The following is a 115343-nucleotide window of genomic DNA, read 5'->3' on the forward strand; positions in this document are numbered from 1 at the left end:
CATTTTCCATCAAAATGAGAACCGGGCTGATCAAGTGCTGCTTTTGATCAAAAAATTGCGGGTCATCGTGCCATTCCAGCACGAACAAGTCTACAAACTGGCGACAACGATGGGAATTCTGGGCCAACACGATACGGCTTATGTTCACTTCCGGCGTTTGCTCAAGGACGAAGAGACAGCTGCTGATCCGGCACTTGCTCACTATGCAGCAGTGGCGGCTTATAATACAGAACGTTATGATGCTGCTGAGCGTTTATGGCATCATGTGTCCAAGCTTGATCCGGGTTCCGAAGTATCCCGGTATTATCTGTCAGGTCTTGAGGCTGTAAAACAAGGCGAGCAAGAGCCAGAGAAGCTGAGCTATCACTATCATCTGCCATTTGATGAGCAATTCAGACAGTGGGAGAACTACGGTAGTGGCATACCTGAAGAAATGAAGAATGATCCACTGATTCGCTCATCCTTCTTCTGGGCATTGCGTCATGGTGATCGGGCAACCAAGCTACAGGTTATTCATGCGCTTGGGATGATCGGTGACTATGAGGTGCAGCAGGCTCTGCAATCTTTCATTGAAGAGACTGGAGAAGAACAGGATCTACTTGAGGCAGCACAAACTGTACTGAACGGATTGAAATCGGCTGAACATGAGGATCGGAGTTCTCAGGTGGTTCGACCCTTTTCTCCTGTAGCCTTGAAGTCTATTGGGAAGGTTCCATCCACATCAGAGCAATTGGACACTGGTTCAACCTCCCATTGGCAGGCGGTTGTTGATCGTGCGTTACAGATGTCTGAAGCAAAGGCTGAGTTGCAGCAAGAGATGGAACGGCTCTGGACGGATTATGTATCCCGGGTACATCCGGAAGTTCCGGGTACGAAGCAGATTGAGGGTTGGGCTGCAGGACTTGAATATTTGGCAGCGAAGAATCACAGTCGGCCCGTTACCTATCAAAGCATTGCTGAGCGGTATGGGATATCGGCATCAACGGTTAGCAAGTATGCTAAACAGATTCATTCGGTTTGTAACAGCAAGCCACCACTAGTATAGAAAGTTCGCTTCAACTCGTTTTCAGAAAGACATCATCAGGTGAAGGATACAACAACCGGGAAAACGGGTAAACTTAACGAATGGGCTTCGTAAACGCCTGTAGGATATCATCTTGGCAAGTTCATCGCTAGTACAACACATTCTCACCTTAATTAAGGAGGCTGTATCTATATGTCTAAATACAGAACGATTGTGATCGGAACGGGACCTGCGGGTCTGACAGCAGCGATATATCTGGCTCGTGCTAATCTGAAACCACTGGTTATCGAAGGTCTTCAGCCGGGTGGTCAATTGACGACGACAACGGAAGTTGAGAATTTCCCCGGTTTCCCGCAAGGTATCATGGGTCCGGAACTGATGGACAACATGCGTAAGCAAGCTGAACGTTTTGGAGCGGAATTCAAAAACGGTTGGGTGGAAGAGGTTGATTTCAGCAAACCGCCCTTCAAGGTCAAAGTTGGAGGAATCGGTGAACTGGAAGCTGAATCGATCATTATCTCCACAGGTGCTTCCGCTCGTTATCTCGGTATTCCGGGCGAGCAGGAAAATGTGGGACGTGGTGTAAGTACATGCGCGACATGTGACGGTTTCTTCTTCCGTGGCAAAAAAATCGTGGTCGTGGGCGGTGGAGACTCCGCGATGGAGGAAGCGAGTTTCCTGACTCGTTTTGCAACAGACGTGACATTGGTTCACCGCCGGGATGAATTACGTGCATCCAAGATTATGCAGGATCGGGCTCGCAGCAATGAAAAGGTGAAGTGGGCGCTGAACCGTACTCCACTCGAAGTCGTACCAGAAGCTTTGGGTGTCAAAGGGCTGAAAGTGCGCAACAACGAGACGGGGCAGGAAGAGTTGCTTGAAGCAGATGGCGTATTCGTTGCCATTGGTCACACACCGAATACCGGATTCCTGGGTAATGCGATTGCACTGGACGAACATGGCTATGTTGTCGTTAAACCCGGAACAACGGAGACCAATATTCCAGGTGTATTTGCCTGTGGCGATGTTCAAGATACGAAGTATCGTCAAGCTATTACGGCTGCAGGATCAGGATGTATGGCGGCAATGGATTGTGAGAAGTTCCTTGAAGGAAGCATTGTCCATGATTGGAGCGAAACGTTGGATAAATAAGCATTACATGCGTGAGGTTAGGCATATGCTGGGAATAAGAGACAACGGGAAGTCTCATGAAATGAGAGAAGCCGGAAGGCTTCTCTTTTTTTGAAACTACAGTGGGCATGAGATCGTATACATATAGGGCATATTAGCTGTGAGGTGAAGATTTTGGGGGAAATGATAAAAGATTGGTTACAGAATGCGACAGTGAGACGATTTTTAATCCTGCTCTTGTTCTGTTTAATTTTGTTCAGTATGGGGAGTATGCTGCACATGATTCTGCTGTTGTTCCTGGTGACGTATGTCATGAACAGGTTACAGCATTTCATTACAGGTGGTTTGAATCGGTTGTTTCCAATCAATTATAAAGTTGTGGTCATCCTACTCTATATGATTGTGATTGCAGTCATTGTGCTTGGCATTTCCAGATATTCACCACGGATCGTGGATCAGGTCGTTCAGTTGACAAACGAGATTATGAAATTTCTGGATAGTGCAGACGGTGATAATTTTGCGTCCAAAATTGCGGGTTATCTTCAATCCTTCGATATTAAAAATTACACCAATGATGCATTGAAATATATTTTCGCTTTGAGCAAATGGCTGGAGTTTATTCTGCTCGTCATCATTCTGAGTCTGTTCTTCTTGTTGCAGAAGCAGGAGATATCCAAGTTCACGTCCAAGTTCAAAACAAGTAAAATTGGATGGTTCTACAATGAAGTTGCTTATCTGGGAGACAAGTTCGTATCTTCTTTTGGTAAAGTCATTGAGGCACAGCTTCTTATTGCGGTGTTTAATACGGTACTGACGATACTGGGCTTATGGATTCTGGGTTTCCCGTATCTGTTCGCTCTGACCATTTTGGTGTTCATGCTCAGTCTGGTTCCCGTTGCGGGGGTTATCATCTCACTTGTACCGCTCTGTCTGATTGGGTATCAGATGGGTGGACTGAAATTAAGCATTATTGTGATCATCATGATTATTGTTATTCATGCTTTGGAGACGTACTTCCTGAATCCAAAACTGATGGCACACAAGACCAAATTGCCAATGTTCTACACCTTTATCGTACTGATTCTGTCGCAACACTTCCTGGGGATCTGGGGACTGATCATTGGTATTCCGATCTTTGTCTTCCTGCTCGATATTCTGGATGTGAACAAGATGGAGAAGACGGAAGAGCCGGTACGTGTGGAAACGAAGTTATAACGTAGAAAAATCAACTGAGTCAGCCCAATTTCTACAATTTCAGATTTTCATAAAAGTAAGGGAGCCTTCCTGTGGATGGAAGGCTCTTTTTTTGTTGGCAATACCGTCATTAGATAGCTTTCTGCGTAAGAATGACAGGTGGCGGGGTGCATAAGATGAGTCACCTATATGAGGGGACGATGTTGATCTTTTATGAATGGAACAAGTGAAGATGCAATATCATGAGTTGAGGCTCCCTCTGTTATGGAGGAAGGAATGAAGCGTGCGTTTATAAATGAAGGTAATGAGGATGTATACGTATTCAAAAACGGTGTGTGATGTGGTTCACAACCCCGGCGGAGCAGGAGGTACTAGAGGTCTTCTCGTCTTGACCCAGGCGTATCCTTCAATTATAGTTGGTACGTAGGACTTAAACTATTTTAGATAGATAAAGGTGGCTTGCAGCATGTCTGAGAAAATCTACGTTGGGGTCGATCTCGGCGGAACAGCAATCAAGGTCGGTATATGCGATGAACAAGGTCAGCTAATGCATACGTATGAAGGACCGACTGAAGTGGATAAGGGCGTAGACACGGTCATCGCCAACATCGAGAAGTATGTCCGACATATCGTAGCCGAATCACCTTACAGTTGGGAACAGCTTGAGGGTGTAGGTGCTGGAGTGGCCGGTTTCACGAATGTACGCGAGGGAATTATCGTTCATGCCCCTAACATCGGATTTCGGAATGTGGCCATTCGTTCGATTCTGGAAGAACGTCTGGGCAAGCCAATCAAAATAGATAACGATGCAAACGTGGCTGCACTGGGTGAAGTATGGGCAGGTGCCGGCAAAGGCGTAGACAACTGCGTATGTTATACACTCGGTACGGGTGTTGGCGGAGGCTTGATCTTGAATGGCAACATCTATCAGGGTTTCTCCGGTATGGCGGGAGAACTGGGTCATATCAGTGTTGTACCTGATCTGGAGGCCATCAAGTGTGGTTGTGGTAAAATGGGATGTGTAGAAACAGTATCGTCTGCAACGGGTATTATCCGTATGGCGAAGGATGCCGTAGAGCGCGGGGATCATACGTCACTGGCACTCGTCGACAAGATTGCAGCCAAGGAAGTATTTGATGCTGCCAAGGCAGGCGATGAAGTGGCACAACGCATTGTGAATCGTGCGGCCTTTTACCTGGGCAAATCCATGGCTACTGTAGCAGCTGTCATTAACCCGGAGATGTTCATTATTGGTGGAGGTGTATCCAAAGCGGGCAATTTCTTGTTTGATGAAATCCGTACTGTGTTTGCTAAGCTGACGCCAGAACCGTTGCAAGATGGGGTTCAGATTCTGGAAGCTACACTTGGTAATAATGCAGGTATTGTGGGTGCAGCAGGTCTTCTCTTGCGTTCCTAGTATCCTCGTAACAATATATGAAGACAGCAATATGATAAGGAGGGGACATTTATGCTTGAAGGTGAAGGATCACCAGGCACAGGCGCCACGCTCATTATCATTACGGGCATGTCCGGAGCAGGTAAAACCATTGCAGTACAAAGCCTAGAGGATCTGGGTTTCTTCTGTGTGGATAATCTGCCGCCGGTATTGATTCCAAAATTTGCGGAACTAATTGAACAGTCAAACGGCAAGATTGGTAAGGTTGCATTGGTTATCGATCTGCGCGGGCGTGAATTCTTTACAGCTCTGTCCGAGTCTTTGAACTATATTAAAGATCATTTTACCATTCATTGCGAAATTTTATTCCTGGATGCTACAGATTCTGTACTTGTTCAGCGTTACAAAGAAAGCAGGCGCAGACATCCACTGGCTCCTGAGGGCATGCCGCTGGACGGCATCCGACTGGAACGCAAGATGTTGGAGGAACTCAAAAACTCTGCGACTCAGGTACTGAATACAAGTACGATGAAGCCTGCTCAACTGAAAGAACGTATCATATCCCGTTTTTCTCATCTCGAGAGCCAAATGCTATCGGTGAATATTACGTCGTTTGGATTCAAGTATGGCATTCCGATTGATGCTGATCTGGTGTTTGATGTACGTTTTTTACCTAATCCACATTATATCGATCATTTGCGACCGAATACGGGACAGAATAGTGATGTGTACGAATATGTTATGAAGTGGCCAGAGACACAGGCATTTCTGACCAAGCTGCTGGATATGCTGCATTTCCTGATTCCGCAATACCGGAAGGAAGGCAAAAGCCAGGTTATTATTGGAATCGGCTGTACCGGAGGCAAGCATCGTTCGGTAGCAATATCGGAATATTTGGGCAAGATGTTGGGAAGCAGCGAGACAGAAGCTGTTACCGTGAGCCATCGCGACGCTGACCGGGACCGTCATTGAAGAGGGTGAAGGGATGAAAGAGGCCGGACCACGAAGAGAACGTCCGAGAATAGTTGTAATGGGCGGCGGAACCGGATTATCCGTGATGTTGCGCGGTTTGAAAGAGAAGCCGCTGGATATCACGGCCATCGTCACAGTTGCAGATGACGGTGGAAGTTCAGGCATCCTGCGCAATGAGCTACAGATGCCGCCTCCGGGCGACATTCGCAACGTGCTTACGGCACTGGCTGATGTAGAACCATTGCTTTCAGATATGTTGAAGTACCGTTTCAATACAGGCGCGGGGCTTGCAGGCCACAGCTTGGGAAATTTGATTTTGGCTGCAATGACGGATATTTCGGGCGACTTTGTGACCGCAGTGCGGGAGCTTAGCCGCGTGTTTGCCGTTCGAGGTGAGGTATTGCCAGCAGCCGGGCAGGCCGTTGTGTTGCATGCGGAGATGGAAGATGGGACAATTATTACAGGTGAGTCCAAAATCCCTGAGGCGGGTGGACGCATCAAACGTGTTTTCCTTGAACCGGATCACGTGGAGCCGTTGCCAGAGGCAGTAGAGGCGATTCGTCAAGCTGATGCTATTCTGATCGGGCCAGGCAGCCTCTATACAAGCATCCTTCCCAATTTACTCGTACCTAAGCTTGCAGAAGCTGTGGTAGAGGCTGATGCGGTGAAGATGTTTATCTGTAATGTGATGACACAGCCGGGAGAAACGGATAACTATACGGTAAGTGACCACCTTAAGGCGGTACACGAGCATATAGGTCATCAGCTCTTCGACTATGTTATCGTAAATAATGGTGACATTCCGCTGCAAGTGCAAAATAAGTATGCGGAAAAAGGAGCAAAACCGGTTGTGCTGGATATGAATGTACTCGAAAGTGCCGGTTATCAGGTGGTTGCAGATACACTTGTTTTGTTCAAAACCTATCTGCGTCATGATGCCGACAAGTTAAGTCATCACATCTACCAACTGGTACAAAATTGGATGTTACGGAAGAGGTGAAGTCCCATGTCGTTTGCAGCACAGACCAAAAAAGAATTAACCATGATCGAGAGCGAACCGTGCTGCGAAAAGGCGGAACTTTCAGCCCTCATCCGTATGCTTGGTGCAGTGCAGTTATCGAATAAAAAAGTGATCTTGGATATTTCGACGGAGAATGCCGCGATTGCAAGACGGGCATACTCTCTGCTTAAAAAGCATTTTCAAGTGCATACGGAATTACTGGTCCGCAAAAAAATGCGGCTGAAAAAGAACAATGTATATATTGTTCGTATTCCAACCATGGTACAGGAAATTCTCAATAGTCTTCATATTGTATCTGAGGGCTTTCTCTTTACCCCAGGGATCAGTACGGAGTTGTTTCAGCAAAACTGTTGTAAACGGGCCTATCTTCGCGGTGCATTTCTCGCAGGTGGATCGGTTAATAACCCGGAAGGTTCCTCGTACCATCTGGAGATTGCATCCATGTATGAAGAGCACTGTCAGGCACTAGTTGACCTGGCCAATGAATTTCATCTGAATGCACGGTGTATAGAACGGAAAAAAGGATTCATCCTATACATTAAGGAAGGCGAGAAAATCATTGAGCTGCTCAGCATCATTGGTGCTCATCAGGCCTTGTTCAAGTTTGAGGATGTACGAATTATGCGAGATATGCGTAACTCCGTTAACCGGATTGTCAATTGTGAGACCGCCAACCTGAACAAAACGATTGGAGCCGCGGTAAGACAAATCGATAATATCCGGTTGTTACAAAAGGAAGTTGGTTTGGAATCGCTGCCTGAGAAACTTCGCGAGGTGGCGGAGGTTCGACTAGCTCATCCGGATATTAACTTGAAGGAAGTTGGCGAGCTCCTTAAAGGTACAGTCAGCAAGTCGGGAGTGAACCATCGGCTTCGTAAAATTGATGAGCTGGCTGAGAAAGTACGCACAGAACGTTATGGTTAAGACGGAGTAGGGTAAAGTAACAAGGTCGGCTGTTTCTGCTGAACAGAAAGGTCGGGGAAGTCAACCGTTAAGGATCTAGGGGACTTACTTAGGTCATTGGATGCGCTGTGCAAAAGATGAAATAGGGCAAGATAATGCCCGTCAAAGCACCCTGAGTTTTTTCTTCTAGTGTCCTGCACGGGTTAATGGTATAATGTTGTTTAAATATAATTGTGTATTTAATGTCCAGATTTCATAATAGGGGGTAAGTTTCCATGACAAAGCACCCGGTAGTTGTCCGTTTGAAAACGGGTCTCCATGCCAGACCTGCGGCACTGTTCGTTCAAGAAGCGAATAAGTACTCGTCTGAAGTGTTCGTCGAGAAGGACGACAAAAAAGTTAATGCAAAAAGTATCATGGGGATCATGAGCCTTGCAATTAGCACAGGTACGGAAATCCAGATTAGTGCAGAAGGCGCGGATGCCGAACAGGCTGTAAACGCTTTAGTTAGTCTGGTAAGCAAGGAAGAGCTCGAAAACCAATAAGATATGATCAATCCAATGAAGAAGTCCCGAAAGGGGCTTTTTTGCGTTTTTCACGTTTATACTATCGTCAAGTGCAACATTATGGAATTTGTCCCGTCTGTTAAGGTATCAAATCGTTTAAAGTTTGAGATGTTAACACATAAGGAGGCTATCGTGATGGGTAAACAATGGATGAAACCGTTTGGTGCGGTGCTGGTGGCAAGTACGTTGCTTGTTGGAGGAACAGCATGGGTTGCACCAGGTAACTATGCTTACGCTGCAGAGGTTCAGGGAGTACAACAGAATGTGATTAATGTTGTGGGTAAAGGTGAGATTCAGGTGAAGCCTGATATCGCGTATCTGTCCATTGGTGTGAACAGTACTGCAGAGACAGCTGCATCTGCTCAAAAAGCGAATGCTGCCAAAGTTCAAAAAGTATCCAATTTGCTGAAGAACACGTGGAAGATCAGTGCAGACGACATTCAAACGAGTCAGTTCTCTGTACAACCCAACTATACGTATAGTGAAAAAGACGGACAACAAATTAAAGGATATACAGCGCATCATACGCTGACAGTCACATATCGTGAGATGGACAAGATTGGCGAGTTGCTCGATGCTGCTTCGGGTGCGGGTGCCAACAATATTGAAAACGTACGCTTTACTGTAGAAAATCCGGAAAGTTATGAATCCCAAGTGATTGAAAAAGCTGTTGCCAATGCAGATGTGAAAGCGGGCGCCATTGCAAAAGCAGTTAAACGTCAACTGGGTGCTGTTCTTTCCGTGAGCCAAGGTGATGCCGATGTGCCTGTATTCTATGCAAGCGAGGCGTTGATGTCCAAAGCACAAGATACAGCAGGTGGTACTGAGATTGAAACAGGCCAGGTTAAAGTAAGTACAATCCTGAATATCACGTATGAAATGAAATAAACAAGATCGAACTAAGGATTGTAAACTCAAGAACCTTTTTAAGTGTCATTTGAAGGGACAACGAAATAATGACAAAGACTTTGTCCTGTGGACAGAGTCTTTTTTTGTTGGAAAAGCAAACTTTGATGAAGTTATATAGAAGGGTACCTTTTTGAAGCAACATGAAATGCTGTATATTGGTATCTTTTTTGTATAGTTGTTCGTGACAAAAAGGTCATATCCCCATATATTTTCCTACTGATATTCATCAACATTGTAACTCGAGCTGTAAACCTTTCCGAAATCGGGTTAATTATAATAGAGAGGTGAGCGTATGAGATATGCGATCAGGTCAGGATTACATACGCAATGATCCCTAATTGTGAATTCAGAGAGGAGTTTTATATATGACATCATGGAAAAAATGGACAAGTGCGTTGCTTGCAGCAGGAATTATTGTAGGTAGCGGTTCGGTGTGGCAGGACAGTTCGGTTCAGGCGGCATCGGTATCCTCGAAAGTGACAACCACAGCTGAGGTGACCCTGAAGTCGGGTGGAAAAACACTGACTCAAAAAGGACTTCTTCAAGGTGGTTCAACTTGGGTATCTCTTACGGCAGTTAAAGATGTGGCAGGTGGAACGCTGAAATATGATGCGAAAACCAAGTCATATACGGTAACAGCAGCCAACAATGCGATGACCGTTAGCCTGATGGATGGACAGCCAAACGTTTATATTAACGGTTATTACCCTCAGGTGGAAGCAAAATTGATTCAGGGTCGATTGTATATCCCATTCTCGGCAATGAGAGATTATCTGGGTGTACAGGGGAATTGGGATAGCAAAACCAAAACGTTGACACTCAGCAAAGTGAAACAAAATAACGTTAAAATTAAAGCGGCAACAGTTAATGTTACTGTAAAAAATGCTGAAGTAGATGTTCAATATCCGCAAGTGAGTGGACTTGCCAGCAAAGAAGCTGAAGCGGCGATCAACAAAGTGTTGAAAGACGAAGTGGATGCGTATGTAGCTGACTTCAAGAAACAGACATCTGAATTCGGCGGTGCAACAGCCAACCGTCCATATGCATTTGAGAGCTCCTATGTAGTGACGTACAACGAAAAAGGCGTGCTGGGACTCATTACACAACGATACGAAGATTATGCTGGCGCTCATGGTATGACGTACCGTACGGGCCACACCTTTGCACTGGACACAGGTAAGGAGCTTACGTTAGATGATGTGCTGCAAAATAACAAAACCATGCGCGAGACGTTGAGTAAAAAAGTGGGTGAACAACTGAAAGCCCGCGGTGGATACCTCGACGGTTATAAAGGGTTAAATAAAGATCAAGATTTCTATGTGACACCAACGGGTGTAGTTGTGTTCTTCCAGTTGTATGAGTATACGGCGTACGCAGAGGGATTCCCTGAAATGCCATTTACGTACAAAGAGCTTCTCCCTAAAGGCACGGAACCTTTCAATAATGTAAATGGAACCAAATAAAGAATCATTATTATGCACTCTTAAGTTTTCTTCCTTATAAAATGAAAAAAGAAGCCCCCATCATAATTATGATGAGGGCTTCTTCTCGTATAGACAACACAATTATATGTTGCTGATTACGTTAGGTGTTGATTATGTTAACGCATAGACCGTGGTCTACGTCACACTTAGATGCCTTGTGATCCTACGTTTTCGATGACTTTATCAATGATACCGTAATCGGCGGCTTCAGCAGCACTCATGAAGTAGTCACGATCTGTATCTTTCTCAATCCGCTCCAGCGGTTGACCTGAACGCTCAGAGATGATGCGGTTCAACGTATCACGCATTTTCAGGATGCGACGAGCACGGATTTCGATGTCAGAAGCCTGACCTTGTGCACCACCAAGTGGTTGGTGAATCATAATTTCACTGTTTGGTAATGCAAAACGTTTACCTTTTGCACCGGCATTCAACAAGAATGCACCCATGGAAGCTGCCATACCTACACAGATGGTAGATACATCCGGTTTGATGAATTGCATTGTATCGTAAATCGCCATACCGGCTGTAATCGATCCGCCTGGGCTGTTGATGTATAAGTGAATGTCTTTCTCCGGATCTTCCGCAGCCAGGAACAACATCTGTGCCATAATGGCATTAGCCACTACGTCATTAACATCGCTACCAAGGAAAATAATACGATCCTTCAGCAATCTGGAGTAGATGTCGTAGGCGCGCTCACCCCGGTTGCTCTGTTCAACGACCATTGGAATAAAACTCACGTGAAAAACCTCCTTGGAATGTAAATGTTATTGGTGTTTATACTTAAACTGTTACCGTATTACCCACATAATAAACAATTCCAAACAAAAAGTCAAAGAAAGTCAAACTAACTTGCAAAAAAAAGAAACCTTTCCGGTTTCATTGGTTAAATGGGTTATGAGCTGTTAAATAAAAATGGCGCGCCCGCCAAGAATCGAACTTGGATCTCAGGCTTCGGAGGCCTACGTCATATCCATTGGACCACGGGCGCACATTATGTGACAGCAATAATGATTATAGCTCATGAAATATTTAATTGCAAGCAGTTCGTTGTGGTATTGGTTTGGATTAACCTAAAAATGATCATGATGAAGAAGAGTGGATAAAGAGTGCATTTAAGTAAATGCTATTAGAGGTTTTGGACATGCCGTATGAAATGTGATTCTGAGCGATATGTAGATTGAATTCATTTGTTTCTTCTATATATGGTATGTGTGAGCTAGTCCTAGATCATGGAAGTCTGGGATTGTGAAAATAGGCGCGTACAAACGCTGAATGCGTGTCGAAATAACACGTTGAAACACTTGCATGTCGCGTCAGTTTTAGGTAGAATAGACGTGGGACTTAAAAAGTTAACCCGGGACGTTTTAGGGCCACGAAAGAGAGCTTAGAACGAGAACTTGCGGGAGTGGAAAGCATGCGAACGATTTTAGAAGTACAAAAGCAGCTTCTGCCTGATCTCATGGATATCTTGAAAAAGAGGTATACGATTCTGCAACAGATCATGTTATCGGATGTGATCGGACGGAGAACGTTAGCTAATTCCATGCAGATGACCGAGCGGGTTCTGAGGGCTGAGACCGATCTGTTAAAGGCTCAGGGACTTATTGAAATTGACAGTGCAGGAATGAAGATCAGTGAGGCAGGGTATGATTTGCTGCAGCAGTTAGAGCCCGTAGCCAAAGAGCTGTTCGGATTATCCGAGCTGGAAGAGCGCATCAAGCAAGCCTACGGTCTGCAAAAGGTAGTTGTGGTTCCTGGTGATTCGGACGTTTCTCCATTTGCCAAAAGGGAACTGGGCAGAGCCGGAGCGAAGGCTCTCGGCAATATCATGAGTGACAACGACGTTGTCGCCGTTACTGGTGGTTCAACAACGGCCGAAGTCGCAGAACAACTAAATCCGCCAACATCGCTCAAAGGTGTCTGGTTCGTACCAGCACGCGGTGGACTTGGAGAAAGCCTTGAAATTCAGGCTAATACGATCGCATCCACAATGGCAAAACGGGTAGGGGCGCAATACAAACTCCTGCATGTACCGGATTTGCTCAGTGATCATGCCTATGAATCATTAATCCAGGACCCTAGTGTTCAGGAGATTCTGCAGCTGATCAGGCAATCACGGATTGTTATTCATGGAATTGGTGATGCCGTAGAGATGGCCAAAAGACGCAAACTTGCGACGGAGATTATAGATGAACTTCAGGAGCAAGGGGCCGTATCTGAATCTTTCGGTTATTACTTTAATGATCAGGGTAAGGTGGTACATACCATGCTTACACTGGGTATGCGACTTCAGGATATTGAACGAACCGATGTTGTGATTGGAATTGCAGGTGGCAAAAGCAAAGCTGCTGCTATACATTCCGTGTTACGATTTGGTCAGGAAGATATTCTGATTATTGATGAGGCTGCTGCCGAAGTCATCGTTGCTGAAATGGAATAAGGTTTTACTTTGTATCACAACTATTGTTGTCTTGACGGACTTCACCGTCTGTCTTGAATATATAAGTTTCATAAAAAATTAATCAAAACTTGGGAGGAACTTACTCATGATTAAAGTAGGTATTAACGGTTTTGGACGTATTGGACGCTTGGCATTCCGCCGTATTCAAAATGTAGCAGGCATCGAGGTAGTAGCAATCAACGACTTGACTGACGCTAAAATGCTCGCTCATTTGCTCAAATATGATACAACTCAAGGTCGCTTCGATGGCGATGTTGAAGTACACGATGGCTTCTTCAAAGTGAACGGCAAAGAAGTTAAAGTATTGGCTAACCGTAACCCGGAAGAACTTCCTTGGGGCGACCTGGGCGTAGATATCGTTCTGGAATGTACTGGTTTCTTCACAACTAAAGAAGCAGCTGAGAAACACTTGAAAGGTGGAGCTAAGAAAGTTGTTATCTCCGCACCAGCTACTGGCGACATGAAAACCATCGTTTACAACGTAAACCATGAAATCCTCGACGGTACTGAAACTGTAATCTCCGGCGCATCTTGCACAACAAACTGCCTGGCACCTATGGCAAAAACACTGCAAGACAAATTCGGAATCGTTCAAGGTTTGATGACTACAATTCACGCTTACACTGGCGACCAAAACACGTTGGATGCTCCACACCCTAAAGGTGACTTCCGTCGTGCTCGCGCAGCAGCTGAAAACATCATCCCTAACACAACTGGTGCTGCTAAAGCAATCGGTCTGGTAATCCCAGAACTGCAAGGCATCCTTGATGGTGCAGCTCAACGTGTACCAGTAGCTACTGGTTCCCTGACTGAGCTCGTAACTGTTCTGAACAAAAAAGTAACTGCTGAAGAAGTTAACGCAGCTATGCAAGAAGCTTCCGATCCAGAAACTTTCGGATACACAGAAGACGAAATCGTATCTTCCGATATCCAAGGAATCACTTTCGGTTCCCTGTTTGATGCAACTCAAACTAAAGTTCTGACTGTTGGCGACCAACAATTGGTTAAAACTGTAGCTTGGTATGACAATGAAATGTCCTACACTGCACAATTGGTTCGCACTTTGGAGCACTTTGCAAAAATGATTAAGTAATATCTGTAATAACATAGAGCGGAAACAGATGCTATATTGTTTCCGCTCTTTATATATCTACATTTTGCAAATTTCTCAAAAACACCAGGATTGACGAGGGATTTTAGCTCTTGATTGGTCCACCAAATACATGGGTGCGGAGGAAATACAGATGAACAAAAAAAGTGTACGCGATATCGAATTGACAGGAAAACGGGCTTTTGTCCGTGTAGATTTCAATGTGCCGCTCGAAGATGGTAAAATTACAGATGACAAACGTATTCGTGCAACGCTTCCTACAATCAACTTCTTGATTGAAAAAGGCGCTAAAGTCATTTTGGCAAGCCACATGGGTCGTCCTAACGGCGAAGTGGTTGAATCCTTGCGTTTGACTCCAGCAGCTGAGCGTTTGTCTGAATTGCTTGGTAAAACAGTTGTTAAAGCTGACGGTTCTGTTGGTGACGCTGTTAAAGCTCAAATCGCTGAACTGAACAACGGCGACGTATTGTTGCTTGAAAACGTTCGTTTCCACGCAGGCGAAGAGAAAAACGATCCGGAACTGGCAAAACAATTTGCTGAACTGGCTGACGTTTTCGTTAACGATGCGTTTGGCGCGGCTCACAGAGCACACGCTTCGACTGAAGGAATCGCTCACTTGCTTCCAGCAGTGTCCGGTTTGTTGATGGAGAAAGAACTTGAAGTGTTGGGTAAAGCAATCTCCAACCCTGAGCGTCCTTTCACAGCTATCATTGGTGGATCCAAAGTTAAGGACAAAATCGATGTAATCGACAACCTGCTGAACATTGCAGACAACGTAATCATCGGTGGCGGTCTGACTTACACGTTCTTCAAAGCACAAGGACATGAAATTGGACAATCCTTGCTGGATGACTCCAAACTTGATGTTGCTCTTGGTTTTATCGAAAAAGCGAAAAAATTGGGCAAAAACTTCTACTTGCCGGTAGATATCGTAGTGTCTGACGATTTCAGTGCGAAAGCAAACACACAAATCGTTGACATCGATGGTATCCCAGCAGATTGGGAAGGTATCGACATCGGTCCTAAAACACGTGAGATCTATGCTGATGTAATCAAAAACTCCAAATTGGTTGTGTGGAACGGACCAATGGGCGTATTTGAAATCGAGCCATTCTCCCACGGTACTCGTGCAGTAGCGGAAGCTTGCGCTGAGACAGAAGCTTACACTGTAATTGGTGGCGGTGACTCCGCAGCAGCAGCTGAGAAGTTCAAATTGGCTGACAAGATGAACCACATCTCTACAGGTGGCGGTGCATCGCTCGAGTTCATGGAAGGTAAAGTACTTCCAGGCGTAGTGGCATTGAACGACAAGTAAGTTTTAGTAGCCTATAGCATGAAGGAGTTGAAACCCATGAGAACACCGATTATCGCAGGTAACTGGAAAATGTTCAAAACGGTTTCCGAATCCAATGACTTCATTCAGGAAGTTAAAGGAAAAGCGGAAGTTGAAGGCGTGGAAACTGTAATCTGCGCACCGTTTACAAATCTGCCATCCCTGGTAGAAGCTGTTAAAGGCACAAACATCAAAATTGGTGCACAAAATCTTCATTTTGAAGATAACGGTGCATTCACAGGTGAAATCAGCGGCGTGATGCTGAAAGACCTGGGTGTGGATTATGTCATTATTGGTCACTCGGAGCGCCGTCAATATTTTGCGGAAACCGATGAGACTGTCAATAAAAAGTTGCATGCAGCATTCCGTCACGGATTGACTCCAATCTTCTGCCTTGGTGAGACGCTTGAAGAGCGTGAAGCGAACCAAACAAAAGACGTATGCAAAGTGCAAACAGTAGCTGCTTTTGCAGGTCTGTCTGCAGAGCAAGCGGCACAAGTTGTTATCGCTTATGAGCCAATCTGGGCGATTGGTACAGGCAAATCCTCCACTTCCCAAGATGCGAATGAAGTTATTGCTTACATCCGTACGCTAGTGAAGGATCTGTACAACGAGACGGTTGCGAATGCAGTTCGTATTCAATACGGCGGCAGTGTTAAACCAGAGAACGTAACAGAATACCTCGGACAAAGCGACATCGACGGCGCACTTGTTGGCGGTGCCAGCTTGCAGCCGGCTTCGTTCATCGCGCTTGTTGAGGGGGCGAAGTAAGATGACAGCTCCAAAACCTGTAGCACTGATCATCATGGATGGCTTTGGTCTGCGTAACACGGTGGAAGGCAATGCGGTAGCGCAAGCCAAGAAACCGAACTACGACCGTTTCATGAGCCAATTCCCACATACAACGCTCACTGCTTGCGGTGAAGCTGTAGGTTTGCCAGAAGGGCAAATGGGAAATTCCGAGGTAGGTCACCTGAACATTGGTGCCGGCCGGATCGTATACCAGGATTTGACCCGTATCTCCAAATCCATTCGTGACGGCGAGTTCTACGACAATGAAACACTTGTCAAAGCCGTTCGCGAAGCGAAACAAAGCGGCAAAAAACTTCATCTCTACGGCTTGTTGTCTGATGGCGGCGTACATAGTCACATCGACCACCTGTTTGCTATGCTAGATCTGGCCAAAAAAGAAGGAATGAATGATGTATATATTCATGCTTTCATGGATGGCCGTGATGTTATGCCAGACAGTGGTAAAGACTTCATGCAGAAACTGATCGCCAAGATTGAAGAAGTCGGTGTAGGTAAAATCGCTACGGTTCAAGGTCGCTATTACGCGATGGACCGTGACAAACGTTGGGAACGGGTTGAGAAATCATACCGTGCCATCGTTTATGGAGATGGACCAAAATACACTGATCCACTCAAAGCGGTTGAAGAATCGTATGAGAAATCCGTATTTGATGAATTCGTTGAACCAACGGTTATCGTTAAAGCGGATGGTGAGCCGGTAGGTTTGGTTGAGAGCGGCGATTCCGTTATCTTCCTCAACTTCCGTCCTGACCGTGCGATCCAGTTGTCGCAAGTATTCACGAACCAGGATTTCCGCGGTTTTGATCGTGGTCCGAAGTTCCCTGTGGGCTTGCACTTTGTATGCTTGACTTTGTTCAGCGAGACAGTTGAAGGTTATGTGGCTTATTCGCCGAAAAACCTCGACAACACGCTGGGTGAAGTTCTGGTACAGAACAATAAAAAACAACTGCGTATTGCAGAAACTGAGAAATACCCGCACGTTACCTTCTTCTTCAGCGGCGGTCGTGATGTGGAGCTTCCGGGCGAAACTCGTGTACTGATCAACTCACCAAAAGTTGCAACGTATGATCTGCAACCAGAGATGAGCGCTTATGAAGTAGCTGACGCATGTGTTCGCGAGATCGAAGCAGACAAACATGACGCCATCATTCTGAACTTTGCTAACCCTGACATGGTTGGACACTCCGGCATGCTGGAGCCTACCATCAAAGCGGTTGAAGTAACAGATGAGTGCATGGGCCGTGTTGTGGATGCAGTACTTGCCAAAGGCGGCGTTGTACTGATCACGGCGGATCATGGTAACGCGGATATGGTGTTCGATGAGAAAGGACGTCCGTTCACAGCTCATACAACGAACCCGGTTCCATTCATCGTTACCGATGCAAATGTAACCCTGCGTGAAGGCGGAATCCTGGCAGATATCGCGCCAACGATCCTTGACCTGATGCAATTGCCTAAACCGGCTGAGATGACAGGTACATCCGTCATCGCTACCCGTAAATAAGTTACGCAACAACATATATAATTGGACGGTTTGGCGTTTGCACATTGAACGAAGGCAGCAGAAATAGTCTGAAGAAGCGAAGCGCTCGCCTTTATCACATGATTTCAACTTATGAAAATAAGTTCAAAGAAATCAGGGGATAACAGCGATTGGAAGACGATTCTGCTGATGTAGTAAAATAAGAGCAAACACAAGTTGGTCCAAAAATTAAATCCCAACTATAAAGGAGATTATCACAAATGACTATTATTTCTGACGTGTACGCTCGCGAAGTCCTCGACTCCCGCGGTAACCCTACAGTAGAAGTTGAAGTATACCTGGAGTCCGGTGCAATCGGACGCGCAATCGTTCCATCCGGTGCATCCACTGGTGCCCACGAAGCCGTTGAGCTTCGCGATGGCGACAAATCCCGTTACCTCGGTAAAGGCGTTCTGCAAGCTGTTAAAAACGTAAACGAAACAATCGCTCCAGAAGTTATCGGTATGGATGCATTGGATCAACTGGGTATCGACAAATTGATGATCACTTTGGATGGTACGCCAAACAAAGGTAAACTGGGCGCTAACGCAATCCTGGCTGTATCCATGGCAGTAGCTCGCGCAGCTGCTGACGCTCTGGACCTGCCATTGTACGTTTACTTGGGCGGATTCAACGCTAAAGCATTGCCAGTTCCAATGATGAACATCATCAACGGTGGTGAGCATGCTGACAACAACATCGACGTTCAAGAGTTCATGGTTCTTCCAGTTGGAGCACCAAGCTTCAAAGAAGCTCTTCGCGTAGGGGCAGAAATCTTCCACAACCTGAAATCTGTATTGAGCTCCAAAGGCTTGAATACAGCTGTAGGTGACGAAGGTGGTTTTGCACCGAACCTTGGTTCGAACGAAGAAGCAATCACTACAATCATCGAAGCAATTGAAAAAGCTGGTTACAAACCAGGCGTTGACGTATTCTTGGGTATGGACGTTGCTTCCACTGAGTTCTACAAAGATGGTAAGTACACACTTGCTGGTGAAGGTAAATCTTACACTTCCGCTGAGTATGTTGATCTTCTGGCTTCATGGGTTGAGAAATACCCAATCATCACAATCGAAGACGGTATGTCCGAAGATGACTGGGATGGTTGGAAATTGCTCACTGAGAAATTGGGAGACAAAGTACAACTCGTTGGTGATGACCTGTTCGTAACAAATACTGAGCGTCTGGGCAGAGGTATCAACGAAGGTATCGGTAACTCCATCCTGATCAAAGTTAACCAAATCGGTACATTGACTGAAACATTTGATGCAATCGAAATGGCTAAACGCGCAGGATACACAGCTGTAATCTCTCACCGTTCCGGTGAGTCCGAAGACAGCACAATTGCTGATATCGCTGTTGCAACTAACGCTGGTCAAATCAAAACGGGTGCTCCTTCCCGTACAGACCGTATCGCGAAGTACAACCAATTGCTCCGCATTGAGGATCAACTGGGTGAACTGGCTCAATACAATGGTCTTAAAGGATTCTACAACCTTAAAAAATAAGCTGGATATCCAGCTTTTACGGGCAAGCCGGGTAACCGGCTTGTCTTTTTTATTGCAACGAAGTAATGGTATAACGTAAGGATCACGCAGATGGTGAAATTTAGGGCATTGTAAAACCTGTACTACTTGTAGTACAACCATAGCTATGTTACAATTAAAGTAACTGTTTTTATGGTGAGATGTATGCCCACATGGGTAGGAGGTGGAAAGAATGGATATTGCTTTGAAATTGCTGCTCGTTGTTTTCTCGATCGGTCTAATCACTGTAGTATTACTGCAGCACGGGAAAAGCGCTGGTTTGGCGGGTGCCATCTCCGGTGGTGCGGAACATCTTTTCGGTAAAACGAAAGCGCGCGGATTGGATCTCTTCCTGCAACGTGCAACGGTGGTACTGGGTGCAGGATTTATGATTTTGTCTATTGTTGTTACGGTGGCTTCCAAGTAAGAATTGGAACTGCTGTTCAATGAATAGCTTAAGCTAATGGCTTAATTGATGAACCTTCGTTTCGTGAAGAAACGGGGGTTTTTTAATAAATTCTTACGCGTCCAAACTTTTCCAAGAATTTAATCTATAGACTCCATGATTTTAGGTCTTCTTCTCACTTCTGTTTGGTTTTCCTTCCTTAACATGCAACACACCCCTATCATGTATGGTATGTCCCTCGCTTATTCGTTACGCGAACTCACTCCCTATAATGAATGTCATGTGTACAGAAAATTTCCGGATGTAGTCCTTTTCCAGATGCGCACAGCACGTGTATCGCATAAAATGTCTGTAGAGATATGTGAAAGCGTGATATTAGAGGAGCGCCCGGCGACCGCGGTTTTTTTGCGTAGTACGGATGGGCCGGATTGAATTCGTGTATACTAGGGTATGAGATAGTATGGTTGCACTACTACACTCTGCACAACAGTGATATTGTATTGCATGAAAATGGTAAGAATTCCGATACATAAAGAGATGAGACTTGCTTACACTTTTATGTTTCCCGAGGTGAATATATTAATGATAACAGAACAACAATTGCTCGACTTCATGCGGGATACCGCTTATAAACCTATGACTTATCAGGAGTTGGAACAGCACTTCGCTATTGAAGATGCAGCTGATTTCAAAGCCTTTTTGATTATGCTTAATACGCTGGAGGAATCCGGTAAAGTTTTGCTGACCCGTAACAATCGCTATGGCATGCCAGAGCGCATGGATTTGGTACGTGGACGTTTACAGGCTCACGCCAAAGGTTTCGCTTTCCTTATCCCTGAGGATCGGGAGCACCCGGATGTGTACATTCACGCCAATGATATGAAAAGTGCGATGAATGGTGATACGGTATTGGTTAAAGTCACATCTCAAGGACCTTCAGGTGGTCGTTTGGAGGGTGAGATCGTCCGTATTGTTACTCGTGCTGTGACACAAGTCGTTGGTGTGTTCCAGAGCCATGAGGTGTACGGATTTGTCATTCCGGATGATAAACGGATTAATCGCGATATTTTCATCCCACGTACCAACTTTGCTGGGGCGGTTGATGGACAGAAGGTCGTAGCCAAGATCGTCAGCTATCCGGAGGGCCGTGCGGCTGCCGAAGGTGAAGTGATCGAGATTCTCGGTCATAAGGATGAGCCGGGTATTGATATTTTGTCCGTCATTCGCAAGCATCAGTTGCCTGAAGCTTTCCCTGATGAAGTGGTAGAAGAGGCGGAAAAAGCACCCGACTCCATCACGGATGAAGAGATTGTACAACAGGGTCGCCGTGATCTGCGCGGACTTAACATTGTCACGATTGATGGCGAAGATGCCAAGGATCTGGATGATGCTGTAAATGTAGAGAAACTGCCTAACGGGAACTACCGTCTGGGTGTTCATATTGCCGACGTTGGCTATTATGTGCAGGAGAATTCCAAGCTTGATCAGGAAGCCTACAACCGTGGATGCAGTGTGTATCTGGTGGACAGGGTTATTCCGATGCTGCCACAGCGTCTGTCCAACGGGATTTGTAGTTTGAACCCGCAGGTAGACCGCTTGACACTGTCTTGTGAGATGGAGTTTAACGACCAGATGAAGGTTGTAAAACATGACATTTTCACAAGTGTAATCAAAACCAAAGAGCGGATGACGTATTCCAACGTCCGTAAAATCCTTGAAGGTGAAGAGCCGGAATTGCTCGAGCGTTATAAGGATCTGGTAGATGATTTCCATCTGATGAAAGAGATCGCTTTGAAGCTGCGTGCTATGCGTATGCGCCGTGGTGCGGTTGACTTTGATTTTGAAGAATCCAAAATCATTGTGGACGCAGAATGCAAACCGGTAGATATCGTGAAACGGGAGCGTTCGATTGCGGAGCAAATTATTGAGGAATTCATGTTGGCAGCGAACGAAACAGTGGCAGAGCATTTCCACTGGTTGAAGGTTCCTTTCATTTATCGTGTGCACGAAGACCCGGATCAGGAAAAACTGCAAAATTTCCTCGCCTTTGCGGCGAATTTTGGACACCAGGTCAAAGGACGTGGCAATGCGATTCATCCACGGGCGCTTCAATCGTTGCTTGAGGATATTAAAGAAACGAAAGAACAAACTGTGATTAGTACGATGATGCTCCGTTCGATGAAACAGGCGAAGTATGATTCTGAAATGTCGGGTCACTTTGGCCTCGCGGCAGAATTCTATAGTCACTTTACGTCTCCAATTCGTCGTTATCCCGATCTCGTCATTCACCGGGTGATTCGCGAAGTCATTGAAAATAATGGTGCTTTGCCGGAGAAACGTCAGGAGTATTTAGCCGCACGTATGTCTGATATTGCGCAACAGTCTTCGGAACGTGAACGTGTGGCGGTAGAAGCTGAGCGGGATACGGAGAAAATGAAAAAAGCCGAGTACATGCTCGACAAAGTAGGCGAAGAGTTCGAAGGCATGATCAGCAGTGTGACCAGCTTTGGTATGTTCATTGAACTGGAGAACACGGTTGAAGGTCTGATTCGCTTGAGCGCGCTCACGGACGACTATTACCATTTTGACGATCAGCATATGGCTCTGATTGGTGAACGTACCTCGAAAGTCTTCCGCATCGGTGATGAAGTGAAGATCCGTGTGGCACGTGTAAGCATGGAAGAGTATACGATTGATTTTGAAATGGTAGATATGAAACCTCGCGGTGAACGTCCTGGCGGCTTCGGTGGCGGACGTGGCGGGAAAGGTGGACGTCCTCCTGGTAGCGGTGGCGGACGCGGCGGTGCCAAGGGAGGACCGGGTGGTTTCAGCGGTTCACGTGGCGGCAAAGGTAGTTCGACAGGTGCAGGAGCCAACCGTGGCGGCAGATCAACGGAAGAAAGCAGCAAAGGTGGACGTGGCGGTCGCAGTGGAGCAGCGAGTGCAGGCGCAGGCTCATCTGGTGGCTACGCAGGTAAAGGCGGCGGCAAACCAAAAGGTGAGCGTCGTGCGGGTGATGCTGGTGGATCAACTGGTCGGGGCAAAGGCGCGGTGAGCTTTGGTTTTGGCTCAGGTAAAGGCGGTTATAGCTCTACATCAGGTGGTTCGGATAGTGGTTCAACTGGTGGACAAGGAAGTGGCCTGAACAGCGGCAGCGGTCGCGGTGAAGGAAGCTTTAAGTCCGGCAAGGTCGGCGGTAAAGGTAGCAAAGGCGGAAGTGGGCGCAAAAACACTTCGCCAAGCGGCGTATTTATTGGAGAGAATGCAACTCCTGGTGGCGCTCAGGAAGGCGGAGCACCACGACGCAAGCGGAAGAAGAGCAAAGGTGCAGCTGGTAACGGCACGGCAGCTTTTGTACGGAAAAAGAAAAAATAAAGCTAACGTAACTTGAAGAGATGGATTACAATTCGTTCCTTCAGGTTAAGCGTTGGAGAAAATAGTCACTTCAGTTGGTGTTGTTTCGCACAGTCTGGAAGTGGTGTAATGAGGAGGGGCGGCAGAGGTCGCCTCTTTCTTGATTTTAACAGCCGTACTTGCTACAATTAAGGTCTGGCACGTGGTACCTTGGTGCAACATTGGGTGCGCTGCTGTAGAGCATGGTACCGGCTTATTTTACGGAGAAGGAGTGAGGACATGGGCAAGAATGATGGACAGAGTAAAGTGCTCGCACAGAATAAAAAGGCTTCCCATGACTACTTCATTGAAGATACGTATGAAGCGGGCATGGTGCTTACCGGAACGGAGATCAAATCTCTTCGTAACGGCCGTGCGAATATTGGTGATGCATTTGCCACGATTCGAAACGGTGAGATTCATATTCACAATATGCATATTAGTCCTTTTGAACAAGGGAACCGAAATAATCCGCTCGATCCGACACGTACGCGCAAGTTGTTGATGCATAAAGTGCAGATTCACAAGTTGCTTGGGCTGTCGAAACAGGACGGGTACAGCATTGTGCCGCTGAAAATTTATATCCGCAATGGTTATGCAAAGCTTTTGCTTGGACTGGGTAAAGGTAAGAAACAGTTTGATAAACGGGAGACTGCGGCTAAGCGGGATGCACAACGTGATATCCAACGGGTACTGCGCGAGAAACAGAAGGTTGCACGTTAAGTGGAGCGCTGGGTGTGAAGGTTTTACTTTAGGTGTATAAGTTAGTTTTTGTGATGGAGCTAGGAAGATTGATGTATGAGTTAAGGAGTCTCAAGGTTTGTCCTGCAATGGGCAAGATTGAGGCTTTTTTATTTTTAGTGGAGAGGGGATGTGATGTGAGTTGCTGAAGTGTATTGTGTCGTGATTTCCTTTGATATGTGTTGAAGGGAAGTCGGTAGGAGCATGGAGCTTGGCGCGTTGATTAATCTAAATTTTTAGCTTTTGCGTAGTTTGCCTGAAACGTGGGTAAGATACTTAGGTGCCGTTGTTCGTGAGCCGATCTGGGTAAACTTTACTTCCGATTGGCGACGCGGTATAATATGTAGACGATTGAGCCTGTTGTATTGGATAACCTTGTACACATGCTCAGCCTGCTGGAATGTCTTCCAGCAATCTGTACTATTTCGGTGATGTGTCCTGTGTTATGATTACTCATGTAGCAGACAGGAATGCCGAGTTTGAAAGAAGCATCTTTTTACCTTGGAGGAAAAAGATGTGCAGCACCTTTGCTCCGTATTCACGGATTAATCCTGGAGCCCTTCTTCATTGAGGGGGCGTTTATGGATTCGACGGGGATAGTTCGAGCATGGGTAGCGGGTAGTGGGGACGCGTCCGCTTTATCAACGCTAAAGCCTATTAAACGGCAAACAACAAACAAACTACGCTTTCGCAGCCTAAGAAACTGTGTGCGTGCTTCTACCCTGCATCGCCCATGTGACAGGGATAGGGGCTAACTAGTAGTGGGATACGCTGTCACATCTCCGCCTGGGGTGTGCTGAAGAAGACAATCAGGCTGACCCAACGTATAGCCGGTTACGGGGCGATACTCGGGTGACATCAAAACTGTGACTACACCCGTAGAAGCTTATGTGCCGTTATCTTCGGACAGGGGTTCGACTCCCCTCGCCTCCATTAGAGTCAAAAACCATCAACCAGTAAATCTGGTTGGTGGTTTTTTAGTTTATGATATAATAAACAGAAATTTAGATTGGGGGACTCAGGATGTTTACAAATCGAAAACAACTCCAAGAAATTTTAAACAAAGCAAGTCAACATGCACGGAAACAAGCTAAAGAATCAGGCGCCTCTATTTATTATATAAAGAATAACAAACGCGTTCGTGAGGATGCTGCGGGTAATAAATTTGAAATTATATTTGATGCTACTGGGAAACGCCAGGAGTTTGAGTATCATGAGTGAAATCAGACCAGTCATGACGGTATTTGCTGGAACCAATGGAGCAGGGAAAAGTACACTCAGTATGCAAATGAGAGAGTGGCTTGGTGAACTGGTTGATCCGGATCAAATTGCAAGAGAGTTGAAGCCAGAGAATCCGCGCAGTGCTGACCTGTCTGCTGGCAGGGAAGCTGTGAAAAGAATCCGATCTCTCATTAAAAGTGGTGTAAACTTCGCTATTGAAACGACATTGTCCGGATCATTTGTTTTAAAACATATGGAAATTGCAAAAGAAAACAGTTACGAAATTGTCGTATACTATATCGGCCTTGAGGATGTGCAAATGCATATAGATCGTGTTGCCTCTCGTGTTGAACAAGGTGGACATTGGATTGCAGAAGAAGACATTCGTTATCGATATGGTCAGTCTTTGAAGAACCTTAAACCGGCTCTATCTATCGCAGATCGGGTTATCATCATTGATAATACATACGAGCCTTTAATTGTTGCTGAAATCATACAGGGTGATTTGATCTATTGTGTTGAGTCCATACCTGCTTGGGCTAATCCTGTTCTTGTGGGTTACTGATACACGGGACATCACAACAGTGACTATACCCGTAGAAGCTTTTGTTCCGTTATCTTCGGACATGGGTTCGATACCCCCTCACCTCCATTAGAGTAAGCAAAATCCACCAACCATTGTTCTGGTTGGTGGATTTTTATTTTATGATATAATAACCTAAATTATATAAATGGAGGGAATCGAGGTATATGTAGGTCGAAAAGCTTTAAGAAAGTATATCAGGTACATTTAGGTTCTGAAACGTATATAGGTATCTATAGCCTGCTTTAACTAGACCAAATTATGATAATAGAAAATACATACGGGCCATCCATTGTTATGAGGATTTTTAATAGCTTGTTGATTCTATTTTGTGGAGCCTACGTTGATTTGTGCTCGAATTTAGTATTAAGAAATTAGATTAGGTAACATCCATACTGAGACTACTCCCCGCAGATCTTTGGAAGAGGCTTGACTCTCAGGGTCTATTTTATGAAAAACTAATTTTATAGTGTGTAACATTACATAGCACAATGTTGATTCTATAACAGAGTAAAGGAGTAGTTATTTTGGATCCGTACTTATATTTGTTTTTTCATGTTCTATCACATGCTCTTCTTGGGGCGGTAATTGCATACTGCTTTTTGCCAAGGGATACATGGAAAAATCTTATGATATGTCTATGTTCGGGTGCACTGTGTGGAATATTTCCTGATATTTTTGGGGATAGAAGTGTAGCTCCGTGGTCTCATTCTATATTGTTTACACCCCTTTTAGCTTTAGGAATAGCATATTTGACAAAACTGTTCTATAAAAAGACAAGTTTCAAATTAATCTGGGGATCTTCTATTTTGTCTGTCTTGTTTGGACACTTATTTTTAGACTATATGGGACATGATTTACCAGCATTCTATCCCCTTAGCGATAAGTCATATATTATGGGAGCCATTACATTGGGAGATCCATGGATATGGTTTCCATTAATTATTGGTCTTGGATTGAGTGTTTTTTTGAGGAACAAGCCTAAATTACCCGTAGTTACTTCGATACTATTCATATTGGTATATTTAGTTTTTCGAATAATATCCAAAGAAATAATCGAGCATAAAGTTCAAGTTCAACACCCAGTTCCTGAAAAGTCATACATTATAGTGGAGCCCGATAGTCATTATGAATTTCCTTTAGATCCCAGAAAGTGGTTAGAGTTCAGGTTTCGAGTCATCAGTCCTCATTTCTCTAAAGGTGGTGATGCGGGTATACTGGGAGAGAAATCAGACAAACTATTCTGGTACGATTTTTATCCAGTAGCCTTTGAGATAAATTTATCAAGAGGAAAGTATGTTCCAATAAATTCACAGGATTCTAAAGTTGTGATATCTGTTACTAAGGAATGGAAAGAAGCGGGTTCTAACTTTATTCAGGGAAAGTATGATGGAAACCTTTTTACCTACAAAGAAACCACCAATGGTCAGTGGGAAGAAGTTATACCGCAATAGTTTTCTACAGTTTCTATCCACCATCAACCAGCGGTCTGGTTGGTGGTTTTTCTGTTTATGCTATAATCTTTGTAAAATAAGCTGATGCAAGCCTAATTTACTCTGTAATCTCCCAAAGGAGGCAAAAAAGCATGAGCGAAACGCAGCAACATATCTGCGAGTTTGTTGCAGGGATACAAGCATATGTCTCGCCAGTAAATGTGATTAATCCTTGGAGAGATTATGTGACGGGCTATGATATCGGCCCCGAAGCGGTGAAGATTCGTTCTGAACATTTGGTCAGGTATTTGGAACCACGAATATCCAAGGCTCGGTACATTTTTATTGCTGAAGCCGTGGGATATCAAGGGGCGAGGTTCTCCGGCGTACCTTTGACGTCCGAGCGAATGGTTACCGGGAATCACTCACTGGTGAATCACCAGATGATTTTTGCAGGTGATCCGGGTGTCCGAACAAGCCTGCCCAATATCGCCAAACCTAACCGGAGTCAGGCACTGTATGGTTTCGCAGAACCGACAGCATCCATCATATGGGGCGAAGTGTTATCCAGTTCAAGGTGGAAACCAACGGACTTTATATTTTGGAACATCTATCCCTTTCATCCTTATCAATCTGCCGAAAACAGGATGACGAATCGAACGCCGACTTTGGCAGAGTTGGAGGATGGTGTGGTATTCGCCAGACAGCTTATGCAACTGAATCCTGATGCTCAGATCGTGGCTATTGGCAGAAAGTCAGCAGACACGTTAAGCTCCCAACTCATTAAACATCACCATGTTCCTCATCCTGCAAATGGAAGGGCAGTACAATTTCAAAAAGCAGTAAGGTCAATGATCTAGCCCATTTTGAACTGGAGAAATGTAAGGCTGACATATGCATTTTTATCGTTCAAGTGCCCTACACATAATGTAATGTCCTATCATATAAAGATTGGTTGGTGAAGCTAAATGAATGAAAAATACTGGCTTGTGGTGCAATATCCGCTGAAGAGCGCGCAGGGTAGCAAACGTGATCATTGGTTGAAGGAAAAGGTGATGGAATATCTGGAAACCGTTCTGACCCAGGCGGAGTTGGGAGAGGTGGATGGATGTGACCTGGGCAGCCGTATGGCTGATCCGAAGGAATATGTAATGAACATTTTCTGTGTGGTAACGGATGAAGATCGGAGCATAGCGCTAGTTAAAAAAGTGCTGAGAGAGAGTCGGTTGGATTATACCCGCATCCAAATCGCTACGATGCCATATGGCACAGAAGGAAGCTATACGCTGAAATATGCCTCCAAAAAAGGAGTTACCGAATTCTCGCTTTGATCACGATTCGCTGTTTCTTACCATAACGAACTCTGTACTTGTCCTGCCCGAGGGCAGTTTGCCCCCAACATTTTCCCCACTTAAATTCATCATACGAGAAGACCATAATTGGACTTCCCAGCCTTAACCACTCGATCAACACTCTGTAAGTAGTAAGATTATGCCCGTAGATATTGTAATCTTGCTCAAAAGTATGCCATATCAAGGTAGACGTTTACCATCTTCTTTTGTGTACTCAGATCCTCCGTCTCTCCCCCGCTTCTCTCTCCACCCGGCACAAACCCCAACTTATTATCTGTACCTCCAACATTTTATAAAGCAGTACTTCTTGCGGCTCCAATTAGGGGCCCCTACCCGCAGCATTCACCACGATCAGATCCCCAAAGCCTCATTTCACTTCACTCAGTCAAGCTATATCCAAGCGATAAAAAGAGTTGAGCCTCCTCCATGCACAGTCCTATAATATACAATTGTATAAAATCCGAGAGAGTGGTGGATATCACAACAGGTCATCCGATCACAACCGATAAACCCATCACACATCGGAACCAAAGGAGGTCACATTGAATCAAAGAGCCAAAGATGCAACAACAGATGAAGGAGCAAGAGAAGTAACAGAAGGGGATGAAAAATAGAAGTGAAAGCAACAGCCCAATCAGATATTGAGAGCGATGCAGAAGCAAACGCAAATGCAAAAGCGAACACCAGCGCAATGAAGACGAATTGGACTCCCCGTTTCAAAGCGTTCATTCAACGCAAGCCCAAGACGCTGGCTTTTAAAATCCCGTTTGCCTACTTTGTCATTATTCTGCTAACGGTGGCGTTTAGTGCGTTGGTTTTGAATCGAATCTCGGAAAATGACGCGCAACGAAAGATCAATGAAGCATCACTGCAGACAATTACATCCATTGAGACCAACGTTAATCTGATGATCGAGAACGTGAACAATTATTCGAAAATGATTTTCTCTGATCCCAACTTGCAGAACCTGCTGCGGCAGGGCAATGTGTACTCCAATTTACAGACACAGTCCAAGGTCAGCGCGTATTTGACCAATCTTATGCAAGCGGTTCCAATTATCGATTCAGTATATATTTACGATAATTCGGGGCACCGATTCTCGGTTGGTACACAGGAATGGCCCACGTTTATGGAAGCAAATGTGAAGGAAGCGCCGTGGTACGAACAGGCACTGAAGCATAACGGAAGATATCTGCTCAGGCTGAATGGTGGCAACAACGACAGCGGAGTCTCGGCGACGGGGGAGAATGATGGGCAAGAGGTGGTGTCGTTTATTCGCCTCATTCGGGATTTGGATGATACGTCTCCGCTTGGATTTCTGGTCATGAACATCAAAGGCAAATCAATCGCTCAGGCCTATGCCAACCTGTCTGCACCGGATTCATTTCAGGTGGCCATCCTGGATGAGCATCAGCGGGTGATTGCAACCAACGCTACCGATGGAAAGAAGTCCGTGCCTGCTGTATCCGGCGAATCCATATCTGCGGCTTCTGGACAGGAAGGGATGTACGAGATGTTAGAGGCCAATCAGGCCAAGTTAAAACAAACATTTCAAGAGCAATTCTCCGGCTTCATCACCTTGCAATCGGGTGGTCAGGAATATGCGGTTACCTATCGTTCGTCTGGTGATGATCAGTGGAAATTCATCAGCATGAGCCCATACCAGGCTACCGATACCCGCAATAAATCCATGGTGATGCTTGCGCTGATCCTACTGGCGGTAAACGGGACTGTCTTTTTTGTCAGTTCATTCATCATCTCGCGCAGCGTCATTAAGCCGATTCACAAGCTGCTTCGCTCCATGCAGAAAGCACCAAGCGGCAACTTCCGCAAAGTGACGGTTGAGCTGAACAGTTACGAATTCGCACAGCTATATGGAGGTTACAACCAGATGATCGAGCAGATTGAGCAGATGTTAAAACGCATCATTCAGGAGCAGCAGACGATCCGCCGAACAGAGCTGAATACACTTCAGGCGCAGATCAAGCCGCATTTTCTATACAACACACTTGATTCCATTACCTCCCTGGCAATGTCGGGTATGAACGAAAAGGTATGTGAGCTGTTAGAAGCGCTCGGAAGTTATTATCGGCTGAGTGTCAGCAAAGGGCGTGAACTGATTACACTGCACGAGGAGGTTGAGATTGTACGCAATTATCTGACGATCCAGCAGGTGCGATACCCCGGTGTATTTGAGGTGCAGTACGATATCGATTCAGGCTGTGAACGAGTGATGATTCCCAAGCTTGTGCTCCAGCCGTTGGTGGAAAATTCGCTGTATCACGGTATTCGTCCCAAAGGCAGCCCGGGCACGATACGCATCCAAGCTCGTCGATCCAAGGAGGGAGTACTTCTAACGATCACTGACGACGGAGTCGGCATGTCCGAGGAAGAAGTGAAGCAGATTCAACGAACAGAAATGAACAGGTCTAATCGCTCGAACTCATCTAACCCATCTAACACTTCTAACTCTTCTAATCCTACTCATAACTCTAAACACAATCCAAGCTTTGGCTTGTGGGGAACGATGGAGCGGCTTCGCATTTTCTATGACAGAGAAGATGGACTCAAGCTGCAGAGCGAAGTTGGAAAAGGAACCACCATTATCATAACGATCCTGAAGGGAGCCGATGAATCATGGAATTAACTGTGGAACCATTAAAGGTATTGATTGTGGATGATGAGTACCTCATCCGAAATCTGCTGCGTATGCGTATCGATTGGAAGCAGCAAGGCATGAGCATCATTGGCGAGGCCTCCGATGCTGAAGAGGCTTTGAATCAGGTTGAGCTGTTGCGTCCAGACATTGTGTTCACGGATATATACATGCCAAAGATGGACGGCATTGAACTGAGCGGCATCCTCATGGAGCGTTACCCAAACATAAAAATCGTCGTTGTGACGGGACATGATGAATTTGAATATGCTCGTCAGAGTGTGAAGCTGGGCATATCCGATTTTATTTTGAAACCCATCCGTGCTTCTGAGTTATTACAGGTTACGACGAAGCTGCGAATGGCAATCGAGCAGGAGATGGGGCGTGAGTACGAGCTGATGAAGCTGCGGGAGGAGATGAAGCAGAGCTTGCCTTATCTCAGGGAGAGGTTTGTGAATCAATGGTTAAGTGATGTGATGCCTGAGGACGAACTACAAGAGAAGGCGCGTTTCTTTGGCATTCCTATCTCATCTGGTGAACCAGGATCACGCATCGCAGTAATGGAGGTGGAGGTTGCTGTACCGCAAGCGAAGATAGCTGCACCAGAGGTATATCCACATCTGTCCGAACCATATCACCAAACACTCCAAACACACCAAGCACACCAAACACATGAAGCACATCGAGGACCCCAACAACAACATGGTCAGCCCCAATTAAGCCAGCATCAAACAGAAGCCCATCGACAACCCGCTGAGGAAATACATATTTTGCTGCGAATGGTAGGCATGAAGCAGGTGCAGGCATTTTATCCGCAGGATTCACAAACCATTATCGTCATGGACCCGCATAACCGGATAGTTGTGCTCTCACTTGGTGCGGATACGGAATTTACCAATCAGGTACAGCAGCTTCAGGAAGAACTTCAACATACACTTAAGCTCGAAGGGTGTGAAGTTGATGTGACCGTAGGGATTGGGCAATGGCAATCAGGATGGGGAAGGGCCTGTGTGGGATACCGGGAAGCTTGTCGTGCACTCGATTATCAGGCGTTTGTGGGGAAAAATCAGGTTATTTGCTTCGAGGATCTGGTCATCGAAGGCGGTAAGAGGCCCTACCACTCGGATGCTCAGTTGCTCCAACAACTGCAATTTTACGTCAGTGTTGGTGCGGGGGAAGAAGCCGTATTGTTGCTGGAGCGTATGCTGTCTGTGCCGTTCTCGGACGTTTCACAGTTTCGGATGGCAGCCATGGATGTGGTTACGGAGTGCCAGCGTGCCGCCATAGAGCAACAGCTTGAGGGAGAGTACGCATTGAACAAAGAGGCCGTTGCGGCCATTTTTACAGCAGGTCATCTGCCTGAACTAAAAAGCATGCTGGAGCAGCATGTCCGCACGGTATCGGATGTCATACAAGCCAAACGACAGGCCAAGGAAGGTAATCTGATCGACCGGGTGATGGCTTATCTTGAAGAGAACATGGGCAATGCGGAAGTGGGGCTTTCCAGCACCGCGGCTGCTTTTTACGTAAGTTCGGGCCATCTGGGGCGACTGATGAAAAAAGAAACCGGGCAGACATTTGTGGAATATATGACGCAGCTTCGTATGAGAAAGGCCAAAACGTTGCTGAAGCAGACCGATTTAAAGGGGTATGAGATCGGGCAGCAGGTAGGCATCCCGGACCCGCATTATTTCAGCGTCTTGTTCAAAAAACATATCGGTCGGTCCATGAACGAATATCGGAATGTAAAAACCTAAAAAACGAGAATGTACCCCCCCCCACACTACCAGTTCCAATTCCACATATGTTCGAATATTACAAATCGATGCCTGTTTTCTAAATGGAGAACAACGCACAGTTCGCCTAAAATATGGGCTAGAACCAACTAAAACACATAGGGAGGTCCATAGAGATGAAAGCGCTATTAAAAAAATCAGCAAGTCTAATTTTGACTCTGGGAATTGTAATCAGTCTGGCGGCATGTTCAACCGGTTCGTCCGGTGGTACACAGGGGGAGAGCGATGGAAAGATCAAGCTGACGCTATGGGATCAATCGGTTGGCAATACCGATCCTTCGGCCAAGCTGCTGCCCGAGATTGTTGAGAAATGGAACAGCGAGCATCCGGACATCCAGGTTGAACGTACGGGCACGACAGGAGAACAGTATAAAACCAAAGTCAAAACATCGATTGCGGCTGGTGAAGCGCCAGACCTGTTCTATGGCATGGGTGGCGGCAGCTTCATGCAGCCGTACATCAAATCCGGCAATGTGCTGGAAATCTCAAGTTACCTGACGGACGATATCAAAGAACGAATGGGCCCGGGAATGGCTGAGGCCATTAATATGGACGGCAAAATCTACACATTGCCCGTGTACACACATATCGCCAATCTTTACGTGAATACAGAACTGTTCGAGCAGGCGGGTGCCAAGATTCCGACCACCTATAACGAACTACTGGATGCAGTCTCCAAGCTGAAAGCGGCAGGAATCACACCGGCTGTGATTGGAGAGAAGGACCGCTGGCCGGGCATGTACTGGTACGACATTATTGCGATGCGTCAGGCAGGCAATGCTGCCGTGATGGAAGCCTTTAAAGATCCGTCGAAATGGGATTCGCCCGACTTTGTAGCCGCCGCGACCAAAATGCAGCAGCTTGCACAAGCAGGAGCATTCAACAGCAGCATGTTCAGCATGAGCTATGACGAGATGCTGGGGGCATTTAATGCAGGCAACGGGGCGATGATGTTCCAGGCCAACTGGGTGAATGCAGGAATTGAGGACCCGTCCTCCGCTGTCAAAGGCAAAGTGAAAGTGATTCCGTTCCCGGTATTTGAAGATGGCAAAGGCACAAATACCGAAATCTTCGGCGGAGCCGTCGATGGTTTCTACATCAACCAGAATACCAAGCATTCGAAGGAAGCCGTGGAATTCCTCATGTATCTGAGCGAGCAGCTTGGTACACAAGGTTTCCTGGCTGGAGCCGGCCTGCCAAGCTGGAAAACAGATACACTCGACACGTCCAGCCTGTCCTCCTTAGATTTGTCTGCGGCAGATATTATGAAAACGGCGACCTCATTCATCGCGTGGTGGGATAACATTCTGCCAGCGGAGTCTGCCGAAGCGCACAAAAACCTGATTGCCCAACTGCTTGCCGGCGATGTAACACCGGAGGAGTTCTGCAAACAGATGGCACAGCTCAAACCAACAGAGCTGAGCCTGTAGGTTGCGCAGGTTATTATGCACGCAATCCTTACACGTGTATGCTCGTGAGCATGCCAAGCTGAAGCCTGCTAACAATGAAGATGAACCCAAACAAGGCGTGGTCCGGAATATCCCGGTCACGCCTTTGAGAGGAGAACAACAATGAACTCTGTATTTTCCAATAAGGGTACGATAGCCGTCTTTGTACTGCCCACGCTGCTTCTGTTCTGCGGCATTGTGCTTATTCCGATCTTTGTCTCCAGTTATTACAGTCTGCTGGACTGGAATGGCATAGGCAGGGGGACATTTATCGGCCTGGACAACTATGTAGAGATGTTTAAGGATTCTCGGGTGCTGAATTCGATCAAAAACTCTCTCTTATTCGCGGGTGCTTCGGTGTTCATTCAACTGCCGATCTCGTTGGTGCTCGCACTGATTCTGGCGTCCAACGTCAAGGGGGAAGGCTTCTACCGGACCGTGTATTTCATCCCGGTGTTGATCTCAACGGTGGTTATTGCCCAGTTGTGGTCAAAAATCTACAATGCCGATTATGGCCTGCTGAACGTGCTGCTGCAAAGTATCGGCTTATCCAGCCTGGCGCAGGACTGGCTGGGGCAGAAGGACACCGCGCTGGCGGCATCTTTTATTCCAACCTTGTGGCAGTACGTGGGGTATCACATGCTGCTGATGTATGCAGGTGCGAAGTCCGTGTCTCAGGATGTACTCGAAGCGGCTCGAATGGATGGTGCTTCCCGTATTCGCACGGCGTGGTCCATCATGATCCCGCTGATGAAGCCGATTCTGAAGGTAAGCCTTGTTTTTTCGGTTATCGGTGCATTCAAGGTGTTTGACCTAATCTATGTGCTGACAGGTGGCGGGCCATTTTACACTACTGAAGTGCCAAGCACGCTGATGTACGCTACCATTTTTGATACGTTCCGGTATGGATATGGCAGTGCGATCTCGGTCTTTATTATTGTGGAGTGTTTGGTGTGTACGATCCTCATTAATTCATTGTTCAAAACGGAGTAGAGGGAGGCATAAGGCATGAGTACCGTAGAAGTCATGTTGCATAAAAAGCCCAAGCCGAGGTCCATCTCCGGACCGATCGGGAAAGTGTTCCTGCAAGCGTTTCTGATCCTCGTCGCGATTGTGCAGATCTACCCGCTCATCTGGCTGGCGCTGTTTTCCCTGAAGGATAACAGTGAGATTTTCAGCGGTGATGTGGCCGGGTTGCCCAAAGCGTTTCTGTGGAGCAACTACACCAAAGCAATGTCCGACGGCCATGTGCTGACCTATTTTATGAATAGTGTGCTGGTTACTGCGGCCTCCATTGTCTTGGTACTGATCCTGTCCTCCATGACGGGTTACGCAATCACGAGAATGAACTGGAAGCTTAGCGGGTTGACGATGACGATTATTTTGCTGGGCATGATGGTGCCGATTCATGCGGCGCTGCTGCCATTGTTTATTATTTTGAAGAATCTGAGCCTGCTCAACAGTTACTGGTCTCTGATCATTCCCTATGTGGCATTTGGCATTCCGATGGCGGTATTCATTCTGGGCAGTTTTTTCAAAGGTATCCCAAGAGAGATGGAGGAGTCGGCGGTTATCGACGGCTGCGGCATATACCGGACGTTTTTCTCCATTATCCTGCCTCTGGTAACCCCGGCTATATCAACGGTAGCCATCTTCACATTTCTGTCATGCTGGAATGAGCTGATGTTTGCAGTTACGTTTATCAATAACACGGCTTACCAGACGTTGACGGTGGGTATGATGTCGATGGTGGGAACGTACATTACGCAATGGGGTATCATTGGTGCTGGACTGATGATTACGACAGTGCCAACGGTGGTCATCTATCTGCTGCTGAACAAACAGGTGCAGAAGAGTATGATCGCAGGTGCAATCAAAGGTTAGCTGGAGGCTGGACTGGAGGGCGTGGCGGTAGAAGGGCTTACTGCTCGCTCGCTGTACTCTCTTTCTGGTGGATATCGGCTTGATTTGGGATTTCGCAAGGTGTGATCTCTGGACTAGACCGGAGCCTGTGGTCATGGAATAATAAGGGGGTATGTAGCAGGCAGTTGCAGAGAGGGGTCATTATTTATGGTCAATATCGCGATGGTAGAGCAGGAGTCTGTTCGGGAAAAGGTTGTGGCGTTCACGTTTGATGATGGGCCACATCCGGTGTATACACCTCAAGTGCTTGAGATATTCCGGCGTGCCGGTGGGCAGGCGACGTTTTTCATGATTGGCCAAGAGATAGAGAACCACCCGGAGATTGCGGCGGAGGTGCACCGTGAAGGGCATGAGATCGCCAACCATACGTACACGCATCCGGATCTGACCAAGTTGACGCTGGAGGAAGCCGGAGAGGAGCTGCAACGTGCAGAAAATCTTGTTCAAAAAGTTACGGGGCAACCTGCCCGCTGCTTCCGACCGCCGTATTTTGGCGTAAACGATGATATATTGTCTCTGGCGGCGGAACGTGGATATCGTACGATTGGTGCGGTGAACGGTGATGCAAGGGATTGGGACAATCCCGGCGTTGAGCACATTCTGGAGCATACTCGGTCAGTAGTGAAACCCGGCAGCGTGCTCATATTCCATGACGGGTACGGGGATCGTTCCCAGACGGTGGAGGCGGTTCGTGTGCTGGTGGAGGAACTGGTCGCGGAAGGGTACCGTTTGGTGACGGTGAGTGAGTTGTTAGACATTTCTCGTGAGCATGATGCAAAGACGACATAATCAAGTGGGCCCATCATTCTTTGAATGACAGGGTCTTTTTTTAATATATATAATACATAGGAAGAATGAAGCGGGAGCACAAACTTTGCTTGCCCTCTCAAACTACTTTATAATAATAGGCTAAACTAGATTATGTCAGGAGGAAACAATGGACTTTATCAGAAATCAACTAGAAGAACTCGGCATGAGTGGACCCTCCATTGGTTATCTTTCAAACATCATTATGATTATTTTTATAGCAGTGATCTCGATATTGGCGAATGTGATTGCCAAGCGAGTGGTACTGAAGACGGTTCATCGTATCGTAAGTAACAACCGTTTCAAGTGGGGCCATATTGTGGTTCAGAAAAATTTATTTCAGAAGCTGTCGCATCTTGTGCCAGCCATTATAATCTATTATTCTGCTTATATTTTCTCGCCCTATCAGGCCATAATTGAAAAATCAGCAATGACCTATATGATTGTTATTATGATTACGGTTCTGAATGCTCTGCTGAATGTCTTCGATGATATCTATCGTACCTATGAGGTGTCGAAGATACGCCCAATCAAGAGTTACATTCAGGTAGCCAAGATTGTCCTGTTCATTATCGGGGGCATTATCGTTATTTCCAGCCTGATCGGACAGAACCCACTCATTATCCTTAGTGGACTTGGGGCGTTATCGGCGGTATTAATGCTCGTATTCAAAGACTCAATCCTGGGCCTCGTGGCCGGTGTACAGCTATCGTCAAACGATATGGTGCGCGTTGGTGATTGGATCGAGATGCCAAAGTATAATGCGGACGGTGACGTCATCGACATTACATTGAACACGGTAAAGGTTATGAATTTTGATAAAACGATTACGATGATTCCAAGCTACGCCCTCATTTCGGATTCGTTCCGTAACTGGAGAGGCATGCAGGTGTCCGGCGGCAGAAGGATTAAGCGGAGTATCTATATTGATATCAGCAGTATCCGTTTTTGTACGGAAGAGATGGTAGCTGAATTTGAGAAAATCCACTACCTGACTGATTATGTCACGGCAAAATTGAAGGAAATTCAAGCATACAACATGGAGCACGAGGTGAATACCGAAAGCAACGTGAACGGCAGACAACTGACAAACGTCGGTGTATTCCGGGAATATATCCATCAATATTTGAGGAATCATCCAAAAATCAATAAAGATATGACGATGATTGTGCGACAATTAGCACCGGAAGATCGCGGGCTGCCTCTGGAAATCTATGCATTCAGCAATGATATCAACTGGGGTGTATATGAGAACGTTCAGGCGGATATCTTTGACCATATCTTCGCGGTGGCGTCAACATTTGGACTACGGGCCTTCCAGAATCCAACCGGACATGACATTGTGCAACTGAAAGAGGATAAGCAATATGCACGAGAGTATTAAGAAGATTTATCAAAATAGATGTGACGGCCACCATATTGGTGGTCGTTTTTACGTTTGGATGCCCCTCCAAATTGGCCATGGGTGAGAACACGTCGAGTGTTGGTAAGTTGGCTAATTTTAAAATTACAGGAACAGATCCAAGTGCTTTATTTATGAGACTGACGGCACAGTTCTGGAATCGGGATCAAATACAGTTAGCAAAACAGAATTACTGTAAAAACAAGTAGACAATATGTATTTCTTTACATTATAATCTAATTAATTCCATATTTTGAAAGGGGTGATTTGGAGCTTTTTCTGATCAGGCGTGTCTATGAACGAGGGAAAAGCATGGAGTCTCTTTGGCGTGCTAACTTTTCAAAAGAAATGGAGGGAGAATGAAATGAAGAAAACATTGTATTCTGCTATTATGATGACGCTTTTATCAGGATCGATTGTGGGTACGGCCTTGGCGGATAATTACGAGTCGAATGACACTTTGAGCAGCGCGTATAAAATCCCAACGCAAACGGTGGCCACTCCCTACGGTCCGGCTTACTGGGGTGGAAGTGCTTGGTCTTATCTATCTTCCCCGACAGATGTAGACTACTTTACATTCAGAGGGCATGGCAAATCTGTCGTGCTGGGTTCTCCTTCCGGTTATGATTACGATTTGTACGCCTATGACAGCGCTGGAAATTTGGTTGCTTCTTCTACGAATACGTCAGGAGCGGATACGGTTCTTGTCGACTACAATAATGTATATTTTAAAGTGGTAAGCAAAGATGGAAGATACAGCGATACCGATGCTTACAGCGTAACCTTTTATAAAAGGGATGTCTGGGTGCCGTGACCAGCTCGTGAGAGTAAAATAACGTTAGGTATCGTAGACTTTAATGCTTCCGTCTCATGAATAGGAACTCTACCGCCTCAATGAGGTAGTAGAGTTTTATTTATTCAAGCCAATGGTCTGGAAGAATGGGTTATCATTTCCCCACTTGAGTTCATTGGAAAATTTAATGGAGGTGAGTGTCGTGGCACGTGCATTAGTTGTGATGATTCCTGCAGAAGGCCATATCAATCCGTCGCTTGGATTAATCAAGGAACTGGTTGAGAACGGTGATGAAGTGGTCTACTGTTGTACCGAAAAATACCGGACGAAGATTGAAGCGATAGGCGCACAATTTAAAGCATACTCTTTCAACGAGGCAACTCTGCTCAATAACCCTGGAATGAAGCCATTCGAACTCAAGCATCCTTACCAATTTTTATATATGATATTGAATAAAGTGATTCAACGCTTTATACCAGATGTTCTGAATCTGATCGAACATGAAACCTACGATTATATCATTTTTGACTCCATAATAGGCTGGGGAGGACAAATTCTAGGTGAGAAGTTAGGTATACCAACGGTATGCTCAACCAGCACCTTTGTTTTTGTGGAGCCTCTTGGATCAGACAATCAACTGAATGATGATACGGAGGAGGTCAAGGAGCTATATAATAGCATCGTGGAAATGTCCCAGCAAATAGCTTCCCAGTTCGATGTGGCTGTACCTTCCCTGGCGGAACTTTCAGGGCATTCAGGACAACTGAAGATTATCTATACAAGTCGTTATTTTCAACCCATGGGGGACAAGCTGGACGACAGCTTTGTGTTCACCGGCCCATCCATTATCCCACGCAAGGATGCGCCAGCTTTTGCAAATGAATCTCTGCATGCTCTTTATAAGCAGGTCGTTTATATTTCGATGGGAACCATTTTAAATAAAGATCTTGATTTTTATAAGCTTTGCTTTACGGCCTTTCGTAATTTGCCTGTGCAGTTTATATTATCTTCTGGGAAGGATACCGATATAGAGCCCATTGCTGATCTCATTCCTGACAATTTCATCATAAGACCCTATGTCCCTCAACTGGAAGTGTTGCAGTGTGTAGATGCTTTTCTGACCCATGCAGGCATGAACAGTACCAGCGAAGCTTTGTATTACAATGTACCATTAATCATGCTTCCGTTAACATCGGATCAGCCGCGTGTAGCAGGCCGGGTACAGGAGTTGGGAGCAGGGGTCATCGTGGACAAAAATAACCTTACACCCGATGTGCTTAGAAACGCAGTATTAGAAGTGCTCGGTAATGCCTCCTACAAGGAGCATGCTGAGGTTATTGGGAAAACGTTACGCGATGCTGGCGGGTATAAGCAGGCTGCTATGGCTATTAAGAACTTTATAGGCAATCAGCCGTTATCGGCGACGCCCATCTCTTCGTTTGAATGAAAAGGAGAGCGTTCTTCATGAGAGCTAGAAGAGGAAGCCGTCACCCGACTAAAACGGAGTGGTGACTTCCAATTGATTCAAGCGCGTATGGAGGGGTAGATAAACGGAGAGGGGCATTATTTTTACCATATTGTTCGTATACCTTTTGCAAAGGAGAGTCTTCAGATGAATCATCAAATTCCGGAATATACATTGAACGATGGCTTGAAAGTGCCTGCAATTGGATTTGGTACCTATAGTTTAAAAGGTGAAGAAGGCGTTGAATCGATCGCGTCCGCAATGGATACGGGTTATCGATTAATTGATACGGCGTATAACTATGAGAATGAGGCAACGGTGGGCAGAGCAATCAAACAAAGCTCCATCGCCAGAGAAGAACTGCTCATTTCCTCGAAGCTGCCGGGGCGTTATCACGCTCATGATAAAGCACTTGTGGCGATCCAGGAATCCCTGTACAGAGCGGATCTGGATTATTACGACCTGTATCTGATTCACTGGCCCAATCCGAAAAAGGACATGTATGTCGAGGCATGGCAAGCACTGATCGAAGCCAAAAAACGTGGATATATACGATCCATTGGAGTCAGCAACTTCCTGCCTGAGCACAATGATCGGCTGATTAAGGAAACGGGGATAGCGCCGAGTCTGAATCAGATTGAGCTGCATCCGTTCTTTGACCAAGCCGATCAGCGGGAACAGGATAAAAAGCATGGCATCGTGAACGAATCCTGGAGTCCGATTGGACGTGGCAATGATGCCGTACAGGATATTCTGAAGGATGAGAACATTCTTCGGATTGCGGAAACGCATGGCAAAACGCCAACCCAGATCATTCTGCGCTGGCATGTTCAACTGGGTTCCATTCCCATTCCGAAAGCCGGCTCCTTGCAGCATCAACAGGAAAATATCGATATATTCGATTTTGAGTTGAGCACAGAAGAGATGCAGGTCATCTCTGCATTTAATCGTCCGGATGGACGTTTGTGGGATCAGGACCCAAGCGAGTACGAAGAATTTTAAAGAACGACAAATGAAGGGCTGCTCTCATGTCAGATATGACAGGAGGCAGCCCTTTATTGCTTTATTGTTGAAGCATATTAAGCAATGTTGCAGTTTTTCATGTTGCGTAATTTCTGTTTACTGTTCAGCAGGGATACGGAAGGTCAGAATCTCATACGGTTTGATATCAAAAGAAATTCGACCATTTTCCACGGCGCATTCCGCTTCGTTATTCTCGAGCAAATCACACGCGTACGCCGTAGCACCTGCTCCCTCAGGCAATTGCAGGGAAGCACGGCTGCGGCGGCCATGTGCTTCGTAGACTCGGATGATCATATCATCGTTGTTCTCGGCTTTTTTGATAACCTCCAGCACGACATTATCCTGATCGACCGATGCAATTGACCATGTTCCCGGCAACGTACCGGTTTGCGGACTTACTTCACGGGCAACCAGCGGACGGTTGAGATCATAAGCAGCTTGGATGACACGTCCTTCACGGAAGTCGCCCTGATGCGGATAGAGCGCGTAGGTGAATACGTGCTGCTCTTTGTCGGCATTTTCATTCGGGTACGTTGCGCTCTTGATCAGCGACAGTCGCATCACCGAGTTATGAATATCATATCCGTATTTGCAGTCGTTCAGCAGAGCAGCACCGTACCCGTTCTCCGCCAGATCGGCCCACTTCTGCCCGCATACTTCAAACCGGGCTTGATCCCAGCTCGTATTACGGTGGGTAGCACGCTCAACGTTGCCATACTGGATTTCGTAGACGGCCTTTTCACTCCAGATATCCAGCGGGAAAGCGGCTTTCAGCAGCAAATGCTCCTGCTTCCAGTCCACAAACGTACGGAAATCAATCCGGCGCGTATGCGCGTAGAAGATGATTGTCTGCTCAATGACCGAGTCCAGGAACTGTCGCTTCACTTGAAGCACGGAACGTACCGGCCCACTTTCAACCCACTCCAGCGACTGCAGGTCATTAATCTCCCACATATGCTGTTCATAATAATCGTCAATGTTCCATGCCTCGTATTCCGCAGGTCGATCCTCGAACACTTGCAGCACGTTACCACGCTTGCCAGACTGAAGCAGCTCACGGCCCTCCAGCTTGTCCCATACGGATGTGAACTCGGCACTTTCATTCAGGTGAATATTGTACCAAGGTGTATGGATGTGGCGCCGATCTGCTTCCCACTGTGCAACCGATACGCCCGCAACAAGCTCGTCTGTCAGATCTGGTGTGATTCGGAAGGATTTATACCCGGATGCAGGCACGTTCTCTGCAAGGAACACAAGTCCGCCTTCGGGAGTCCGCTGGCTTGGTACAGGGCGATCTCCATCATAGACGGTTACTTTTCTCGCAAAAGCAGGCAGTTCAACCACATCCGTCCGTACAAATCCGGTCGTGTTGAATACTACAATGGCTTCGCCATCAGATGTAATTTGGCTTGCAATGCCGTTCAGCGCACTGTCTTTCAGCTCATCCGTGACACGCAGAACTTCTTCATACTGCTCCTTGGAATCCACATATACCTGCTCAATGGAGCTGCCCGGGAGAATATCATGGAACTGGTTCAGCATCGTGAGCTTCCACGCATGCTCCAGTGCATCGGTTGGATAGGCCGCATGTGCATTCGCCTGACGATGAATCATGGCATATAGTTCGGCATCGGCCAGCGCAAATTCGCTATGACGGTTATACCGTTTGTTGCGCGCCATGGAAGTGTAGGTACCCCGGTGATACTCCAGATACAGCTCACCCGACCAGCGAGGAACGGAAGGAACATCAGCCAGATTTTGCTCCAGCTTCTCGAAAAACTCGCGTACAAAGGTGCGTTTCACCGCGGGTACACCCGGCAATCCGACATCGAGTCGTCTGCCATGCTCCAGCATCTCTTCGGTTGGTCCGCCGCCGCCATCTCCAAATCCGAAACATTGAAGCACATCTGCATTGATGTTTTTGTTCTGGTATCGCTGCCATGTACCTTTCACTTGCGAAGCATTAAATCGTCCATTATAGGTCGTTTCGAAGCGACGCTGCCTGAAATCAGGGTGTTTGTCATAGTCTGTTGCTGTGATAAAGTGGGTCAGGACCTCTGATCCGTCGATTCCTTTCCAGTACATCGTATCGTTTGGAATTTGGTTTGTATCATTCCAGGCAATTTTGGTTGTCATAAAATAATCAATGCCGCTCTTGCGCATAATCTGCGGCATCGCTGCACTATAACCAAATACATCCGGCAACCAGAGCACACGGTTCTCCACACCGAATTCTTCCTTGAAGAAACGTTTCCCGTATATAATCTGACGAATCATGGATTCACCCGAGATCAGGTTACAATCGGCTTCCAGCCACATTGAACCTTCCGCTTCCCAGCGGCCTTCGGCCACCTTTTCTTTGATTTTTTCATATAGGGACGGGTAGTCTGCTTTCAGGTATGCATACAGCTGGGGCTGAGAGGACATAAAGGTATACTCCGGGAACTTGTCCATCAGATACAATACACTCGCGAAGCTACGAATGACCTTCTCCCGAGTCTGATCCAGCGTCCACAGCCATGCCACATCGATATGCGTGTGTCCGATACAGTGCACGGTAGGGATGTGATCACCGGCAGGGCGGATATCACCATAGACATGATCTTGCAGATATCGGCGCGCTTCCAGTACCGACGCATGGAATTCTGCACTGTTTTCCTGACGCAAATCCAGCAAATTCACGGCTTTATTCAGATGTTCGACCAACTTCAGGCGCTCCAGATCATCCTCACGCAACAGATCCGCAGCATCCAGCGCAGCCTTGAGATCGTAATACAAATCGGAGACTTGCTGATGATGCTCGGCGATATATACATTTAGAAAAACATCCGCAGCAGACGTACTGCAATACGCATATAATGCCAGTTCGAATTCATCACCTTTTGCCGCAGCGGGTGTCAGGTCAATTTCCGTATGGTTCACGTCTAGACCGCAGATCAGTTCCCCATTGAGGAATGCTAAGAATTGCGGATTATCGTAATTCCAGATGTCATCAGCACCAGTAACGATGGTACATACGACCTTTTTTCCTTCCAGATGGTCCGGGATTCGAATGCGGGTTTTGAAGCAACTGTGTACATCTTTGCCACCCCAGCCATCACCCTTACGGAATACGTTCCAGGAGGAAGGGTCCTCATGCACCAGTTCCCAGGAGTGGTATCCACTTTCTTTATGATAAAGCTCAGGGATATATGTCTTTGAGGTTAGTCGTGCACGTTCCAAGTGTTTCACAATGGTATGGATTCGAGTATATAAGGAATTCATTTTCATGTTGGTTTCCCACCTTGGTTTGTAGTAAGTACAGGCTGTAGTCGTTGTTGGGGCGAAAATACTGCAAGCGCTAACATATCAACTCTATCATAACAAAAGAGAAATGGGCGAAACTACGTATTGTATGCTGAAAATAACGTCTTTTTATTGCATTTCATGCTAAAATAAAATCATTAGAATCAGGATAGGGGGCATGTCCATGACACCATCGGTTTTGGCATACGAGCAAGGATATGCGATCCATGTGAACCAGCCTGGAGATTCACTTTTTTATCATCTGGATTATGACGAGCGCTCCCATGAACTGAATATGGAATTTCAGCATTTCCATGATTTCTATGAAATCTGTATCCTTCTTGATCGAACAGCTGCGCACATCATTGAAGGTAGTTTATATGAGATCCAGCCTCTGGATATCGTTCTGTTGCGGCCTTCATTGCTGCATAAAACGCAATATCCGAAGGGTGCTCCGCCGAAACGATTGATGATCACCTTTGCCATGCCACGTAATACACCTGGTCTTGAGAGCGGTTACACAGAGTTGTTCTCGATTTTTGATAAACCGGTCCCTATATTCCGATTTACAGAAGAACGGCGCCAGGCGGTATTGAACCCTTTAAATGAAATCTATGCTCTATCACAGGATCCCTCCGCACTTCATTCAGTCGCGATCCATAGCAAGTTTGTTGAGTTTCTGTGTGCGATCCATCGATACTCGGCTGAGAATAGCTACGTTCGTGAAGAGACAGGTTCGTCTATGTCGCAGCGGATGTATGCCATTGCATCGTATATTCACAGTCATTATCAGAATGAACTGTCGCTCGAAGAGATCTCCAAACGGTTTTTCGTGAGTGCTCATCATCTATCCCGTCAGTTTAACAAAGTCACAGGTTTTACGTTTACCGAGTATATTCAGATGACCCGAATACGTAACGCCCAACAGATGCTCCTGAACTCTAACCAAAAAATCACCGAAATTGCTGCACAGTGTGGCTTCGCCAGCTTCTCTCAATTCAATCGCATTTTCAATAAACTGAATGGCATGTCACCGAGCGCATATCGCCGTAGCAGACATTCACAGAGTGAGCGTGAACTGATATCTTTGGGTAGTCCTGAGCGCTGATTGAAGACAGAGATAATCTGGGGATGTCAGTGGAGATGTGTTGCATAAATCGCGACAGCCAAGAATGTATAGAGGACTAATAAAAAAGGCAAACCCTCTAAGTTACAAGGGAATGCCTTTTTCTTTTTCCTTCTATATAAAGATACGTCTACCTGGAGATGGTCCTCCTGACCAGACTCACTCTCTCACTCATGTCCCCGTATGACGGCTACTCTTAAACTTGATCCTTCGGCGCCAGCTCAATAGCGGAGCGGATGGCAGCCAGCATGCTTTTATCATCTGCGATATTTTTGCCAGCGATATCAAAGGCCGTACCGTGGTCAACAGACGTACGGATGATACCGCCTTTCAGACCAACGGTGATGTTCACGCCTTCCTCAATGCCCATTACCTTGATCGGTGCATGGCCTTGGTCATGGTAGCAAGCTACGACGATATCGAAGTCACCGCGACCAGCGCGGAAGAAGAGTGTGTCCGCCGGGAGTGGACCAACGACGTTAATGCCTTCCTGCTGTGCACGCTCAATGCCGGGCTGCAGTTTCTCTTCTTCTTCTCCATTACCGAACAAGCCGTTCTCCCCGGCATGAGGATTGATTCCGCATACGGCAACGCGCGGATTCTCAAAGCCTGCTTTTTTCAACGTATCATGAGCAAGCTTCACGACGGTGTAGGTTCTTTCCGGGTTAATACTTGCAATGGCATCGATCAGACCCATGTGTGTTGTCAGGTGAATAACGCGCAGATTAGGCGTGGTCAGCATCATCGAGAAGTCCTGCGTATCCGTCAGGTCAGCCAGAATCTCGGTGTGCCCCGGATACAGGTGCCCCCCTTGATGGAGAGCTTCTTTATTCAAAGGCGCGGTGCAGATGGAGTGAATCTGCTGTTTTTTGGCAAGATCAATGGCCTTGGCGAGAAACTGGAATGCTGCATCTCCAGCCACGGCAGATACTTTACCGTATTCCAGATCCGCAGGAACGAGGTTCAGATCAATCACATCCACAGTACCGAATTCATACTTGGCTTCAGAAGGCTCTTGAATCGCGTTAACGATCAGACTTGAACCGATGACAGGCAACACACGCTCCAGAATCTTCGCATCACCGATAACGAGTGGATTGCACTGATTGTACATCTCTTGATGACCCAGTGCTTTCATAATAATCTCCGGTCCAATACCTGCTGCGTCGCCCATCGTAATTCCAATTGTAGGTTTCATACAAGAATACCCCCTTTTAATTTTTGAATCGCATGGATAAAGACATCCGGTTTACCGAATCCGCCTGCTTTGGTAATCACATGCAGATCATCAATCCCGATAAACTTGGAGATCGGCACGCCGATTTCAAGCTCATCCAGCAACTCGAAGCCGCTAATATTCCATTTCAGACAGATTTGTTTTGCTGTATCGCCACCGGTCATGGATACCCCTTTGAACAATCCCTCTTCCAGCAGTCTGGCACAGATCTCACCCATCGCAAGTACAATCTCGTTGCTGACTTCCGTGTGATTGAGACCACGAATTTCGCCCGTTGCTCGTGCCAGTTCGATATCCACCTGTTCAGCGGTGGAGTAGAGGACAACATCTTGTCCTTCCAGCGCTTTGTCTCGAACCTCGTTATAGACACGTTCCATCTCTTCCGCGCGGTCTGCGGTCGCGGATACCGCTTTGAAGGAATGGAAGGAGACTGAAGCTACGCGGGACTTGCGCATCAAGCGATGCAGCTGCTCGCGGGAGTTTTTGTTCACGCTGCCAACCACCGTTAGGATTGGACCGGGATTCTCCGGGATATCAAGTGACGCAGCCCTGGATTCCAACTCGTAATGTGCGGGGAGGTAATTGGCAATGCCCGCCGAACCTGCCCAAGTAAAGGTATACTCCAACTCACGAGTCATCTGCAGAATCAGTTCCAGATGTCTTTCTTCGGTGGAGTCCACCATTACATACGGAATGTTATTTGTTTTCAACTGTTCTAGCTTGGTGCGAATATGATTCTGCCCGGCTTCCAGATCGGCGACGGTGATCTCGCCAACTTCGTACTTGGTCTGTTGTTTCAACAAGTCCGGAAGGTAGGAAATCGTTACAGGTGTCTTCGGATCATGGGCAATTTCAGTATCTGCCAGCGGAACGCCGTTCAGGTAATGAATTCCTTCCAATATCGTCCGGTTATTTTTTGGATATCCCGGGGCAATCATCATAAAGTCCGGCTTTACGACATCATATACAGCATCAATCTCGATGCCGATATTACCACGCATGGTGGAGTCCATTTTTTTGAAAATCGTCTCAAATCCGTTGTTCGTCAGCAATTCAGCAGCCTGGTATACACGGTCATACGCTTCCTGCGAGGATATGGAACGACTATCTGTATCAAAGACGACGGCATCGTAACGTGTAAGAGGGCCTTCATCTACATTAAAAAGAACACTGGTCTTCAAGCCATGACGGGCAAGCTGCACCCCGCTGTCATTGGCACCGGTCAAATCATCTGCAATAATGGCTAATTTCATGCAGTCATCCCTCCTTGTAAGCACATTTTAATAAAAAGTCCGTTCAGATCATCCATTAAGCACAGATTAAGCACATTAAATCAGGTGATACCCATTTATGTGGTTGGTCGTTGATTGTATTTCTCGACTCCACCTGATTTCTCTAATCGTTTGGAGAGGAACCCGATGAAGATCGGCAACAGGATGGCTGTTGTTACAACGCTCGCTGCAATTTGCACCGTAGCAATCTCGGCAATTGGGCCAAATGAAGCATTAGCAGCCACGATGGCAGCAGGTGTACCTACGGCATTCCCGGCAGTTGAACCTTCGGAAGCACCAACGATAGGGTTCCAGCCGATGGCTTTAAAGAGCAGGAAACCGATTCCACCCGTTAATAACACGGTTAACACACCCAGTAAAATTCCGCTAAGACCACCTTGAATGATGGAGGAGAAGCTAATGTTCATACCCAGAGCAAATGCAAAGAACGGAACAAGTTTGTCACTGCCTTTATGCAGCCATTCCCCCAGATTGCGGTCCAGATTACCAATAATGACACCAACGATGAGCGGAAGCAATACCGCGACAAAGGCCATAGGGGAAAACATACCGTTTGCAAAACCCATCGCACCAAAGATGGAGAGCGCTGCCATGGTCAGGAAAGGACCATCACTGAGAGCGAGGAAAGGGTAGGCTGCTTTGTCATCTTCTTTCCCGTATTGGCCGGCGAGAGCAATGTACAAACCGCCATTAGAGTTAGTCATCGCAGCAATAATGGCAAGCGGGGCCAGGCCGAGAAATAACCCGTTTGAATCCGCGAACAATATAGCGATAAAACCAAGGGCTGCACCAATCACCCATTTGAACGTAAGCAAGGTCAAACCTTTGCCGACAGAGGAACCTGCTGTTTTAAACGTAATCTGTGTACCCGCAATGAACAGGAACAGGGCAATCAAAGTACTGGCACTGTTAACAAAAAGTGCTTCCGTGAATCCGCCAATGCGCAGGGCATTTGGGAAGAATGTATTAATGGTTGCACCAAGTAACAGGGGAACGACCATCATACCGCCAGGGATGCGATCTAAAGTTGCTTTAATGTTCATAGTAGTAGCTCCTTATGAAGTAATCGTTTTTATGAAGCGCTTGCAGGGATTATATTATCCCATATCGTTTAATATAGCAACAATAAATTATTGTAAATTTTAAATGCTTGGTTAACTGTTTAAAAATGCAACACATAAAAGCGATAAAAAAGACGCAAACTTAAAGTTAATCTTTAAGTTTACGCCATAATGTGGCCCGGTTAATCCCCAGACGCTCTGCGGCCTTTGATTGATTGTTATTTTCCTCCTGAAGCACGAACTGAATAACTTCTTTCTCAATCTCCTTCAGCGTACCGTTCAACTTCATTGGGCTTGAAGAAGGTTGCTGATCCAGCAAGCGGGACAAGGTAGCCGTGGTGATTACATAATCTTGTTCGTTGAGTGCAGCCTGCTTGATCAGATGTTTCAGCTGGTTGACATTCATATGTGTGATCTGATCTTGGATCAGCTGTAGAGCATCTTCTTTGATTCTCACCGCAGTAGTTCCGTATTTGTGGTAGTAATCCGTCAGGAAATGCTGCATCAGTGGAGCCAGATCCTCCGGTCTATCCGCAAGATTTGGCATCATGATTGTATTAAGCTCCAGATCAAGTGACCACTGCGGGTTCAATATCTGTTCCCCGAGTATAAACACACCTATTTGGTTTTGAAGGCAGCTCTGGATAAAGGCGAGCAACTCTGGATCTTCCATACGTGTTTCCATGTGGTTAATCTCTACATTTCTAACCTTGGCGAGTGGTATCTTGTGCAAATGACCGGGCGGAACTTGCGAGAGATCCATCTGTAATAAGAGTCCGCCACCTGAGTACATCTGATGAATATGTTTGACCAGAAAAGATTTACCGGAATCTGCTTCACCCCGCAGATAGATCGGTTCATGATTCTCGTAGAGTGCCCGAATGTTCTGTAATACCGCCTGCATGGCAGGGGATTCGGCAACGATAGGCTCCATCGATGCGTCCGTAAACGTTGTTATGCCGAATTGTGCAAAGGCATAGGGTTGTCCTTTTTCCAGCATATATACCTTGTAGTTCTTGTTGTCCAGGGTCGTTTCATAGGCGTTAACCGTGAGCTGGTAATCGTCCACCATGAACACATTTTGGATCTGGGATTGATGGAACTCCAGACTGGTATTGGTCAGATATATGTGATTATCGGTCAGCGGATTTTTCCCAAAATCGGTCAGGTTCTCAAATACAACCTCATTCCGTTCATTTAAAATAACTAAATTGGGATGTTCCCGTGTAACCAGGTCATTCAGGATGATCGATATCGCATGATTTTTGCTCAAATAACGATAGACCAACTGCGCATCCTCCATCGCTCTAAGGATGGATTCCTGGCCGGATTGGATCAACAATCCCTCCAGACCATAAGTCTTCGCGGTGTTGACGGTGATCACATCTCCGACAATCTGTCGGTACCCGGAAGCTTTCAACTCCAAGAGTAATCGTGCCACATCTTCCGAGCTATGTATGGTATAGACCTTGAGGGGCAGATCCATCAGATCAATAATCGATTGTGCACCAGAGGTGATGTTGGAGAAGCCAACAATAGCTGTTTGGCCGTTAAACTGGCTTGCTAGTGTAAGTGAACGAATCATATCATAGCCCGATAACTGCACATCAATGACGGGAATGGTCACTGCTTTTTTAATGAGTTGGGCGGTTCCGCCGCGGCTGATGATAATCTCTGCACCGTTTTTCTCAGCTTGAGTTGCTAATTCCACACCGTTTGCCAAGTCGCCCACGTCCGTCTGAATGGTTAACTGGGGAAAGCGAGGAATGCACTCTTGTATAATAGGAATCATCGATTCGTAGGGAGCAATAAAGTGAACTCGTGTACGCATAATTTTCCTGCCTTTATAGAAAACTTTGATCCCCTTATTATAGCCAACTTGCGAAGGAATGGCACCTATGGGGGAACCAGCCCTGTTGTATCTGCAAAATGCCTGTGTGTTATGCCTTCATAACTCTCCGAGTGGAATGTGATGAAGTACACTGAATCGAATCGTTATGTATTTCAAAATTAATGCATAATTGCACACGATAAGTATAGAGAAATGAGGAGATTACATATGGGAGACATTCATAAAGTGGCTGAGCCGGATCACATCATTAAGGATGTTGTTGGGAAGTTCCCGTGCAGGGTGCTGTGGAGTGAAGGCCGTCCATGTCTGGAGTATCAGAGGGAAGAGGATGTGGCGTTACCGATCCAAATCGGATTGCAGAGGAAAGTGTGCTGTTCATTAAAGGACTGTGAACTAGGAAGAAAGATACTGAGAATTAGGAGAGGATTTTTTGATTATAAGGCGACACTATAAAGTGCTCGTCTTTTCTTATATTACGTTTTATAGTACGTATTTGGATCATAGTAACTCCACTTGCCATCGTGAAATGTGAAACGTATGTCTCCGTATTCATGTATTATAGTATACATATGAACTTTTCGGAGGAGGAACAAGTAATGGGAATCTTATCGAGGTTTAGAGACGTGATGAAGGCCAATGTGAACCACATGTTGTCTCGGGCGGAAGACCCGGAGAAGAGTGTGAATGAATATATGCGAAGCCTGAGCAGTGATCTGGGTCAGGTGAAGGCTGAAACGACAGCGGTGCTGTCGGATGAGAGCCGGGCGAAGCGAGCATTGGATGAGTGTAGCGCCGAGGTCAAGAAATTACAGCGGTATGCGGAAAAATCAGCGGAGTCTGGAGACGAAGACAAGGCACGTGGTTTTCTGGAGAAGAAAGTGAAGCTGGCTGACAAATTGAATGAATTACAAGCCGCCTATGAACGTGCTTCCGCCAAAGCCAAGATGATGAAGCATATGAACGATAAACTGGTTGCTGATCTGGGGCAACTGGAAGCGCGACATGCAGAACTGAAAGGTCGCATGGCAGATGCAAAGGCGCAGCAACAGACCAACGAACGGAATGCATCTGCGGGCAGAGCTGATGCTGCATTGAAGGCCATGGAAGACAAGGCGAATCAGGCGCTGAACGAAGCAGAGGCTTTGGCAGAACTTCGTGCTGGGACACAGGAAGATGATTTGGACGAATTAATTGCCCGGTTGGAGAGGGACATGAACGCAGATGCGGGTAATAATGAGAATGCGTCGCCAAGTGCAGAGGAAGAACTCGCAGCGATTCAGGAAAAGCTGAATAATAAGTAATACGTTACACCATTTCGTTAACATTGAGGTGAGCAGATGCCGGTTATTGAATATAAATGTCCAAACTGCGGCAGTGGTATGATCTTTGACAGTGTGTCAGGTGCATTATCCTGTCCCAGCTGCGGCCGCCAGGACAACATAGAGCAGATCCCCGATCCCTTGAAAAGACAAGTATTCACCGAAAACGAGGTCAAAGAATACCACTGTAACAGCTGCGGAGCTGACATTGTGACAGAACCGGAGACCAGTGCGACGACATGTAGTTTCTGCGGTGCAGCGGTTGTACTCAGTGATCGGCTGACGGGCAATCTGGCCCCTGCGATGGTGATTCCCTTTTCGATCAACAAGGATCAAGCCAAGCAGGCTTTCAAAAAGTGGTGCAAAAACGGCCTTTTAACGCCAAGTGGCTTCATGTCCGCCGATCGGATTCAGAGCATTACCGGCATGTACGTGCCGTTCTGGTTGTACGAGTTACATAACAAAATCGAAGTGCATGGTCGTGGCACCAAGGTCAGATCCTACACACAGGGCGACTACCATTACACAGAAACACAGCATTTCGATATATACCGCCGGATTCGGCTGAATTACGTGAATCTGCCCATTGATGCATCGGAGAAAATGAAGGATGAACTGATGGATAAGCTGGAGCCGTTCCCATATAACCAGCTGAAATTGTTCAAGACCCCGTATCTGGCGGGGTACATTGCGGAAAAATACAGTTATACAGATGAGGAACTTTTCCCACGGGCGAAGGATAAAACAAGATCGTACATTGATTCTTATATTGCCTCAACCGTATCCGGTTATAGCAGTGTGAGCTACACGGACAAACAGATTGATACTACGCTCAAAAACGCGGACTATGTGTTGCTCCCGGTTTGGATGGTCAACTATGACTATAATCGGGCACAGTATACCTTTGCCATGAATGGTCAGACAGGTAAAGTGGTCGGTAAACCGCCGATCAGCAAAGCCAAAGTGGCTGGATGGTTCGCAGGGGTATCTGCGGTCTCGTTACTGTCACTGAAGCTGGTTTCCTGGATGATGGGAGGTGGATTCTTATGAGAAAAAGAACCCCTCTGGCCGTGATGGCTACGCTCATTTTACTTATGATCACCCTTGTTGCTCCGTTGATTCCCATGTCATCGGCATCCGCAGCGGAGAGCAAAAATCTCATCTACGATGAGGCCGACCTGCTGAGTGAGCAGGAAATAAGTGAACTGAATCTACTTGCGAATCAGTATGGCGCGGAACGGCAGACAGACTTTGTAATCTATACCTCCAATAACGAGGAGCATAAAAGTGAAAAACTGCTTACCGAAGACTTTTATGACGATCAGGGATTTGGTTACGATAAAACGCATGGAAACGCAGTTATTCTTACAATAGACATGTACAATCGGAAGATGTATCTGGCTGGTTTTTACAAAGGGGAAGAGTACATCGATAATGGCAGAGCCGATAAAATTACGGCCAAAATTGCCCCAGATGTATCGGATGGAAATTATAGATTGGCTTTTGAAAAATATCTGGAGCTCTCCTACGAATATATGGATCTTAAGCCCGGGGTAAACCCGGATAATATCCTCTTCAATACGTGGTTTCAACTTGCTGTATCCGTGGCAATCGGAGGAATTGTAGTTGGTATAATGACCCATCGTTCTGGCGGGCGAGTTACTGTCAATCGTGCAACATATGAGGATTCCAGTAATTCCAGTGTAATTGATCGTCAGGATCGGTACATTCGTACAACTGTCACCAAACGCAAGATTGAGAAGAACAATAACAACGGTGGCGGAGGCGGCGGTGGAGGCACCACTCGAGGTGGCCATTCCCATAGCGGTAGCAGCCGATCGTTCTAACATCACGGACACTCGTAATAACTTAACGCAGGCATGATGGCACACAATGCTTACTATAGAAGGGATGGGAATTAGTATGGGATTTTTCAGAAATCAATTTTCGAATGTGGTGGAATGGGAAGAGTTCAGAGATGACATGATATTTTGGAAGTGGAGCAACCGAGAGATCAAGAAGGGGAGTAAACTGATCATCCGTTCGGGTCAGGACGCCATTTTCCTGAATAACGGTAAAGTGGAAGGCATTTTCGAGGACGAAGGATCATTTAATATCGATTCCGAGATCATTCCATTCCTTTCTACATTAAAAGGATTCAAATTTGGATTCAACAGTGGCATGCGGGTCGAAGTCTTGTTTGTAAATACAAAAGAGTTCACCGTGCGGTGGGGCACACAAAGTCCGGTGTTGATTCCAACACCACAACTCCCGGGCGGGATGCCAATTCGGGCCAACGGAACATTTAATTTCAAAGTAAGTGACTATGTTACCCTGATTGATAAGATTGCAGGCATTAAGCAGAGTTATCTGGTCGAGGATGTCAAAATCCGAATCACTTCTGTGCTGGATCAGCTTCTAATGAAGTGGATTAGCCGCGAAGGGAAGGATATGTTCAACCTGCAGGCCAACGCATCGGATATTGCCAAAGGGATTCAGGAAGATCTGGATATGCAGATGATGGACATCGGCATTGGAATTACCGGTTTCCAAGTGATGAGCTTCAACTATCCAAAAGAGATTCAGGATATGATTACAAAGACCGCTTCGCATGAGATGATTGGTAATCTGCAAAAGTATCAGCAGGTCAGCATGACAGACGGCATCTCATCCGGTAAAGTACAGGGCGGCGGCGCGGCTTCGGATATGGCGGGCATGATGATGGGCATGAACATGGCCAATGAAATGATGAAAAACATGAACCAGAATCAAGGCCAAAACCAGAACAATAATTCCAATTCGTCTCAGAATCAGAATAGCGATCAGAAACCAGTGGGAAATAGCAACGGTGATTCAGGTAACTCTTCATCTACAGAAGGCAACAAGAAGCCAAACTTCTGCCCGAACTGTGGAGCCAAAAATGAAGGAGCCAACTTCTGTCCGAATTGTGGTCAAAAGCTGGGCTAATCAAATCAATACATGTAGGGCTAGGTTCGTAGTAAGTGAAATTACTGCGGAGCTAGCCCTTTTTTGTTTGGATTCATATATTTAATTTTGATAAAAGAGTTGACAACCGATCACAAATCATTTATCTTTAACTTAAGATATTTAATTTAAATATAAATAACAACCCAAACAAATATCTTTAATCCATTACATGAGGAGAGATCAAGATGATGATCCCAACATTGACCAGAATAAATGAACTTTCAAGAAAAGCTAAAGAGGGCGGATTGACGGAGATGGAAAAAGAGGAACAGGTTCGTCTTCGCCAGGAATATCTGCAAACTTTTCGCGGTTCGGTCAACGACATTCTGCTGAATGCAACCATCTATGATCCAAACGGCGATGACGTGACTCCTGATAAATTGAAACAAGAACAGGCCAATCAAAATAACAATTAAAATATAATTCGCTAGATCATATATCTTAATTTAAAGATAATACAAACTTACTATAAATCACTTACCAAACCAAGGAGGAATTAATCATGACTATTCAAACAGCAGGTATTCACCATATTACAGCTTTCGCAGGAGATCCACAGGCCAACGTTGATTTTTATGCCGGAGTTCTGGGACTTCGTCTGGTGAAAAAAACAATCAACTTCGATGCACCTGATGTATATCATCTGTATTTTGGAGATGAACACGGAAGCCCAGGTACCATCATTACCTTCTTCCCATCGGCTGGATCACCACGGGGCAAAATTGGCGGAGGTCAGGTCGGCATCACTTCCTATGTCATTCCTCCTGGGTCGATTGGCTTCTGGCAGAATCGGCTGGAACAGTATAACATTGAGGTAACCAAAACAAGTCGCTTCAATGAAGACCTGCTTCAATTCGAAGATGGCGAAGGCCTGCGGCTTGAGCTTGTTGAACGGGAAGAGGGAGCAATCAGCACTTGGGCGCATGAAGGGATTCCGACCGATAAAGCGATTAAAGGCTTCGGTGGTGCTGTCCTGTTCAGTGTTAACCCGCAAAGAACGATGGATGCTCTTGAGAAAATTTTGGGATTTGTCAGAGTGAGTGAAAATGAAGAGTATGCTCGTTTCCGGTCCAGCGGGGATATCGGTAATGTCGTAGATGTTCCAGTGACCCGTATGGCTCTGGGTATGGGCGGCGCAGGAACCGTGCACCATATTGCATGGCGCGCCAAAGACGATGAAGAGCATGCACAGTGGAGTGAAGCTGTACGTGATTACGGGTACCAACCGACTCCAGTGCGGGATCGTCAGTACTTTAACGCAATCTACTTCAGAGAAGCTGGCGGCATTCTATTTGAAATTGCTACAGATCCTCCGGGCTTTGCCAAAGATGAACCTGCTGATTCGCTTGGACAAAAATTGATGCTGCCTGAATGGTTTGAGAAATACCGCCCTCAAATTGAGGACAATCTGCAACCGATTGTGGTAAGAACGCTCGTACCTGCTACAGCTGCGAATTAATAAGAGTTCTAGAAAAAACCTGAAAAAGCGAAGCGTTCGCCTAAAAGCTTTCTGAAAGAAAGCTACATCGGAAGTATACGCTATCCCCGGATTTTCCCTTAGGAAAAGGGAATCAAAAAAATCTGGGGGTAACAGCGATTGAAGGGTTACTCGTCATCGAAGTGTATGTGTAATGAAAAACCTAAAGGAGCAACGAAGGATGATGGAGAAAAAGGTTACCTGGCTGGAGCTGTTTTACGATCTGCTCTTTGTAGCAGCGGTCTCCAAAGCAGGTCATGTCCTGTTACATGCCGAACATGGAGTAATTACGTTTGAATATTTAATGAAGTTTGTGCTTATTTTTATCCCTGTTTGGTGGGCATGGGTCGGTCAGACCTTGTTTATTAACCGCTATGGTCAAGATATCCTGATCCATCGAATATTCCTCATCCTTCAGCTTCTGTCCGTTATGGTCATGACGGCAAGCCTCTCTACCCATTTTGACCAATACTACCTGTCCTTCTTCATTGGATATATCGGCTCACGGGCATTTACGGCGATTCAGTATCTGACGGCTCACAAGTCAAAAGGCGAGCATCAGCAGCAAGCGGCTCGTTACTTGGGTACCTGTTTCCTCATTGGGATTTTGATCTCATCAGGTTCATTGTTCTTCGATTCCTGGTTACGCTACGTGATTTTGTATGCGGGGATTGCTGTGGACATCGTACTTCCGTTGATCGGACGCAAAAATCTGGTGAAGGTACCGGTTCAGACCCATCACTTGTTGGAACGTTTCGCGCTCTTTACACTCATCCTGCTGGGTGAATCGGTGGTAAGCATTATCGCTGTGCTGCAAGCCGATCATTGGGATATGAAATCCATTCTGTTTGCCGCCTTTACGTCCATCTTTGTCATTGCGATATGGTGGCAATACTTCGACAACGTGGAGAAAAAAGTCAGCAAAGAGATTCAGACTGCCGGGCAAGCGATCATATACGGCCATCTGTTCATCTACATCTCTATGAGTATGATCGCTGCCTCAATTCAGCTGTTATATCAGAATCAGTTAAACTATGTGTTCATGCTGGGGTTTGTATTTGGATCAGCGTTACTGTATTTCTTGTCGACATCACTTGTGTTCCACCGTTACAGACACGCACATCTACGACTCCGGCCACGTCATCTGGCAGTCATGGTGGGGTTACTGGTGGCATTTGTCCTTGTTGATCTGGTCTACCAGGTTCCGGGTTATGTCATCATGGGCGAAGACATGTTATTCTTCCTGGTGTATGCGAAACTTACGACTTAATATATCAAAGGAATTCTATAGCCTTCTAGGTAGCAAAACAAACTAAATAACCGTTTTCCAGTAGTATACCGGAGAACGGTTATTTAGTTTGTACCTGAAATCGATTCCAGATGAGACACCATTAATAGTTATCTGATGATTCAGAGATGTTGATAGCAGTAGAGGCTACTTGTGTATCGGGTCTTAACATTTTTAAGGTCTTAACAATGGGTATGGGTCCTTTTTGACCATCAATGAACGTAGTGCCCGAATTTATTTGTGTTATCGGTTCGATAAGAAACGTTCTTGCTACATATGTTCCTTCCACTATTTTATCTATTCCAAGATGGATGTAAGCATTGTGATACACATCAAATATTAATAGGGCACAATTAATACTATTAACAGGTTGAGTGTAGTAAACGACTTGTGTTGAAGACATAAGTAGCTTGGGAATGAGATGGAAATTAACTAATTTACTTTTTACACTATTGAATCCACCCTTGTTTTTCTTTTTTAAATCTTCAAACGTAATTATACCGTTCATAACACCATTGAAACCTGGCATGCCCTTATATTTTGAAGCTGCGCGTTCCTTCAAAGTTTTATTGACAATACTTTGTAAGCCTACAAGATGACAAAAGTTTTCTTTGTTAAAATCTAAGTGAAGTACGGAGCCGTCTCCCAAGTTGTATGTAAATCGATATGGTAATAGATAGCTGATGTAGTAGTCGAGGAGCAATTTTAGGTTAATCTGATCTATTCTTGGTTTTACATCTAGTGAGTGTAAGTCGTGGACATGTGATATCCTTTCGAGCATATAGGTTCCCTCACAGTTTCTATTTACAAACTAAAAAAGACGCTAGGTAGATAGAACCAGCGCCTTCACAATTATAATATGGTGGCGACTAAAAGCTCTGTTCCGCGTCTTATTTAAAGTCCACCGCGGAGTGGAACTAGGGGTCGCCTTCCCCAGTGACCCTAAGGGTCCAAATATAGTATATTCCGTATTACCGTGTGTTATGCAACTAATTACTCTATTCCGCATCTTATTTAAAGTCCACTGCGGAGTGGAACCAAGGGTTGCAACCCTGGTGAGCACAGTACGCTCCTAATTTGTTGATATCACTAGTATACCACAAAAGCCTTTTAGTTCAACGAAATAGGAGGTATTATCCATACGTTTATCGGAATTAATTCCCTAAATATTATCCTTGAATCATTGTATTCTTAACGAATAATTGATTGAATGAGCGTGTTCTTACATCGTGGAACGGCGTAATTGTGTCTGCAACTTTTGACGTTAGGGTAATTTCTTCTCAAAAGCACAAATCTAATTTAATTTCTTCTATAGAATCTGTTAATATGAGACTATGTACAAGTGAATCTACCAGATCATAGAATATCTTTTATATAAAATGAGCGTAAGAAACAAACATGAAAACGGAGAGGACAGAAATAACCTGAAGAAGCATAAGCGTTCGCCTTTATCAACGGATTTCTCCCTTTAGGAAAAGGGAATCAAGAAATCGGGGGATAAGAGTGATCGAAGGGTTGTTCTGTCCTAGTAGTGGCCGAATGTACGTTTTGTTAGTTCATTTTATATATAGCGATTCGTAGATATGGGGATGACAATCAGGAGGGAAATCATTGAGCACACATCAAATCGGAGTTCCATTGGAAGGGTTTGCAGAGTTTAGTCGTACGGTTGCCGCTGAAGGAGCCGTTTTACTCAGAAATGAAGGCCAAGTGCTTCCACTTCGTGAAAACGAAAACGTTTCAGTTTTTGGTCGCATTCAAGTCAATTATTATCGGAGCGGCACGGGTTCAGGCGGTAGTGTTCATGTAGCTTATACAACGAATCTGTTAGATGGTCTTCGCAGCAAAAAGAATATTACTGTTAATGAAGAGCTGGCAGCTGTCTATGAGAAGTGGATTGAGGAAAATCCATTTGATGATGGCGGAAAAGTATGGGCGGCTGAGCCATGGAATCAGAAAGAAATGCCTTTGACGGATGAACTGGTTGCACAGGCCAGAAGCAAGTCTAGCAAAGCCATTATCGTTATTGGACGTACAGCAGGAGAAGACCAGGATAATGCGGATGCGCCAGGAAGTTACCAACTGACAGAAGATGAGAAAGCGATGTTGAAGCAAGTTACGTCGCAGTTTGGACACACAATCGTTGTGTTGAATGTCTCAAATATCATCGACATGAGCTGGTTAAACGAAACGTATCTACATCCGATCCAAGGCGTAATTTACTCCTGGCATGGCGGTATGGAGGGTGGTAATGCGATTGCCGATGTGCTGGCGGGGGACGTTACACCAAGCGGTAAACTGACAGATACGATTGCATATTCCATCGAAGATTACCCTTCGACAAGCAACTACGGCAATGAGTTCAAGAACCTGTATCAGGAAGATATCTATGTAGGTTATCGTTATTTCGAAACGTTTCGACCTGAGCGCGTTCAGTTTGAATTCGGTTACGGCCTGTCTTATACGACGTTTTTGGCCCAACACGAAGAAGCAAAATCAGTGTCCAAAGACGGCGAAACCTACATTGAAGTTCGTGTAAATGTGACCAACTCAGGTACAACATATGCGGGCAAAGAGGTTGTGCAAGTTTATTATGAAGCACCACAAGGCAAACTGGGACAACCGGTGAAGGCTTTGGTGGCTTTTGGCAAAACAGGATTGTTGCAGCCGGGCGAGTCAGAACTTCTGACGATCAGCTTCCCGATCCATGCCATGGCATCTTACGATGATGCAGGTGTTACAGGTCTTGCTTCCGCGTACGTATTGGAAGAAGGCACATACCGACTGCATGTAGGAACCAGTGTGAAACAAGTGCAGCATATCAGCATTGATGGCCAGGATGGATATGTGATTGAATCCCTTCAATTGGTGGAGCAACTGCAAGAAGCGATGGCCCCAACTGAAGATTTTACACGGATGAAACCAGGTACGCGCAAGGAAGATGGATCTTATGAACTGACTTATGCAGAAGTACCGAAACGTAAGATATCCATGGCAAACCGGATCGAGCAGAATCTCCCGCAAACGCTGGAGCAGACAGGTAACCAGGGCCACAAGCTGAGTGACGTTAAGGCTGGCAAAGTGAGTCTGGAAACCTTCATCGCTCAACTGAGTGATCAGGATCTGGCGGCGATTGTCCGTGGCGAAGGCATGAGCAGTCCGCTCGTTACTTCGGGAACAGCATCTGCATTTGGTGGTGTCAGCGACAGCCTGTTTAACTACGGTATTCCGGTAGCATGTACGGCAGATGGCCCGTCCGGTATTCGTATGGATAGTGGCGAAAAGGCAACACAGGTATCCATTGGTACGTTGCTTGCGGCGACATGGAACAAGGATCTTGTTGAAGAGTTGTATGTGATGGAAGGACAGGAATTGCTAAGAAATCAGGTGGATACCCTGCTCGGACCTGGACTCAATATCCGCCGGAGCCCGCTTAATGGCCGGAACTTTGAGTACTTCTCCGAAGATCCACTGATCTCGGGTGTATTTGCGGCAGCATGTACGAAAGGTATCATGAAGGGTGGTTCCAATGCCACACTGAAACACTTTGCCTGCAACAACCAGGAGAAGCACCGCAGTAAAGTAGATGCTGTTGTCTCCGAACGTGCACTGCGTGAAATTTACCTGAAAGGGTTCGAAATCGCTGTAAAAGAAGGCGGAGCAAACTCCATCATGACCTCCTACAACCCGGTTAACGGACACTGGGCGGCATCCAACTACGACCTGAACACCACGATTTTGCGTGGCGAATGGAATTTCGACGGAATCGTAATGACCGACTGGTGGGCGATTATGAATGATGTGACCGAAGGTGGAGAGGCTGATCGCAAATACACCAACTGGATGATTCGTGCGCAGAATGATCTCTACATGGTTGTACCGAACTACGGCGCAGAGATCAATGGCTGGGACGACAACACGATTGAATCCTTGGAAAATGGAACATTGACTCGCGGAGAGCTGCAACGCTCGGCGATTAATATCTGCAAGTTCATCATGAATGCACCGGTGTCCGGCAGAAAACATGAGATCGTGGAGAATGTCGCTTCGTTCCAAGCGAATGCCTCCCTATCTGCTGCACAAGCTCAGGATCTGGTTGAGAACGCACAGGTGAAACCTGCAGTAGCTGAACCCGTCTACATGAAAGTGAGCGAGGCCGGCCATTATCGGATTATCGTACAGATCATGTCCCCTGAGCCGGAACTCGCTCAAAGTGCATGTAACCTGCTCCTGAATGACCAGTTGGTAACCACCATCCAAACAAATGGTACGGAAGGCAAATGGATCAGACAGAAACTTGTCAAAATAGATCTTGAAGCAGGACTGTATGAATTGAAACTGGACTTCACCAAACCAGGTCTCCAGATTGATTGGATCGAATTCAAGCAGGTGTAGAAGATAATCGGAAATATCAGGTGATAAGAGCAATCGAAAGGTTGTTCTGTCATCGAAAGCAGAATACGTGGGTATATGACAAAGGACACTGTACGCAGGTGTCCTTTGTTGTAACACAGAATAGCTACTGTTATGATAGTGTTATGAGATTCGTAGTTCTGAACAATGGGGTCAGGGGTGTTGCGAGGAATGAGAAATTATAATTTTTTGAGTCCAATCCTGCTGGTTGTGGTGGCGCTGATTGTGAGAGGCCTGGTGACTAACCTGGGAGTTCTTTTCGGATTATCACAAGAAGTGGCGAGTAATATTGCCATGATAGCCATGATCATTGCTGCACTGATTATGTTTAATCGAATGACGAAGGCTCGGCGTAGAAAATAGAAAAAGCTCGGATAACCAGAAGGTTATCCAAGACACGAAGACACCCTCGGGGTGTCTTTTTTGTATTGACGTTCTGATCCTAACGTTTTAGACTATTGCTAATTGATAATAACATTATAAATAACAAAAATAACAAAACTCATCAAACAAAGTATATGATGTCCGTTGCACTCTCTATTTGCTAGCCCATTCCGGTCCCCAAAGGAGAATCCAATCATGAAGATCATTGCCGACAAACCATATATCGTTCAGGACGGTCAGCCTTTGCAAATTGGGATCTGGAAGCTGACCGTCGCCCATAATGATGAAGAAGGACCGCAGGAGCGCTGATGAAGCGTTCAGTCGGTCCTTTATGTCATGGATCAGGCTGTGTGCAGTTCGAGTGATGTCTATCGATACGGGTTAACGGTTCTAGAATAATCTACGATGAAGTGAAGGGAGCGATCCTTATGGAAAGACAGCCTGTATTGGAAGTCATTGCTGTGGATGCGGCAGATGCCAAAGCAGCTGAGGAGGGAGGGGCTGATCGGATTGAGCTGGTGTCTGCGATGTCTGAAGGAGGACTTACCCCCGGTTATGGTGTCATGGAGCATGCGGTATCCCGAGTATCCATTCCGGTGTATGTCATGATCCGTCCGCATAGCCGCTCGTTCCGCTATAGCGCAGATGACATCCGCGTTATGACCCAGGATGTACGCGTGGCGAGGGAACTTGGAGCCGCTGGCATCGTGATCGGCGCCCTCACCGGAAATGGTGAAGTCGACCTCATATCCTTGCAATCATGTATGGCCGAAGCTCAGGGTTTGGGCGTTACGTTTCATCGTGCTATTGATGTGAGCACAAGCCTGACTGAGGCGCTCAAGGCCATTAACACATTGGGCAACGTGGGGCGTGTACTTACATCGGGAGGAAAACAGACAGCACCTGAAGCGATGCAAGAACTGAAACAGCTTCAGCAATTGGGGCAAATCTTGAACATCGCTGTCATGGCAGGGTCGGGGGTCACCATAGAGGGAATTCAAACGCTAGTGAGTCAGACGGGTATCACGGAAATCCATATGGGATCAGGCGTGAGGTACAAAGGCAGCTTTAATTATCCCATGGATCCACATTTGGTTGAAGAAGCCAAGCAGCAGTTATTGCTTGCATCAAGGCCATTCATGGACAGTAGTGCACTGAGTAGTGGTCCAAGCAAGGGTGGTCCAATGGTATAGGGATGCGCTAAATAAAAGGAGTGATACGCCATGAATTATGAACTGCAACCAGCCGAATGGATTAAGTCCGCAGCACAGGTCAGCCCGTCCGAACGCCAGCTGAGGTGGCAGGAGATGGAGTTCTACGCGTTTATTCATTTTACGGTAAATACATTTACGGATCAGGAATGGGGCACTGGGGAGGAAGACCCGGCGATTTTCAATCCTTCTGAACTGAGTGCAACGCAATGGGTGCAGGCGTGCAAGGCTGCGGGGATGAAGGGGCTGATTCTGACATGTAAGCATCATGATGGATTTTGTTTGTGGCCCAGTGAGTATACACCGCATACGGTCGCGGCTAGTTCGTGGAGGAATGGTACGGGGGATTTGGTTCGGGAAGTCGCCGATGCCTGCCGTGAGGGCGGGTTGAAGTTTGGCGTGTACCTGTCTCCTTGGGATCGTCATGAAGCCTCCTACGGAGATTCGGAGAGGTATAACGAGTTTTTCCTCCAACAGTTACGCGAGCTGCTTACGAATTATGGCGACATCTTCTGTGTATGGTTTGATGGTGCATGTGGTGAGGGTCCGAATGGCAAAAGGCAGGTCTATGACTGGGACGTCTATTATGCGCTTATTCGTGAACTTCAGCCCGAAGCTGTCATCTCGGTATGTGGCCCGGATGTTCGCTGGTGCGGCAATGAGGCGGGGCATACGCGGGAATCGGAATGGAGCGTTGTGCCAGCGCATATGCAGGATAATGAGAAAATTCAGGAGCAATCGCAACAGGTGGATGATGGTGAGTTTGCCACAAGGATCAATACGCAGGACAGTGATTTGGGAAGCCGAGAGGTTATTCGTTCCCAAGGTGACCAACTGATCTGGTACCCTGCCGAGGTGAATACCTCGATTCGCCCAGGATGGTTCTATCATGCCAGTGAAGATGATCAGGTCAAAACACTGGAAGAACTGCTCGCCGTCTATTACGGCGCAGTGGGGGGCAACGCCACCTTTTTACTCAATCTGCCACCGGATATGCGTGGTCTCATTCACGAGCGGGATGTGGAGCGACTACAGGAATTGGGAGATTCACTGCGCACCATTTTTCAGGAAAATTTCGCCTTGCAGGCGCTGGTAAAAGCATCGGAGACGATGGATGAACAACATGCCGTATCGGAAGTGCTGACGGAACGCCGGGATACGTATTGGTGTCCTCACGAAGGAACAGAGCAGGCTTGGATTGAGCTGGATTTGCGGGAGGAACGATCGTTTGATCGGTTGGTGCTGATGGAACATATCCAGACAGGCCAACGGATTGAACGTTTTACACTGGAGTCGCAGAGGGCAGATGGTGGTTGGGAAGAGTTTTACAAGGGGACGGTGGTGGGGCATAAGCGAATTTGCTGTTTCTCACAGGTCACATCGAGAAAGATGCGTTTAAGCATTCATGAATCCAGATGGTGCCCTACGTTGTCCGGAATAGGCATATATCTGAGCGAGCGGGGAGGGTTGTAACATGGCGGTGCTGACGTATAAAGGTTCACAATTTATGTATGATGGCGAGCCCATTCGGATTTTGTCGGGTGCCATCCATTATTTCAGAGTGGTCCCCGACTATTGGGAGGATCGGTTACTCAAGTTGAAAGCCTGCGGTTTCAATACGGTGGAAACGTATGTGCCGTGGAATGTCCATGAGCCGCAGCCGGGTCGGTATTGTTTTGAAGGGATGGCTGATCTGGAACGTTTTATTCACATTGCGGGAGATGTGGGTCTGCATGTGATTGTTCGTCCAAGTCCTTATATATGTGCCGAGTGGGAGTTTGGCGGATTACCTGCCTGGCTGCTTGCTGATGATGATATCCGTCTTCGGTGTAATAATGCAAAATTTCTGGCGAATGTGGATCGTTATTATGATGTGCTTTTGCCCAAATTAAAACCCCTTCTTAGTACCAATGGCGGACCGATCATCGCAATGCAGATTGAAAATGAGTACGGCAGCTTCGGAAATGACGCCAGTTACCTGCGATATTTACGTGATGGCATGGTGGAACGCGGTATGGATGTGTTGTTATTTACCTCGGACGGACCGACCGATCACATGTTACAGGCAGGATCGGTACCGGGGCATCTGGCTACGGTCAATTTTGGATCAGGTACGGAGGGAGCGTTCGCCAAGTTGCGTGAATATCAGGCGGACGAACCTTTAATGTGCATGGAGTATTGGAACGGCTGGTTCGATCACTGGGGTGAGTCGCATCATACCCGGGAAGCCTCAGATGTGGCTGGTGTGTTTGAAGAGATGCTTCGAGCAGGAGCCTCAGTCAACTTTTATATGTTCCACGGTGGAACAAACTTTGGATTTTACAACGGGGCGAACTGTCAGCAGAAGGATCAATATGAACCCACAATTACAAGTTACGACTACGATTCACTGCTCAGCGAATCAGGGGAGCCGACAGCGAAATTCCATGCGGTGAGGGACCTTATTGCTCGGTATAGCGATGAAGGTCTGGGTGAGATTGTGCTGCCAGAATCGAAGGGGACCATCGCCTATGGGCGGGTGGAGTTGACCCAACAGGCGTCATTACTGGCGCAGATGGACCGGATATCAGTCCCGGTACAACGCATGAATCCGGAACCGATGGAGAAGCTGGGTCAGGATTATGGCTTTATTTGTTATCAGACCCGAATATCCGGGCCAAGGGAGCGACAGGAACTGGTGGTTCAGGAGGTTCGTGACCGTGCGCTTGTGTTTGTTGATGGGCAATTTCAAGGTGTGCTCGAACGGGGCAATACGGAATTATCGGTATCCTTTGAAGTGCCGCCAGAGGGCGCAGAACTATTGATCCTTGTCGAAAATATGGGGCGAATCAACTATGGCCCATACCTGAGAGATCCGAAGGGGATTACGGAGGGGGTGCGACATGGCTTTCAATTTTTATATGATTGGACGATTCATTGTCTGCCATTAACCGATCTGTCGGATTTAAAATTCAGCGATGTGATTAGCGAAGCAATTAACGAAACAATTAATGAAGCACAGGGGCCTGCTTTTTATAGGGGGAATTTTCATATCAAGGATGTAAGAGATACTTTTCTGCGACTGGATAGCTGGACCAAAGGGGTTGTATTTGTAAACGGAATCAATCTGGGACGCTACTGGAATAAAGGACCGCAAAAAACACTGTATGTACCTGCTCCGCTCCTACATGAAGGTGAGAATGAAATCATGGTATTTGAGCTACATCAGACGGCTGATCTGGCCGTAATGTTCGTGGATACACCGGATTTGGGCTAGAAAAGGAAAATAGGTGAGCCAAACGATTATTGGCAATTGTCGTGTCCGCCAGAAAAAGGTATACGTTGGGTATGGACATCGACTAGGGCGTGTCTGAAAACTCCGAAGGACGCAGATTTTGCCGAATTTTCGTTCCAAGCAAGGAGATTTTCCGCAGGCGTGCCGGGGCACGTCAAGGGAAAGTGACGCAGCAGGGGGCGAAAAGGCGGTAAAAGATGCACTTCAGTGAGTTTTGAGACACGTCCTACAGGAGAGGATGAGGAAAAATGAAAGTTGGACTCAGCACCTACAGTCTGCAACAAGCATTGGATCGCAAAGAATTGACCGTACCGGATGCCATTCGTTGGATCGCCGATCAGGGTGGGGAACATGTGGAGATTGTGCCGATGGGGTTCAGTCTGATCGATAACCCGAAGTTGATTGATGAGATTAAAGCTGTGGCAAAAGAGGTAGGGATCGATATTTCCAATTACGCCATCGGCGCAAACTTCGCTGTTCAGGAGGACGCCGAAGCGTTGGAGCAAGAGATCCAGAATGTGATGCGACATGTGGATGTGGCTGATGCGCTCGGCGTGAAGCTGATGCGTCATGACGTGGCTTTCCGCCCTGCACCAGAGGGAACTGTAGCACAGTTCGAGATCGACCTACCGGTACTGGTGAAAGCCTGTCAGCGGATAGCCGATTATGCAGCGGGTTTTGGAATTACAACAAGCGTGGAGAACCATGGGTACTATGTGCAGTCGAGTGAGCGAATTCAGCGTTTGTTACACGAAACGGCGCGGTGTAACTTTAAGACCACGCTGGATGTCGGCAATTTCCTCTGTGTGGATGAAGACCCGGTGAGTGCCGTGAAAAATAACATTCCGTACGCGTCGATCGTGCACGCCAAAGACTTCTACTGGAGACCTTCCTACCGAAATCCCGGTGAAGGCTGGTTCCAAACCTCGCATGGCAATTACCTGCGCGGTGCCATTGTGGGCCATGGCGATATCGACATGCTTGAGGTATTCCGTGTGTTGAAACAATCCGGGTATGACGGATATATCTCGGTTGAATTTGAAGGCATGGAGAATTGCAAAACCGCCTCACGCATTGCCATGGATAACGTCCGCCGCCTATGGGAAGAGGCATAGGGCTGAGTACTTGTTTTAAATGAATAAAATTGAATCAAATGTTAAAGAAGGCGTGAGTAACAGAGGGGAAGCTTGGAACTGTAGGAGCGTTAGCGACCGCCTTTGTCTGCGGATTTCAACCGCTAGAGCGGTCAATAAAAGAAATTTGCAGACAACAGCGGCCGAAAGTCCAAGCATTCACCGTCGTTACGTTAAGCCGAGTATAATTTCTTGAGTCAATTCATATGAAAACGATGGAGGAATCAGCACTATGCCCAAATTGAAAGTCGCCGTTATCGGTGCCGGATCCATATCCGATTGCCATTTGCAAGCGTACGCCAGTAACCCGGAGGTTGAAATATACGCCATCTGTGACCTGAATGCAGTACGTGCCACTGAAGTCGCGAAGCAATATAATGCACCTCATGTGTTTACCGATTATAAGGAACTGCTCGCAATGCCCGAAATTCATTCCGTCAGCATCTGTACATGGAACGATTCCCATGCGGAGATTAGTATTGCTGCTCTGGACGCGGGCAAAAACGTGCTGTGTGAGAAACCACTATGCCAAACCGTTGAGGATGCGCTCGAAGTAGAGAAGGCCGTTCACCGCAGCGGAAAGCTGCTTCAGGTCGGTTTTGTTCGCCGCTATAGCGACAATGCACAGATTCTGAAGAAGTTTATCGACGAGGGTGAACTGGGCGAGATCTATTATGCCAAAGCCTCCAGTCTGCGTCGTCTGGGCAATCCGGGTGGCTGGTTCTCGGATATCAACCGCTCCGGCGGCGGCCCGCTGATCGATATCGGGGTACATGTGATCGACATATGCTGGTATCTGATGGGCAGACCGAAGGTGAAATCCGTCTCCGCTAACGTATCCAATCGATTAGGAAACCGCTCGAACATTAACAATCTATCGTTCTACAAAGCAGCGGACTATGATGCAGAACAGAACACCGTTGAGGATATGGCAAATGCCCTGATTCGTTTCGAGAACGGCGCAAGCCTACTCGTGGATGTCAGTTTCACGCTCCATGCCAAAGCGGATGAGACTTCGGTCAAACTATATGGCGACAAAGGCGGTGCCGAGCTGGAGCCGGAAATTTCGATCATTGGCGAGAAATTCAACACCATTTTGAACATGACCCCACAGGTCGATTTCAAATCATTCGATTTTATGGGCTCGTTCCGCAATGAAATCAACCATTTTATCGATAGTACCCAGGGCCGCAAAGAAACACTTAGCCCCGTCGAAGACGGCGTCGAAGTGATGAAAATGCTCTGTGCCATCTATGAATCAGCCCGTCAGGGCCGCGAAATCACGCTGTAAAGGTAGGATTGTATTGCGTTGTTACGCTACGTTGATACTTTACTACTCCCGTGGCATTAAAAGTTATGAGCACTTCGCTCCTTTTCAATGAAAAGCTCTGCTCGGGGCGGGATTCGGAGTCGGCTTCTTGGCCCGCGGTTGGAGTAGAGCAGGGAGCGAGTACTAACGAATCTGAGGCGTCTTATTTAAGGATTCGGAGCGCTAGCCGAAATCTAAGGAATCTGACACATGCTATATCAGAATAAGCAGCAGTATACAGCGTTTTTACCACCTAATTTCGGGAAATAACGTGTCTGATGTTCCTTACAATTTAAAAAGAGGAACAAAAGGCTAAATAAGACGCCCTGTGTTCCTTAGAAAATTCTCTACCTATTCACCAGGATAAACGGGCTTGGATTTCAAGACGTTATAAACGCACTGACATCCATCATCGTAAATCTTCCCTGAACTGAAGTTGAAGGCATACCCTATATAAACTAATCGTTACGCCAAAACGGAGAACACAAAACCAATCCAAAACAACGAATCGCACTCTCTCTGATCTTGTATTCCCTATAGAAACGAGGGAAATAAGGGGTCCATAGTGATTGGAGAGGGCACCGCACTCGAAATAACAGAATTACTGTGCCCCTCACAGTTAAACTAAGCGTTTACGCCAAAACAGAGAACGCAAAACCAATCCAAAACAACGGAACGCACTCTCTCTGCCCTTGGATTTCCCTATAGAAACAAGGGAAATAAGGGGTTCCATAGTAATTGGAGAGGGCACCGTACTCAAAATAACAAAGTTACTACGCCCCTTAATAGTTAAACTAGCGTTTACGCCAAAACGGAGAGTGCAGAACCAATCTGAAGAAGCGAAGCGCTCGCCTTTATCACCGTATTTCCAACAATTATAAAGTGAAATAAAAGAAATCCGGGGATAACAGCGATCGAAAGATGGTACTGCAATCGGAGTGACCAGGCGTAACATGCATGGTTTATCTTTTATCTAATCCAAAGGAGATGAAACAGGATGAGCGAAACCAAAGAAACCGTACTGGAGCAGGAAGAGAAGATCGTCGAAGCCGGGGTGCACAATTTTAGCAAAGAGGATGAGTGGATCAAACCGGAAGATCCGCTGCTGAATGAGCGGCTGGAGTGGTTCAAGGATCAGAAGCTGGGGTTGATGATGCACTGGGGGCCGTATTCCCAGCTTGGTCTTGTGGAATCCTGGGCGCTGAGCGACGAGGATGGCGATTGGTCGCGCGATGACATCGACTGGACGGATGACATGGAAGATTTCAAACGGGAATATTTCGATCTGAACAAAACCTTCAATCCGATTCGTTTCCAGCCCGAGGAGTGGGCACAGATGGCGGCAGATAACGGGTTCAAATACTTCCTGTTCACCACCAAGCACCATGACGGTTTCTGCATGTGGGATACCAAGACGACGGATTACCGGATTACGGGCAAGGACACGCCTTTTCATACCCATAAGTATGCGGACATCTGTCGAGCACTGTTTGACGCTTTTCGGGCCAAAGGACTGGGTATCTCAGCGTATTTCTCCAAAGCGGACTGGCATACCCCGTATTACTGGGCACCGGGCATGGAGCGTGGACGTCATATGTGGCGCGGCCCTTCGTATGATCCCCATAAGTATCCGTGGCTGTGGGAGAAATTCGTGGAGTTCACACATGAGCAGATCATGGAGCTGCTGACGAATTACGGGCGGATCGAATGTCTGTGGCTGGATGCCGGCTGGGTGCGCGAAGGTCGCCATGGTCAAGATATCAGGTTGGGAGAAGTCGTGGAACGGGCGCGTCAGACCACACAACCTTGGCTTCTGTCCGCAGATCGCACCGTGGGTGGGCCGTATGAGAATATCGTTACCCCCGAGCAGACCATACCGGAACATCCGATGAACATTCCATGGGAGAGCTGTATTACGGTGGGGAACTCCTTTGCTTTTGGATTCGATGATCAGTATAAAACGGGAAGACAGCTGGCACATATTCTACTCGAAGTCGTGTCCAAGGGTGGTAACCTGGCGCTGAATGTAGGACCACAACCCGATGGGCGTCTGCCAAAAGGGGCAATTCGAGGCATCAAGGGCCTCGGTGAATGGTTGGGTACTCATGGAGAAGGCGTCTATGGAACCCGGATCTGCGGGCCATATTATACGAAAGATTGGGCTTTCACCCAGAAGGAAGAGATCAACACCGTATATGCCTTCCGTATATACAGAAACGAGAATGAGACCGTACAACCACAGTTGGTCATTCCTTATCTGGAAAAGGTAGAGCGGATCGAACTCGTCGGTAGCGATGACGTACTTTCGTATCAGCTGACAGAAGACGGACTTCTCGTGGAACTGCCCCAATCCGCTGCAACCAGTGGTACACCCATCACACATACGTTCAGGCTAGTCACAAGCGCATAGAACGCCATGTCAATTCCGGGGGAGATATAACAGCCTCCGGGATTTTTTTATTCATACATAAGGGACACAATCACCAATAGAAACGGCTCGCAATCGCTTGTCACACAAGGGTTTGTGGAATAAAGAGAAGTCGGAGAAAATTGCAAATTGATAAAAGTTTACCGTGCGATGTACTATCAAATCAAGAAAGCGCTACCTGATATGAATGTTTACATCATGTTTGTTAAACAAGGAACTAGGAACAGAAAAAAGGATGTTTAAGGGATGTAAATGTAATGTATTATTACACTTGAGGTGTAGAAGGAGTGACGCAAATGAGTCGAGCTACGGAAAGCATACCCGCCAAGATGGAACTCCAACAGAGGAAACATGTGGAGCCCAAGCGGCAGCATCCATTCATCAAAAGCCTCAAGAAACACTGGGAACTCTACCTGCTCGTGTTGCCCCCGGTATTGTATCTGTTGATCTTCAAGTACATCCCTATGGTGGGTGTCCAAATCGCCTTCAAGGACTTCAGTGTAGTCAAAGGAATCTGGGGAAGCCCGTGGGTCGGATTCAAACACTTTGAAGCCTTCTTCCAATCTCCAAACTTCTGGCTGTTAATCAAAAACACGATAGGCATCAGCTTTTATTCCTTAATTGCTGGTTTCCCCATTCCGATCCTTCTGGCGCTGGCGCTGAATGAGATTCGAACGGGTTACTTCAAAAAGACCGTGCAGATGGTCACTTACGCTCCGCATTTTATCTCAACGGTTGTTATGGTATCCATTATCATTCTGATGCTCTCCCCGCATGTGGGCGTAGTAGACAAGCTGTTCACACTGCTCGGCTTCCCGATGACGAACTTCATGGGCATACCGGAATACTTCAAATCGATCTATGTCTGGTCAGGTGTGTGGCAGGGCATGGGGTATTCATCAATTATATATATCGCAGCTCTTGCTGGTGTTGATCCATCTCTCTATGAAGCAGCGAAGATGGACGGCGCATCAAGGCTTCGGAAAATATGGCACATCGACCTCCCGTCGCTCGTTCCAGTCACCGTTATCATGCTGATTCTGAGTCTGGGCAGCATTATGGGCGTGGGCTTTGAGAAAATATACCTGATGCAGAATCCACTCAACACAAGCGCTTCGGAGGTCATCTCCACGTATGTGTACAAGGTGGGTCTGATCGGGGCGAATTTCAGCTTCTCCTCGGCAGTAGGGTTCTTCAACTCCATTATCAACCTGATCCTGCTGGTTATCGTCAACGGCATATCGCGCAAAGTATCCCAGAACAGCTTGTGGTAAAGGAGGAGCTTATCCATGTTCAACCTGATTAATCGTAACCGGATCAAGGACCCGCTCGGTGACCGCATTTTCATGACATTCAACTATATTTTTCTGTTCGCCATACTGCTAACGGTGTTTTATCCACTCTTGTATATCATCAGTTCTTCGTTCAGCTCTTCACGAGCCGTGACATCCGGTCAGGTGTGGCTGTTCCCGGTAGACTTTAACATCAAGGCGTACATCTCCATTTTCAAAAGCCAACAGCTTATGCTCGGTTTTTTTAACACGATCATCTACACCGTGGTGGGAACGTTCATTAACGTGGCACTGACCGTCATGCTGGCGTATCCCTTGTCACGCAAGTCGTTCTATGGACGAGGAGCCATTATCATTTTCATGATGATCACGATGTTCTTTGATGGCGGTCTGATTCCCACCTACCTCCTGATGAAAGACTTACACCTGCTGGATACACGTTGGGCGATGTGGTTGCCCGGGGCGCTCGCGGTGTTCCAAGTCATCGTGGCAAGGACGTTCTTCCAATCTTCCATCCCGGAAGAGCTTGGTGAGGCCGCAGAAATGGATGGTTGCCGGGATATCCGGTATCTGATCAGTGTAGTTCTTCCCTTATCCAAGCCCATTCTGGCGGTCATGACACTCATGTATGCCGTCGGTCACTGGAATGCGTACTTTGATGCACTGATCTACCTGCGTTCCGAGAAGTTGTTCCCTTTACAATACGTGCTTCGCAATCTGCTAATCCTCAACGCTGCTGATCCGGCGATGCTCGCCAATACCAGCCAACAGATGCGAGACCAAGGGTTCGAGCAGGTGTTGAAATATGCACTGATCGTTGTCGCGAGTATTCCAATTCTGATCATGTATCCATTTGTACAGAAGCATTTTGTTAAAGGGGTCATGGTTGGTTCCCTCAAAGGTTAATCCTTGTGAGTTAAGCCTGGTTGCCTTTTGAAAGGAGGTGGAAGGAACACGCCGGCTTCCGGGGTCGATTTTATAAACGTGCAGTACAAGTCAATAATTTGCCGTTATGAACAAAAAGGAGGAGTCAGATTGAGAAAATCTTGGATTTCGATGTTGTTTCTGGTCTTTGCTTCGATGGCTTTGTTGTCCGCATGCAGTTCATCCGAGGAGTCGGGTGGAAGTAGCGATGGTAGCGGGGAGAGCGGCGGTCCTGTAACCATGACCCTCTTTGCTCCGCAAGGCAAAGCGTCCATGGAAGAGAATGAATTCACCCAATTTATCGAAGACAAGTTCGACGTTACCCTAAAATGGGATCTGGCCCCAACGGACGCCTTGCAGGATCGCAGACAATTGCTGCTGGCTAGTGGTGATTATCCGGAAGTATTTCTTCACGGCAAGTTCACCACCTCAGACCTTCAAACCTATGGAAAACAGGGCGTGTTCCTTCCGCTACAAGATCTGATTCAGAAGTATGGTCCGAATCTGACCAAGATTATGGAAGAGAAACCATACTTCAAAGAAGCCATTACGGCACCGGACGGCAACATCTATGCGCTGCCTATCTTCAATGAATGTTACCACTGTACGTATGCACAGAAATACTGGATCAACACGGAATGGCTCGATAATCTGGCTCTGAAAATGCCAACCACAACTGATGAACTGTATACCGTTCTGAAGGCGTTTAAGACACAAGATCCAAACGGTAACGGGAAAGCGGACGAGATTCCACTTACAGGCGCACCGAACAAGTATGTATGGAATGGCAACATTGATGCCTACCTGATGAATAGCTTTATATACAATGACAACGACAAATATCTGATCGTGAACGATGGCAAGGTGAGTTTTGCCGCCAATCAGGAAGGCTGGAAGAAAGGGCTGGAGTACATGAACAAGCTCTATGCAGATGGCCTGATTGATCCGGCTTCCTTTACACAGAATGATCAGGCGATTGGACAGCTGGGGAACAAGGAAGGCGATGAAGTGGTCGGCTCCATTACAACGGCGCTGGTCAGTTATCTCGTGAATACTTATGACAAAGATATCACCCGTCATCAACACTGGGAGATTGTTCCTCCATTGAAAGGACCAGATGGAGTGCAGACGACAGGCGCCACGCAGAGCGTAGGTGAGTTTGAGTTTGCCATCACGAACAAAGCGACAGAAGCACAGCAGATTGCCGCCATCAAAATCGTAGACTACATGTTCAGTGAAGAAGGTGCGCTGTACGCGGAGTATGGACCAACTGAAGGAAAGGGCTGGAAGAAGGCAGATGCCGATGAGAAAAACATCAATGGTGAGCCTGCCAAATACAGCTACTACAACCTGCCTGAGCGTGATCCAAACGTTGTTGTGAACGAGAGCTGGTCACAGATCGGAGCACATGACTTGTCCAACACGTTCCGTAATCTGTTTGCAGAAGGACAGAATCCATTAGAAGCAGAGGGTTATGGTACACGTCTGGCTCAAGCAACCAATGTGTATGAACCTTATGCACCCAAAGAAGTATACCCTGCGAACGTGTTTATCCGTCCGGAGGATACGGAATCAGCTGCACAACTGACTACGGCCATTAAGGATTATGTGCAGACGAATATGGCACAGTTCATTATTGGCAGCAAAAGCATTGATAAGGAATGGGATTCGTATGTCAAAGGCTTCGATGGTCTCGGACTGAGTAATTACCTTGAGATCTACCAGCGTGCCATTGAGAAAAATCAATAATTGAAGGATTCAATATAGAGGCTGTCCCGTCTGTCACCCGTGACCGGGACGGTCTTCTCCTATGACAACCCCACGTCATCCGATATAATGTACTGAATATTTATGGAAAATTAGCGATCAGCACAGATGTTTGTTTGTCGTCATTCAGCATGAACAGTAACGGTGGGGGGATCTCGGAGATGAACAACAATTGGTTTAGGCGTTTGCTGTTATCGTATCTGCCTGTTTTTTTTATTGTGACGACCATTCTATTCTTTATTTTCTTTCAAGTATTCAATGAACAGAACCGTAGAGAAGCGCTCAAGGCCAATGAATTTCTGGCCTCACAGGTTACTCAATATCTGGACAACTCCCTACGTTCCATCGACTTCAAGGTACTGCGTGAGATTTTGACCAACCCTAACTTGAAGAATTATTTCTCGGTATCTGGCAGCGATGATGTGTATGCCGGCATTCAGGCGGTCCAGGTGGTTGATGAATTGAAAATAGAGTATCCGCTGATTGATTCGATTTATCTCGTTCGATACGGGGATGGCACGGTCTTCAGTAACGGGAAGGCTGTTCCGATTGAAGAGTTCCCGGATGCAGACTTTATTGCAGATAGCCGGTCAAGGGATGAACAGAAATGGGCAGGAGCACGAGCGTTCCGGGCTTTTCCATCGCAAGCGACTGAGCAAGTGATTACAATTGTGCGCAGTGTAGGAAACGGCAAAGGACTTGTGGTCACAAACGTGGACCTGAGTACCCTGAGAAAATCCATTATGCAGATGTATGATCCGGAATTTACGTTTGTGAACATCTTCAACCGTGCGGGCGGCAATCTGTGGGATAGCAGCATGCCAGGAGGGGCTGCAGCTTCTACTAAAACCGCATCGGGAGAAGTCTTCTCCGAATTTACGTCGAGTTATAGCGGTTGGAAAGTGCAGACAGGTCTCAATAATGGAAAAATCATCAAATGGACGCTGCAATTTTATAATATCTGGTTTGCCTTTGCGGTAGTGGTTGTATTGATCGGGGTGGTGTGGGTGATCTACGTGACCCGTAGAAACTACAAGCCGATTCAGCAGATTGTCACGTTAATTCAGACCGTCTCTTCGCAGAAGCAATCGGGGCTCAACTATGGCAAAGAGAATGAGTTTCGATTCATCCATACAACGTTGGAACGCATGATTGATCAGACGAGACAATATCAGGAGGAGCATGAAGAGAATCTGATTTTGCAGAAAAAAATGTTCTTTCAGGAGTTGCTGGAGGGCACACGAGACTTTACGAGCACGGAGCTGACAGCGGAGATGAAGAAGTTCAAACTGCCTGAGCTGGAGCATCATTGGGCCGTCATGGTGGTCGAGATGGATCGGTATGATGCATTTGTGACGGAGTATCATCATCAGGACCAATCCCTCCTGAAATTTGTGTTATCCAGTATTCTGCAGGAGAGTGCGCGTCATGAAGGAACGGAAGTATGGGCTGAATGGATCTCCGATCAGCGTCTGTACGCCATCCTCTGGATTCCGGAAATGGAACAGGCCGAGGAGACTGAGCATCGATTACTCGCTGGTTATCTGGACAGAATCGATCAGTATCTGAACTTCACCGTGACCATTGGTGTTGGTCGGGTTGCTGTTGATATTCGGGGGTTGAGAGCTTCAGTGAAAGAAGCTGTGCACGCGCTGGAGTACAAGGCTGTACTGGGCATAAATCGCATCATTCCGTGTAGTGATGTGCCGAATTCGACCAATGATGTGTATGAGTTCCTGAAGACCATCTCCCTGCTGGTACAGGCGATGCGCTTGTCGGACGATGTTTGGGAAAAGCATTTTGAGAGACTGTTTGAACAAATCAGTGAGTCCGTTCTGTCCCGTCAGGAGATTATGAATACAATCCAATTGTTATTTCAACATTACAATCGGGAATTCGCCGAACTTCCACGAGAGTATCAGGAGTCATGGGCCGCTATATTCACCCCACTTCTTCCAAGGCTGGAGGGCTGGGAGACGTTAGACGATCTGCGTGAGCTGTGCTGGGAAGGGTTCAGAGAACTGGCGTTGCAGATGCAGACGCTGCATTGTTCCCGAAAACACAGATCACATATTCTGGAGATTCGCAAATACATCGAAGAGCATTACAACAATCCTGATCTGTCACTGAACTACCTTAGTGATCTATTCGATATTAATCCGAAGTATCTGAGTAAGCTTTTCAAGGATGAGATTGGGGAGAAGTTTGTGGATCTGCTCATTAGTCATCGCATCGAAAAAGCCAAGCTGCTCATGCAGGAGACCGATAAGGCTATTCAGGAGATCAGTGAGGAAGTGGGATACACAAACTATAATTCCTTCAACCGGGCTTTCAAAAACGTGGTGGGTGTGGCACCAAGTGACTACCGCAAAGCCATGTGAGTGCATGCGCCTAACTAATTCCGAACGCATAAGGAGAATGTGCATATGGACTATAAAGATGCTTCGCTTCCCATTCAGGAACGGGTTCAGGATCTGATCGGACGGATGACAACGGCAGAGAAGATTGGACAACTCATTCAGCCGATGGGGTGGAAGACGTATAATAAAGCAGCTGATGGTACAGTACAGGTGACGGAAGAGTTCAAAACGTACATGGAACAGGGGGGTGTCGGTTCTCTGTACGGTGTGCTTCGGGCCGATCCATGGACCGAAGTGACGCTGGAAACGGGGCTTACCCCACGGCAGGGAGCCGTTGCCACAAATGTCATTCAGCAGTATGCCATGGAGCATTCCCGGCTGGGCATACCCATTTTGTTTGGGGAAGAGTGTTCCCACGGGCATATGGCGATCGGGGCAACAGTTTTTCCGGTACCGTTAATGGTGGGAAGTACGTGGAATATGGAGCTGTACCGCAAGATGTGTGAAGCCATCGCTGTGGAGACCCGGAGCCAGGGGGGAGCGGCAACGTATTCCCCGGTGCTTGATGTCGTACGTGACCCGAGATGGGGACGGACGGAGGAATGTTTTGCCGAAGATCCATACTTAATCGGTGAATTCGCAGTAGAAGCCATGAAGGGACTACAGGGTGATCGGCTCGACTCCAACCAGACGATTGTCGCTACACTTAAGCATTTTGCGGCTTATGGCAGCTCAGAGGGTGGACGTAATGCAGCACCTGTGCATATGGGATTACGTGAATTACATGAAATAGATCTGTTGCCGTTCAAAAAAGCAGTGGAAGCCGGGGCATGTTCCGTCATGACCGCTTATAACGAGATTGATGGTGTACCGTGCACGTCCAGTACGTATCTGCTGAATGACCTTCTGCGCGAGCAGTGGGGTTTTGATGGGTTTGTGATTACTGATTTTGGTGCCATTCAGATGTTGGTCCATGGACATAACACCGTCGAGAACGGGGAGCAGGCCGTGGCACAGTCCCTTCAGGCAGGTGTAGACATGGAAATGTCCGGGTACATGTACCGCAAACATCTTGGTCAGGCGCTTGAGCAGGGATTGATCGAAGAGAAGGATCTGGACTTGGCTGTGTGGCGAGTGCTAGAGATGAAATTCAGACTTGGTCTGTTTGAACAACCTTTCGTAGATCCTGACTTTGCAGAACAGGTCATCGGATGTGAAGACCATACACAGCTGGCGAGGGAAGTTGCACAAGAGGGGATTGTTTTACTGAAAAATGAGGGAAATACTCTTCCGCTTGCCAAAACAGGTCCAAAGCTAGCTGTCATTGGTCCGAACGCGAACCATATCTATAACCAACTTGGGGACTATACCTCGCCACAACCGAGAGAGCAGATCGTCACCGTACTGGATGGCATTACGCGCAAGCTTGGCGCGGATTCGGGTCAGGTGCTGTACGCGCCTGGCTGCCGGATTAAAGGCGACTCCAGAGAGGGCTTTGCGCAAGCGCTGGCTTGTGCGGAACAGGCAGATGCCATCGTGATGGTGATGGGCGGGTCCAGCGCCCGCGATTTTGGTGAAGGTACGATCGACTTGCGGACAGGTGCGTCTGTGGTGACCGATGATCCATGGAACGACATGGAGTGTGGCGAGGGCATTGACCGGGCTTCCCTGAATCTCATGGGTGTTCAATTGGAACTGGTGCAGGAGGTACATAAGCTTGGGAAACCCGTTATCGTTGTGTATATTAACGGCCGCCCCATTGCTGAACCTTGGATTGATGAGCATGTCCATGCGATTGTGGAAGCGTGGTACCCCGGACAGGAAGGTGGTAACGCGATTGCGGATATTCTGTTTGGCGATGTGAATCCATCTGGCCGCCTTACCGTCTCCATTCCCAAGCATGTTGGGCAACTTCCGGTCTACTATCATGCCAAACGCACTCGTGGCAAACGGTATCTGGAGATGGATCTGGCGCCGCAGTATCCGTTTGGATATGGACTGAGCTACACCGAATTCAAATACGAGAATGTAAGAGTAATGCCCGGCGTAATTGGGCCAGAAGATGAGGCACAGGTGATGGTTGAAGTCACGAATACCGGAGCGGTTGCGGGAAGTGAGGTTGTGCAGTTGTACATCACGGATGTGTCGGCTTCGGTTACGCGGGCTGAAATGTCACTTAAGGGTTTTCGTAAAATTCATCTGAAGCCAGGACAGACCCAGACCGTTACATTCCCTGTGCAAAAAGAACACCTCGCACTGATCGACTCCCGTCTCCAGTCTGTCGTAGAACCGGGTGAATTCAGGCTCATGGTTGGCCGCAATTCTATGGATTGGACCGCCTGCAGTCTGCACATCCAGAAGGTGGGGGTGGAGGTATGATTCGAATTCAGCGATTCATCGAAGATCTGAAGCACCGACAATGGCTGGATACGATCGAGCTTCCAGCGTGGGAGATGCAGAGGGCCAGATACATTCGGCCAGGGGAATACGAGTACGAACAGGCAGAAGTAAATGAAGATGAGCAGGCAGACAAGGCTATGCAAAGATTGAATCCGCTGAACAGCGTACATGGAACGACGTATTTTCTGAGCAAACGTGTGGAGATTCCGGCGGAATGGCAGGATCAGGCTGTTGGACTGATCTTCGAGGCCGGAGGAGAAGGGCTGCTGAAGGTGAATGACATGCCGTATCACGGACTGGACCGGAATCACGGGTTCGTACCCCTTCCGAGAAGTCGGGTAGGAAATACACCGCAGTTGGAGATTGAACTCTACGATCCGATTCCGGAGCCGCATGATCCACTCAACCGACAAGCCGTTATTCAGCCGCCTATTCAGGGCATTCGGGCAGCGTTGGTTCATGTTAATCAGCCACTGCAGAGCCTGATGTACAGCGTGACGGTACTCGCCGAGTCGCTCCGGGCATATAACGAGAAGGGACCCAAGCGGATGGCACTTGTTCAGGCTATTCATCAGGTGATGGATAACATGTACAATGACCCGGAACGCTGGAATGATGCAACCTGGATACAGAACTTCGAATATGTATTAGCACAGTCAGTACAGCAGGAAGACCCGGAGGAATATCGGAGTGGCTTCATGCATCTGGTTGGACAATCCCACATTGATATTGCCTGGCTGTGGCCTGTACGTGAGACGGTTCGCAAGTCCAGTCGCACGTTCTCGACCATGTGCACCTTGATGGATACGTACCCGGATTTTGTGTATTCCCAGAGCCAACCGCAGTTGTACGCCTTCGTGAAGGATCATTACCCGGAGCTGTACGAGCGAGTTAAAGCCCGTATTGCTGAAGGCCGCTGGGAGCTGGTCGGAGGCATGTGGGTCGAGCCGGATCTGAATATTCCGAGTGGCGAGTCGTTAGTTCGGCAGATTCTGTATGGACAGAACTTCTATCAGGCGGAGTTTGGCAAACGCTCCAACATCGAGTGGCTGCCGGATACCTTTGGCTACTGCGCTTCCTTACCGCAGATGCTGAAACTCGCGGGTATTCCTTATTTTATGACCACCAAGCTGAATTGGAATGATACCAATGCGTTTCCGTATGACCTCTTCGACTGGGTAGGCATAGATGGCACTTCCGTGCTGGCATATCTGAATCATGGGGTGAATGAACATACGCGTCCCAAAGATGTGGATGAACATTGGCAATCATTTAAACAAAAGGATGTGCACCCTGAGCAAATGTTGCTTTACGGACATGGCGATGGTGGTGGTGGCGTGACGAATGAGATGGTGGAGTTTGCGGAGCGATCCCATTTGATGGTTGGACAGCCAATCAGTAAATTCAGCACAGCAGGGGCTTTTTTTGAAGACATATCATTAAATAATCCGACGTTGCCGAAATGGCACGGGGACTTGTATCTGGAACTGCATCGCGGAACGTATACAACTCATGCAAGGAACAAACGTAGCAACCGTAAGGCAGAGGTATTGTACCGGGAAGCGGAAATCTGGGGGCAATTTGCCGGGGCTTACGGCGCGCGCACGAAGAATGATCTGGATGAAGGCTGGAAGTTGATTATGCTCAACCAATTCCATGACATTATTCCGGGAACGTCGATTCCAGAAGTTTACGTAACGTCCACCGACGAGTACACGAAAGTATTTGCACTGGGTACATCCGCACTGCGGGAAACGCTGGATACCCTTGCGGAGAACATTGCAACAGATGAACTCGATGGTCTTCCTTACATTATATTCAACAGCCTCGGCTGGAAACGCGGAGAAAATATCACCATTACAGGGGATGCTCACCTCGCCAGGATGGCAGCATTTGATCGTCAAGGAAACCGTCTGGCCTGTGATCTTGAACAAAAGGAAGACAAGTATACGTTGCTCGTGCATGTTCCGTCGATTCCTGCTTTTGGGTATACAACCATATGGCTGCGCGAAGCATCGGATGTTATCCTTCCAGTAAGAGAAGAAAAATCCTTCCCTTCCACGTGGGAAACCGAATTCTATACCCTTGAGTTCAATGACTTGGGAGAGATCACCCGATGGTATGACAAAACGGTAGGACGTGACTGGCTGAAGCCTGGTGATCGGGCGAATGAGTGGCAGTTTTTCCACGACAAACCGACGTACTGGGATGCATGGGATATCGATCCACGATTTGAATCTCAGCGAGCTGGTGCGGTGCAGTTGATCTCCAGAGAGATTGTACAGCGCGGGGCTACGCGAGATGTACTACGCTTTGTCTGGAAGTTGAATCAATCGGAGATCAGTCAGGATATCATTTTGCATCGTTACCAGCGGCGTGTTGATTTCCGTACAAAAGTGAACTGGAATGAGAGCCATAAACTGCTCAAGGTGGCATTTCCGGTGGACCTGGTGGCAGCCAAAGCGGCTTATGAAATTCCGTTTGGAGCGTTGGAGCGTCCAACTCATAACAACACCAGTTGGGAGCAGGCGCAGTTCGAGGTCTGTGGACATCGTTGGGCGGATATCTCGGAGGGCAACAGCGGTGTGAGTTTGCTGAATGATTGCAAGTACGGGTATGACATCAAGGATCGGACGATCCGCCTGTCTCTGCTTCGTGCTCCGAAATGGCCGGATGAACATGCCGATCAGGGCGATCATGAATTCACGTATTCGATCCTGCCACACCAGGGAGATTGGCGACAAGCTGCCGTCGTTCGCCGGGCGATGGAGCTGAATCATCCGGTCGAAGTTGTGGCAGCGAGTCAGTCTTCCGGTCACTTGCCAGCTGAACATGCTTGGGTTCAGTTCAACAGTGAGCATGTCATTCTGGATGCAATCAAGCCAGCGGAAGACGGTTCCGGAACAGTACTACGTTTCTACGAATCATCCGGAGGTCGGGAAACGGTGCAGGTTCAGTGGGCTGAAAAGGAAATCAAAGCGTCCATCATTAATCTGCTGGAGGATGAGATCCATCCGTTGGCTTGTTCAAACGGCACAATTGAACTGACATTCAAACCGTATGAGATCAAGTCGGTGAAACTTGTTGATATCAGTAATGAGTCGAACCTTACATTTACATGAGAACGTAGAGTTACTCACTCAATCACAGGAGGTATGACATGAAATTAACGAATAAGATTGGTGTCATCGTGGATAGCTTTGGCGTAGGGGGACGGGAAGGGTTGAACAAAGCCAAAGACGTAGGTGCAGAAGGTGTGCAGATCTACGCCGTCAAGGGAGAGATGGACCCTGAAAATTTGTCACCTGCGGCGCGCAAGGAGCTGAAGAGTTACATCGATTCGTTGGGTCTCGAAATTTCAGCATTGGTCGGTGATCTGGGCGGACATGGGTTTCAGGTCAAGGAAGATAATCCGTGGAAAGTAGAGAAGTCGAAGCGGATCGTGGATCTGGCCCTCGATCTAGGCACCAACATTGTCACTACACATATCGGCATTGTTCCACATGACCCTTCATCAGAAGTTTATGCCACACTGCATGCTGCTTGTGAGGAACTGGGCCAATACGCCAAAAGTGTTGGCGCATACTTTGCCATTGAGACAGGACCGGAAACGGCTGCTGACTTGAAAGGATTCCTGGATACGTTATCGACCAACGGAGTATCGGTGAATTTTGATCCGGCGAATATGGTGATGGTGACCGGAGATGATCCGGCGCGGGGCGTTCATCTGCTCAAGGATTACATCGTACATACTCATGTGAAGGATGGTGTGCGGCTGAAGGAAGTTGACCCACGAGACGTATACGGAGCGGTCGGTTATGCCCCTATGGATCACGATAAGATTGCCGAGATGGTCTCTTCCGGGACTTTCTTCCGTGAGGTGCCGCTGGGCGAGGGTGGCGTTGATTTTGATGGATACTTTGCAGCGCTTCAGGAGATTGGTTACACCGGTTATCTGACGATTGAACGTGAAGTAGGCCATCAACCGGAGCAGGACATTCGCAAAGCGGTTCAATTTATCCAACAATATCGATAGGGAGCTGAGCAGATGAAAGTGGGCCTGAGCACGTATAGTTTGTTGAACGATTTGAATTCGGGTGAGATGACGGTGCTGGATGTGATCGACTGGATTGCGGCGAACGGCGGCGAGCATATGGAAATGGTTCCTTACGGTTACACTGTTGAGGATAATCACGATCTGGCGGATGCGATTCGGGAACGGGCAGCGTCTAAGGATATTGAACTGTCCAACTACTCGCTGCCAGCGAACTTCGTGCAGGAGACGGAAGAGGCGTTTGAAGAGGAGATGGCTCGGGTCAAAAGACATGTGGATGTCGTACACCGGATGGGTGTAAAACATCTGCGTCATGACGTCACGGCGTTTACCCTGCCAAAGGAGAAGATGACCATCGCCTGGTTCGAGCAAAATCTGCCGCTGATGGTGCGGGGAAGCCAGATCATTGCGGACTATGCCGCGCAGTTTGGCATCACGACAACCATTGAAAATCACGGCTTCAGCGTGCAGGCGAGTGATCGGGTGCAGCGTGTTCTGCATGCTGTAGATCGTCCGAACTTCAAAACAACACTCGATATTGGAAACTTCATGTGTGTGGATGAGAATCCGATCATTGGTGTCATGAAAAATCTGCCGTACGCTTCTCTGGTCCACTTTAAAGATTTTTACTTCCGTCCTTATGATGAGCATCCAGGTGAGGGTGAATGGTTTACGACGGCCAACGGTAACTTCCTGCGTGGGGCCATCGTTGGACAAGGTGACATTCCAATTCGTAAAATTGTAAAGCTGATCAAAGACTCCGGTTATGATGGCAACATTACGGTGGAGTTCGAAGGCATGGAGGAATGCAAATCCGCATCCAAAATCGCCATGGACAACCTGCGCCGCTTCTGGGAAGAGGCGTAACGAAGCATAACGAGGGAATGGATCAAGGGCCACTTTTCGAAGTGGCTCTTATTGTTGATCATCAGGATTCTGGACTGCCCATCGATCCAGGATCATTTCGATGTAACGCATGGTATCCGTTGTCATACCATATACACGAGCTGACTGATCATCCTCTGGGGTGATATAATCCCAATATTTTTCTGCCAATTCTGCATTCCCTTGAAAAGCCCTTTCAGCATAATCAGAGATTCGAATGGCCAGTAACCGTGAGGCTTCGGAATCCGGAGGTTCCATCTTGCATGTATGGACATCTTTAAGAATATCAGCCCATTCCATGGATATTGAATTGTTCTGATTATTCAGAGGTAACGATTCCATTTCTTCAGGTGTAAAAACATCTTGTCGGAACTTGCCCGGAGGCTGATCCAGTTCACGGATGAAACCCAACATTTCATCCAGACTGATTGTACCAGATGCTCTGATGGCATATAGGGTTGAAAAAAGAAGATGCTCGACCTTGCTTAATCTCTCCTGCTGTTCCTTAACGACGGCCAGTTGTTGTTCCAACGTATTATTCCATAAAGTAAGGGTACTCTCTGGTTCAGAGCGAGCAGCATCCTGATCGAGGAATTCTCCAATCTCATTCAATTTAAAATGCATTTTCTTCAAAATGGTAATCTGCTGAAGCCGTAAAATATCCTTTTCACCATATAATCGATACTGATTGTTCTCATTACGGGCCGGTCGCAGTAAACCCAGCTTTTCATAATAATGCAGTGTTCGGATGGATACTCCGGTATGTTTGGATAGTTGTCCAACGGTATACAACAGGCAGAACCCTCCCTCATGATTTATGTATTCTCCACCAGCGCCATGCATTGAGCACCGCCAGAATGATCCCACCGACGAAGATTATCATCATATACAAAATAAATATTTCGGCCAACCCGTTATCTTGCGCGGTATAGTTTAACAATGCTGGTCTATCACCTGGCATAACAACGAATCTGGCTACCTCCAGGTAAGCGATATGAAATCCGATGGAGGCCCATAAAGATCCGGTCAAACTGCGCAGAAGCTGTAACGTGATACCATAGGTCAATAGCAGGATCATATAATCCAAGGTTATCCGGTTTCCGGCATCCATACCGACGAGCTCTTGCAATAGGCTGACACTCATCGGAACCAGCAGAAAGAGTATGATTTGAGTTACATAAGCGAAAAACACAGGAAGTCGCAGTCTGAAGCGTAATCCATCATAGACCATGCCTCGCATGGATAGTTCCTCTGGCAAAGCTTCGTACAAGAAAGCAATACAACTATTAAGTGCAACAGCAAGCAAGAACTCGGCTGAGAAGTGCCACTCCGTAATCGTAATCCAGTTGTTCATACTGGCTATCGCTAACCCGATGAAGGCCAGGGAAGTGGCAAATAATGCGCCAAAGAGCAAGTGAATTATGCTTTTTCCTGTCAGAGGAAGAAGAACGGACTTCATATGGAAGTGCCTTCGAATGACGAGTAGTACGGGCAATACGATACTAATAATTACAACAGCTTGGATGAGATGAACCATCCATTCACCAGCAACAATAGTGCTGACAAACTCCCCTGCGAGTGTAGCAAAAAACAGACCCAATGTCATCGTCAACCAACTCATTCCAATAATGGCTATTCCACTGCTGCGTCGTTTCTTGGTTACATGTTCAGGTGACATACTCATGCTAATCCCCTCCTGAAGCCAGTATAAACCCTCGAGTTAACGTCAGGGTCAAGCAGGAAATATGCCTATCAGAATATGGTTCTGCGCAAGGATTAAGTTACGAGCAGCACAAGTGTGGTATACTGGATATATTCAGCCTGATAATAACTGGCTATGGATAGGAGATGTCACTGATCTATGCAGGTATTCGAGGACTGGAATCAGAAAGTAAAGAGGACGTTTAATGCTACGAACCCCGAGGTAGTATTGACGGTATCGGAAGCTGGAAGTTTGCTTGGTTTGACCAAAGACCAGATGAAACTGTACGTGGACAAGAACAAACTAACGAAGGTCCCGATCATGAGAAGTGTTCACCGATACCTCTTATTGAAAAGTGAAATAGATAACATCGTTCAAGCTCGATAACTTCATAGGATTGAACACAACCATTTTACCGACAGGATTCGGGAGAGTGGTCTTTTTTTTATCGGAAAGGGGACGGAACGTGCTGAATAAAGTGTCAGGTTGGTTCTATCAGCGGGTGAATTGGAAATGGGTTGCAGCTGCGGTTGTTGTTTTTGCCTGTTTCATTGCATTTATTCTGCCCTGGCAGGCGGCAAAGTCGGAGGAGGCCACAGGTGGTGGACAGTCCCCGGATTCCTCTTTTCTGTACACTGCGGATGATCTTTATCAGATGGCTGAGCAGTATGGTGAAGCAGGGCGGAGCGCCTATATTCAGGCACGGTTCACATTTGATCTCATATGGCCCTTAGCCTATCTGTTCCTCTTAGTTGTTCTGTTATCGATACTCTATCGTGTGCTTCCGGTAAAAAGTCGCTGGCGTTGGGTGAATCTGATTCCGGTCTTAGGTTGGGCTATAGACATGCTTGAAAATATAGGTGCGTCCCTGATCATGCATCGTTATCCTGAACGTACGCCTGTGCTTGCTGAACTCACTCCGATATGTACCCTGTTGAAATGGTGTCTGATCTATGCCAGTTTTGCAGCACTGGTTCCGGGTGTTCTGATCACTGCTCTCTACTATATACGCAAGCGTAAGAAGTAGTGGAGAGAGGGATGGATTAAGAATATGTTGGTAACCCTAATCGTGTAAAGGTCCGCAGAGATGAGCGCAGAAATATACGCTTGTCAAAGGACAACCTGTTCATATATACTCATGTCGCAAGTGGCGTGAATCGTATAATTACAAGAGCCCAAGGAGATGAAGAACGCATGTCGATCAGCTTGAATGTGTATCTGGTTACAGACGGTAATGGACGTGAAGCGGTAGATTTTTATCAAAAGGCATTTGGAGCCGAAGTGCTCGCGCTTCAAACATTTGGCGACGGTCCATCTGACCCGAATCACCCCATCCCACCAGAAGCGAAAGACCGTATTATGCATGCTTCTTTGCAAATTGGCAGCTCGGTATTAATGTTGTCTGATACGTTTCCAGGCATGCCGTACACTGTAGGTAATCATGTTACGGTTACGGTGAACACGGATACGGCGGATGAAGCCAAAGCGATTTTCAACCAGTTGCAAGACGGTGGCGAAGTGAAAATGCCGATACAAGAAACGTTCTGGAGTCCAGCCTACGGTTCGGTTGTCGATAAGTTTGGCGTACAGTTTCAGATCAGTGCTACGCCGGGACAAGCTTAAGAGTGTACTCTTCACTAATATAAACTTCAAATGGCAAAAACCTCCGCAATCTGCTTTGAGTAGTTGTGGAGGTTTTTTTGCTTTTTTTGTAATGACTCGTGATTAATCTTCCTTGATTAGTCTTCCTTCTGAATCTTGGAAGGATTGTTGATTTTATAGGGAACCGGGTTACGTGTCAGCTTCTTCTTAATAATTTTCGCTTCAAACGTGATAACGTCGCCCACTTCCAGTTCCTGTTTCTTAACGGTGGCACTGTGGCTTGACCAGGCTTCCCCAACATCAATGACGTCTGGCTCCGTAATGGTAACTGCTTCATAGATGATGACTTCATCGTCATTGTCAGAGAAGTGATTCGGTACGGTGGTGAACTCTTTGACAACGGCACTCATCTTCACTTTACCTTCGGGCAGATCAATCTTGACGCTCTTAGCTTTGCTCGCTGTTTTGGCTTTGGGTTTGGCTTCACTGGCTGTCCCAGACTGAGGTCCAACATACTCTTCTACGAGCCCATCCGGATCACCCTTCATCCCCGAGGAGAATTCATCTGTGTCCGTGTCGTCCGAATCATCCAGATCCGGCGGAATTTCATCCGGGTTAACCAGGGCATCTGGAGTTGGCGTAACATCAGCAGCGACTGGTGCGATTGTATCCGAAGTTGCCGATTCTGTGCTTCGATCTGATCCGGCATTACTTATGCTTCTGGCGCTGTAACTGGACGCTTGCATTTCCTTCAGATAAGACGGGTGAATACAATGTTTTTGTCCATTATCCAGTTGAATAACAGCTGCCATGTGATCCACATATCCAATGATGGTGCACGGCATGTTTAATCCGTTTCCTTTATAATAGAACGTTTTGAGTTTGGTCGCTTTACCAGAAAGCAGGCCCCACTCCTGACATTTCTCAATCAGCTCATCTTCGTTATCCAGCGCAATAAAATCCTGCGGTTCAATCATAAATGCGTATGTCATATGGAATTTCCGCCCTTCCAATCCATTCTTCATGTTCATCGTTTCCAAATTACAACCAGTGTATCACAAATGAGCATTTTGCATAAATCCAATCACTGAAATCTGTACTCGGAGATGAATATTATCAACGCCTGCTCACAGAGGCCTATGCTATAATTTGATCAGAATATATGGTGGGAAGATGCCTTTGATATATATATTTCAGGAAGGGAAGATCTGCATGAAGAAAAAAGTAAATCATCAAGCCGTATGGCTTGCTATAGGAACGGCTATGGGAGTCAGCATTGGTACGGCTACAAAGCAACTTGGACTCGGGATTGCTTTTGGCTTGGCGCTTGGCATTGTGATCGGTTCGGTGGTTAGCAAACGTGCAGGGTCAGACTCGGAACATATGCTCAGCGAACATGTCCGTGAATTGCATAAACCTGATGACTGGGAAGACGCGCTTCATCGCTCGCAGGATCATCCGGTGCTTATCCTAAAACACAGCACAACTTGTCCGACCAGTGCGAGAGCGTACAGAGAGTTTATGGCGTTTGTAGGCACCCATGCATCAGATCCCAAACAACCTATGGACTACCGCATCGTCAAAGTGATTGAAAACCGTTCGTTATCCCGCTACATTGCGGAAGAGACCGAGGTTCATCATGAGTCACCACAGGTGCTTCTGCTCGATCAGGGAAAAGTCGTCCATCATACCTCCCATGGCAAAATCACGAAGAAGAGATTATTGCAGTGGGCAGAGAATCCATTTGGATGAAGTGTATGAGATAGGTTTACTTTAAAAATATCAAAAAAAATCATATCTTTGCACACGAACTTCGATTAAAATATAACTTGTCTTCATATTTATGAATCGGAGTGATCTATATGGAACAATATAAGTTCAAGTCGGAACATAGTCAGATGCTTGTTGATGCTATTGTTGAAGGATACCGCGAATATATTGATCACCGTAAAGATCGGAAGAGAAACATGAAGATTAGTTCAGCCTTTGCCTGGACAAAGGGAAATTTTATTGAGAGCAAAATCGCAGATTATTGCGGTGAACAAGGATTCACTCACAAGAAATCCAAAGCAGGTTTAACATGGGATTATCTCCAGTTCACACATGAAGAATCAAAAGTTCTGTTTCTGATAAAGAACGCAGCCTACTTTAATGAGAATAGTTTTTCCAGTGCCAAGCTACCTACGGGCGTTGACAACAAAGGTGCTTTCCGTACCTATTTACACGATCTCTCCAAGATTAATAACGATCTGGAATTTTCTTTGATTCAACCACGCCGTAATGAACATGGTGAGTTGGAGAGGGTTGAGCAACTTTCTTTTCCAATCTCAGAGAGTCAGGTCAGCCGTGTGAAAGAAGAACTTGAACATCTTGCATCTACATATAATGAGTTTCATATACTCACTTATGCTATTGATGATGCATACCAAATTTCGAAGGTTCAGCATTATCTGCCTAATCCGCATGATAATATCGCTTATTTTATAGAAGATTTATCAGACCTCATCTCTGGTGCTGAACTGGATGATAGTGAACGGGAGGCGCTTACGCCTGATGTGGAAGATATCGTTGATCCGGCAGCTTATGATATTGAAATTTTGGAAGGAGAACAGCGGGGGTGATTCCCTGTGTCGTTCAGTAAGGAGGGAGTAGCATGTTCGTTGGTGAAAATTTGACCAATTTGCGGATCATGCATGGGTATTCGAGAAAACAGCTCTCTGAACAATTAGGTGTGACAGAACAAGCAGTCTGGCAATATGAAAATGCTTATACCTCTCCGAAGGTGCCAATTGTGAATGAGTTGAAACGCATTTTCAGTGTAAAAAGCAAGTATTTTTATACGAAAGATATGCTTACACAGCGTAATAACGCAGCCAACATTGATGTTATGAACATTGCCTATCGTTCGAAAGTGATGAATGTGATATCCAAGACACAGACAGAAGCAAAGCATGTAGAATATCTGGACACGTTCATTAATTATATTACCGCTCAGATCAGCCTTCCCACACTGAATATTATCCAATTGCGGGAAGAGGCAATTGAGTATATGAACCATACAGACGATGATCGTACGACCCAGATCCATTATGTTGCCCATCTTGCGAGACAACGGCTGAATATGGAGCCATCCACGAATGAGAACCTGATGTTCCGGATCGAAAAAAGTGGTGTATATGTTTTTGAAAAAGCGATTGGTGAAGAAATTGATGCGTACAGTCTTTGGACACGAAATGATCGTCCGTTTATCATACTGGGCAACATCAAACGTTCTGCGGTTCGTAGGAATTTTGATATTGCACATGAACTTGGTCATTTGTTGCTTCATTATCGTCTTGAATTTGTCAATCTGGACCGAAAAGAACACAAATTGATTGAAAATGAAGCTAATCTGTTTGCGGGTGCATTTTTATTGCCCGAAGAAGAGTTTTCATCGGACATGAATGAAATCACTTATAAGACGAATCCCGATCAATATCTTGATTTGAAAAATAAATGGAAGACTTCCCTACAAGTGCTGGGATACAGAGCAGCACATCTAGGAATGATGGAAGCTAAGGATCATCGTAATTTCTATGCGGCGATGCACCGAAGAGGATATCTGGAAAAGGAGCCTTTCGACAGGGAGATTCCACTTCAAAAGCCGATGCGAATTAAAACCATTATTGATCTGCTTTCCAATAAAGGTCTTGTGGATATCCGCTATATGATTGAGGAGGATTGGAAAGTGGAAACTTCCTTCTTTCATCATATGACAGGAATAAACACCGACTTTTTTAACAAGTACATGACGAACAAGCCTGAAACTAGTATTCAAAATGTTAGGGAAATGCCTACACGTAGCTCTTGAAATGACGGGTAGGTAATAGATTGGCACGTAATGGATTGCTCCGTATAAAATGATGATAGACCCGTTCTTTTCAGCCCATTGCTGAGGAGAGCGGGTCTTTTTTACGTTTTTTTTACACCCATGTAGGCATTTCTTTACCCCTTTTTTACAGCGTTTCATATTACGATTTTACATGTAGCAGGTGCAGAGAACGGTAGAGAGAGGGAGGAAGGGCGCATGGTGAATGATGCCACGATGATTGGATTGGTTGTGCTGCTGTTTGCGGTGTTTTGGGGATTCGTGAAATTCTGCGAGAAGGCTTGAGGGTAGAGAGGGGGATGCCAAATGATCGTCATCGGTATGATTGTGCTCGCACTGGTGATATATCTCGGTTATGTGCTGGTGAAGCCGGAGAAATTCTGATGCTGACAATGTGCGTAATGCACGAACAAGTGAACGTCGAATAGGGAGGAAATGCGGATATGGGTATCGGTGTAGTGCAAGTAGCGGTGACGCTGCTTATCATCCTGCTGCTGGTGAAACCGGTGGGAAAATATATAGTGAACGTGTTTGATGGACAGCGAACGGGGTTGGATCGGATTTTTGGCGGACCGGAGCGACTGTTCTATCGAGTAATGGGAGTACGCGAGAACGAATCCATGGGGTGGAAAAAGTACCTCACGGCTGTTCTCCTCTCCAACTTTGTAATGTTGGTGTTGATGTTTCTGGTGCTACGGCTGCAAAAATATTTACCGCTCAATCCGGATGGCATCGGCAATATGCCAGCGGCGCAGGCATTTAATACGGCCGTATCCTTCATGACCAACACGAACTGGCAGTCGTATACGGGCGAGAACGCCTTGTCGTATCTGTCACAGATGCTGGCCGTGACGTTTCCGATGTTTACGTCGGCAGCAACGGGATTTGCAGTGGCTATTGCGTTCATTCGCGGGCTGATAGGCCGCCGGGATGAACTGGGGAACTTTTACGTCGACCTTGTACGGTCGATTACGAGAATTTTTTTACCGCTGAGCTTCATCGTGGCCTTGTTCCTCGTGTTCCAGGGGGTGCCTCAGACACTCGCGGGAGCGGTGAACGCAACCACGCTGGAAGGCGCGCAGCAGACGATCTCACGTGGACTGGTCGCCTCACTGGAGTCGATCAAACACATCGGAACGAATGGTGGCGGCTGGTTTGGAACCAATGCTGCACATCCATTCGAGAATCCGACGGCCCTGAGCAATCTGGTGCATATTGTCTGTATGATGTTGCTGCCAACGGCACTGGTATACGCCTTCGGTTTGATGGTCAATAACCGGAAGCAGGGTTGGGCATTGTTCGCGGCGATGAGTTTTCTTTTCCTAGTGATGTTGACCACCGTATTTGTCTCCGAATATCGCGGTGTACCCGCGCTGGATGTAGTAGGTCTTCAAGGCAATATGGAGGGGAAAGAGGTTAGGTTCGGCATACCGGAGTCGGCCTTATTCACAGCGGTCACGACGGCGGCTACAACAGGTTCAGTCAACAATATGCACGAGTCGCTCACTCCGCTTGGAGGTCTGGTGTCACTGGCTCAGATGATGCTCAATAACGTGTTTGGGGGAAAAGGGGTAGGGCTGATCAACGGACTGCTGTATGTGATTCTGGCTGTGTTTATCTGTGGATTAATGGTGGGACGGACACCTGAGTTTCTGGGCAAAAAAATCGAGGGCAAAGAAGTGAAGCTCGCATCCATCGCCTTGCTCATTCATCCTTTGATTATTCTGGTGCCAACGGCAATCGCGCTTATGCGGCCTGAAGCTATTGCGTCCATCTCGAACGGGGGCATGCATGGCCTGACTGAAGTTCTCTATGCTTTTGCCTCGGGTGCAGCCAATAATGGATCGGCCTTTGCCGGACTGAATGCCAATACAGACTTTTACAACATCGCAATTGGTATCGTTATGCTGCTGGGAAGGTACGTTTCGATGATCGCCATGCTGGCTATTGCGGGTTCACTGGCCACCAAACGGGTTGTGCCTGTAACTACGGGCACGTTGCGGACACACACACCTCTGTTTGCTGGCATTTTGGTCATGATGATCATTGTAGTCGGTGCACTCACATTCTTCCCGTCGCTTGCTCTTGGACCGATTGCAGAGCATCTGGCGATGATTCAATGAGGGATACGACAGATGGATCAGCACAAGGATGTAACGTATGGAGGTGGCAGTACACGATGAATGCAGTCGAACGAAAGAAGAGGATGCAACACATGGATACAGAAATGTTTAGAACGAAGGGCAATGAGCCAGATAACAACCGCGGTAATATTCAACGTGATCCCGGATCGAAACGGTCGTTAAACAAGGATATGATACTTCAGGCTTCACTCGATGCGTTCAAGAAGCTGAATCCGGTGGTCATGATCAAAAATCCGGTCATGTTTATTGTCGAGGTGGGTACATTCATTACGCTCTTATTATGCATCAACCCCGATCTGTTCACCGCATCCGAGGGTGGGCGCGGGTACAACATTGCCGTGTTTTTCATTTTGTTGTTCACGCTGCTGTTTGCTAACTTCGCGGAGGCACTTGCAGAAGGTAGAGGTAAGGCTCAGGCGGATACGTTACGTAAGACGAAGTCGGACACCCTGGCCAATCTGGTGCAGAAGGATGGAACAATCCGGCAAGTGTCTTCGACCCAGTTGAAAAAAGGTGATATGGTCCGTGTGGAAGTCGGTGAACTGATTCCGACAGACGGTGAGATTATGGAAGGCTTGGCCTCCATTGATGAATCGGCCATTACGGGAGAATCCGCCCCGGTAATCAAGGAGGCAGGAGGCGATTTCTCCTCGGTTACCGGAGGTACCCGCGTCGTGTCCGATTACATCGTCATGCGTGTTCAGACCGATCCAGGTGAGTCATTCCTTGACCGGATGATCTCTCTGGTTGAGGGTGCACAGCGCCAGAAAACACCAAACGAAATAGCGCTGACAACCCTGCTCGCCGTATTAACTCTGATCTTTCTAATAGTCATTCTATCGATGGTTCCGATGGCGAATTACCTGGGTATTCGACTGGATCTGGCGACATTGATCGCACTGCTCGTCTGCTTGATCCCAACCACAATTGGTGGATTGTTATCCGCCATTGGTATTGCCGGGATGGACCGTGTTACACAGTTCAATGTGCTCGCTATGTCAGGTAAAGCGGTGGAAGCAGCTGGGGATATCGACACGCTGATTCTGGACAAAACAGGAACGATCACATACGGAAACCGCATGGCATCTGAGTTTATTCCCGTTCAGGGAATTACTTTGTCAGAGATGACGCAAGCTGCTTTACAGGCTTCTGTGCGAGATGAGACCCCGGAAGGACGTTCTGTTGTGGAACTGGCAGGCAAACAAGGCCAGAGCTGGGCTGAGACGGAGTATGCAAATGCGGAAAATGTGGAGTTCACGGCAGAGACCCGGATGTCCGGTCTGAACCTGAGTAGCGGAATGAAGATCCGCAAAGGTGCGGTAGATGCGATCAAACGTCATATTGCTTCCGAAGGAGGCCGCATACCTGGTGATCTGGATGAGATTGCAAATCGCATTGCGAAGGCCGGGGGCACGCCACTTGCTGTGGCCATCGATGAACGAATCTATGGTGTGATATATCTGAAAGACACTGTGAAGCCAGGGCTGAAAGAGAAGTTCGCTGAGATGCGCGCCATGGGCATTAAGACCATTATGTGTACAGGCGACAATCCGCTGACCGCAGCGACCATAGCGCTGGAAGCGGGTGTGGATGATTTTATTGCCGAAGCGAAGCCCGAGGACAAGATTGCGGCGATCAAAAAAGAGCAGCAGGAGGGCAAGCTCGTCGCCATGACGGGCGACGGTACCAACGATGCTCCTGCTCTTGCGCAGGCCGATGTGGGCCTGGCGATGAATTCGGGCACCATGGCGGCCAAAGAAGCGGCCAACATGATTGATTTGGACTCCGACCCGACCAAATTATTGTCGGTAGTCTCCATTGGCAAGCAGCTGCTGATTACACGCGGCGCACTCACAACTTTTTCGATATCCAATGATATCGCGAAATATTTTGCCATCATTCCAGCCATGTTTATTCTCGCCATGCCACAACTTCAGGCACTGAACATTATGAATCTGGCTTCACCGCAGTCCGCGATCCTGTCGGCGCTGATCTTCAACGCCATTATTATTCCGCTGCTTATTCCCATCGCGATGAAAGGGGTTAAGTATCGGGCGATGTCAGCCGAAAGGTTGCTTGGCCGCAATGTGTTCATCTATGGCGTAGGTGGCGTGATTGTACCTTTTATCGGCATTAAGCTGATTGATATGGTTCTGTCGAGGATTCTTTAACGAGATAACAACGCTTATCAAAATTGTCCTTCTATCCTAATGAATTCAGGAAGTGATCTGTATGAACATGTTCTTGCCCGCCGTACGGTTATCCGTTGTGCTTATGCTGATATGCGGCCTAATCTACCCGCTTGTAACGACTGGTGTAGCCCAGCTTCTCTTTCCTGCGCAGGCGAATGGCAGTCTGATTACGCAAAACGAGAAAATCATCGGCTCGTCCCTGCTGGCGCAGGAAATCCAATCGCCGGGGCTGTTCCAGCCCCGGGCATCAAATGCCAATTATGATCCAACGGCTTCAGCCGGTTCCAATCGCGCTGTAGTCTCGGAGGAGTATATCGGCGAGATGAAAGAAAAGATTGCTCAGCTTAGGCAGGAAAATCCGGGATTGAAGCAGATCCCTGCTGATCTTGTGACGGGTTCAGGCTCTGGACTTGACCCGGATCTCTCTCCCGAAGCCGCTGAGGCACAGATCCCACGCATTAGCAAAGCTACAGGGCTTAGTGAACAGAAGCTTGTGCAACTTGTAAATGAGCATATGCAAGGTCGGCAAATGGGTATATTCGGGGAACCGCGTGTGAATGTAACGGCTCTGAATATGGCGCTGACAGCAGAACTGAATTAACGAATATATTAGCCTGCTCTCGATATATCGGGAGGGGCTTTCTCCATTTTTTCTTCATATTTTTAAAGGAAAGGGGGAGTGGGACGGATGGAAGACAGCTTCAAGCGCAAGTCACCGGAAGAGATGTTGAAGATGATTACGAAGCTGCAGCAGGGTACCCTCAAAATTTACATCGGCCCAGTCAGCGGATCGGGCAAAACGTATCACATGTTGCGGGAAGGGAACACGTTGCGCCAACAAGGCATTGATGTGGTCATCTGTGCCGTGTCCACGATGCGCAGACCGGAAACGGTAGAGCAGCTTGGCGCACTCGAACGGATTCCAAGCATTCACTGGTTACGCGAGAGTGATGATGTAGAGATGAAGGATCTGAACTTGGATGCACTATTGGCACGTAATCCGGAGGTTGTGCTGGTGGATGGTTTGGCACATCGCAACAGAGAAGGTGCTCGGTATGCTACCCGGCTGGAGGATATTCAGTTTTTGCTCCGAAACAACATCAGTGTCATGACAACGGTGAATGTGTATGAGCTGGAAGGCTATACAGAGCTGGCACGACAACTTACGGGGATCGCAGCAGAATATACGGTGCCTGCCGATACATTGGAGCTTGCGGATGAAGTGAAGCTGATAGACGTCACACCAGAAACCATACTGAGCCGTCTGGCAGAAGGTCATCTGAAGGGGCATGAGGGAGAAGCAGTTTTTCGTCAAGGCAATCTGGGTATTCTGCGCGAACTGGCCCTGAGATTGGTTGCAGAAGGGGTGAATGAATCCCTGCGTGAGCATCGGGAGGAGATGGGAATTACCGTCACAACAGGCATCATGGAACGGATTCTGGTGTCCACGCAATATCATTGGAATGGCTCCATCTATATCCGGCGTGGGCAACAGATTGCCAAACGGCTGAATGGTGATTTGTGCGCCGTTGTTTTCCGGAATATGAAGCATCCATTAACCAAGGAGGCAATCGTATTTCGGCGTAATATGATCAAGTTGGTAGAGAAGTTTGGCGGCCATATGGAGGAGCTGTCTATATTAAACCGTCGTAACATCCCGTCTACGCTGGCGCGTTACGCCATGGAGCACCAGATTACCCGGATTGTGATGGGACACTCCCGGCGTACACGCTGGCAGGAACTGTTGCAAGGGTCCGTTGTTAACTCGCTGTTACGCAGATTACGTGGTGTCGATCTGTTTCTGGTTGCTGATCGAGCGGCCCGGGAGGGTGAACGTGTGGTTCCGGCTAAAGTTAACGATGTGGAGTATCTGACATACCGCAGACTAAGCGAGCAGGAAATGAAGGAACAGATTGGTCAGATTCAGCGCGGCACATTCAAAATATATATCGGAGCTGCACCAGGTGTAGGCAAAACCTACATGATGCTGCGGGAAGGCAATGATTTGCTCCGCAAGGGCATCGATGTGCAGATCGGCTTGCTGGAGACCCATGGGCGGGCGGAAACCGTGGAGCAGATGGGCCACCTGTCTGTGATCCCTCGCGCGCAACGCGTTTATCAGGGGGCGCATCTGGAAGAGATGGACACAGAGGCTATTCTGCATCTTTGCCCAGAAGTGGTGCTTGTGGATGAACTGGCGCATACGAATGTACCCGGGAGTGTTCGGCAAAAGCGTTATGAAGATGTTCTGTTCCTGCTGAATGCAGGCATCTCGGTGATTACTACAATGAATGTACAACATCTCGAGAGCCTGAATGATGCCGTTGAACATATTACAGGTGTTCGTGTCCGCGAGACCGTACCCGATCGGATCATTCAGATGGCGGATGAGGTGCAGCTGATTGATGTCGCACCCCAAGCCTTGCGGCAGCGCATGAGGGAGGGTAAAATCTATGCAACTGCCAAGGTCGAGCAAGCCCTTGCGAATTTCTTCAAAATTGGCAATCTGATTGCCTTGCGAGAACTTGCCCTGCGCGAACTGGCGGACGATGTCGATGAACGGCTTGAAACACAGCAGGCCAAAATTGCACTTCGAGGACCTTGGCGCAGACAGGAAGCGGTCTTTGTATGTGTAAGCAGTGATCGTCATGCCGAGCGGCTGATCCGGCGCGGATTCCGCATGGCTTATCGTCTAAAAGCCATCTGGCATGTACATCATATCCACATCGGTGAGTCCATGAGTGACGAAGTGAAGTGCCATCTGGAAGCGTTGGAGCAGCTGACAATTCGGCTTGGTGGTCAATTTCATATTCATCACAGTCCAAGACTGCGCGATGTACCTGAGATTTTGGCAAGAAAGGCATCGAAGGCAAGAGCAACCCAGCTGGTGGTCGGGCAGGCAAGACGGGTGTGGTGGCTGAATGGCTATCGCGGCTCAGGGTCGGTGGTCAACCGACTTGTACGCTTGTCGCGGCATCTGGATGTATTAATCGTTGCAGATTATGATTATGAACTGAGCGGGATGTGAATGGATATTGTCTGAACAAATAAAAAAAGAAACGCAGGCAGCCCACGGGAAACGGGTTCCGGCATATGTATGGGTGACCCTCGGGGTGACGCTGCTAACTTTACTGCTTCATGCCATCGGCATGAGTGGTGATTTGGTTAATGTAGCGCTTATATATCTGTTTCCCGTCCTGGTGAGTGCCGTGTATTGGGGAATGGGGCCAGCTGTATATGCCGCGAGTTTTAGCGTCATTATGTTTGACTTCTTTTTTGTCCCGCCATATTTGAGCTTTACGGTTGAGGATTTGAGATATCTCATCTCCTTTGTTGTGTATCTTGCGGTGGCGATCCTGACAGCCAGTCTTGCAGGTCGATTGCGACAACAGTTGGAGATGGTAAAAGCACGCGAGGCCACGACTAACTCCCTATACGCATTGAGTCGTCAGATGACAGCTATTACGGATCTGAATACATTACTGGTTAACATTGCAACCCAAGTATCGCTTACCATGGGTAAGCCAGTAGCTGTGTATCTTCCGAATGGGCAGGGTGATCTGCTGGTTACAAGCTCTTCCGCATCCGAAGGGGAGAAGGATGGCTGGGGAGATGGGGAGTCGGAGATTGCCATTGCCAAATGGGTGTATCATCACGGACAGGTCGCAGGTAAGGGATCATCCGCTTTACGGGAATCTCTCGGGCTATATGTGCCGCTACGCACAGAGGAGCAGATTCATGGCGTGCTCGCCGTGAGCATGGACGCTGGTGAGGTTCATGAGCAGCAAGAACAGCTTCGTCTGTTGGAAGCATGCGGAGGACTGGCCGCAGGTGCTATTGCCCGAGTGAAGCTGGCGGAAGAGGCCAGATTGGCGCAGATTACTGCTGAATCAGAGCGCATACGGACAGCGCTGCTGGATTCTGTCTCTCATGAATTGCGTACACCCCTAACCGCCATTATCGGCTCGGCTACAGGATTGTTGGAGAATGATACTCTTTTTACACCCGAGGATCGGAGAGATTTAACAGGCAACATTCGGGATGGAGCCTTGCGTATGAATCGTCTCGTCACAAATCTGTTAGGTATGGTTCGGCTGGAGAGCGGCATGTTGCAACTGAACCGGAAATGGTGTGACGTGGAAGATATAATCAGCGTTGTACTGACACAAGTTCGGGAATTCAGTCCGCATCGTAACATTCGAGTTGAACTTCCTGATGATCCGGCCTTCATTTACGGAGATGAAGTATTGCTGGAGCAGGTACTGGTCAATATCGTCAGTAACGCCATCAAATATTCGCCCGACGAGAGCCAGATTGTCATCACTGTGACGAGTGATAAGAGTCCAAATCAATTGACGATCTGGGTAGCTGATCAAGGCATCGGTATACCGGAAGCGGAAAGATTGCGTATATTTGATAAGTTCTATCGCTCGGAGTCTACTCAGCATGTCACAGGAACGGGGCTTGGTCTGGCGATCTGCAAAGGCATTGTGGAAGTCCACGGAGGTACCATAGTAGCAGAGCCGAATTCGGGCGGGGGAACGAGAATGCGCATAGATATCCCCATGGAGGCTCACGGACCACGGTTTCCCTATTCAGAACAAGGAGAGGTTGAAGAATAACATGAACGCACCACTAGGGGCTCGCATACTGGTGATCGATGATGAGCCGCAGATTCGCAAATTGCTCAAGGTCACCCTTCAGGCACACCAATTCGAACTCCACGAGTGTGGGGATGGCGAAGAGGGCGTTATTCAGGCCAGTATTGTACATCCGGACCTGATCATCCTTGATCTTGGTTTACCAGGCATGTCTGGCATGGAGGTCCTTCGCCGGATTCGCGAATGGTCACAAGTGCCGATTATTGTGCTGACAGCGAAGGATCAGGAGGGAGACAAAATTGCCGCGTTGGATGGTGGTGCAGATGATTATGTGACCAAACCATTTGGAATGGGTGAGTTGGTCGCCCGTATTCGGGTGGCGCTGCGTCATGTAGCCAAAACGACGGATGAGCCAATACTGCGCTTCGGATCACTAACGGTTGACCTGGCCCAAAGGCAGGTCGAACTGGAGGGGACTTTGGTCAAATTAACCCCGACGGAATATGAGATGCTGAAGGTGCTCGCCTCGAATGCGGGGAAGATCATCACCCAGCGTCAGCTTTTGCAGCAAGTATGGGGAGGGCATCATCATGAGTCCGACAGCCATTATCTTCGGGTATATGTGGGACATCTGCGTAAAAAATTAAAGGAAGATCCGACGAATCCCCGATATATTCAAACGGAGCCTGGCATTGGTTATCGCTTTTTGCTTCCTGCAGAATAAGGTTTAATGGAGCGGGGCGTTTCTTATAAATGATGTGATGTACGCTTCGGCGGGTGAGCGCTATAGAACGAACAATACACCGTCCCCTTTAGCTGCAAAGGAAACGGTGCTTTTGTATTATGACGTGTATTTTGGCAACCAGTCGCCGTGAGCCTCAATCAACTCATCGCACATCGCTACGATGTCATCGATAGACAGCTCCGCAGCTGTATGTGGATCAAGCATGGCGGCGTGATAGATATGTTCTTTTTTTCCAGTGATTGCCGCTTCAATTGTTAGCAGTTGCGTGTTGATGTTTGTCCGGTTCAATGCCGCGAGTTGTGGAGGCAGATCCCCAATGTACGTAGGGCTGATTCCTGATCCATCCACCAAACAAGGTACCTCAACACAAGCCTCGCGAGGCAGGTTGGTGATCAGTCCGTTGTTCATAACGTTTCCGCCAATTTTGTACGGGTTATTCGTCTCCATCGCTTCGATAATATGCGATGCGTATTCACGGCTGCGGGTATGTTCAATATTTTCGCTGGCAAACAGCTTGGTACGCATTTCTTTCCAGCCTTCAATCTGGTTCACACAGCGGCGTGGATACTCATCCAATGGAATGTTGAAGCGTTCAATCAACTCCGGGTAATTCCGTTTGATGAAGTAAGGGTGGTACTCAGCATTGTGCTCGGAGGATTCCGTTACATAATAGCCAAAACGCTGCATCAGTTCATAACGAACCATGTCGTCATGCTGTTCCTTCTGTTTTTCTTTCGCCAGACGTTTAATCTCGGGGTACAGATCCTGCCCGTCTTTTGTGACTTCGAGCAGCCATGCCATGTGGTTGATGCCTGCAATTTTGGCTACGACACCCGTCTGATCGATCCCCAGTGCATCAAACAGATGTGGTACACATACCTGCACACTATGACACAATCCTACGGTTTTGATCCCACCATGTACGTTCATGACGTTGGTAAGCACGGCCATTGGGTTGGTATAGTTCAGGAACCACGCATCTGGACATACTTCCTGCATATCTCGGGCAAAATCCAGCATGACCGGAATCGTACGAAGATTACGGAAAATTCCGCCGATACCGAGTGTATCTGCAATCGTTTGACGCAGTCCGTATTTCTTCGGAATCTCGAAGTCCGTAATGGTACATGGATCATATCCACCGACCTGGATGGCGTTGATGACATATTTGGCCCCGCGCAGTGCTTCTTTGCGGTCATGATATACGTTTACAACGCAACGACTTCCGAGTGAACGGGCCAGACTGGTCAGCAAACGCTCTGAATCGCTCAAACGTTCAGCAGCGATATCGAACAATGCCAGTTCAAAATCCTGCAGTGCTTCGGTCATCATGACATCACCCAATACATTTTTAACAAAGACGGTGCTGCCTGCACCGAGAAATGTAATTTTATTCATTTAAGTTTAGCCTCCCTGAAAAATGTTGTACCCCAACTATAGGCCGATTCGGCACATATAACTATGGCTCAAACCCTTTCAAACATGGCATAATCCCATTTTTGTTTTCGCTTTCAACTGATATTTAAGTATTTTAGCTGTTATAATATAAATTATTAAATAAAGAGGTAAGCGGAACGAAGTCAGGATGGAGGGCTAAAAATGAGTCGCATTGAGATGAATGTGGTTCCCGCAGGCTGGACACAGATGGAGCTGATGTTGTTGTTTTTCGGGTGGGAGGCCTGTGATCCTGCGCATTATTGGGGACCCGGTGTACGTGATTCTTACATTGTGCATTACATCCATGAAGGACGGGGCACCGTGTACATGGGGGATCGGGAGTACAAGCTGACTCAGGGACAGGGCTTTGTGATTCTACCAGATACACTTATTCATTATGAGGCAGATCCGAAGGAGCCCTGGACGTATTCGTGGTTTGGTTTTAAAGGCGTACAAGCCAAAGCATTCATGCAACGTGCCCAATTGAGCCCGGAGCGCCCGATATATGATGCCCATGATACAAATACGATGGAACAGTTGTATACGGAGATGGTCCAGGCTTCCACGCGACCGGGAGGCGATGTGTTGAACCAGAGTCTCTTGTACCGCTTGATGGCAGAATTAATCTCTTCTTCGCCTGTAGAGGAAGAAATAGGACAGCTTCTTTCGAACAAAGAGACGTACATCCGACAGGCGGTGCAGTTTATAGAGAACAGGTACAGCCAGCGAACCTCCATTCTGGATATTGCCCAAGCTGTAGGGTTGGATCGCACGTATCTATCGGGATTGTTCAAAGAGCGATATGGCATGTCGCTACAGTCCTTTTTTCTGGAGTACCGTATGAATCGGGCTGCCGAACTTCTTCAGAATCCAGGGCTGTCGGTCAGTGAAGTGGCCCATTCTGTCGGCTATACGGACCCATTACTTTTTTCCAAGATGTTCAAGCGAGTGACGGGTGTGTCTCCAAAGGGTTCGAGAAATCGAGATTAGACGCATCTAGTGTTTCAAATTTAAAAGAAAAGTTTTGATCATTAAACGTCGTCCCCCGCTATACTGATACAGAAGTGTAATTGAATATGTAGAACTTGGTGCTTTGCCCGTCAGGGTGGAAGCTTAATAGGGAAGTCTGGTGTAATACCGGCGCGGTCCCGCCAATGTAACAGAGGAGTCAGGTAGCGATAATCCACTGGTGTAAGCCGGGAAGGGGCTGCAAGTGACGATGATTCTGGAGCCAGGAGACCTGCCAGGTTTAGGAAACACAGTAGTACCCTACGGGAGATAGGAAGGTGTTTAGAGAGCATGATTTTTTTCTGAAAATCTGTTTATTTAAGGCGTCCTCATCCAGTAACACGGAGATGGACGCTTTTTTTGATAGAATTTATAAGTTTTCAGGGGAGCTGTGGATGAAGAACATCATGGCACATACATAAAGTTTTGTGGAAGGACGTTAGAGCACTTGAGCAGATATATCGTTAAACGATTATTACAACTGGTAGTCCTATTGTTCGGCATCACGTTCCTGACGTTCCTGCTAACCTACCTGTCTCCTGGAGAAAGGCTGTCAGGATAATACGGATGTGCGGGTTTTCTTTATAGTCTAAGTAAGGTTATAAAATGAGAATGATGCAAGAAGGGTTACGCCAGAAGTCCATAGATGACTTTCAGGATAACCCTTTTGTTGTATAACAGGCATGTTGTGTGTAGTTGGGATGTGACAGCGGAATCACTTGTGAATGCTTTATCGTATGTGGTTCGGTGCACCTATGTCATTCAGTACACCATAGTTTTGCGCAGGCTGTATAGTACTCAGTCTGGCACTTCATGGCTATTTCATCATATATTTATTGATTGCTTCAGTGGGTGATTATCGCTATAAAGACAGTCAGTCTATTTTGGAGAGGTACTCCGCATATAGACTCTTCTGTCCACATGTAGTTGGCTACATCTGCTTAGCCAGTCGTACTGACATGAGAGATTCAAACTAGTGTGGTACTTGGGATTGGAAGTCATTCCGGCTAGACTGATCAGCATGGTAAAAGACAATATCGCCATCCTTCAGCGGCCAGGTTCTACCTTGACTGTCTGTTGGCTTTTTGTTGAAACCTTCCATCTGCCATTGATTTATCAGTGGTGCATGAATGTATTGCAGATGGGGCGCCTCTGTATTTCCATTCCGCAGGCTCTCCATGTTGAAGTTGACTACGATATAACCATTCTTTAGAAAAATCTTCGATTTCTCATCCAGCTGATTTTGTCGGGCGAGGGGTTCGAGATCCGTCCCTTTTGGTACAGCATATACATCGGCTGGCAAGCTGTACTCCCCGTACCAACGCTGGATTGCTGCATTGGCTCGGTCCGCGTTGACCCCAGAAGGAATGTCCGTTTTAGGTCCAATGAGTGTCCTAATCGGAGCGGAAAGGATCATCCAATCATAACGACCTACCCATGTTTTTTGATGAGAAGTCTGATCGACCAAGCGAACCATATATTCTGCCAACGTACGCTGATTACGTTCTTCAGCTGACAGTTCATAAGTATACTGGTAACGCGCTGTATCGCCTAACTCTGTGCCGGGTACATTTCGAAGACGTGAGTTCAGGACAACAAAGCGTTTCTCCAGATCCTGCACCGATCCGATACGGATCAGGCGTTCCTGGCCTCGATGGTAGTACAGATCCACTTCTTGTCGGGAGGACCCGTCTTTACTCACAAAAGCAAAAGTGGGTGTAATTCGAATACCATCCTGTTTGCCAAACATATTGCCCTTGGTCTTCAGATCGAACTTGAAATGGTACCCTGTCTTCACAGTTGCGTTAGCGAATCCCTGCACCGGATGGCTTCCTGGTCGAATAGGCAATACAAATGGAGCCAGGTTGCCTCGCGGATCACCATCAATGCTATTCATCCCGGTCCAGTAGCTATAGCCCGTTGGTTCGGGACTACCCAACCGCTTGCGAAATACACTTTCCCAGTTGTAATCAGAGATATCAGTGACGTGAAAATCATATAACCTTCCGATGACATCTACCGGTACAGTGTCTGCTGCGACATGATATGCCAGATTGGTATTGGCATCCTGTTGCTCGGTAAAGTTTGCAGGTGCATTCTCTGCAATATTGCGGAATGCAATGTGGTACTTGCCTTCGTCTACCCATACAGGGAGGTAGAATGTGGTATCCAGTTGATTGATCGGAATATCAACCCATGTCTTGGCAGGGATAAACTGACTCCGGTCAGCGTTATAGACATCAAACGGGAATTGCACCTGTTTGATTCGAAAATATTTGGCATAGTCCCGATTTCCATAACCGGGATAACTCGCTGCGTCCAAGTGTTGTCCCGATGTAGGGATTCGCACAATGAACGGACGTTCCAGAATGAGTGCAGCGCTGGTTGGGTCCGGTACGGTTTTCTGATTATGCGGTTGATCATCCGATACCCAGGCATAGTTGACGACAGGGGTGTGTACCGTGACCGTGTTGATGCCGTTAATCGGTAATATTTTATTGGAACCGCCATTCACGTTATCTGGTAGCAAATCATAATAGATTTCACCAGAGCTTGTGGTTTTTGCTTTATTCAGCAGGGAATTGCTGATCATATTACCCGGTTTGTACAGCACATCCCGCCCAATCGTCGTTGGATTAGGAATATTGGATGGCGCTGGGCCATCTTTGGTTGCTTCCACATCATTCATAATGGTTGTGTTGTTGAATTTCACTAAATCATTATTCACTTTACTTTGAGGTGTGTTGGATTCAGCTATCCCTTTTAACCGTGATGTATCATCAGGCACACTGGGAGGTTGGTTCAAACCACCTGTTAATTTGGGTGGAGTATATGAGATTGAAGTGGTTTGTCCTGGTCGTACATGGCTTTCTACGGCTTCATCATTTTTAGACTCTAGTGTTGGTGGTGTGTATCCTGTTGGATTCATCGTAACGGTCTCACCGGGCAAAGCGTAATTATTCATGGTTGCTTTAGCGATCTTGTATACTTCCAGATTGTTAATTTTCCAGTAGGAGTAGTCTCTTGTGATCTGGAAGTTGTATGGCTTGGGTACCGTGTCGTTCGCGGGTACAGGTGGCCCTGGTGTACAACCATCATCATCACATTCCTCTGGTCCAGGTACTGTCCACTCTCTGTCGTACGAGATTGTGACATTACAGTTGTATGTAACTTTACCGCTCATTTTCGCCCAAGCTTGTTTAAACAGATAATTGTCAGCAAAGGCATTTATGTAGAGTGACTCGGAAGTAGGGATTCCTCTTAACACATTGAATGTCTCGTTATCTCTGTTATCTGACTTTATAACACCGTTGGCATTTGGATCAAGATCATTCATGCTCATGATGGTTCCAGCAGAAGGTGGTCCAATCGTTGGCGTGCAACCTCCACCACCGCCCCCGTTACCGTCGCCCTCGCCAGTACCTGGGTTCTCTTCAACACCAATGTTTGTTGTGGTAGTTAACTGAAATCCATCTTTCTTCCACAGTACGGTGATGGTTGTAGTTCCCCTACTGACAGCTTGGACTAATCCGGAATTACTAACGGTAGCAACACCAGGATTGGATGATTCCCATGTCGTTGTACCACCGCTTCCAGTGTTTACATTGGTCTCCGCTCCAAAGTTTCCATCTCCAGTTTTCGTCTTGACCGTAGCATTAAGTTGTTTGGACTGGTTCAAGCTAAGTTGCCCGCCAGCGGTAAGATTGATCTCTTTGGTTATTTCGGCAAAGGCCCGCCAATATATATCCGTATTGAATATGTAGTCGGCAGAGAATTTAGGTGGATTATAGGGTCTGTGGGCTGTTGGTTCAATCGCACCTCCGATTTGAGTTGTAAATTTCACCGTATCACCGTCAAATGATTCCACACTAACCAAGATTGGTTTTCCTGGTAAGTAATATTGTGTGTTATCCATGTACATGGGCTTTAACGAAATTGTAGTTAATTCACTTCTAGAATACCTCTGACCGGAATGATCAAAGTACTCAGAGGGTTTGTAGCTTGGTGCATCTAATGAAAGATTTACGCAGACTAATGATGAGTTTGGTTTGTTAGTATCGGGGTTATTGCTTAATGTTTGGCCGTTGCACTCTCCATCTACACGCCATCTTAAATTATCAAGCTGGTAAACATAAACACCGATATTAGACATTCCACTGCCCTCAACGGGGATTACTTTTTTCTGCGACTTTGCAGGTGATGGAGGGACTATATGAGAGGCTTCTAACACTGGCTTTGTTCCAGGCCCCCCTCCAGCAAAAACAACTGAAGGGGTTTGGAACAATATACACAATGTTATATATGCTATTAATAATTTTTTTAATGATTTATAGAACTGCACATTGGAACACCCTTTTCATAATTTAATTTGGAACTACAGTATAGTTTGTTCCATCTTTGAGCGTCAGGCGTACTCCAGGATTTAGTGACTTATCAAAATGTAAGAGACCATGGCCCCAGTAAACAGGGTTCTTTACGATAAACACGCCTTTGGGTCCGAGTAAATCATTTATATGTTTAGGTCCATACTCGCTAAAAGCTTTGGTGCTTGGTGAAGTTAGAGCATTAATAGTTGGGGAATGGATAAGACTACCGGCTTGCAGTTGATTCATAGAGTTCTTAATACTAATATCAAACTCTGTAAAAGAATAATAAGCGCCTCTTAGTAATCTATCTTTTTCATCAACGAAAACAGGATAATAGATACTTCTCTCAGTTCCTTTTACATATGGATTGACGATGATCCAGTTCTTGACCTTCAGATCTGCATAATTCGTTACTGTAACTAATTCTTGATTACGAACTTTCCCGAAATCTCCAGTTACTTTGCTGTAATCATACGATTCAGAAAATTTTTCTGGTCCTGCTTTCTGATACTTAGGCGCAATAACATCCAAATTCGTCCCCGTCAAGCCCACCGCCCGCAGTTCGTTCAGACCCTGAAAATCGGCAGGTTTTGTCTTGGCAACTGCTGCATAACGGGCGATCAATACAGCAACTTCCGCGCGAGTGGTGGTACGATCAACGCCAAATGTTTTATCGTTTGCCACACTCATAAGTCCTGTTCCCAGGGCAACGGCTACTGCATTTTTTTGAGCGCTTGCGAGTTTACCTGTGAAATATTCCTTTGCGGGCACAACGGTGTTCGTCACATCAGAGAGTGCTTGTTTGTACTCAGGATCAACCACGGTTAGTCCTTGCGTCAGCCAAGTAGCCATTTCGCCTCGTTGAAGAGCGCCTTGTGCGTCCAATTTGCCCTTGTAATTAGAAGGGTTGATAAAACCTTTTGCTATAGCAGTAGAGACACCACTTTTTGCCCACTCGGGGATGTCCGTGAAATTGTTTTGTTCTTGTGTCGTTGCATTAGGCTGGTCGGATAGACGCCCCAGGATACTTGCCATTTCAGCTTTGGTGACCGGTGAGCTTGGTTTAAATGTCCCGTCGGCATACCCCTTGAAATAACCTTGTTCCACGGCTGAATTAATCGCTGCGGATGCCCAGTGTGTAGCTGGAACGTCCTTGAATTTAGTTGTAGCTTGTGCGGCTTCTACAGAACTCCCAACACCTCCAAAACCTGCGATACCCCCTGTTAATAAAGCTAATGCCGTTACGCCGGAAATCATCATTTTTTTCATGAATCTTACTCCTCTCAATTGTGAATTTCTCTCCTTGATATGTACTTTTCAGGCTAATAGATACTAAATTTGTAATAATAATCAATATTCTACCATGTATAACTAGGCTGTTGGTATGATTTATCAACAAAACTCCTCCTCTCCGCTCAACCCTTACTACTTCTCCAGACCTATATTTCCTCAAAAAACACAAAAAAAGGCCACGAACCCGCAGATTCATAGCCTTATGCTTTAAGGTCTCCAACATATGTAATTCCATCAATAGTCAATTCAATAATCAATTCAATAATCAATAAATCAAGAATACTCGATTTCCAAACATTTGAAAAGCCCTATTCTTCTTACTCAAAATAAAGTCAGGCTATCGGTGTTCCATTAGGTAATGGACTATCCGGTGTGAGCAAGGCAACATCGCCTTCACCAGGCACGCCGCCCAGCACAAGTACTTCAGAGACAAAACCGGCAATCCGGCGAGGTGGAAAATTAACTACAGCAACGACCTGTTTGCCAATGATCATGTCAGGCGTGTATCGCTGGGTAATCTGAGCACTGGAACGTTTCAGGCCAAGTGGTCCGAAGTCGATCGTCATTTTGATAGCGGGAATGCGAGCTTTTGGAAATGGTTCGGCTTCCACCACGGTACCAACCCGGATGTCATGCTGCATGAACTCTTCAAAAGTAGCCATAGGGGGAGATCTCCTTTCAATTATGGGGATTATTATAAATGAAAAATCAACAAAAAATCCAGATTACGCTGTATCGTAATCTGGATTTCAGTTGTGTTGCTTGCAGTAAATTAAGCGCCGTTCCAATTTTCCCCGGTGAGGTATTTCTCGGTGAGGATGGATAACATCTGAATACCTACTTCATTATGTCCGCCTTCTGGAATAATGATATCGGCATACTTTTTGGATGGCTCGATAAAAGCATCATGCATTGGTTTTACCGTTTCGAGATATTGTTTGTACACGGATTGGATCGTGCGTCCGCGTTCTTCAATGTCTCGTAGTACTCTACGTAGAATCCGCACATCGGAATCAGTATCAACGAATACTTTGATGTCCATCAGACTGCGAAGATGTTCGTCAATCAGCACATGTAACCCTTCTACAATGACAATATGGTTCGGTGCCAGTTCAACCGTCTCATTGGCAGCACGGTTATCTATGGTGAAGTCATATACGGGAGCATATGCCGCTTGGCCTTTTTTCAACAAGGTGAGATGCTCAATCAACAGATCATTATCGAATGCAAACGGGTGATCGTAATTGGTGAGTCGGCGTTGCTCAGGTGTGAGCTGCGACTGGTCTTTGTAATAATTGTCTTGGGATATAAACGTAACCTTACCTGATCCCAGACGGTCTATGACGGAGCGAGCTACCGTCGTTTTACCGGAGCCGGTTCCTCCGGCGATACCAATAATGAGCATGGTTGTTCCATAAGCCTCCCTAGAATGGCAGCATAATCATGAATAAAGGGCACTGATCCACAATCGATTCAGCACCTTTACCCACATGTCTGTCTGTGAATACACAATTCCTTCATTGTACCACAGCGCTTTGTTTTTTTCATCTGCTTTGCAGAGGCATGTTTCCCTAAGATTGGATGATTGACTTTTTCGAAAACAGCACTATAATAAACTTATATTCATAACACGGACTGTTACTGGGGAAACCAGGCATGACCGAATTCGATTGCTTTACTGTAATCGCTTTCGGTCTTTTTTATTTTTGTTGGGGGGTGAGAACATTGAAGGTTATCAAGAAGGTAAACAATAACGTAGCCATCGCTATTAATGAACATAACGAAGAGGTTTTTGTCGTAGGCAAGGGTGTAGGATTTCTGAAAACGCCCTATGAGCTGACGGAGACGGACTTGGTGGAGAAAATATTTGTAGCACCAAAGAACATCCGTATGTATGACCTGCTGAACAGTATTCCGATTGAGGATATTTATCTCGCGGAGGAAGTCATCAAGCTGGGCAGTCAGATCCTGAATAAAACATTTAACCCGAATCTGCTTCTCACCCTGTCCGACCATATCAGTTTTGCATTGACCCGAACCAGAGAAGGTATCCGTATCAAAAACCCGCTGGAATGGGAAGTGCGGACACTCTATCCGGACGAGACCCGGGTGGGGGAGGCTGCGCTGAAGCTGATTCAGGAAAAAACGGATATCGCTCTGCCAACAGCCGAAACAACACTGATTGCTCTGCATTTTGTTAATGCACAGGTTGGATCGGGAGAGATGACGGATACCACCAAGGTGACCACAGTTACGGGCGAGATTCTGTCCGTGATCAAATATGCGCTCAAAATTGACTTTCAGGAGGATTCCATCCACTTCATGCGCTTTGCCACACATATCCGGTATTTCATTCTGAGGCAGATGAGCGGTAAATCGCTCAAAGACGAGAATGAATCTCTGTTCCTGATGGTGAAGGAGAAGTTTCCGAAAGAACTGGCTTGTGTGGAGAAGATTGCTGACTTCCTGAAAAATAATTACGGCTGGACCTGTTCGGATGATGAAAAATTATATCTGATTCTGCATATCCAACGATTGATTTCGAATGAACCAACGGAATGAACCTAATGAAAAACTAACCGAATAATCCATATTGGACTGTTACTGATTCGATCAGGCATGACCAAGCGTAGGGAATGACGATTCCCCGGCTTGGTCATTTTTTATATATCCAATTTATTCATGTAGAGGAGAAGGGTCATGAACAACAAAGACTTGGCTAAAAACGTACTTGATCTCGTTGGCGGCGAGCAAAATATATCGGGTCTGACACACTGTGCAACCCGTTTGAGATTCGTATTAAAGGATGATAACAAAGCAGACCTCAAAGCGTTGGATCAGCTCGAAGGGGTGCTCAAGGCACAAAATTCCGGTGGACAGGTTCAGGTTGTTATCGGTGCCAAAGTAGACGCGGTATACAGTGAAGTGAAGAATCTAACTTCTGACAAGATTGGCGAGCTTACGGAGTCTACAGACAGTGGACCGAAAAAGAGACGTAACCCCGTCAACGTAGTGCTTGAAACCATCGCAGGTATATTCACGCCTGTTCTGCCAGCACTTGTTGGTTGCGGGATGATCAAATGTTTGGCTACCGTTATAACTGCCATGGGTTACCTGGAAGGCTCCGGCTTCCTGACGATCATTAACATGATCGGGGATTGTATTTTCTACTTCATGCCATTCTTCCTGGCTGTTAGTGCAGCAAATCGTTTCAAAACCAATCCCTATTTGGCGGTAGCTCTTGCTGCGGGGCTGATGCACCCAACCATTTTGAACGCTGCGGCTCAGATTGCTGAGACGGGTGTAAACAGTATTGATTTTCTCGGCATGCCGATTCTGTTGATGAAATATTCCTCTTCCGTCATTCCAATCATTTTGGCGGTATGGATTATGAGTTATGTGTATCCGATCGTCAATCGAGTGATTCCCAAGTTTCTACAGGTCCTGCTTACCCCAATGATTGTTTTGTTCATTATGATTCCAGTGGAACTGATCGTGCTTGGCCCAGTAGGATCATATATCGGTGACTGGTTGACCAACGGCATTAACTCATTGTTCTCAACCGCAGGTGTTCTTGCAGGTGCGATTCTTGGATTTTTCAAACCGATCATGGTCATGTTTGGTATGCACTATGCCATCATGCCGATTCAGGTTCAACAAGTGGCTACCCTGGGTGCAACCGTGCTGTTACCAACGGCACTGGCAGCGAATTTGGCTCAGGCTGGAGCGGCCTTCGGTGTGTTTGTCCTAACGAAGAGTAAAACGATGAAATCAGCGGCTGCTTCGAGTGGATTCACCGCTTTGTTCGGGA

The 115343-nt window shown here is 46.9% G+C and carries 90 protein-coding genes, 1 tRNA gene, 1 other RNA gene and 1 riboswitch (2 of these 93 running past the window's edge); of the genes, 76 read left to right on the forward strand and 16 right to left on the reverse strand.

Annotation, left to right across the window (positions count from 1 at the left end; genetic code table 11):
- The 10 genes from NST38_RS00855 to NST38_RS00900 all read left to right on the forward strand — a co-directional run.
- Nucleotides 1-1045, forward strand: the 3' portion of a protein-coding gene (locus NST38_RS00855) for a tetratricopeptide repeat protein (protein ID WP_076254295.1). The gene continues 689 nt to the left of window position 1, outside the view; 1045 of the gene's 1734 nt are visible here — the last part of the coding sequence; the start codon falls outside the window, past its left edge; it ends in the stop codon at nucleotides 1043-1045.
- A gap of 171 nt (nucleotides 1046-1216) precedes the next feature.
- Nucleotides 1217-2176, forward strand: a complete 960-nt coding sequence (gene trxB, locus NST38_RS00860; RefSeq protein ID WP_036674745.1) for a thioredoxin-disulfide reductase — start codon at nucleotides 1217-1219, stop codon at nucleotides 2174-2176.
- Between the two features lie 162 nt (nucleotides 2177-2338).
- Nucleotides 2339-3370, forward strand: a complete 1032-nt coding sequence (locus NST38_RS00865; protein WP_036616412.1) for an AI-2E family transporter — start codon at nucleotides 2339-2341, stop codon at nucleotides 3368-3370.
- A 445-nt stretch (nucleotides 3371-3815) separates the two neighbouring features.
- On the forward strand, nucleotides 3816-4766 hold the full coding sequence (locus tag NST38_RS00870) for an ROK family glucokinase (RefSeq protein ID WP_017691252.1): 951 nt from the start codon (nucleotides 3816-3818) through the stop codon (nucleotides 4764-4766).
- 51 nt (nucleotides 4767-4817) lie between these two features.
- Nucleotides 4818-5717 carry an RNase adapter RapZ gene (gene rapZ, locus NST38_RS00875; RefSeq protein ID WP_017691251.1) on the forward strand — a complete coding sequence of 300 codons (900 nt, stop codon included), beginning with the start codon at nucleotides 4818-4820 and terminating at the stop codon, nucleotides 5715-5717.
- A gap of 13 nt (nucleotides 5718-5730) precedes the next feature.
- Complete coding sequence (locus tag NST38_RS00880; RefSeq protein ID WP_017691250.1) at nucleotides 5731-6717, forward strand: gluconeogenesis factor YvcK family protein; 987 nt, start codon at nucleotides 5731-5733, stop codon at nucleotides 6715-6717.
- A gap of 6 nt (nucleotides 6718-6723) precedes the next feature.
- Nucleotides 6724-7662: a DNA-binding protein WhiA gene (whiA, locus tag NST38_RS00885; protein WP_036616210.1), complete on the forward strand. Its 939-nt coding sequence runs from the start codon at nucleotides 6724-6726 to the stop codon at nucleotides 7660-7662.
- A gap of 254 nt (nucleotides 7663-7916) precedes the next feature.
- Nucleotides 7917-8186, forward strand: a complete 270-nt coding sequence (locus NST38_RS00890; RefSeq protein ID WP_017691248.1) for an HPr family phosphocarrier protein — start codon at nucleotides 7917-7919, stop codon at nucleotides 8184-8186.
- A 156-nt stretch (nucleotides 8187-8342) separates the two neighbouring features.
- A complete protein-coding gene (locus NST38_RS00895; RefSeq protein WP_076254293.1) occupies nucleotides 8343-9095 on the forward strand; it encodes an SIMPL domain-containing protein in 753 nt (250 codons plus the stop codon).
- A gap of 386 nt (nucleotides 9096-9481) precedes the next feature.
- Nucleotides 9482-10579: a stalk domain-containing protein gene (locus tag NST38_RS00900; RefSeq protein ID WP_341343761.1), complete on the forward strand. Its 1098-nt coding sequence runs from the start codon at nucleotides 9482-9484 to the stop codon at nucleotides 10577-10579.
- A gap of 167 nt (nucleotides 10580-10746) precedes the next feature.
- Here the strand turns inward: NST38_RS00900 and clpP are convergent, their stop codons facing one another.
- Nucleotides 10747-11343: an ATP-dependent Clp endopeptidase proteolytic subunit ClpP gene (clpP, locus tag NST38_RS00905; protein WP_017691245.1), complete on the reverse strand. Its 597-nt coding sequence runs from the start codon at nucleotides 11341-11343 to the stop codon at nucleotides 10747-10749.
- Between the two features lie 176 nt (nucleotides 11344-11519).
- Nucleotides 11520-11594 (reverse strand) — tRNA-Arg (locus tag NST38_RS00910).
- 426 nt (nucleotides 11595-12020) lie between these two features.
- Between NST38_RS00910 and NST38_RS00915 the strand changes: the two genes are divergently transcribed.
- The 25 genes from NST38_RS00915 to NST38_RS01035 all read left to right on the forward strand — a co-directional run bounded on the left by NST38_RS00915 (nucleotide 12021) and on the right by NST38_RS01035 (nucleotide 41793).
- A complete protein-coding gene (locus NST38_RS00915) occupies nucleotides 12021-13046 on the forward strand; it encodes a sugar-binding transcriptional regulator (RefSeq protein ID WP_036616216.1) in 1026 nt (341 codons plus the stop codon).
- 106 nt (nucleotides 13047-13152) lie between these two features.
- Nucleotides 13153-14160, forward strand: a complete 1008-nt coding sequence (gene gap / locus NST38_RS00920; protein ID WP_017691243.1) for a type I glyceraldehyde-3-phosphate dehydrogenase — start codon at nucleotides 13153-13155, stop codon at nucleotides 14158-14160.
- Between the two features lie 151 nt (nucleotides 14161-14311).
- Nucleotides 14312-15493 carry a phosphoglycerate kinase gene (locus NST38_RS00925; RefSeq protein WP_036616219.1) on the forward strand — a complete coding sequence of 394 codons (1182 nt, stop codon included), beginning with the start codon at nucleotides 14312-14314 and terminating at the stop codon, nucleotides 15491-15493.
- A 36-nt stretch (nucleotides 15494-15529) separates the two neighbouring features.
- Nucleotides 15530-16282 carry a triose-phosphate isomerase gene (tpiA, locus tag NST38_RS00930; RefSeq protein ID WP_036616221.1) on the forward strand — a complete coding sequence of 251 codons (753 nt, stop codon included), beginning with the start codon at nucleotides 15530-15532 and terminating at the stop codon, nucleotides 16280-16282.
- Between the two features lies 1 nt (nucleotide 16283).
- A complete protein-coding gene (gene gpmI, locus NST38_RS00935) occupies nucleotides 16284-17828 on the forward strand; it encodes a 2,3-bisphosphoglycerate-independent phosphoglycerate mutase (protein ID WP_036616224.1) in 1545 nt (514 codons plus the stop codon).
- A gap of 239 nt (nucleotides 17829-18067) precedes the next feature.
- Entirely contained in the window at nucleotides 18068-19354 is a 1287-nt protein-coding gene (eno, locus tag NST38_RS00940; protein WP_036616228.1) for a phosphopyruvate hydratase, read from the forward strand.
- Between the two features lie 211 nt (nucleotides 19355-19565).
- Complete coding sequence (secG, locus tag NST38_RS00945) at nucleotides 19566-19799, forward strand: preprotein translocase subunit SecG (protein ID WP_017691238.1); 234 nt, start codon at nucleotides 19566-19568, stop codon at nucleotides 19797-19799.
- Nucleotides 19800-20360: 561 nt separating this feature from the next.
- Complete coding sequence (rnr, locus tag NST38_RS00950; protein ID WP_076254290.1) at nucleotides 20361-23153, forward strand: ribonuclease R; 2793 nt, start codon at nucleotides 20361-20363, stop codon at nucleotides 23151-23153.
- 258 nt (nucleotides 23154-23411) lie between these two features.
- On the forward strand, nucleotides 23412-23894 hold the full coding sequence (smpB, locus tag NST38_RS00955; RefSeq protein WP_076254288.1) for an SsrA-binding protein SmpB: 483 nt from the start codon (nucleotides 23412-23414) through the stop codon (nucleotides 23892-23894).
- Nucleotides 23895-24483: 589 nt separating this feature from the next.
- Nucleotides 24484-24848, forward strand: a transfer-messenger RNA (tmRNA) gene (gene ssrA / locus NST38_RS00960).
- A gap of 87 nt (nucleotides 24849-24935) precedes the next feature.
- Nucleotides 24936-25133: a hypothetical protein gene (locus tag NST38_RS00965; RefSeq protein WP_036674733.1), complete on the forward strand. Its 198-nt coding sequence runs from the start codon at nucleotides 24936-24938 to the stop codon at nucleotides 25131-25133.
- A complete protein-coding gene (locus tag NST38_RS00970; RefSeq protein WP_036674731.1) occupies nucleotides 25126-25698 on the forward strand; it encodes a zeta toxin family protein in 573 nt (190 codons plus the stop codon). The genes NST38_RS00965 and NST38_RS00970 overlap by 8 nt, the downstream gene beginning before the upstream one ends.
- Nucleotides 25699-26243: 545 nt before the next feature.
- The gene (locus NST38_RS00975; protein ID WP_076254286.1) at nucleotides 26244-27170 is read left to right on the forward strand and encodes a metal-dependent hydrolase; all 927 of its coding nucleotides are present in this window, start codon (nucleotides 26244-26246) and stop codon (nucleotides 27168-27170) included.
- A gap of 131 nt (nucleotides 27171-27301) precedes the next feature.
- Complete coding sequence (locus NST38_RS00980) at nucleotides 27302-28009, forward strand: uracil-DNA glycosylase (protein ID WP_036674727.1); 708 nt, start codon at nucleotides 27302-27304, stop codon at nucleotides 28007-28009.
- Nucleotides 28010-28117: 108 nt separating this feature from the next.
- Nucleotides 28118-28480 (forward strand): hypothetical protein, encoded by a 363-nt coding sequence (locus tag NST38_RS00985; RefSeq protein WP_036616245.1) that lies wholly within the window; start codon nucleotides 28118-28120, stop codon nucleotides 28478-28480.
- A 637-nt stretch (nucleotides 28481-29117) separates the two neighbouring features.
- A complete protein-coding gene (locus NST38_RS00990) occupies nucleotides 29118-31148 on the forward strand; it encodes a cache domain-containing sensor histidine kinase (RefSeq protein WP_076254283.1) in 2031 nt (676 codons plus the stop codon).
- Nucleotides 31139-32914: a response regulator gene (locus NST38_RS00995; protein WP_076254281.1), complete on the forward strand. Its 1776-nt coding sequence runs from the start codon at nucleotides 31139-31141 to the stop codon at nucleotides 32912-32914. The genes NST38_RS00990 and NST38_RS00995 overlap by 10 nt, the downstream gene beginning before the upstream one ends.
- 155 nt (nucleotides 32915-33069) lie before the next feature.
- Nucleotides 33070-34383: an extracellular solute-binding protein gene (locus NST38_RS01000; protein ID WP_076254279.1), complete on the forward strand. Its 1314-nt coding sequence runs from the start codon at nucleotides 33070-33072 to the stop codon at nucleotides 34381-34383.
- Between the two features lie 141 nt (nucleotides 34384-34524).
- Nucleotides 34525-35394, forward strand: a complete 870-nt coding sequence (locus NST38_RS01005) for a carbohydrate ABC transporter permease (RefSeq protein WP_076254278.1) — start codon at nucleotides 34525-34527, stop codon at nucleotides 35392-35394.
- A gap of 15 nt (nucleotides 35395-35409) precedes the next feature.
- Nucleotides 35410-36285, forward strand: a complete 876-nt coding sequence (locus tag NST38_RS01010) for a carbohydrate ABC transporter permease (RefSeq protein WP_047841470.1) — start codon at nucleotides 35410-35412, stop codon at nucleotides 36283-36285.
- A gap of 186 nt (nucleotides 36286-36471) precedes the next feature.
- Nucleotides 36472-37113 (forward strand): polysaccharide deacetylase family protein, encoded by a 642-nt coding sequence (locus tag NST38_RS01015; protein WP_076254276.1) that lies wholly within the window; start codon nucleotides 36472-36474, stop codon nucleotides 37111-37113.
- A 148-nt stretch (nucleotides 37114-37261) separates the two neighbouring features.
- Nucleotides 37262-38515 (forward strand): mechanosensitive ion channel family protein, encoded by a 1254-nt coding sequence (locus tag NST38_RS01020; protein WP_076254274.1) that lies wholly within the window; start codon nucleotides 37262-37264, stop codon nucleotides 38513-38515.
- Nucleotides 38516-38897: 382 nt separating this feature from the next.
- Nucleotides 38898-39347: a hypothetical protein gene (locus NST38_RS01025; protein ID WP_036616266.1), complete on the forward strand. Its 450-nt coding sequence runs from the start codon at nucleotides 38898-38900 to the stop codon at nucleotides 39345-39347.
- Nucleotides 39348-39528: 181 nt separating this feature from the next.
- Nucleotides 39529-40773 carry a macrolide family glycosyltransferase gene (locus tag NST38_RS01030; RefSeq protein ID WP_036616269.1) on the forward strand — a complete coding sequence of 415 codons (1245 nt, stop codon included), beginning with the start codon at nucleotides 39529-39531 and terminating at the stop codon, nucleotides 40771-40773.
- A gap of 165 nt (nucleotides 40774-40938) precedes the next feature.
- Complete coding sequence (locus NST38_RS01035; RefSeq protein ID WP_036616272.1) at nucleotides 40939-41793, forward strand: aldo/keto reductase; 855 nt, start codon at nucleotides 40939-40941, stop codon at nucleotides 41791-41793.
- Nucleotides 41794-41910: 117 nt separating this feature from the next.
- Here the strand turns inward: NST38_RS01035 and NST38_RS01040 are convergent, their stop codons facing one another.
- Nucleotides 41911-45084 (reverse strand): alpha-mannosidase, encoded by a 3174-nt coding sequence (locus tag NST38_RS01040; protein ID WP_051447420.1) that lies wholly within the window; start codon nucleotides 45082-45084, stop codon nucleotides 41911-41913.
- A 199-nt stretch (nucleotides 45085-45283) separates the two neighbouring features.
- On the opposite strand from NST38_RS01040, the gene NST38_RS01045 reads away from it, so the two are divergent.
- Complete coding sequence (locus NST38_RS01045) at nucleotides 45284-46207, forward strand: AraC family transcriptional regulator (protein WP_076254272.1); 924 nt, start codon at nucleotides 45284-45286, stop codon at nucleotides 46205-46207.
- A gap of 214 nt (nucleotides 46208-46421) precedes the next feature.
- Here NST38_RS01045 and pdxA read toward each other — a convergent pair whose 3' ends face one another.
- From pdxA to NST38_RS01065, 4 genes are all read right to left on the reverse strand, one after another.
- Nucleotides 46422-47423, reverse strand: a complete 1002-nt coding sequence (gene pdxA / locus NST38_RS01050; protein WP_076254271.1) for a 4-hydroxythreonine-4-phosphate dehydrogenase PdxA — start codon at nucleotides 47421-47423, stop codon at nucleotides 46422-46424.
- Entirely contained in the window at nucleotides 47420-48715 is a 1296-nt protein-coding gene (locus NST38_RS01055) for a four-carbon acid sugar kinase family protein (RefSeq protein ID WP_076254269.1), read from the reverse strand. Before NST38_RS01055 ends, pdxA begins: the two co-directional genes overlap by 4 nt.
- Nucleotides 48716-48810: 95 nt before the next feature.
- Nucleotides 48811-49797 carry a 2-keto-3-deoxygluconate permease gene (locus NST38_RS01060; RefSeq protein ID WP_076254267.1) on the reverse strand — a complete coding sequence of 329 codons (987 nt, stop codon included), beginning with the start codon at nucleotides 49795-49797 and terminating at the stop codon, nucleotides 48811-48813.
- Nucleotides 49798-49963: 166 nt separating this feature from the next.
- Entirely contained in the window at nucleotides 49964-51646 is a 1683-nt protein-coding gene (locus NST38_RS01065; RefSeq protein WP_076254265.1) for a sigma-54-dependent transcriptional regulator, read from the reverse strand.
- 617 nt (nucleotides 51647-52263) lie between these two features.
- Here NST38_RS01065 and NST38_RS01070 point away from each other — a divergent pair.
- The 7 genes from NST38_RS01070 (at nucleotide 52264) to NST38_RS01100 (ending at nucleotide 58721) form a co-directional block, all read left to right on the forward strand.
- Nucleotides 52264-52968 carry a PspA/IM30 family protein gene (locus NST38_RS01070; protein ID WP_076254260.1) on the forward strand — a complete coding sequence of 235 codons (705 nt, stop codon included), beginning with the start codon at nucleotides 52264-52266 and terminating at the stop codon, nucleotides 52966-52968.
- Between the two features lie 36 nt (nucleotides 52969-53004).
- Entirely contained in the window at nucleotides 53005-54036 is a 1032-nt protein-coding gene (locus NST38_RS01075) for a hypothetical protein (RefSeq protein ID WP_047841485.1), read from the forward strand.
- Nucleotides 54033-54833 (forward strand): TPM domain-containing protein, encoded by an 801-nt coding sequence (locus tag NST38_RS01080; RefSeq protein ID WP_076254258.1) that lies wholly within the window; start codon nucleotides 54033-54035, stop codon nucleotides 54831-54833. Before NST38_RS01075 ends, NST38_RS01080 begins: the two co-directional genes overlap by 4 nt.
- A gap of 76 nt (nucleotides 54834-54909) precedes the next feature.
- Nucleotides 54910-55953 (forward strand): SPFH domain-containing protein, encoded by a 1044-nt coding sequence (locus NST38_RS01085; protein ID WP_076254256.1) that lies wholly within the window; start codon nucleotides 54910-54912, stop codon nucleotides 55951-55953.
- Nucleotides 55954-56162: 209 nt separating this feature from the next.
- Complete coding sequence (locus NST38_RS01090; RefSeq protein ID WP_076254330.1) at nucleotides 56163-56390, forward strand: DUF896 domain-containing protein; 228 nt, start codon at nucleotides 56163-56165, stop codon at nucleotides 56388-56390.
- An 86-nt stretch (nucleotides 56391-56476) separates the two neighbouring features.
- Nucleotides 56477-57433, forward strand: a complete 957-nt coding sequence (locus NST38_RS01095) for a ring-cleaving dioxygenase (RefSeq protein WP_076254253.1) — start codon at nucleotides 56477-56479, stop codon at nucleotides 57431-57433.
- Nucleotides 57434-57632: 199 nt separating this feature from the next.
- Complete coding sequence (locus tag NST38_RS01100; protein WP_076254251.1) at nucleotides 57633-58721, forward strand: low temperature requirement protein A; 1089 nt, start codon at nucleotides 57633-57635, stop codon at nucleotides 58719-58721.
- 121 nt (nucleotides 58722-58842) lie between these two features.
- On the opposite strand, the gene NST38_RS01105 is transcribed toward NST38_RS01100, so the two are convergent.
- Nucleotides 58843-59520, reverse strand: a complete 678-nt coding sequence (locus tag NST38_RS01105) for a PBECR4 domain-containing protein (protein WP_076254248.1) — start codon at nucleotides 59518-59520, stop codon at nucleotides 58843-58845.
- Between the two features lie 830 nt (nucleotides 59521-60350).
- On the opposite strand from NST38_RS01105, the gene NST38_RS01110 reads away from it, so the two are divergent.
- The 17 genes from NST38_RS01110 (at nucleotide 60351) to NST38_RS01190 (ending at nucleotide 86555) form a co-directional block, all read left to right on the forward strand.
- Nucleotides 60351-63134: a glycoside hydrolase family 3 C-terminal domain-containing protein gene (locus tag NST38_RS01110; protein ID WP_076254247.1), complete on the forward strand. Its 2784-nt coding sequence runs from the start codon at nucleotides 60351-60353 to the stop codon at nucleotides 63132-63134.
- A gap of 189 nt (nucleotides 63135-63323) precedes the next feature.
- The gene (locus NST38_RS01115) at nucleotides 63324-63515 is read left to right on the forward strand and encodes a hypothetical protein (RefSeq protein ID WP_017691199.1); all 192 of its coding nucleotides are present in this window, start codon (nucleotides 63324-63326) and stop codon (nucleotides 63513-63515) included.
- Between the two features lie 449 nt (nucleotides 63516-63964).
- Nucleotides 63965-64729 carry a copper homeostasis protein CutC gene (locus tag NST38_RS01120; RefSeq protein WP_076254244.1) on the forward strand — a complete coding sequence of 255 codons (765 nt, stop codon included), beginning with the start codon at nucleotides 63965-63967 and terminating at the stop codon, nucleotides 64727-64729.
- A gap of 30 nt (nucleotides 64730-64759) precedes the next feature.
- Nucleotides 64760-66220, forward strand: a complete 1461-nt coding sequence (locus NST38_RS01125; protein WP_076254242.1) for an alpha-L-fucosidase — start codon at nucleotides 64760-64762, stop codon at nucleotides 66218-66220.
- 1 nt (nucleotide 66221) lies between these two features.
- Nucleotides 66222-68003 carry a glycoside hydrolase family 35 protein gene (locus tag NST38_RS01130; protein ID WP_076254240.1) on the forward strand — a complete coding sequence of 594 codons (1782 nt, stop codon included), beginning with the start codon at nucleotides 66222-66224 and terminating at the stop codon, nucleotides 68001-68003.
- 89 nt (nucleotides 68004-68092) lie between these two features.
- On the forward strand, nucleotides 68093-68215 hold the full coding sequence (locus NST38_RS01135; protein ID WP_268745237.1) for a hypothetical protein: 123 nt from the start codon (nucleotides 68093-68095) through the stop codon (nucleotides 68213-68215).
- A gap of 54 nt (nucleotides 68216-68269) precedes the next feature.
- The gene (locus NST38_RS01140) at nucleotides 68270-69136 is read left to right on the forward strand and encodes a sugar phosphate isomerase/epimerase family protein (RefSeq protein WP_076254238.1); all 867 of its coding nucleotides are present in this window, start codon (nucleotides 68270-68272) and stop codon (nucleotides 69134-69136) included.
- 250 nt (nucleotides 69137-69386) lie between these two features.
- Nucleotides 69387-70445 (forward strand): Gfo/Idh/MocA family protein, encoded by a 1059-nt coding sequence (locus NST38_RS01145; protein ID WP_076254236.1) that lies wholly within the window; start codon nucleotides 69387-69389, stop codon nucleotides 70443-70445.
- A 1015-nt stretch (nucleotides 70446-71460) separates the two neighbouring features.
- The gene (locus NST38_RS01150; RefSeq protein WP_076254234.1) at nucleotides 71461-72873 is read left to right on the forward strand and encodes an alpha-L-fucosidase; all 1413 of its coding nucleotides are present in this window, start codon (nucleotides 71461-71463) and stop codon (nucleotides 72871-72873) included.
- A gap of 314 nt (nucleotides 72874-73187) precedes the next feature.
- Complete coding sequence (locus NST38_RS01155) at nucleotides 73188-74165, forward strand: ABC transporter permease (RefSeq protein WP_074093076.1); 978 nt, start codon at nucleotides 73188-73190, stop codon at nucleotides 74163-74165.
- Between the two features lie 15 nt (nucleotides 74166-74180).
- On the forward strand, nucleotides 74181-75089 hold the full coding sequence (locus NST38_RS01160) for a carbohydrate ABC transporter permease (RefSeq protein ID WP_083685095.1): 909 nt from the start codon (nucleotides 74181-74183) through the stop codon (nucleotides 75087-75089).
- A 129-nt stretch (nucleotides 75090-75218) separates the two neighbouring features.
- A complete protein-coding gene (locus tag NST38_RS01165) occupies nucleotides 75219-76856 on the forward strand; it encodes an ABC transporter substrate-binding protein (protein ID WP_051447422.1) in 1638 nt (545 codons plus the stop codon).
- Between the two features lie 179 nt (nucleotides 76857-77035).
- Nucleotides 77036-79255, forward strand: coding sequence for a helix-turn-helix domain-containing protein (locus NST38_RS01170; protein ID WP_076254232.1), 2220 nt, complete (start codon nucleotides 77036-77038; stop codon nucleotides 79253-79255).
- Nucleotides 79256-79300: 45 nt separating this feature from the next.
- Entirely contained in the window at nucleotides 79301-81613 is a 2313-nt protein-coding gene (locus NST38_RS01175; RefSeq protein ID WP_076254229.1) for a glycoside hydrolase family 3 N-terminal domain-containing protein, read from the forward strand.
- Complete coding sequence (locus NST38_RS01180; RefSeq protein WP_076254227.1) at nucleotides 81610-84756, forward strand: alpha-mannosidase; 3147 nt, start codon at nucleotides 81610-81612, stop codon at nucleotides 84754-84756. Before NST38_RS01175 ends, NST38_RS01180 begins: the two co-directional genes overlap by 4 nt.
- 38 nt (nucleotides 84757-84794) lie before the next feature.
- Nucleotides 84795-85670 (forward strand): sugar phosphate isomerase/epimerase family protein, encoded by an 876-nt coding sequence (locus NST38_RS01185; protein ID WP_076254225.1) that lies wholly within the window; start codon nucleotides 84795-84797, stop codon nucleotides 85668-85670.
- A 12-nt stretch (nucleotides 85671-85682) separates the two neighbouring features.
- Nucleotides 85683-86555 carry a sugar phosphate isomerase/epimerase family protein gene (locus NST38_RS01190; RefSeq protein WP_076254223.1) on the forward strand — a complete coding sequence of 291 codons (873 nt, stop codon included), beginning with the start codon at nucleotides 85683-85685 and terminating at the stop codon, nucleotides 86553-86555.
- 48 nt (nucleotides 86556-86603) lie between these two features.
- Here the strand turns inward: NST38_RS01190 and NST38_RS01195 are convergent, their stop codons facing one another.
- Together NST38_RS01195 and NST38_RS01200 are read right to left on the reverse strand one after the other, a co-directional pair.
- Entirely contained in the window at nucleotides 86604-87365 is a 762-nt protein-coding gene (locus NST38_RS01195; protein ID WP_076254220.1) for a MerR family transcriptional regulator, read from the reverse strand.
- 16 nt (nucleotides 87366-87381) lie between these two features.
- Nucleotides 87382-88257: a CPBP family glutamic-type intramembrane protease gene (locus NST38_RS01200; RefSeq protein ID WP_047841502.1), complete on the reverse strand. Its 876-nt coding sequence runs from the start codon at nucleotides 88255-88257 to the stop codon at nucleotides 87382-87384.
- Nucleotides 88258-88434: 177 nt separating this feature from the next.
- On the opposite strand from NST38_RS01200, the gene NST38_RS01205 reads away from it, so the two are divergent.
- From NST38_RS01205 to NST38_RS01215, 3 genes are all read left to right on the forward strand, one after another.
- The gene (locus NST38_RS01205) at nucleotides 88435-88662 is read left to right on the forward strand and encodes a hypothetical protein (protein WP_017691180.1); all 228 of its coding nucleotides are present in this window, start codon (nucleotides 88435-88437) and stop codon (nucleotides 88660-88662) included.
- Nucleotides 88663-88741: 79 nt separating this feature from the next.
- Nucleotides 88742-89302, forward strand: coding sequence for a hypothetical protein (locus NST38_RS01210; RefSeq protein WP_076254218.1), 561 nt, complete (start codon nucleotides 88742-88744; stop codon nucleotides 89300-89302).
- Nucleotides 89303-89469: 167 nt separating this feature from the next.
- Nucleotides 89470-89898 carry a VOC family protein gene (locus NST38_RS01215; protein ID WP_047841503.1) on the forward strand — a complete coding sequence of 143 codons (429 nt, stop codon included), beginning with the start codon at nucleotides 89470-89472 and terminating at the stop codon, nucleotides 89896-89898.
- 116 nt (nucleotides 89899-90014) lie between these two features.
- Here the strand turns inward: NST38_RS01215 and NST38_RS01220 are convergent, their stop codons facing one another.
- A complete protein-coding gene (locus NST38_RS01220; protein WP_076254324.1) occupies nucleotides 90015-90869 on the reverse strand; it encodes a hypothetical protein in 855 nt (284 codons plus the stop codon).
- Nucleotides 90870-91089: 220 nt separating this feature from the next.
- Between NST38_RS01220 and ytxJ the strand changes: the two genes are divergently transcribed.
- The 10 genes from ytxJ to NST38_RS01265 all read left to right on the forward strand — a co-directional run bounded on the left by ytxJ (nucleotide 91090) and on the right by NST38_RS01265 (nucleotide 103406).
- Nucleotides 91090-91629 carry a bacillithiol system redox-active protein YtxJ gene (gene ytxJ / locus NST38_RS01225; protein WP_256720198.1) on the forward strand — a complete coding sequence of 180 codons (540 nt, stop codon included), beginning with the start codon at nucleotides 91090-91092 and terminating at the stop codon, nucleotides 91627-91629.
- 110 nt (nucleotides 91630-91739) lie between these two features.
- Nucleotides 91740-92498: a spr1630 family ClpXP-sensitive toxin gene (locus NST38_RS01230; RefSeq protein WP_017691175.1), complete on the forward strand. Its 759-nt coding sequence runs from the start codon at nucleotides 91740-91742 to the stop codon at nucleotides 92496-92498.
- Between the two features lie 32 nt (nucleotides 92499-92530).
- Nucleotides 92531-93727, forward strand: coding sequence for a spr1629 family repressor/antitoxin (locus NST38_RS01235; protein WP_076254215.1), 1197 nt, complete (start codon nucleotides 92531-92533; stop codon nucleotides 93725-93727).
- A gap of 339 nt (nucleotides 93728-94066) precedes the next feature.
- A complete protein-coding gene (locus NST38_RS31595; RefSeq protein ID WP_353884092.1) occupies nucleotides 94067-94129 on the forward strand; it encodes a potassium-transporting ATPase subunit F in 63 nt (20 codons plus the stop codon).
- 59 nt (nucleotides 94130-94188) lie between these two features.
- A complete protein-coding gene (kdpA, locus tag NST38_RS01240) occupies nucleotides 94189-95868 on the forward strand; it encodes a potassium-transporting ATPase subunit KdpA (protein ID WP_076254213.1) in 1680 nt (559 codons plus the stop codon).
- Nucleotides 95869-96059: 191 nt separating this feature from the next.
- Nucleotides 96060-98060: a potassium-transporting ATPase subunit KdpB gene (gene kdpB / locus NST38_RS01245; RefSeq protein ID WP_218640809.1), complete on the forward strand. Its 2001-nt coding sequence runs from the start codon at nucleotides 96060-96062 to the stop codon at nucleotides 98058-98060.
- Between the two features lie 61 nt (nucleotides 98061-98121).
- Nucleotides 98122-98682 carry a potassium-transporting ATPase subunit KdpC gene (gene kdpC, locus NST38_RS01250; RefSeq protein ID WP_076254208.1) on the forward strand — a complete coding sequence of 187 codons (561 nt, stop codon included), beginning with the start codon at nucleotides 98122-98124 and terminating at the stop codon, nucleotides 98680-98682.
- Between the two features lie 87 nt (nucleotides 98683-98769).
- Nucleotides 98770-101109 (forward strand): histidine kinase, encoded by a 2340-nt coding sequence (locus NST38_RS01255; RefSeq protein WP_076254206.1) that lies wholly within the window; start codon nucleotides 98770-98772, stop codon nucleotides 101107-101109.
- Nucleotides 101110-101116: 7 nt separating this feature from the next.
- Nucleotides 101117-102703 carry an ATP-binding protein gene (locus NST38_RS01260; RefSeq protein WP_256720197.1) on the forward strand — a complete coding sequence of 529 codons (1587 nt, stop codon included), beginning with the start codon at nucleotides 101117-101119 and terminating at the stop codon, nucleotides 102701-102703.
- A gap of 1 nt (nucleotide 102704) precedes the next feature.
- Nucleotides 102705-103406 carry a response regulator gene (locus tag NST38_RS01265; RefSeq protein ID WP_076254201.1) on the forward strand — a complete coding sequence of 234 codons (702 nt, stop codon included), beginning with the start codon at nucleotides 102705-102707 and terminating at the stop codon, nucleotides 103404-103406.
- 117 nt (nucleotides 103407-103523) lie between these two features.
- On the opposite strand, the gene NST38_RS01270 is transcribed toward NST38_RS01265, so the two are convergent.
- Nucleotides 103524-104825 (reverse strand): alpha-glucosidase/alpha-galactosidase, encoded by a 1302-nt coding sequence (locus NST38_RS01270; RefSeq protein ID WP_076254199.1) that lies wholly within the window; start codon nucleotides 104823-104825, stop codon nucleotides 103524-103526.
- 201 nt (nucleotides 104826-105026) lie between these two features.
- Here NST38_RS01270 and NST38_RS01275 point away from each other — a divergent pair, with 201 nt between their 5' ends.
- Nucleotides 105027-105854 carry an AraC family transcriptional regulator gene (locus NST38_RS01275; protein ID WP_076254197.1) on the forward strand — a complete coding sequence of 276 codons (828 nt, stop codon included), beginning with the start codon at nucleotides 105027-105029 and terminating at the stop codon, nucleotides 105852-105854.
- A gap of 79 nt (nucleotides 105855-105933) precedes the next feature.
- Nucleotides 105934-106126, forward strand: a riboswitch (cobalamin riboswitch).
- A 719-nt stretch (nucleotides 106127-106845) separates the two neighbouring features.
- Here the strand turns inward: NST38_RS01275 and NST38_RS01280 are convergent.
- The 4 genes from NST38_RS01280 to udk form a co-directional block, all read right to left on the reverse strand.
- Entirely contained in the window at nucleotides 106846-109788 is a 2943-nt protein-coding gene (locus NST38_RS01280) for a DUF5704 domain-containing protein (protein WP_256720196.1), read from the reverse strand.
- A 448-nt stretch (nucleotides 109789-110236) separates the two neighbouring features.
- Nucleotides 110237-111508, reverse strand: coding sequence for an S-layer homology domain-containing protein (locus NST38_RS01285; RefSeq protein ID WP_076254194.1), 1272 nt, complete (start codon nucleotides 111506-111508; stop codon nucleotides 110237-110239).
- 356 nt (nucleotides 111509-111864) lie between these two features.
- Entirely contained in the window at nucleotides 111865-112194 is a 330-nt protein-coding gene (gene csaA, locus NST38_RS01290; RefSeq protein ID WP_036674663.1) for a chaperone CsaA, read from the reverse strand.
- 110 nt (nucleotides 112195-112304) lie between these two features.
- Nucleotides 112305-112937 carry a uridine kinase gene (udk, locus tag NST38_RS01295; RefSeq protein ID WP_017691162.1) on the reverse strand — a complete coding sequence of 211 codons (633 nt, stop codon included), beginning with the start codon at nucleotides 112935-112937 and terminating at the stop codon, nucleotides 112305-112307.
- Between the two features lie 311 nt (nucleotides 112938-113248).
- Between udk and NST38_RS01300 the strand changes: the two genes are divergently transcribed.
- Together NST38_RS01300 and NST38_RS01305 are read left to right on the forward strand one after the other, a co-directional pair.
- Complete coding sequence (locus tag NST38_RS01300; protein ID WP_235200849.1) at nucleotides 113249-114094, forward strand: PRD domain-containing protein; 846 nt, start codon at nucleotides 113249-113251, stop codon at nucleotides 114092-114094.
- Nucleotides 114095-114232: 138 nt separating this feature from the next.
- Nucleotides 114233-115343: the 5' portion of a beta-glucoside-specific PTS transporter subunit IIABC gene (locus tag NST38_RS01305; RefSeq protein ID WP_076254191.1), read on the forward strand. The gene runs 818 nt beyond the window's last position; the window shows 1111 of its 1929 coding nt (coding positions 1-1111); its start codon is at nucleotides 114233-114235; its stop codon lies beyond the right edge, outside the window.

Origin of the sequence: Paenibacillus sp. FSL H8-0104 (assembly GCF_038050215.1) — a bacterium.
GTDB lineage: Bacteria > Bacillota > Bacilli > Paenibacillales > Paenibacillaceae > Paenibacillus > Paenibacillus amylolyticus.

Bases quoted from the DNA above. Each gene is read 5' to 3' on its own strand.
- gap (WP_017691243.1), top strand. From the start codon at position 13,153: ATGATTAAAGTAGGTATTAACGGTTTTGGACGTATTGGACGCTTGGCA.
- NST38_RS01040 (WP_051447420.1), bottom strand. From the start codon at position 45,084: ATGAAAATGAATTCCTTATATACTCGAATCCATACCATTGTGAAACAC.
- kdpB (WP_218640809.1), top strand. From the start codon at position 96,060: ATGATACTTCAGGCTTCACTCGATGCGTTCAAGAAGCTGAATCCGGTG.
- NST38_RS01020 (WP_076254274.1), top strand. From the start codon at position 37,262: ATGGACTTTATCAGAAATCAACTAGAAGAACTCGGCATGAGTGGACCC.
- NST38_RS01105 (WP_076254248.1), bottom strand. From the start codon at position 59,520: ATGCTCGAAAGGATATCACATGTCCACGACTTACACTCACTAGATGTA.
- NST38_RS01205 (WP_017691180.1), top strand. From the start codon at position 88,435: ATGCAGGTATTCGAGGACTGGAATCAGAAAGTAAAGAGGACGTTTAAT.
- NST38_RS01100 (WP_076254251.1), top strand. From the start codon at position 57,633: ATGATGGAGAAAAAGGTTACCTGGCTGGAGCTGTTTTACGATCTGCTC.
- NST38_RS01095 (WP_076254253.1), top strand. From the start codon at position 56,477: ATGACTATTCAAACAGCAGGTATTCACCATATTACAGCTTTCGCAGGA.
- NST38_RS01070 (WP_076254260.1), top strand. From the start codon at position 52,264: ATGGGAATCTTATCGAGGTTTAGAGACGTGATGAAGGCCAATGTGAAC.
- NST38_RS01115 (WP_017691199.1), top strand. From the start codon at position 63,324: ATGAGAAATTATAATTTTTTGAGTCCAATCCTGCTGGTTGTGGTGGCG.
- rapZ (WP_017691251.1), top strand. From the start codon at position 4,818: ATGCTTGAAGGTGAAGGATCACCAGGCACAGGCGCCACGCTCATTATC.
- NST38_RS00925 (WP_036616219.1), top strand. From the start codon at position 14,312: ATGAACAAAAAAAGTGTACGCGATATCGAATTGACAGGAAAACGGGCT.
- eno (WP_036616228.1), top strand. From the start codon at position 18,068: ATGACTATTATTTCTGACGTGTACGCTCGCGAAGTCCTCGACTCCCGC.
- NST38_RS01270 (WP_076254199.1), bottom strand. From the start codon at position 104,825: ATGAATAAAATTACATTTCTCGGTGCAGGCAGCACCGTCTTTGTTAAA.
- NST38_RS01215 (WP_047841503.1), top strand. From the start codon at position 89,470: ATGTCGATCAGCTTGAATGTGTATCTGGTTACAGACGGTAATGGACGT.
- NST38_RS01155 (WP_074093076.1), top strand. From the start codon at position 73,188: ATGAGTCGAGCTACGGAAAGCATACCCGCCAAGATGGAACTCCAACAG.
- NST38_RS00985 (WP_036616245.1), top strand. From the start codon at position 28,118: ATGAATGAAAAATACTGGCTTGTGGTGCAATATCCGCTGAAGAGCGCG.
- NST38_RS01075 (WP_047841485.1), top strand. From the start codon at position 53,005: ATGCCGGTTATTGAATATAAATGTCCAAACTGCGGCAGTGGTATGATC.
- NST38_RS01025 (WP_036616266.1), top strand. From the start codon at position 38,898: ATGAAGAAAACATTGTATTCTGCTATTATGATGACGCTTTTATCAGGA.
- NST38_RS01180 (WP_076254227.1), top strand. From the start codon at position 81,610: ATGATTCGAATTCAGCGATTCATCGAAGATCTGAAGCACCGACAATGG.
- NST38_RS01015 (WP_076254276.1), top strand. From the start codon at position 36,472: ATGGTCAATATCGCGATGGTAGAGCAGGAGTCTGTTCGGGAAAAGGTT.
- NST38_RS01160 (WP_083685095.1), top strand. From the start codon at position 74,181: ATGTTCAACCTGATTAATCGTAACCGGATCAAGGACCCGCTCGGTGAC.
- NST38_RS01190 (WP_076254223.1), top strand. From the start codon at position 85,683: ATGAAAGTGGGCCTGAGCACGTATAGTTTGTTGAACGATTTGAATTCG.
- NST38_RS01120 (WP_076254244.1), top strand. From the start codon at position 63,965: ATGGAAAGACAGCCTGTATTGGAAGTCATTGCTGTGGATGCGGCAGAT.
- ytxJ (WP_256720198.1), top strand. From the start codon at position 91,090: ATGAAGAAAAAAGTAAATCATCAAGCCGTATGGCTTGCTATAGGAACG.
- whiA (WP_036616210.1), top strand. From the start codon at position 6,724: ATGTCGTTTGCAGCACAGACCAAAAAAGAATTAACCATGATCGAGAGC.
- NST38_RS01045 (WP_076254272.1), top strand. From the start codon at position 45,284: ATGACACCATCGGTTTTGGCATACGAGCAAGGATATGCGATCCATGTG.
- NST38_RS00900 (WP_341343761.1), top strand. From the start codon at position 9,482: ATGACATCATGGAAAAAATGGACAAGTGCGTTGCTTGCAGCAGGAATT.
- NST38_RS01185 (WP_076254225.1), top strand. From the start codon at position 84,795: ATGAAATTAACGAATAAGATTGGTGTCATCGTGGATAGCTTTGGCGTA.
- NST38_RS01060 (WP_076254267.1), bottom strand. From the start codon at position 49,797: ATGAACATTAAAGCAACTTTAGATCGCATCCCTGGCGGTATGATGGTC.
- NST38_RS01085 (WP_076254256.1), top strand. From the start codon at position 54,910: ATGGGATTTTTCAGAAATCAATTTTCGAATGTGGTGGAATGGGAAGAG.
- NST38_RS01200 (WP_047841502.1), bottom strand. From the start codon at position 88,257: ATGAGTATGTCACCTGAACATGTAACCAAGAAACGACGCAGCAGTGGA.
- NST38_RS00880 (WP_017691250.1), top strand. From the start codon at position 5,731: ATGAAAGAGGCCGGACCACGAAGAGAACGTCCGAGAATAGTTGTAATG.
- NST38_RS00895 (WP_076254293.1), top strand. From the start codon at position 8,343: ATGGGTAAACAATGGATGAAACCGTTTGGTGCGGTGCTGGTGGCAAGT.
- NST38_RS01065 (WP_076254265.1), bottom strand. From the start codon at position 51,646: ATGCGTACACGAGTTCACTTTATTGCTCCCTACGAATCGATGATTCCT.
- gpmI (WP_036616224.1), top strand. From the start codon at position 16,284: ATGACAGCTCCAAAACCTGTAGCACTGATCATCATGGATGGCTTTGGT.
- csaA (WP_036674663.1), bottom strand. From the start codon at position 112,194: ATGGCTACTTTTGAAGAGTTCATGCAGCATGACATCCGGGTTGGTACC.
- secG (WP_017691238.1), top strand. From the start codon at position 19,566: ATGGATATTGCTTTGAAATTGCTGCTCGTTGTTTTCTCGATCGGTCTA.
- pdxA (WP_076254271.1), bottom strand. From the start codon at position 47,423: ATGAAACCTACAATTGGAATTACGATGGGCGACGCAGCAGGTATTGGA.
- NST38_RS01230 (WP_017691175.1), top strand. From the start codon at position 91,740: ATGGAACAATATAAGTTCAAGTCGGAACATAGTCAGATGCTTGTTGAT.
- NST38_RS00915 (WP_036616216.1), top strand. From the start codon at position 12,021: ATGCGAACGATTTTAGAAGTACAAAAGCAGCTTCTGCCTGATCTCATG.
- smpB (WP_076254288.1), top strand. From the start codon at position 23,412: ATGGGCAAGAATGATGGACAGAGTAAAGTGCTCGCACAGAATAAAAAG.
- NST38_RS01125 (WP_076254242.1), top strand. From the start codon at position 64,760: ATGAATTATGAACTGCAACCAGCCGAATGGATTAAGTCCGCAGCACAG.
- NST38_RS01285 (WP_076254194.1), bottom strand. From the start codon at position 111,508: ATGAAAAAAATGATGATTTCCGGCGTAACGGCATTAGCTTTATTAACA.
- NST38_RS01090 (WP_076254330.1), top strand. From the start codon at position 56,163: ATGATCCCAACATTGACCAGAATAAATGAACTTTCAAGAAAAGCTAAA.
- NST38_RS01280 (WP_256720196.1), bottom strand. From the start codon at position 109,788: ATGGATAACACACAATATTACTTACCAGGAAAACCAATCTTGGTTAGT.
- NST38_RS00980 (WP_036674727.1), top strand. From the start codon at position 27,302: ATGAGCGAAACGCAGCAACATATCTGCGAGTTTGTTGCAGGGATACAA.
- NST38_RS01275 (WP_076254197.1), top strand. From the start codon at position 105,027: ATGAGTCGCATTGAGATGAATGTGGTTCCCGCAGGCTGGACACAGATG.
- NST38_RS01055 (WP_076254269.1), bottom strand. From the start codon at position 48,715: ATGAAATTAGCCATTATTGCAGATGATTTGACCGGTGCCAATGACAGC.
- NST38_RS00970 (WP_036674731.1), top strand. From the start codon at position 25,126: ATGAGTGAAATCAGACCAGTCATGACGGTATTTGCTGGAACCAATGGA.
- NST38_RS00965 (WP_036674733.1), top strand. From the start codon at position 24,936: ATGTTTACAAATCGAAAACAACTCCAAGAAATTTTAAACAAAGCAAGT.
- NST38_RS01080 (WP_076254258.1), top strand. From the start codon at position 54,033: ATGAGAAAAAGAACCCCTCTGGCCGTGATGGCTACGCTCATTTTACTT.
- NST38_RS01235 (WP_076254215.1), top strand. From the start codon at position 92,531: ATGTTCGTTGGTGAAAATTTGACCAATTTGCGGATCATGCATGGGTAT.
- udk (WP_017691162.1), bottom strand. From the start codon at position 112,937: ATGCTCATTATTGGTATCGCCGGAGGAACCGGCTCCGGTAAAACGACG.
- NST38_RS00870 (WP_017691252.1), top strand. From the start codon at position 3,816: ATGTCTGAGAAAATCTACGTTGGGGTCGATCTCGGCGGAACAGCAATC.
- NST38_RS01175 (WP_076254229.1), top strand. From the start codon at position 79,301: ATGGACTATAAAGATGCTTCGCTTCCCATTCAGGAACGGGTTCAGGAT.
- NST38_RS01140 (WP_076254238.1), top strand. From the start codon at position 68,270: ATGAAAGTTGGACTCAGCACCTACAGTCTGCAACAAGCATTGGATCGC.
- kdpA (WP_076254213.1), top strand. From the start codon at position 94,189: ATGGGTATCGGTGTAGTGCAAGTAGCGGTGACGCTGCTTATCATCCTG.
- NST38_RS01255 (WP_076254206.1), top strand. From the start codon at position 98,770: ATGGAAGACAGCTTCAAGCGCAAGTCACCGGAAGAGATGTTGAAGATG.
- NST38_RS01130 (WP_076254240.1), top strand. From the start codon at position 66,222: ATGGCGGTGCTGACGTATAAAGGTTCACAATTTATGTATGATGGCGAG.
- tpiA (WP_036616221.1), top strand. From the start codon at position 15,530: ATGAGAACACCGATTATCGCAGGTAACTGGAAAATGTTCAAAACGGTT.
- NST38_RS00890 (WP_017691248.1), top strand. From the start codon at position 7,917: ATGACAAAGCACCCGGTAGTTGTCCGTTTGAAAACGGGTCTCCATGCC.
- NST38_RS01150 (WP_076254234.1), top strand. From the start codon at position 71,461: ATGAGCGAAACCAAAGAAACCGTACTGGAGCAGGAAGAGAAGATCGTC.
- NST38_RS01170 (WP_076254232.1), top strand. From the start codon at position 77,036: ATGAACAACAATTGGTTTAGGCGTTTGCTGTTATCGTATCTGCCTGTT.
- NST38_RS01145 (WP_076254236.1), top strand. From the start codon at position 69,387: ATGCCCAAATTGAAAGTCGCCGTTATCGGTGCCGGATCCATATCCGAT.
- NST38_RS00995 (WP_076254281.1), top strand. From the start codon at position 31,139: ATGGAATTAACTGTGGAACCATTAAAGGTATTGATTGTGGATGATGAG.
- NST38_RS01265 (WP_076254201.1), top strand. From the start codon at position 102,705: ATGAACGCACCACTAGGGGCTCGCATACTGGTGATCGATGATGAGCCG.
- NST38_RS01010 (WP_047841470.1), top strand. From the start codon at position 35,410: ATGAGTACCGTAGAAGTCATGTTGCATAAAAAGCCCAAGCCGAGGTCC.
- NST38_RS01220 (WP_076254324.1), bottom strand. From the start codon at position 90,869: ATGACATACGCATTTATGATTGAACCGCAGGATTTTATTGCGCTGGAT.
- NST38_RS01035 (WP_036616272.1), top strand. From the start codon at position 40,939: ATGAATCATCAAATTCCGGAATATACATTGAACGATGGCTTGAAAGTG.
- trxB (WP_036674745.1), top strand. From the start codon at position 1,217: ATGTCTAAATACAGAACGATTGTGATCGGAACGGGACCTGCGGGTCTG.
- NST38_RS00865 (WP_036616412.1), top strand. From the start codon at position 2,339: ATGATAAAAGATTGGTTACAGAATGCGACAGTGAGACGATTTTTAATC.
- NST38_RS01005 (WP_076254278.1), top strand. From the start codon at position 34,525: ATGAACTCTGTATTTTCCAATAAGGGTACGATAGCCGTCTTTGTACTG.
- rnr (WP_076254290.1), top strand. From the start codon at position 20,361: ATGATAACAGAACAACAATTGCTCGACTTCATGCGGGATACCGCTTAT.
- kdpC (WP_076254208.1), top strand. From the start codon at position 98,122: ATGAACATGTTCTTGCCCGCCGTACGGTTATCCGTTGTGCTTATGCTG.
- NST38_RS01000 (WP_076254279.1), top strand. From the start codon at position 33,070: ATGAAAGCGCTATTAAAAAAATCAGCAAGTCTAATTTTGACTCTGGGA.